This window comes from Flavobacteriales bacterium (genome assembly GCA_025210295.1).
Taxonomy (GTDB): domain Bacteria; phylum Bacteroidota; class Bacteroidia; order Flavobacteriales_D; family Parvicellaceae; genus S010-51.
Map to the genome: position 1 here is coordinate 1 of JAOASC010000031.1, position 108,349 is coordinate 108,349.

At 34.3% G+C, this 108,349-nt stretch carries 83 protein-coding genes; 41 read left to right on the forward strand and 42 right to left on the reverse strand.

Annotated elements, in window-relative coordinates; translation table 11 throughout:
- The 5 genes from N4A35_09680 to tatA all read right to left on the reverse strand — a co-directional run.
- Positions 1-2,651: histidine kinase (locus N4A35_09680; protein ID MCT4581674.1), on the reverse strand; the 2,651-nt coding region annotated here is incomplete at its 3' end.
- 2 nt (positions 2,652-2,653) lie between these two features.
- Positions 2,654-5,635 carry a histidine kinase gene (locus N4A35_09685; protein ID MCT4581675.1) on the reverse strand — a complete coding sequence of 994 codons (2,982 nt, stop codon included), beginning with the start codon at positions 5,633-5,635 and terminating at the stop codon, positions 2,654-2,656.
- Position 5,636: 1 nt separating this feature from the next.
- Positions 5,637-7,046, reverse strand: a complete 1,410-nt coding sequence (locus tag N4A35_09690; protein ID MCT4581676.1) for a LysM peptidoglycan-binding domain-containing protein — start codon at positions 7,044-7,046, stop codon at positions 5,637-5,639.
- Between the two features lie 80 nt (positions 7,047-7,126).
- Positions 7,127-8,557: an Asp-tRNA(Asn)/Glu-tRNA(Gln) amidotransferase subunit GatA gene (gene gatA / locus N4A35_09695; protein ID MCT4581677.1), complete on the reverse strand. Its 1,431-nt coding sequence runs from the start codon at positions 8,555-8,557 to the stop codon at positions 7,127-7,129.
- A 171-nt stretch (positions 8,558-8,728) separates the two neighbouring features.
- Positions 8,729-8,902, reverse strand: coding sequence for a twin-arginine translocase TatA/TatE family subunit (tatA, locus tag N4A35_09700; protein ID MCT4581678.1), 174 nt, complete (start codon positions 8,900-8,902; stop codon positions 8,729-8,731).
- Positions 8,903-9,086: 184 nt separating this feature from the next.
- Between tatA and N4A35_09705 the strand changes: the two genes are divergently transcribed.
- Together N4A35_09705 and N4A35_09710 are read left to right on the forward strand one after the other, a co-directional pair.
- Positions 9,087-9,905, forward strand: coding sequence for a hypothetical protein (locus N4A35_09705; protein ID MCT4581679.1), 819 nt, complete (start codon positions 9,087-9,089; stop codon positions 9,903-9,905).
- Complete coding sequence (locus N4A35_09710) at positions 9,906-12,065, forward strand: helix-hairpin-helix domain-containing protein (protein ID MCT4581680.1); 2,160 nt, start codon at positions 9,906-9,908, stop codon at positions 12,063-12,065.
- Here N4A35_09710 and N4A35_09715 read toward each other — a convergent pair.
- The 3 genes from N4A35_09715 to secDF all read right to left on the reverse strand — a co-directional run bounded on the left by N4A35_09715 (position 12,062) and on the right by secDF (position 16,519).
- A complete protein-coding gene (locus tag N4A35_09715; GenBank protein MCT4581681.1) occupies positions 12,062-12,994 on the reverse strand; it encodes a calcium/sodium antiporter in 933 nt (310 codons plus the stop codon). The genes N4A35_09710 and N4A35_09715 overlap by 4 nt on opposite strands.
- Position 12,995: 1 nt before the next feature.
- Positions 12,996-13,304 carry a twin-arginine translocase TatA/TatE family subunit gene (locus tag N4A35_09720; GenBank protein ID MCT4581682.1) on the reverse strand — a complete coding sequence of 103 codons (309 nt, stop codon included), beginning with the start codon at positions 13,302-13,304 and terminating at the stop codon, positions 12,996-12,998.
- A 74-nt stretch (positions 13,305-13,378) separates the two neighbouring features.
- Positions 13,379-16,519 (reverse strand): protein translocase subunit SecDF, encoded by a 3,141-nt coding sequence (gene secDF, locus N4A35_09725; protein ID MCT4581683.1) that lies wholly within the window; start codon positions 16,517-16,519, stop codon positions 13,379-13,381.
- 280 nt (positions 16,520-16,799) lie between these two features.
- On the opposite strand from secDF, the gene N4A35_09730 reads away from it, so the two are divergent.
- The 7 genes from N4A35_09730 (at position 16,800) to N4A35_09760 (ending at position 22,331) form a co-directional block, all read left to right on the forward strand.
- A complete protein-coding gene (locus N4A35_09730; GenBank protein MCT4581684.1) occupies positions 16,800-19,004 on the forward strand; it encodes a T9SS type A sorting domain-containing protein in 2,205 nt (734 codons plus the stop codon).
- 2 nt (positions 19,005-19,006) lie between these two features.
- Complete coding sequence (locus N4A35_09735; GenBank protein MCT4581685.1) at positions 19,007-19,411, forward strand: DUF393 domain-containing protein; 405 nt, start codon at positions 19,007-19,009, stop codon at positions 19,409-19,411.
- 10 nt (positions 19,412-19,421) lie between these two features.
- Positions 19,422-20,315 (forward strand): ABC transporter ATP-binding protein, encoded by an 894-nt coding sequence (locus tag N4A35_09740; GenBank protein MCT4581686.1) that lies wholly within the window; start codon positions 19,422-19,424, stop codon positions 20,313-20,315.
- Between the two features lie 6 nt (positions 20,316-20,321).
- Positions 20,322-21,152 (forward strand): ABC transporter permease, encoded by an 831-nt coding sequence (locus tag N4A35_09745; protein MCT4581687.1) that lies wholly within the window; start codon positions 20,322-20,324, stop codon positions 21,150-21,152.
- 81 nt (positions 21,153-21,233) lie between these two features.
- The gene (locus N4A35_09750; protein MCT4581688.1) at positions 21,234-21,560 is read left to right on the forward strand and encodes a hypothetical protein; all 327 of its coding nucleotides are present in this window, start codon (positions 21,234-21,236) and stop codon (positions 21,558-21,560) included.
- Positions 21,561-21,588: 28 nt separating this feature from the next.
- Positions 21,589-21,930 carry an HIRAN domain-containing protein gene (locus tag N4A35_09755; protein MCT4581689.1) on the forward strand — a complete coding sequence of 114 codons (342 nt, stop codon included), beginning with the start codon at positions 21,589-21,591 and terminating at the stop codon, positions 21,928-21,930.
- A gap of 44 nt (positions 21,931-21,974) precedes the next feature.
- Entirely contained in the window at positions 21,975-22,331 is a 357-nt protein-coding gene (locus tag N4A35_09760; GenBank protein ID MCT4581690.1) for a DoxX family protein, read from the forward strand.
- Positions 22,332-22,365: 34 nt separating this feature from the next.
- On the opposite strand, the gene N4A35_09765 is transcribed toward N4A35_09760, so the two are convergent.
- From N4A35_09765 to gcvP, 5 genes are all read right to left on the reverse strand, one after another.
- A complete protein-coding gene (locus N4A35_09765; GenBank protein ID MCT4581691.1) occupies positions 22,366-23,487 on the reverse strand; it encodes a DNA polymerase III subunit in 1,122 nt (373 codons plus the stop codon).
- A gap of 218 nt (positions 23,488-23,705) precedes the next feature.
- Positions 23,706-24,470, reverse strand: coding sequence for a cyclase family protein (locus N4A35_09770; protein ID MCT4581692.1), 765 nt, complete (start codon positions 24,468-24,470; stop codon positions 23,706-23,708).
- Between the two features lie 46 nt (positions 24,471-24,516).
- A complete protein-coding gene (locus N4A35_09775) occupies positions 24,517-25,530 on the reverse strand; it encodes a T9SS type A sorting domain-containing protein (protein MCT4581693.1) in 1,014 nt (337 codons plus the stop codon).
- A gap of 58 nt (positions 25,531-25,588) precedes the next feature.
- Complete coding sequence (locus tag N4A35_09780; GenBank protein ID MCT4581694.1) at positions 25,589-26,014, reverse strand: hypothetical protein; 426 nt, start codon at positions 26,012-26,014, stop codon at positions 25,589-25,591.
- Between the two features lie 35 nt (positions 26,015-26,049).
- Positions 26,050-28,899, reverse strand: coding sequence for an aminomethyl-transferring glycine dehydrogenase (gene gcvP / locus N4A35_09785; protein ID MCT4581695.1), 2,850 nt, complete (start codon positions 28,897-28,899; stop codon positions 26,050-26,052).
- A 148-nt stretch (positions 28,900-29,047) separates the two neighbouring features.
- On the opposite strand from gcvP, the gene N4A35_09790 reads away from it, so the two are divergent.
- Together N4A35_09790 and N4A35_09795 are read left to right on the forward strand one after the other, a co-directional pair.
- Entirely contained in the window at positions 29,048-29,740 is a 693-nt protein-coding gene (locus N4A35_09790) for a hypothetical protein (GenBank protein ID MCT4581696.1), read from the forward strand.
- Positions 29,734-30,552: a hypothetical protein gene (locus N4A35_09795; protein ID MCT4581697.1), complete on the forward strand. Its 819-nt coding sequence runs from the start codon at positions 29,734-29,736 to the stop codon at positions 30,550-30,552. The genes N4A35_09790 and N4A35_09795 overlap by 7 nt, the downstream gene beginning before the upstream one ends.
- Here N4A35_09795 and N4A35_09800 read toward each other — a convergent pair.
- From N4A35_09800 to N4A35_09825, 6 genes are read right to left on the reverse strand one after another with little or no spacing between them, the layout of a single operon-like run.
- On the reverse strand, positions 30,549-33,038 hold the full coding sequence (locus N4A35_09800) for a carboxypeptidase regulatory-like domain-containing protein (GenBank protein ID MCT4581698.1): 2,490 nt from the start codon (positions 33,036-33,038) through the stop codon (positions 30,549-30,551). The two genes, N4A35_09795 and N4A35_09800, sit on opposite strands and share 4 nt — an antisense overlap.
- A gap of 8 nt (positions 33,039-33,046) precedes the next feature.
- The gene (locus N4A35_09805) at positions 33,047-33,997 is read right to left on the reverse strand and encodes a type IX secretion system membrane protein PorP/SprF (protein MCT4581699.1); all 951 of its coding nucleotides are present in this window, start codon (positions 33,995-33,997) and stop codon (positions 33,047-33,049) included.
- Positions 33,998-34,001: 4 nt separating this feature from the next.
- Positions 34,002-37,196, reverse strand: coding sequence for a gliding motility-associated C-terminal domain-containing protein (locus tag N4A35_09810; protein MCT4581700.1), 3,195 nt, complete (start codon positions 37,194-37,196; stop codon positions 34,002-34,004).
- A gap of 40 nt (positions 37,197-37,236) precedes the next feature.
- Positions 37,237-38,613 carry an HTTM domain-containing protein gene (locus tag N4A35_09815; GenBank protein ID MCT4581701.1) on the reverse strand — a complete coding sequence of 459 codons (1,377 nt, stop codon included), beginning with the start codon at positions 38,611-38,613 and terminating at the stop codon, positions 37,237-37,239.
- A gap of 22 nt (positions 38,614-38,635) precedes the next feature.
- Positions 38,636-39,133, reverse strand: a complete 498-nt coding sequence (locus N4A35_09820; protein MCT4581702.1) for a GNAT family N-acetyltransferase — start codon at positions 39,131-39,133, stop codon at positions 38,636-38,638.
- Between the two features lie 9 nt (positions 39,134-39,142).
- The gene (locus N4A35_09825; protein ID MCT4581703.1) at positions 39,143-40,186 is read right to left on the reverse strand and encodes a hypothetical protein; all 1,044 of its coding nucleotides are present in this window, start codon (positions 40,184-40,186) and stop codon (positions 39,143-39,145) included.
- Between the two features lie 139 nt (positions 40,187-40,325).
- Between N4A35_09825 and N4A35_09830 the strand changes: the two genes are divergently transcribed.
- Genes N4A35_09830 through N4A35_09870 form a run of 9 tightly spaced genes read left to right on the forward strand, consistent with a single transcriptional unit; the run spans position 40,326 to position 50,555 of the window.
- The gene (locus N4A35_09830; GenBank protein ID MCT4581704.1) at positions 40,326-41,780 is read left to right on the forward strand and encodes an oligosaccharide flippase family protein; all 1,455 of its coding nucleotides are present in this window, start codon (positions 40,326-40,328) and stop codon (positions 41,778-41,780) included.
- A 43-nt stretch (positions 41,781-41,823) separates the two neighbouring features.
- A complete protein-coding gene (gene asnB, locus N4A35_09835) occupies positions 41,824-43,635 on the forward strand; it encodes an asparagine synthase (glutamine-hydrolyzing) (GenBank protein ID MCT4581705.1) in 1,812 nt (603 codons plus the stop codon).
- Between the two features lie 3 nt (positions 43,636-43,638).
- Entirely contained in the window at positions 43,639-44,937 is a 1,299-nt protein-coding gene (locus N4A35_09840) for a hypothetical protein (GenBank protein MCT4581706.1), read from the forward strand.
- Positions 44,934-45,488 carry an acyltransferase gene (locus N4A35_09845; GenBank protein ID MCT4581707.1) on the forward strand — a complete coding sequence of 185 codons (555 nt, stop codon included), beginning with the start codon at positions 44,934-44,936 and terminating at the stop codon, positions 45,486-45,488. Before N4A35_09840 ends, N4A35_09845 begins: the two co-directional genes overlap by 4 nt.
- Positions 45,488-46,252, forward strand: coding sequence for a class I SAM-dependent methyltransferase (locus N4A35_09850; protein MCT4581708.1), 765 nt, complete (start codon positions 45,488-45,490; stop codon positions 46,250-46,252). Before N4A35_09845 ends, N4A35_09850 begins: the two co-directional genes overlap by 1 nt.
- Positions 46,253-46,257: 5 nt before the next feature.
- Entirely contained in the window at positions 46,258-47,364 is a 1,107-nt protein-coding gene (locus tag N4A35_09855) for a glycosyltransferase family 4 protein (GenBank protein MCT4581709.1), read from the forward strand.
- The gene (locus N4A35_09860) at positions 47,361-48,236 is read left to right on the forward strand and encodes a glycosyltransferase (GenBank protein ID MCT4581710.1); all 876 of its coding nucleotides are present in this window, start codon (positions 47,361-47,363) and stop codon (positions 48,234-48,236) included. Before N4A35_09855 ends, N4A35_09860 begins: the two co-directional genes overlap by 4 nt.
- 11 nt (positions 48,237-48,247) lie before the next feature.
- The gene (locus N4A35_09865) at positions 48,248-49,480 is read left to right on the forward strand and encodes a glycosyltransferase (GenBank protein ID MCT4581711.1); all 1,233 of its coding nucleotides are present in this window, start codon (positions 48,248-48,250) and stop codon (positions 49,478-49,480) included.
- Complete coding sequence (locus tag N4A35_09870; GenBank protein MCT4581712.1) at positions 49,470-50,555, forward strand: glycosyltransferase family 4 protein; 1,086 nt, start codon at positions 49,470-49,472, stop codon at positions 50,553-50,555. The genes N4A35_09865 and N4A35_09870 overlap by 11 nt, the downstream gene beginning before the upstream one ends.
- On the opposite strand, the gene N4A35_09875 is transcribed toward N4A35_09870, so the two are convergent.
- A complete protein-coding gene (locus N4A35_09875) occupies positions 50,525-51,844 on the reverse strand; it encodes a hypothetical protein (GenBank protein MCT4581713.1) in 1,320 nt (439 codons plus the stop codon). The genes N4A35_09870 and N4A35_09875 overlap by 31 nt on opposite strands.
- A 54-nt stretch (positions 51,845-51,898) precedes the next feature.
- Here N4A35_09875 and N4A35_09880 point away from each other — a divergent pair, with 54 nt between their 5' ends.
- Positions 51,899-52,474 carry a non-canonical purine NTP diphosphatase gene (locus N4A35_09880; protein ID MCT4581714.1) on the forward strand — a complete coding sequence of 192 codons (576 nt, stop codon included), beginning with the start codon at positions 51,899-51,901 and terminating at the stop codon, positions 52,472-52,474.
- A 70-nt stretch (positions 52,475-52,544) separates the two neighbouring features.
- Here N4A35_09880 and sppA read toward each other — a convergent pair whose 3' ends face one another.
- Positions 52,545-54,326 (reverse strand): signal peptide peptidase SppA, encoded by a 1,782-nt coding sequence (gene sppA, locus N4A35_09885; GenBank protein MCT4581715.1) that lies wholly within the window; start codon positions 54,324-54,326, stop codon positions 52,545-52,547.
- A 298-nt stretch (positions 54,327-54,624) separates the two neighbouring features.
- Between sppA and folK the strand changes: the two genes are divergently transcribed.
- A complete protein-coding gene (gene folK / locus N4A35_09890) occupies positions 54,625-55,122 on the forward strand; it encodes a 2-amino-4-hydroxy-6-hydroxymethyldihydropteridine diphosphokinase (protein MCT4581716.1) in 498 nt (165 codons plus the stop codon).
- Positions 55,109-55,735: a deoxynucleoside kinase gene (locus N4A35_09895; protein ID MCT4581717.1), complete on the forward strand. Its 627-nt coding sequence runs from the start codon at positions 55,109-55,111 to the stop codon at positions 55,733-55,735. The genes folK and N4A35_09895 overlap by 14 nt, the downstream gene beginning before the upstream one ends.
- A gap of 32 nt (positions 55,736-55,767) precedes the next feature.
- Here the strand turns inward: N4A35_09895 and N4A35_09900 are convergent, their stop codons facing one another.
- Positions 55,768-58,647: a GEVED domain-containing protein gene (locus N4A35_09900; protein MCT4581718.1), complete on the reverse strand. Its 2,880-nt coding sequence runs from the start codon at positions 58,645-58,647 to the stop codon at positions 55,768-55,770.
- 136 nt (positions 58,648-58,783) lie between these two features.
- Here N4A35_09900 and N4A35_09905 point away from each other — a divergent pair, with 136 nt between their 5' ends.
- The gene (locus N4A35_09905; GenBank protein MCT4581719.1) at positions 58,784-60,718 is read left to right on the forward strand and encodes a WG repeat-containing protein; all 1,935 of its coding nucleotides are present in this window, start codon (positions 58,784-58,786) and stop codon (positions 60,716-60,718) included.
- Between the two features lie 58 nt (positions 60,719-60,776).
- Here N4A35_09905 and N4A35_09910 read toward each other — a convergent pair whose 3' ends face one another.
- The gene (locus N4A35_09910; protein ID MCT4581720.1) at positions 60,777-62,537 is read right to left on the reverse strand and encodes a ribonucleoside-diphosphate reductase subunit alpha; all 1,761 of its coding nucleotides are present in this window, start codon (positions 62,535-62,537) and stop codon (positions 60,777-60,779) included.
- A 3-nt stretch (positions 62,538-62,540) separates the two neighbouring features.
- Entirely contained in the window at positions 62,541-63,815 is a 1,275-nt protein-coding gene (locus N4A35_09915) for a ribonucleotide-diphosphate reductase subunit beta (protein ID MCT4581721.1), read from the reverse strand.
- 865 nt (positions 63,816-64,680) lie between these two features.
- On the opposite strand from N4A35_09915, the gene N4A35_09920 reads away from it, so the two are divergent.
- From N4A35_09920 to N4A35_09950, 7 genes are all read left to right on the forward strand, one after another.
- A complete protein-coding gene (locus tag N4A35_09920; GenBank protein ID MCT4581722.1) occupies positions 64,681-65,730 on the forward strand; it encodes a ribonucleotide-diphosphate reductase subunit beta in 1,050 nt (349 codons plus the stop codon).
- A gap of 28 nt (positions 65,731-65,758) precedes the next feature.
- Complete coding sequence (locus N4A35_09925) at positions 65,759-68,116, forward strand: ribonucleoside-diphosphate reductase subunit alpha (protein ID MCT4581723.1); 2,358 nt, start codon at positions 65,759-65,761, stop codon at positions 68,114-68,116.
- A 94-nt stretch (positions 68,117-68,210) separates the two neighbouring features.
- Entirely contained in the window at positions 68,211-69,719 is a 1,509-nt protein-coding gene (locus N4A35_09930; protein ID MCT4581724.1) for a hypothetical protein, read from the forward strand.
- A gap of 237 nt (positions 69,720-69,956) precedes the next feature.
- Positions 69,957-70,553 carry a SprT-like domain-containing protein gene (locus N4A35_09935; protein ID MCT4581725.1) on the forward strand — a complete coding sequence of 199 codons (597 nt, stop codon included), beginning with the start codon at positions 69,957-69,959 and terminating at the stop codon, positions 70,551-70,553.
- A 128-nt stretch (positions 70,554-70,681) separates the two neighbouring features.
- Positions 70,682-73,066 (forward strand): PKD domain-containing protein, encoded by a 2,385-nt coding sequence (locus N4A35_09940; GenBank protein MCT4581726.1) that lies wholly within the window; start codon positions 70,682-70,684, stop codon positions 73,064-73,066.
- 5 nt (positions 73,067-73,071) lie between these two features.
- Positions 73,072-75,432, forward strand: coding sequence for a PKD domain-containing protein (locus N4A35_09945; protein ID MCT4581727.1), 2,361 nt, complete (start codon positions 73,072-73,074; stop codon positions 75,430-75,432).
- Positions 75,432-79,220 carry a T9SS type A sorting domain-containing protein gene (locus N4A35_09950; protein ID MCT4581728.1) on the forward strand — a complete coding sequence of 1,263 codons (3,789 nt, stop codon included), beginning with the start codon at positions 75,432-75,434 and terminating at the stop codon, positions 79,218-79,220. The genes N4A35_09945 and N4A35_09950 overlap by 1 nt, the downstream gene beginning before the upstream one ends.
- 38 nt (positions 79,221-79,258) lie before the next feature.
- Here N4A35_09950 and N4A35_09955 read toward each other — a convergent pair whose 3' ends face one another.
- The 14 genes from N4A35_09955 to N4A35_10020 form a co-directional block, all read right to left on the reverse strand.
- Positions 79,259-79,822 carry a hypothetical protein gene (locus N4A35_09955; protein ID MCT4581729.1) on the reverse strand — a complete coding sequence of 188 codons (564 nt, stop codon included), beginning with the start codon at positions 79,820-79,822 and terminating at the stop codon, positions 79,259-79,261.
- Positions 79,794-80,405, reverse strand: coding sequence for a hypothetical protein (locus N4A35_09960; protein MCT4581730.1), 612 nt, complete (start codon positions 80,403-80,405; stop codon positions 79,794-79,796). Before N4A35_09960 ends, N4A35_09955 begins: the two co-directional genes overlap by 29 nt.
- Positions 80,406-80,432: 27 nt before the next feature.
- A complete protein-coding gene (locus N4A35_09965) occupies positions 80,433-85,316 on the reverse strand; it encodes a DNA repair ATPase (GenBank protein MCT4581731.1) in 4,884 nt (1,627 codons plus the stop codon).
- Positions 85,317-85,503: 187 nt separating this feature from the next.
- The gene (locus N4A35_09970; protein ID MCT4581732.1) at positions 85,504-87,648 is read right to left on the reverse strand and encodes a flotillin family protein; all 2,145 of its coding nucleotides are present in this window, start codon (positions 87,646-87,648) and stop codon (positions 85,504-85,506) included.
- A gap of 23 nt (positions 87,649-87,671) precedes the next feature.
- On the reverse strand, positions 87,672-88,325 hold the full coding sequence (locus N4A35_09975; protein MCT4581733.1) for a DUF1449 family protein: 654 nt from the start codon (positions 88,323-88,325) through the stop codon (positions 87,672-87,674).
- Positions 88,326-88,333: 8 nt separating this feature from the next.
- Complete coding sequence (locus tag N4A35_09980) at positions 88,334-88,729, reverse strand: YbjN domain-containing protein (GenBank protein ID MCT4581734.1); 396 nt, start codon at positions 88,727-88,729, stop codon at positions 88,334-88,336.
- A 141-nt stretch (positions 88,730-88,870) separates the two neighbouring features.
- Positions 88,871-90,421: a polyamine aminopropyltransferase gene (locus tag N4A35_09985; protein ID MCT4581735.1), complete on the reverse strand. Its 1,551-nt coding sequence runs from the start codon at positions 90,419-90,421 to the stop codon at positions 88,871-88,873.
- Between the two features lie 14 nt (positions 90,422-90,435).
- Positions 90,436-91,314 carry a DUF350 domain-containing protein gene (locus tag N4A35_09990; protein MCT4581736.1) on the reverse strand — a complete coding sequence of 293 codons (879 nt, stop codon included), beginning with the start codon at positions 91,312-91,314 and terminating at the stop codon, positions 90,436-90,438.
- Positions 91,315-91,316: 2 nt separating this feature from the next.
- Positions 91,317-91,829 carry a DUF4178 domain-containing protein gene (locus tag N4A35_09995; GenBank protein MCT4581737.1) on the reverse strand — a complete coding sequence of 171 codons (513 nt, stop codon included), beginning with the start codon at positions 91,827-91,829 and terminating at the stop codon, positions 91,317-91,319.
- 43 nt (positions 91,830-91,872) lie between these two features.
- Positions 91,873-92,625, reverse strand: coding sequence for a DUF4178 domain-containing protein (locus tag N4A35_10000; protein MCT4581738.1), 753 nt, complete (start codon positions 92,623-92,625; stop codon positions 91,873-91,875).
- 1 nt (position 92,626) lies between these two features.
- Positions 92,627-93,001: an adenosylmethionine decarboxylase gene (gene speD, locus N4A35_10005; GenBank protein ID MCT4581739.1), complete on the reverse strand. Its 375-nt coding sequence runs from the start codon at positions 92,999-93,001 to the stop codon at positions 92,627-92,629.
- Positions 93,002-93,535: a DUF308 domain-containing protein gene (locus tag N4A35_10010; protein ID MCT4581740.1), complete on the reverse strand. Its 534-nt coding sequence runs from the start codon at positions 93,533-93,535 to the stop codon at positions 93,002-93,004. It abuts the gene before it with no gap.
- A 183-nt stretch (positions 93,536-93,718) separates the two neighbouring features.
- Positions 93,719-94,417, reverse strand: a complete 699-nt coding sequence (locus N4A35_10015) for a PspA/IM30 family protein (GenBank protein ID MCT4581741.1) — start codon at positions 94,415-94,417, stop codon at positions 93,719-93,721.
- Between the two features lie 28 nt (positions 94,418-94,445).
- Positions 94,446-94,841 carry a YbjN domain-containing protein gene (locus N4A35_10020; GenBank protein ID MCT4581742.1) on the reverse strand — a complete coding sequence of 132 codons (396 nt, stop codon included), beginning with the start codon at positions 94,839-94,841 and terminating at the stop codon, positions 94,446-94,448.
- A gap of 114 nt (positions 94,842-94,955) precedes the next feature.
- Between N4A35_10020 and N4A35_10025 the strand changes: the two genes are divergently transcribed.
- Positions 94,956-95,693: a helix-turn-helix domain-containing protein gene (locus N4A35_10025; protein MCT4581743.1), complete on the forward strand. Its 738-nt coding sequence runs from the start codon at positions 94,956-94,958 to the stop codon at positions 95,691-95,693.
- Positions 95,694-95,820: 127 nt separating this feature from the next.
- Entirely contained in the window at positions 95,821-96,624 is an 804-nt protein-coding gene (locus N4A35_10030) for an E3 ubiquitin ligase family protein (GenBank protein ID MCT4581744.1), read from the forward strand.
- Between the two features lies 1 nt (position 96,625).
- On the opposite strand, the gene N4A35_10035 is transcribed toward N4A35_10030, so the two are convergent.
- Positions 96,626-97,438 (reverse strand): universal stress protein, encoded by an 813-nt coding sequence (locus N4A35_10035; protein MCT4581745.1) that lies wholly within the window; start codon positions 97,436-97,438, stop codon positions 96,626-96,628.
- A 159-nt stretch (positions 97,439-97,597) separates the two neighbouring features.
- Here N4A35_10035 and N4A35_10040 point away from each other — a divergent pair, with 159 nt between their 5' ends.
- From N4A35_10040 to N4A35_10070, 7 genes are all read left to right on the forward strand, one after another.
- A complete protein-coding gene (locus N4A35_10040; GenBank protein ID MCT4581746.1) occupies positions 97,598-98,296 on the forward strand; it encodes a DUF4271 domain-containing protein in 699 nt (232 codons plus the stop codon).
- Positions 98,297-98,333: 37 nt separating this feature from the next.
- On the forward strand, positions 98,334-99,077 hold the full coding sequence (locus tag N4A35_10045) for a uroporphyrinogen-III synthase (protein ID MCT4581747.1): 744 nt from the start codon (positions 98,334-98,336) through the stop codon (positions 99,075-99,077).
- Between the two features lie 66 nt (positions 99,078-99,143).
- Positions 99,144-99,530, forward strand: a complete 387-nt coding sequence (gene rnpA, locus N4A35_10050) for a ribonuclease P protein component (protein ID MCT4581748.1) — start codon at positions 99,144-99,146, stop codon at positions 99,528-99,530.
- Complete coding sequence (locus tag N4A35_10055) at positions 99,527-101,200, forward strand: S41 family peptidase (GenBank protein ID MCT4581749.1); 1,674 nt, start codon at positions 99,527-99,529, stop codon at positions 101,198-101,200. The genes rnpA and N4A35_10055 overlap by 4 nt, the downstream gene beginning before the upstream one ends.
- A gap of 18 nt (positions 101,201-101,218) precedes the next feature.
- Positions 101,219-102,814 carry an O-antigen ligase family protein gene (locus N4A35_10060; protein MCT4581750.1) on the forward strand — a complete coding sequence of 532 codons (1,596 nt, stop codon included), beginning with the start codon at positions 101,219-101,221 and terminating at the stop codon, positions 102,812-102,814.
- 55 nt (positions 102,815-102,869) lie between these two features.
- Positions 102,870-104,459: a T9SS type A sorting domain-containing protein gene (locus N4A35_10065; GenBank protein MCT4581751.1), complete on the forward strand. Its 1,590-nt coding sequence runs from the start codon at positions 102,870-102,872 to the stop codon at positions 104,457-104,459.
- A 58-nt stretch (positions 104,460-104,517) separates the two neighbouring features.
- Positions 104,518-105,333: a DUF3108 domain-containing protein gene (locus tag N4A35_10070; GenBank protein ID MCT4581752.1), complete on the forward strand. Its 816-nt coding sequence runs from the start codon at positions 104,518-104,520 to the stop codon at positions 105,331-105,333.
- 30 nt (positions 105,334-105,363) lie between these two features.
- Here N4A35_10070 and N4A35_10075 read toward each other — a convergent pair whose 3' ends face one another.
- The 3 genes from N4A35_10075 to N4A35_10085 are packed head-to-tail and all read right to left on the reverse strand — an operon-like array spanning position 105,364 to position 107,913.
- Positions 105,364-106,308: a DUF3365 domain-containing protein gene (locus N4A35_10075; protein MCT4581753.1), complete on the reverse strand. Its 945-nt coding sequence runs from the start codon at positions 106,306-106,308 to the stop codon at positions 105,364-105,366.
- 5 nt (positions 106,309-106,313) lie between these two features.
- A complete protein-coding gene (locus tag N4A35_10080) occupies positions 106,314-106,445 on the reverse strand; it encodes a hypothetical protein (protein MCT4581754.1) in 132 nt (43 codons plus the stop codon).
- Between the two features lie 13 nt (positions 106,446-106,458).
- Complete coding sequence (locus N4A35_10085) at positions 106,459-107,913, reverse strand: NAD(P)/FAD-dependent oxidoreductase (GenBank protein MCT4581755.1); 1,455 nt, start codon at positions 107,911-107,913, stop codon at positions 106,459-106,461.
- Positions 107,914-108,145: 232 nt separating this feature from the next.
- Between N4A35_10085 and N4A35_10090 the strand changes: the two genes are divergently transcribed.
- On the forward strand, positions 108,146-108,349 hold a 204-nt coding region (locus N4A35_10090; protein MCT4581756.1), incomplete at its 3' end, for a hypothetical protein.

Genomic DNA, 108,349 nt, shown 5'->3' on the forward strand with positions numbered 1-108,349 from the left:
GGGATTTCATCATAATCTTCATCAATAGCTTCATCAACAATTATTTCATAATCAAACCCATCTTCAAAACGCATTTTCTCGAGGTTCATGTATAACCTTAACATCTCTAATTCTTCTCCTATGGAAATATATTGCTTTTCTGAAACATTCAATACCGATCGGATTAACCTTGCAAATTGTGTTAAATAACGATTGGTTTCTTTAAAATTATTGTTCAACATGTAATGCTGAATTGAATTTAAGATATTAAAAATAAAATGAGGGTTCATTTGAGAACGCAAAGCTTTTAATTCTAACTCTACTAATTGCTTTTCTACACGTAGCTTCTCCTCTCTATTTTTCACTATGGTAAAAACGATTAAAAATACTATACTTCCAAAAAGCAAAAACATTGATAATATAAACCACCATGTTTTCCAAAAAGGAGCATGGATTATAAATGAAATTTTTTGTGGTTGACTCCAAATTCCGTCTTCGTTTTTTGCTTTGACTTCAAAATTATATGTCCCTGATGGCAGTAATGTATATTCTGAAAAACGAGACTGGGTCGCACTCCAATTGGTATCTAATTCATTTCCTAATAATCGATATTGATAATCAACTGTTCCTTGACTTCTGTAGTTTACCCCCTCGTACTTTATTAAAATGTTATTTTCTGTATATGTTAATAATGCTAAACTATCTAATCGCTTCAACTTTCTATTTACTTTTACCTCAATGATGGATACAACAGGAGGCTTATGGTTTAATGCGAGTTTTTTTCTATTTAGTGTTAATGCCCCTTTAACAGTTCCTACGTACAAGGTATCTCTGTATGATTTTAATGCTGTGATCTCTTCGGAAACTAAGCCATGTTTTTGGGTTAAATTATAGATTTCCATTCTAGTTGTTTGATTTAGGTTTACACGGCTAATTCCTTTTGTCGTTCCTACCCAAATGACTCCTTCATCATCTACATGTAGTGCCCTGACTATATTGCTGACTAAACCATTGGCTGTACTAATAACTTTTTCTACGGTTTCATTTTTGAATAACAGTACCCCTTCACCTTTGGTTCCTAACAAAACAACAGAGTCATTGAATCGCTCTATACAAGTAATTGATGCTGAAAGCAAACGATCTCCTTGATAAGGGTTTGTTATTTCTCCCTTTTCGTAACACAATAAACCATCATTTGTTCCCAACCATAACTTCTCTCCTTGTTTAATGAGACTGGTGCTCCAAAAATCCTTTTTTTGAGCTTGATATTTTGAATGATATTCATAATCTCCTGAAACAGAAACAATATGTAAGCCTCTATTGCTAACTAAGTAAATAGAATCCTCTTCAATCAAAATATCTTTAAAATAATTAGAATATTGCTGCCCTTTCGTAAGCACCTTATAATTTCCTTTCGCATACTCGATGATTTTTTTTGACTTCGCATCAATACTGGACCATACAATATGGTTGGTTAGGTGATTATATCCTATGGTCGTTGTTTTTTCATTAAACATGATAGAGTCTTGAATCCCTGTCACCAAATCAACCACCACACACTTCCCCTCTAATCCATTCATATACAAAACTTTATTCAACGTATCTAATTCTAATTGATAGATACTTTTTAGCTGGTTTTTATAGGCACGAAGATTGGTATTGGGCTTATAAAAAACGCCATTTCTTAAACTGGTAAACCACCCCCCCCCTATTCGGTCTTTGACAATACTCGTAATTATAGTCTTTGGAAAATATCTTTTTTTTAACTTTAATTTATTCTCACTAAAAACATATTGAAGAGCTCCACCTCCTTTTAACCCAATCCAAAATTCATCTTTATAACTATAACCGCATAAAACATCCATCCACTTTAGAAAATTTAATGGGTAGGTCTTATTTTTTATCGTTCCTTTTTCGAAGCTAAACGTAACCAAACGATTATACAGGTATAAATAAAGCTTCGTTTTAGTTTTATATAAAAAATTATTGTTTTCTCCTAAACCTCCAGAAAGATCAGATTGGTTTGTTCTTATAGTTTTGATAACAGTATCAAGGCCACTATTAAAAACATAAGTATCAGTCCTTGAAGCTCTTTCATACAGTCTTTTAAAAGTCTCTTTGTTGTAAAAGCTACCTGATATATAATTGTTATTGATTTTAATAAAATGAAACAAACGTTTTGTACTCTGATCAAACTTACTTAAATACAAGATTTGATCTGTTGTAACTTTAACGATTCCACTTTCTCTTGTCCCCAACCATATATTTTCTTCTGGATCTACATAAAAATCAACTAACTTAGCCATCCACTTCATGTTATCCTTTCCTCTATTGAAATGGTATTCTGTAATTTTTCCTTCACTGTAATAACAGAGTCTTCCATTAAAAGGAGCAAACCATATTCTGCCTTTAGCATCTTCGGTAATTCGAAAAACCGTGTTATCGGTTAAGCCATTTGTAGTATTAAAAACTTCAAACTCATAACCATTGAAACGACACACTCCTCCATCTGTAGCAAACCACATGTATCCCTTAGAATCTTGAAAAGAAAAATAAACTTCTGAGCTAGGTAAGCCATCTTCTACCGTATAGTTACGGTATAAGCCTCCTTCTTGCCCAAGCGTGAACAAAGAAAAACAGACGAACGATATTAAGATGAGGTATCGTCTCATTTTTAATTGGTGTAACCTACTCTAATCGTTACTTTTGTTCCTGTAGCAAGACTTTCTTTGTCTTTTTTATCTTCAATAATTACATTAATATTAGAGTCTTCATTTAAGATATTCAAACGATCTTTGGTAATTCGCATCCCTACTGATTTACTTTTTATTTTACGACGAGCTTTTAATTTTGCTGCGGCTGCTCGACCAACTCCATTATCGTCTATTGTACAATACAAAACTCCTTCTTTTAACGCTATGGAGATTGTTATTTTTCCTTTAGTACCCCTATTCATTAACCCATGCCATATTGCATTCTCTACATAAGGTTGGATCAACATTGAGGGGATTTCATCATAATCTTCATCAATAGCTTCATCAACAATTATTTCATAATCAAAGCCGTTTTCAAAACGCATTTTTTCGAGGTTCATGTATAACCTTAGCATCTCTAATTCTTCTCCTATGGAAATATATTGCTTTTCTGAAACGTTCAATACCGTTCGAATTAACCTTGCAAATTGCGTTAAATAACGATTGGTTTCTTTAAAGTTATTGTTCAACATGTAATGCTGAATTGAATTTAAAATATTAAAAATAAAATGAGGATTCATTTGAGAACGCAAAGCTTTTAACTCCAGCTCGACTAATTGTTTCTCTATTTGAAGTTGTTTCTCTCTATTTTTAAAGTAATTGTAAACAATTAAGAAAACAATACTCCCAAAGAATAAAAACATCGAAACAATAAACCACCACGTTTTCCAAAAAGGAGGATGAATTGTAAATGAGATTTGCTCCAGTTGACTCCAAATGCCATCTTCATTATCTGCTTTGACTTCAAAACTATAGGTTCCTGGGGGCAATAATGTGTATTCTGTGATACGCGCTTGAGAAACTTTCCAAGTGGTATCTAGCCCTTCTCCTAACAATCGATAATGGTAGTCAACTGTTCCTTGACTTCTGTAGTTTAATCCTTCATATCCTATTGATATATTGTTATCATTGTATCTTAACAACTGTAAACTATCGTATGGTTTCTCTTTAGAATTAATTAAAACACTTTTGATTCGTAATATTGGGGCTAATTTATTTATACGAAGATCTTTTCTATTTACCGCCATCAACCCTTTAGCTGTCCCAATATATATAGAATCTTTTATCGATTTAATCTCAGTTATTTCTTCCGATACTAACCCATTTTTTTTATTTAAATTAAAGCTATTCAATAATTGTTGTCCATCATAATGAACTCGATCTACCCCTTTATTGGTTCCAATCCAAACTATGCGCTTATTATCGACATGAATGGTTCGAATTAAATTGCTCGATAAACCTAAGCTATCATTCAATATCCCATATAATGTTTCATTCTTAAATACAAAAACACCCCTTCCTTTAGTCCCCACTAAAACAATAGAATCATTGAAACGCTCCATACACGTTATACTTACCTTTAATAGACTATCTTGAGGGAAAGGATCTATTATTTTATCATTTCTATATAATTTAATCCCTGTATTCGTTCCAATCCATAATTTTCCATCTATTTTCATTAGGCTTGTACACCATATTTTCCCCTCTAGTGTTTCATTAGAAACATAAGTCTTTTCAGGATAAAGAACAATGACTCCATTATGGGTCCCTAGATACATTGTATCGCCATCTGTTACGACACTTTTAAACCCTGGAGAAACATCAAATTTTTGGGGTAAAGACCCTACTCTTTTATCTTTATAAGTATACATTTTAGGAGTATTTTCCTCTGCATAAGCTCCCCATAGTAAAGCTTTTTTCTCGTAATCAAAATAAACCTTTGCAGCACCAAAACTGTATCCTTTATTTTCTATTATTCTATTATTTTTATGGTTATATATTCCATCTTTTGTGTTAATAAAGATTGTTTGACTAACGGTATCTGTTTCAATTTGAAAGATTTTTTTATTGTTTAATGCTCGCTTTATTATGCTATGATTAGGAATATATAAAACCCCACTATTCACTGAAGTATACCATGTTCCTCCCTCTTGGTCAAAGTTGATCGATGAAATTGATTCGGTAGGAAACTCATGGCTTAATAAAAGAAGGTCTTCTTCTAACAATTGGAACTTATAAACCCCTCCTTCTCGCACTGTTACCCAAACAAAATTTTCAACATGTTTTAAGTATAAAATATCTTTATCCTTAAACATAGAAAAATCATATACTTTCTTTAAAACTTGATCGTTTTTAATTGTATAGAGGTATAATTCTTCTGTAAAATAATTATCAAAAATTAAACTGTTTTTTGTGTAAGCAAATGTTCGTAATAGATATCCTGGGTGTTTGATTCTATGCCTATTTTTCAAGAAATCGTATAAAACGGCACTATCTTGATAAATCGTTTTGTTATTTCTTTCTATTGTTAATCGAAATCTTTGTGGTTTATTCTCTTTTATATACAAGGCTTTTATATCTAAGGGTATTGCCGTCCCCATACTAACATTTTCTGTATGAAATACTCCTTTCATTGAAAGTTCATTCAGCGTTCTTTCTTTTACAACTGATTTTATCCCTTGTTTATTAATCACATAAATTCCATCTTCAAGTGTTCCTAGCCATATATTTTCATCTTTATCAACAAAAAAGGATTTCATTACATACAACCCATTTAACTTCTTGTTTTTTTTATAAATAAACTCTGTTATTTTTCCTTTTTCATAATAACAAAATCGTCCATTAAATGGCGCAAACCATATTCTTCCCTTAGCATCTTCTGTTATTCGAAAAATAGTATTATCTGTTAAACCGCTTGCTGTACCAAAATTCTCAAATTCGTAACCATTAAAGCGACTAACTCCTGCATCTGTAGCAAACCAGATATAGCCTTTAGAGTCTATAAATGAAAAATAAACCTCTGAACTGGGCAATCCATCTTCTACAGTATAGTTACGATATACCCGTTCTTGCGATTGAAGTGCAAAAGGAAGTAATAATAGAACAACAAGAATTAAACGCATTCTAACGTATTGGTATTTTAATTTTTTGTCCTGTACTTAACCTGCTTGACATATTTCCATTAGCAGCTTTAATATCGTTGACAGAAACTCCTCTATATTTTTGGGCGATATCCCAAAGTGTATCGCCTCTTTTCACCGTATAAATGGTTGTTCCCTCAGCATTTGTTATGGCTCCTGAATTAGATGCTTTAACTTCTTTTAAAGAGGTGGTTTCCTTAAAAACAACTAATTTTCTCCCTCGATAAACTTTATTGGATGTGCGATTATTCCATGCTTTAATATCTTCTGGAGTACAATTATATTTATTCGCTATTGATGCTAAGGTTTCACCTGATTTAATAATATGCGTATACTGTATTCTTTTTAGTTTATTATGGGCAACATAACTTTGATAAGCTAACGATGAATACTTGTAAATCGAATCCTCAAGTTGAATAAAATCACCGATCAAAGGTCTTGGCAAACATAGGCTATAGTAGGTTTTGGTTGAGGGGATCACATGATTAATAAACATCGGATTTAGATACCTTAACTTATGCTGTTCGTATCCTAACCATTCTTCCAACACATCAAACTCTATTCGTTTACAAACATGAACGGTGTCTATATTTAAATTAAGGAACTTTACTTCTTTAGGCTCAATATCATGCGCTTGATAGTAATTCATCACATAATTTACTGCTGTAAAAGCTGGAATATAATTTTGTGTTTCTTTAGGTAACAAATGTCTTATCTCCCAATAATTTGTTGCTCCATTTGCTCTTCTTATTGCTTTATTAACTGTTCCTAGTCCACAATTATAAGCTGCTAAAACCAAATTCCAATCGTGATAAATTTCGTGTAAAAAACTAAGGTATTGGCAAGCGGCATCTGTTGCCAAATAAGGATCACAACGTTTATCTACATAAGAGGTTATGGTTAAATCATACATTTCTCCTGTGCGCGGCATAAATTGCCACAAACCTCCAGCACCTACTCTTGAGCGAGCTCTAGGGTTTAGCGCTGACTCGACTATTGGTAAATACTTTAACTCTTGGGGCAACTCGTATTTTGCTAAATACTCTTCAAATAAAGGGAAATACAATTCTTTGTACGACAACATCTTAGCTGTAAGTCGTTTACGTTTATTAGCATACAAGTTAATCATCGCTTTGGTAGGAGCATTATACCTAAAGTCAAATGGTGTTTGTGCTCTTAAGCTATTGACTCTTTCTTCAAACAATGTCTCATTAATCGAATCAGTAAAGCTTTCATCTTCAAGCTTAAAGCTTCCTTGATTTCGAAACTCCCATAGCTGAGAAAAATGAGCAACTAACAAACTATCGTATTCATCAACAAAAGTTAAATCAATAATAGTGTCCGTTTTTACTGAATCTACAGCATCTTGAGCAAGATTACTGACGCTAAGCATAACAAAGCACAAAAGACCTAAAACAAATCGTTTCAGGTCTTTTGTATTCCTATATATTTTCGCTTGTACTTGCTTCAAGGTTATTTTCTATTTTCCATTATTTCATTTGAAAAAGCTAACAATTTTGCATCATCGAATGATTTTGCCATTAACTGTATTCCATAAGGCATCCCATTAGAATGTTTCCCTAAAGGAAGAGAAATTGCAGGTATTCCTGCAAGGTTTGCATGAACAGTAAAGATATCTTGTAGATACATGGTAATTGGATCTTTGATATTTTCACCTATTCCAAAAGCTGTTGTTGGAGTTGTTGGCAATAAAATAAAATCAAATTCTTTGAAAATTTCTTCCGTTTTCTCCTTAATCATTCTTCTAACTTTCAAGCCTTTGGTATAATAAGCATCATAATAACCAGCACTCAGCACAAAGGTTCCCAACATAATTCTACGTTTTACTTCTTGTCCAAAACCTTCTGAACGAGAATAAACATAAGTAGAGTTTATATCTTTAGATTGAGGGCTTCTATACCCATAATGTGCTCCATCATAACGTGAAAGATTAGAAGAAGCTTCAGCAGTAGTTAATATATAATAATTAGGCACGACATAATCTAAAAATGGGAAATCGACTCCCTGTACGGTATGTCCTTGCGCTCTTAAATCAGCGATCAGCTGTTCTGTTCCAGTTTTTATCTCAGCATCTAAACCACTACTTTCTAAACAATCGTTTAAGTATGCTATTTTTAAAGTCTCTCCTTTTGTTGTATCTAAATTTTCAGAATACGTTTCAACTTCTTTCGATGAAGAGGTACTATCGTAGTGATCTTGTCCTGAAATTACTTCAGCTATTAAGGCTGCATCTTCAACATTGTGTGTTAGTGGACCTATTTGATCGAAACTTGATGCATAAGCTAATAAACCATACCTGGAAACTCTTCCATAGGTAGGTTTATATCCTACAATATCACAAAAAGAAGCTGGTTGACGAATAGAACCTCCAGTATCTGAACCTAAGGTAGCTAAACATAAACCTTCTTTGACAGCTGCAGCAGACCCTCCAGATGACCCTCCTGGGACTTTTGTATGATCTAGTGGATTTAAAACATTTCCATATGCACTATTTTCATTAGAACCTCCCATTGCAAATTCATCACAATTTAATCGTCCAATGATAATTGCATCTTCTGCTAATAGTCGCTCAACAACCGTTGCACTATATATAGACTCAAATCCTTCTAAGATTTTAGATGCTCCAGAAACGTTGTGCCCTTTATAGCAAATATTATCTTTAATTCCAATCACCATTCCCGCCAATTTTCCAGCAGTATTGTTTTGCAATTTCTGATCTACTTCTTGGGCTTTTTCTAGAGCAGATGTTTCGAAAACTTCCAAAAACGAATTGGTTTTAGAATTTTGTATCTTTTGAATATACCCTTTAGTAAGGTCTATGCAAGAAACTGTTCCATTAGTTAAATCTTGACGAACAGTTGATAATGAAGTGTAATTTTTCATTGTATATTTTGATATATTCAGAGTGTTGATATCTCTAAAACTGGTATATCTTTCACACCATGGATTATAGTTTTTGTTCAGCAGACTCAACTAAAAAAGCTAAGATCTTTCCTCAACAAAAACGACTCCCCTCTTATTTATAATCCAATAAATAAGAACGCAAAAAAAGGGTTATTTTTCTAGCTTATCTAAATCGTCGTTATTCTCTCCGTTAGTAGCGTCTTTAAATTCTTTCACACCTTTCCCTAAGCCTTTCATCAACTCAGGAATTTTTTTCCCTCCAAATAATAATAGAACAACAACAGCAATTAAAACCATTTGTGGCCATCCTATTACTGCTTGCATTGTATTTATTGTTGCGATTGTCATAACATTTATCTCTAATGATTCTTATCTATATAATCAGACAAAGATAACAAAAACTCCATTCATATACTAAATCTATTCGCTCCTTCTAAAATATCTTTCCTTTTTAGGCTCATTTTCCTAATTTATTTCTAAATTGCTAGCACTTAGAAACACAGTATCTATGAAAAAAGGTATTTCGATGTTATTACTTAGCTCATTGACACTTTGGTCTATTGCTCAGTCTAACATTCATTTTGGTGGTCGTTCAGCAGGAATGGCTCATGCTTCAGTCACATTATCTGATGTATGGAGTACGCACCATAACCAAGCTGGACTAGCATGGCTTAAATCCCCATCGGCGGGAGTTTACTATCAAAACAAATTTACGGTTTCTGAATTGAGCAACTTAGGTTTAGCCTATGCCCACCCTCTTAAAAAAGGAGCTTTTGCTATTCAATGGAGTAATTTTGGATATGCTTTATATCAAGAAAACAAAGTGGGATTAGCCTACGCTTTACAACTGAGTGAAAAGCTTTCTGGAGGAGTTCAACTGGATTATTTAAGCACAAGACTGGGAGGGATTTATGGCGCTAATACTGCTTTTGCAGCTGAAATAGGGTTACAGGCCAAACTAACTCAAAAACTAACCATAGGAGCACATGTGTATAACCCTACCCGTACAACACTAAACGATTATAACAACGAGGCTATTGCTACAATTATGAGATTGGGACTGGGGTATCAACTCTCTGAAAAAGTAAACATTGTGGTAGAAACCGAAAAAGATGTAGATCATTTGGCCGCTCTTAAAACAGGTATTGAATACAACGCCAACAACAAACTTTATTTTAGAGGTGGTGTTTCTACTGGCCCTACACTTGGAGCTTTTGGTTTTGGATTAAATTTAGAACAATATCAATTAAACATAGCTACAACATACCACCAAACCTTAGGATTTTCTCCTGAAATCTCGTTCACCTATCAATTTAAGAAAAAGTAAGTGCTACGTTATCTCTTTTCATATCATTGCTTAACGCTATTCTTTTTATTGTATAGTCTTAATGGTTTTGCTCAAAAAAATGAACTCAGTAATAATGCTCAAAAAAATGCGATCATTGAACGAAGTGTAGAAACTATTGCTGAAAACTTAGAGGATGAAGATATTGACTTTACAACACTTTTTGACTTATTAAGTGCTTACTATGAAAATCCAATTAACCTTAACGACAAAAACATTAAAGATGACTTAATGCAAACAAGGTTATTAACCGAATTTCAGGTTAACGCAATAATAAAACACGTCGAAAAAAACGGAAATTTAATGTCTATTTACGAGCTACAATCTGTAGATGGTTTTGACACGCAGACTATTCGTAATATCTTACCTTTTGTTACCGTGAATACTGAGTTGTATTCTCCACATACCAACTTTAAAGACTTAATGGAGAATGCCACAAATACTATTTTCTTACGTTACTCAAGAGTTTTAGAAGAACAAAAAGGCTATAGAGCTGTTACCGATCAAGAATGGCTAGATAGTGAAAACACAAAATACCTAGGTAGCCAAGATAAATTATACATGCGCTATCGCTTTAAGTACCTAAACAATGTCAGTATTGGATTAACCATGGAAAAAGATGCAGGAGAATCTTTTTGGGGTAATGAGCGCGCTACAGAACTCTTTGGACTCCAACAAAACAAAGGGTTTGATTATTACTCTGCTCACTTTTATTTAAAAAACATTGGAAAAGTAAAAGGGCTTGCTATTGGTGACTACCACATGCAAATTGGTCAAGGACTCACATTTTGGAGTGGTTTGGCTTTTGGAAAAACTGTAGATGTTATGAGCTTTAAACGAAATGCTCAAGGCATTCGCCCCTACGCTTCGGTTGATGAAAACAACTTTTTAAGAGGTGGGGCATTAACTTTGGCTCCAATAAAAAACATAGAAATTACGGCATTTGGATCACGTAAGAATATTGATGCTAACCTACTTGAAGTAGCTGACACCTCTTTACAAGGATTAGACGCTATTAGTACTTTCACTTCTTTTCAAGCAACAGGTAACCACAATACAGTAGGGACATTAAACGATAAAGATTTACTTCAGGAAACTTATATAGGAGGTAATGTAAAATTCGTTAATAACAACTTAAAAGTGGGGGTAACAGGTGTACATTCTAATTATAATGGGAACCTTGAACGAAACTTAGCTCCATATAGCCAGTTTCAATTTAATAGCAACCAAAATAACGTTATAGGAGCCGATTATAGCTATATCTATAAAAACTTTAATGTTTATGGTGAACTTTCTAGAAGTGAAAATGGAGGAACAGCAATGCTGCATGGAATTTTAGCTTCTTTAGACCCTAAGCTTTCTGCCTCTATTCTTTATCGTAACTATGGAAAGGATTACCAATCTGTAAGAAGTATGGCTTTTGCTGAAAGTAGCGCTAATGTAAACGAAAAGGGGCTGATTATTGGTTTGGAGGCTAAACCTAATTTAAAATGGACCATCAATGCCTACATGGATCAATTTAAGTTCCCGTGGATGCGTTATTTAACAGACATGCCTAACACTTTTGGTTACGATGGTTTATTGCAAGTAAAGTATAAACACTCCAAAAAGCTAGAACTTTACGGTAGAATAAGAAACCGAGTAAAACCTAAAAACACTGAAGAAGACGTTAATGACATTACTCCTGTTGTTTCTGAAGACATGTGGAATTACCGTTTCAACGTAAATTACAAAATATCAGAAACTATACAATTAAAAAACAGGGTTGAATTCCGCACCTATAAACGAGGAAACAGCCCACAAGAAACGGGCTACTTAATCTATCAAGACATTGCATACAAACCACTTTCTAGTCCTTTCTCTTTTACTTTTAGGTATGCTTTGTTTGAAATGGATTCTTATGACGCTAGAATTTACGCCTATGAAAGTAATGTCTTATACGCTTATTCTATTCCTGCCTATTACAATAGGGGGACTAGAGTTCAACTTACAACAAGATATAGAATTAGAAAAGGGATAGACGTTTGGTTACGATGGGCACAGTGGTATTATAACGATGTAGAAACAATAGGAACAGGCCTAGAAGAAATTAATGGCAACACTAAAACTCAAGTAACTGCTCAAGTGAGGTTTAAATTTTAAGCCCTGCCTAAAACGATAAGAATATAAGAAACATAGCTCCCCAAGAGTAACACTCCTTTTATTCTACCAATCTTTTTACCAATAAATAAGATGGGCAACATCGCTAACGCTATTCCAACAACCCAGAACATATCAAAAGATAATACTGATTGTTCAACTGATATTGGAGTAACCATACTCGTAATTCCCAGAACAGCCATAATATTGAACAAATTGGACCCTATCAGATTTCCGACAGAAATATCTGTTTGTTGACGGTAAGCTGCTACTGTTGAAGCCACTAGTTCTGGTGCAGAAGTTCCAAAAGCTACGACTGTAACACCAATAACTCGATCACTTAAATCAAAATATTTAGCGATTGTTACTGCACCACTAACAAACCACTCTGAACCAAAATACAAACCGATAAGCCCACCTAACAACAGAGCGATTCCAATAAATGTAGAGCCTTTTGTTTCTAGCTCATCATCTTCTACTTTTTTATTTTGCTTTCTTGAATTACGAATTAATAAAAAAGTAAAAGAAACCAGTATACCAAATAAGATTGCGCCTTCCCACCAAACAATTTGATTATCCAAAGAAAATACCACAAACAATAAGGTAGCTAGCATCATCATTGGCCAGTCAACGATTTTCGTTTGACGTTCAGCAATAATTGGAAAAATTAGTACTGTAATCGACAACACTAGTGCCAAATTTGCAATGTTCGACCCTACTACATTTCCTATTGAAATTGATGGATTTCCATCCAAGGCAGCTTGTAAGCTCACTAACAGTTCAGGTGCAGATGTTCCAAATGAGACAATCGTCATTCCAATGACCAAGGGTGAAATTTTAAAGTTATTAGCTATGGTTACTGCTCCTTTTACCAACAATTCGCCACCAACTACTAAAATCACCAACCCAAGAACTAAAAACAAAATCCCCATATTAGTCGTCTATTTTAATATCTTTTAATGGTTTTTCTATTTCAGACAGGTTGCTTGAAACCGACTTTTTAGTTTCATCAAACGTTTGTTTTACAGACTGTTCTATTCCTTGAAAATTTCCCGCCGAATCTTTTACAGAATCTTTTATTTCTCTTTGAATATCTTGTGTAGCATCTTTTACCTGTCGAATTGTTCGCCCTAAAGTTCTAGCGATTTTAGGAATACTATCGGCACCAAAAAAAATCAGGATAAACAGTAAGATAACTACGACCTCTCCTGTACTTATGCTATCTAAGAATAAAAACTTCATCGAACTACAAAGATATAAAAAAAGCCTTTTCAGTTTTCCTGAAAAGGCTTATTAAGTAAATAAAGTATCTTCTTTTATTTCTCTTCTGCTTTTTTAGGCATTAAAGAACCTTTACTCAAATCAATAACAGATGGTGTTGCGATAAATATTGATGAATAAGTACCTACTACCACACCTATCATTAACGCAAATGAGAAACCTTTAATTGATTCTCCTCCAAAGATGAAGATCACTAACAATACTAAGAATGTAGTTAACGAAGTATTCAACGTTCTACTTAATGTACTGTTTAATGCTTTATTAATTACAGCATTTTGCTCATCTCTTCGGTGCAATTTAATATACTCACGAATTCTATCAAATACTACCACGGTATCGTTAATCGAATAACCTACAACAGTAAGAATTGCTGCAATAAATGCTTGATCTATTTGCATTGAGAATGGCATAATTTTGTATAAGATTGAGAACAATCCAAGTACAACTAAAACATCGTGGAACATTGCGATTAATGCTCCAATACCAAATGTCATTCTATTAAATCTGAATGCGATATATGCAAAGATTACAATTAAAGAGAAGATAATCGCCATAAAAGAACCTAAGATTAACTCATCAGAAATTTGTGCATTTACAGAACGTTGTTGAATGACTTTATAAGAGTTTTTCGTCTCTTTCCCAGCTTCTGCTTCTGCCACATAACCAGCATCTACAAACCCTAAATTCATTACAGAATCAACTTTCTTTGTTGCATCTTTAGAAACATCTGTATATAAATACTTTGTCGTTAACTCTAATGTGTATTCGTTGTTGATTGTTTTAACATCAGGCTTTACCGTTAAATCACCTTCTACAGAGAATTTTTCTACTGCAGCTGCGATAGCATCCTGTCCAGGAGCTGTTCCACTAAACTCAACACGATAAACTCTTCCTCCTGTAAACTCTACACTCTTATCTAACCCGATAGAAACTAAAGAAACAATTCCTAAAACAACTACAGCGATTGATACTAAGTAAAACTTCTTTCTCTTACCAACAAAGTCAACATTCATGTTAGCAAACATATTTTCAGAGAAACTTCTAGAGAAAGTAACATTTGAATTTCTATCTATTAAATAAGAGAAAATCAAACGTGTTAATAAGATTGAAGAGAACAATGATGTAAACACCCCAACAATTAACGTTGTAGCAAACCCTTGAATTGGACCTGTTCCAAAATAAGCTAATACTACAGCCGTCAATAACGAAGTAATGTTGGCATCAATAATCGCTGAGTAAGCATGTTTATAACCATCTTTAATCGCTAGTTTAACACCTTTTCCTTCTCTTAACTCCTCTCTAATACGTTCGAAGATTAACACGTTAGCATCCACAGACATTCCTAATGTTAAAACCAAACCTGCGATACCAGGTAATGTTAACTGTGCTCCTAAAGAAGCTAAAGCTCCTAGTAAGAAGAAGATATTCGCAATTAAAGCGATACTTGCAACAACACCAGCTTTTCCATAGTATGCTACCATGTATAACAACACTAAGATTAAAGCTGCGATAAATGACCACATACCGGCTTTAATATTTGCTTCTCCTAACGTTGGCCCTACAACAGCCTCATCAACTATTTTTGCAGGAGTATCATAAGATCCAGCAACTAATACTGTAGCTAAATCTTGTGCCTCTGGAATGGTAAAGTCTCCAGAAATACGAGTTTGTCCACCTGCAATAGGCTGATTAATGACTGGAGCAGAATAAACTTCATTATCTAATACAATTGCTGTAATTCTTCCTACATTATTTGTGGTAATGCTTTCCCACTCAGAAGCACCATAAGCAGTCATTCCTACAGTTACAACCACTTCACTTTCTTGTTGGTCATAATCTTGAGCTGCATTACTAATATCATCACCATTTAATAATGGGTTACCATTTTTTGTCATTTCTAACGCATACAAAGTATGCCCTTTCCCCTCATTATTTGAGTTAGACCATCTAAAAAACACCCCTTCTGGTAATAAGCCTCTCGCTTCTTCACCATTCAACATTAGGTTAATCTTAGCGGTATCAACAGCTTTAGCCATCCCTACATAAGAAGTAATAGGTCCTTGATTAATGTTTTTCAATAGACTAAACAACGGTCCACTAACAATATCAGCGTTTTCAGTTGTTGCACTAGAATCTACTTTTTCGTCTTCTAACTCCAATGCTGCTAAATCTGCATCTTCAGTAGTTTTTGTCGTATCGACACCTGTTGTATCAATAGAACTAGAAGCAAGTTCTTCTGTTTTAGTTGTGTCTTGTACTAAATCCTCAACATCAAAAGCATCTGCTACATCTTCAGCATTTTCTTTATTTTTTAATACTTCATTTAACTGAAGTAAAGAAGAACTAATATCTCCTGTATTCCCTAACCAAAAACCTAATTCTGCTCTTGACTGTAATAATTTACGAACACGCTCTTTATCTTTTGCTCCTGGCAATTCAATATGTAAACGTCCTGAAATTGGTTGTTTTTGGATACTTGGTTGAGAAACACCAAAACGGTTAATTCTTGTTTCGATAATTTTTTCTGTATTATCAATAGCTTCAGCAGCCAACATTCTCAACTTAGCAATCATTTGAGCATTGGTGTTCTCTAAAGAAAAGTTTTCTTTATCTCCAACACTAAAGAAAGTCATTTGATCGTTTCCGTATTCACTTGAATTATAAGCGGCTTCAAACAACCCAATAAAGTCATCACTTTTCCCTTCTCCAAACTCTTTCAGTGCTTGTGCATAAGGCACTCTAAAAGCTGGTTTTGGCGAATGCCCTGCTTTGTTTAATACTAATTCTTCAATAGAGATTTCAAGTGTTACACTCATCCCTCCTTGTAGATCCAGTCCTGTTCCTAACTTTTGGTCGTTACATTGTCTGTACGTTAAACCAAAAACAGGATAAATTGGATCATCTGCGTGCTCTGAAACATACGAAGTCTCATAAAAAGTTTTCGCTGTTTGAGCAGTTTTCTCATCGACATTACCATCAACACCTCTTACAGATAAGGTATCTCTTCCCAACACCACAAACTCATCTCCTGAGTTCATCACATTGTCCCATTCTGTTTTGGCGTGTTTTACTGCCTTGTTTTCCAAACCTTTAGTTACCCATGAAAATGATAACTGATAAAGACATGCAACTGTCAGTAAAATAGTAAAAGTCCAAATGGCTCCTCTGTTTTGCATTTATTTTATTTTTAATTTATAATCTATTCTTCTTTCATTTATGGCTTATAAATAAGACCTGTAACAATCGTTTAAAACTGCCATTAACCTTACTTTATTCCACATCATTCCCCGACAAACTAAAAACAGTTTATCGAAAATAAGGTTGCAAATATAAAATTTCCAACAATTTCAAACAATTTTAAACAACATTTTTTGAGAAACAATCAAAAAAACATAATGCTCTTCTCTCTTTTGGCTTTTATAATTTGTATCTTCGATAGCTAAACAATGTCTTATCATGTTAAAAACTTCACTCCTCTCTATATTACTTTATTTTTGTTCGTTACAAATTCATGCTCAATATATTAGTTTTGAAAGGATAGATTCTATTCAAGTTAAACACAACGGTATTTTTATTCAGCATCCTTGGGTAGGTGGATTAAATGCTGTTCAATTTTCGACCATAGATCTTAACAATGATAATGTTGAAGATTTATTTCTTTTTGACAGAACAGGCAATAAAATTTTAACTTTTATCAAAGATGGCAGCAATTATACCTATGCTCCTGAATATGAAAGTCATTTCCCCAAACTACAATCTTGGGTATTATTGAGGGATTACAACTGTGATGGTAAAAAAGATATCTTTTCTTATGTTTCTGGAGGGATTGGGTTATGGGTTAATAATTCATCCAATGATAGTTTAATTTTTGAAAAAATCACCTCTCCCTACATCTACTCATCTCAGTATAACTCTACTACCAACCTTTTTGTTAGTAAAGTAGACATTCCCGACATTAACGATATTGATGGTGACGGTGATTTAGACGTTTTGACTTTTGGGGTATTGGGATCACGAATTGAATACCACAAAAACCTTAGAGCTGAAATGGGCTACCACTGTGACTCTTTAATCTATGAGCTAAAGAACAGTTGTTGGGGGCATTTTTTAGAAACGGGAACCAACACCAACACTTGTATTTTACTCGATACCTGTTCAGCAAACTCCAATGTTGGCACCCCTGAAAAAGACGGACAATTAAAACATGCGGGATCAACCATATTAAGCCTAGACATCAACAACGACAATGTAAGAGACATTTTGTTGGGTGATGTAAGTTTTAGTAACATTGTTGCCTTAACAAATGATAATACGGGAGTAAACATGAACACCTCCATGGTTGCTCAAGATACAGCTTACCCTAGTTACAACACTCCTGTAGATTTAGCTATTTTTCCTGCTACATTTTATGAAGACATTGATAACGACAATGTAAAAGACTTAATTGTTAGTCCTAACATTCAAGATGATTCTGAAAACACCAACAGTGTATGGCTTTATAAAAACATGGGGACTAACAATCAACCTAACTTTAATTTTATCACTACTAATTTTATTCAAGATGAAATGATAGAATACGGACGTTCAGCTTATCCCGTTTTGTTTGATTACAACAACGATGGTCTATTGGATTTATTTGTCAGTAGTTTTGGCAAGTTCAATGCTAGTCTACCAGAGCTATACGCATCTAAAGTTGCTTTATATGAGAACATAGGTACTTCTTTAACTCCTGTTTTTAATCTTATCGATGAAGATTTTGGAAATTTTTCTGCCTTAGGATTAGGCAAGGCCATCTATCCTACTTTTGCGGATATTGACGGTGATACTGACATCGATATATTCCTTGGAAATTATGATGGTAAAATTAACTTTATTGAAAACACAAGTAATAGTCCTAGTGTAATGAATTTTGCCAATACCTTTACAGCTATCCAAGATGACAATAATGCAGCAATAGATATTGGAGCTAGTGCTAAACCTTTTTTATATGATATTGATGCAGACAGTGATTATGACTTGATTATTGGAGAAGAACGAGGAAACCTTAATTATTATGAAAATGTAGGAGATGCTTCTTCTCACGCTTTTCGTTTACAATCTGAAACATTTGGCGGAGTGGAAACTAGTGAGTGGTGGACAACCATTGGAAATAGCATTCCCTACTTATATCGTGATACGAGTAACCAAACCGTTTTATTTGTAGGTTCAGAACGAGGAGATATTTTTCACTACGACAGCATTGACAACAACTTGAATGGTAATTTTAATGGGCTAGACACCATTAAAACAGTTAACAGGGGACCCAATGCAGCCCCTGCGTTTGGTCAGTTGAATAACGACATTCATTTGGACTTAATTATTGGGAACGAAAGAGGTGGATTAAGTTTTTATTATGGTAAAGAAGGTACTGCTCCAACAACAAGCATTAAAGAACATAGTATTGACTGGGTGGTATACCCTAACCCTTTTACCAATGAAATCTTTATTAAAACTTCACAAGCCAATACGGCTTATAGCATTACAGATATTTCTGGAAAAACTGTTTTAAAAGGAACCTTAAACCAGCATGCTATTTCGACTACCAACCTGAGTCGAGGTGTTTATTTAATCACTATTGTTACTGCTCAAGGGCAATACACTAAAAAGATGATTAAACATTAAGTATGAACAAACCTCCTATTGTAATATTTGACGGCGATTGCGCTTTTTGCAATAAATCTGTTATGTTCATCTTAAAGAAAGATCGTACAAAAACGATAGAAGTTTGCTCTAATCAAAGTGAAAAAGGAAAATTACTCCTCAAAGAATATCAGCTTTCGGTAGATACCAATTCTACTATAATATATATAGCAGATGGAAAAGCTTACTATAAATCAACTGCGGCATTAACGATTAGTAAAAAATTAAAAGGACTCTATCCACTTTTATATTTCTTTATGATTGTTCCTAAATTTATTCGCGATGGTGTATACGACTTTATTGCCAAACATCGAAAAAAGATCATCAAGAAAAACTATAGCTGTGAATTTGTAGAAGACGAAGCAATTAGAAAACGAATCTATTTTTAAAACATTTACTTTGGAAACAATATTAAAAATAACCAACCTTAACAAAAAATTTGGAGCTGTCCATGCAGTAAACGACCTTTCTTTGGAGATCAAGAAGGGGAATATCTATGGGATTTTAGGGCCAAATGGAAGCGGAAAATCAACCACACTTGGAATCATCCTAAATGTAGTTAACAAAACTTCGGGAACATTTACTTGGTTTGATGGTAGCATTTCCACTCATGAAGCCTTAAAAAAAGTTGGAGCTATTATTGAACGCCCTAATTTTTATCCATACATGACTGCTGTTCAAAATTTAGAGCTTGTTTGTAAAATTAAAAATATCCCTACCTCAAAAATAGAAGAGAAATTAAAAGCTGTTCATTTATACGAAAGAAGAAATAGCACCTTTCAGACCTATTCTTTAGGAATGAAACAACGACTAGCGATTGCTTCAGCACTTTTAAACGACCCCGAAATACTAATTCTGGATGAGCCCACAAATGGTTTAGACCCACAGGGAATACATGAGATAAGGGAAATAATCAAAAGAATAGCCAGTGAAGGTACCACGATTTTGTTTGCTTCTCACTTATTAGATGAAGTTGAAAAAATTTGCAACCATGTGATTGTCATTAGAAACGGTATAAAACTATATGATGGCAGAGTTGATGAGATTACAAGTTCTTTTGGGGTCTTAGAGTTAAAAGTTGACACCAACCACGAACAGTTAATAAACATTCTTCCTACGCTCAATGGGATCGCCTCTTTCTCAGAGGAAAATGGAGTGATTATCGCTAAGCTAAACGCCTCTATTTCTGCCAGTGATTTTAATAAGGAGCTCATGCAACAAGGCATTACTTTGTCGCACTTAGTAAAACGTAAGCCCAACCTAGAACAACAGTTTTTAACCCTAACGAAGTAACCACAAATGATTCGATTATTAAGTATAGAATTTTTCAAACTAAGACACAATAGAGCCAGCAAAGTGTTAACTATATTTTACTTTGGGTTATTAACTTCTATTGCGCTTGTTTCAGCCATTAAAGTAGAAGCAGGGCCTGTAAGTTTTAAATTGGCTGATCAAGGTATTTTTGAATTTCCTTTTATATGGCATTTCAACACTTATGTTGCAGCGCTTTTTAAATTCTTTTTACTGTTTGTTATAGTTTCGATGGTAGCCAACGAGTATGCAAACAAAACGCTAAAGCAAAATTTAATTGATGGATTAAGTAAAAAAGAATACATTCTTTCAAAATTCTACATGGTTGTAGCCATGTCACTTGCTTCCACTATTTTTGTCTTTATAGTCTCTTTAATTCTTGGACTTATCTATTCTAACAATACAGAGCTAGCTGTAATTTTTACTGATTGGGAATATTTTATCGGTTTTTTCGTAAAATTAGTTAGCTTCTTTTCTTTAGGGCTTTTTATGGGAATTTGGATTAAACGCTCTGCCTTTGCAATTGGCGGGGTCTTTATCTTTTATATTCTTGAGGGACTTTCTACCTGGATTTTAAGCTTTTTTATCTCCAATAACTTAAGCAAAACAATTCAATCTGTTTTACCATTTGGCTCTAGCGAACTTCTGATTCCGCAACCCTTTAAACGAATGGAAGCCATCCAAAATATTTCTAATCAACTAGGAGGTATGGCGGCAGAGGACTACAGTGTTCCTTTTTTTAATGTTTTGATCTCTTTGTTGTGGTCGGCAGTTTTTATTTATGGAGCTTATCTCCTGATTTACAAAAGAGATTTATAAAATAGCCTTTCTTTATTACAACGTAAATAAATTACGTAGTAGCCTTATAAGTTTGTAGTGTAATCATTAAAACAAGACACTATGAACGCTATAAACACACTCAACAACACTGCTTTTTACGACGCAATAGAGATTTCTCATTTGGTATATGAAAAGGGAGATGACGGCTTAATGATGGCTTGTAAAATTAAAAAAAACAACAAAGCCTACTATACCAACATCTCTATTAGTTTTTCTCAATTTAATCAGATCATCTCCAAGTTATTGTTAATCGGTATTGATATTTACGATGACCTTTCAGCTCACTTATTTCAAACCAACCGAGCTGTTTCCGAGGTTAACTTATCCAATATTAATGGCGCGAATGTGACGTTGAACAACTTCTCACTAATGAGCAATGCAGCTTAAATCTTTTTCCTACATTAAATCTAGTATCATGAGACATTTAAAAATTCAAACTACACCACCATCAATTCCTCAATTAGGTATCCTTACACGTATTAACGAACTAAGTAAACATGAGATGATTTATATTTATCATCATCTAAAAATAGGTTCGGAATTATTTTTAGAAAGAGACAAAACAAGGTTATGGGATCAGCATGCGGTTGCGGTGTTTTACAAAGGTTTTAAAATTGGGTATGTTTCAGACCATACTAGCGGGTTAATTTGTAAACAACTAGACAAAGGTCTAACGATTTTAGCTAAAGTAAAAACACTTTACAAACAAAAATACATGCCATTGGATGGACTAGATATTGAGGTCTTTATTTCTTAATTTAGATTAATGTCACAGCTCTTGAATAGTGCTACATTTGTTTTATGAAAACACAAAAGATTATTTATTACGTTACAACTGGATTACTATCACTCATGTTGGTAGGTTCATCCGCTATGTATATTTTCAAAAATGAAGATATTTCACAATTATTTACAGGTTTTGGGTATCCAACATACCTTATTTACCCATTAGCTTTAGCTAAACTCTCTGCTGTGATTGTACTTTGGACAAATTTAAAAACCCTAAAAGAATGGGCATACTCAGCTTTATTTTTTGAGTTTATTCTTGCTTTCTTTGCTCATTTTATGATCGGTGATGGGGAACAAACTGGAGCATTGATTGCTATAGTATTATTATTTGCTTCTTATTTTACAAGTAAAAAACTTCAAGCAGCATAACATAAAAAAGTAAGGTATGAAACACGCCTTACTTTTACTTCCTCTTTAAATAGGCAAAGACTTTTAGAGAGACATCTAAAAAGAGTATTTTAGGATTAGCATTACGTTCTAAATGATAATGAGCATCATTGAGAACCTGGGTTAACACCACTATATTTTTATGGTTAATAAAAGGTGAAAATTTGGTCAAAAATTGACGTTGAGCATCGGTTAAAATCACCAAATCGGAATCGGCATAATGTCCGACTATACTTTGCCTAAACATACTTAACGAAAACACAAGGAAGTTCTTTTGCGCTTCTCTCCCAGCACCTGCTATACTATCAACCCAATCAATTGTTTCACCAACATTTCTAGTGTAGCATAAACGCATCCATTTGATAAAGTTTTCTAAATTAAATGAAGCTGAAGCTTTATCTTCCATTAAAGAATAAGCTAAACTTACATTCCCCTCTGCTAAATGCGCATAAGTATCTGCCTCATCCTGTAATAGTCCTTCATTCTGAATCAAAAACTGACTCAAATCCTTTTCTTTGAGTTTGGGAATTTTCACCAATTGCGTCCTTGATAAAATTGTTGAGATGATGTTTTCTTGATTCTCAGAAACTAGCAAAAACAATGTATTCTTGGGTGGCTCTTCAATAATCTTCAACAATTTATTAGCTGCTTGATTATTCATTAATTCAGGCATCCACATGATGAGGATTTTGTATCCACCTTCAAACGACTTTAAGCTAATTTTTTTAACGATTTTCTGACTCTCATCGGTACCAATTGTTCCTTGTTTATTATCATTTCCTAAAGTACTATACCAATCTTGCAATCCGAAATATAGAGAAGCTTCCAACTGTTTTTTCCATTCAACAAACACGTCATCAGAAGTTCTTGTTGATTTTGCTAGGTGTATTGGAAAAGAATAGTGTAAATCTGGGTGGCTATACCCTTGAACTTTTAGGCAAGAAGGACATTTTCCGCAAGAATCTCCATCTTGTTTGTTGCTACATAGAATATATTGAGCATAGGCTATTGCTAAAGGAAGACTTCCTGCCCCCTCTGGCCCTAAAAATAACTGCGCATGACTAATACGCTGAGACTTAACAGTATCTATTAAATGCTCTTTAACATCTTCTTGCCCTATAATCTTATTGAATTGCATCTCTTGACAAAGATATATTTTTGGATTGAAATTTAGATGAATTTACATTCTAGTTTTTGGGCAGAGCTATACTATTGTATAGGTTGTGCTATCCATTATATCTTTTTAACCTGTTCTTGTTACATTTTTATTTTTGACAAAATAAAAATACTCGAACTGACTAAAAAGGATGTCTTTTCTATCCCTTTTGTTTGGATCAACACCTATTCAAAGCTACGCTAAGGTAAATAGTCATATAAAACGGGCTTACTAGGGGAAGCATCATTTTCAAAACTTGCTATTTGAAGATTTAAAAAATATGCTCCATCAGCAACTGTATTGGGAACATAAATCATCTCTGTTATCGTTGCCCCTAAACGCGTCTTATTGGGATATTTCCAAAAAGCTTTATGCGCCAATAATTTTCCACCATCAAACTCTCGGTCTACAGAAGGCAAATCAATTAACAAATGTTTTATTCCCAAATCGGCAATATATGCCGCAGCTTCTTCTTCTAAATAAGCCCAGTTATTTTCACTCCAATTTTTAACTAGCTTATCTATTTTATTGGGGGTAGTTCTAATGATTAACGCTTCAGATACAGGGGTTTCTTTTAAGACTTCAACTAACTGTTTTTTTGTTATGACATAGTCTCCTTTCTTTCTCCATTCTGTTTCTTTTTCTTTATATAAAACAGGTTGTAGTGTTATTAAACGAGCATCAAAATGAAACGTTTTAAGCGTTTGGTTAATCGAATGAAATTCTGGAGTAATATGTCCTACACATTCAGTATGTGTTCCGTGACCATGGGGATTAAAAATAATATTATTAAAGTTTACACTCCCCCCTTCTGAGACTTTCCCAATAAACCCATCTCCTTTTACAGGTGTTATTTCAGCATGTTCTACATACCAAGCTGTTGTGCTGTTCCCATCTAAAGGAATTGAAATATCTATTGGTTTTGATAAATCAACTTTTTTATTGTTTGCTAAGCGTACTTCCATATTTTGCAATCCAAGATACAAAAAAGTTAAGATTGCATTACTTATTCTATTTTAAAAACTTTTTTGAAACAACACCATTCTGATTGCCAACTCTTAGCACATAGACTCCTTTGGGTAAACTTGAAACCGAAAAACGAGAGTAGTCGTTCACATGTTCCCCTTCTAAAAGCAACTGTCCATTGATATGATATAAATGATAAAATCCTCCCGTTTGAAACCCTTTAGTACTCACAACCAACTCTTCATTGGCATTAGTAAGCGCTAACGCCAAGTTATTACTATTGTTCTGCTTTACAGCAAGCGTTGTATTACTAAAAATAGGTGTACTACTTCCTACTTGTACGACCTCCATATTGCTAGTGGTTTGAATAAGTGCATAAGCAAACACTCTTTTGATATTCCAACCGGAGTTTTTGGCAACAGTAAATTCGTTGATCAAAGAATCACCAACAGTTGTTGGCAATGCGATACTCCCCCCTGAATTCCCGTTCAATGCCGTTCGAAAAACATTGAGGTGTTTATTTTCTCCATTAGGAGCATTATAAAACACTGTATCTTCTGCCATCCCAACGTATAAACGATAAGTTTCTCCTCCCGTTGGAACTGTAGCAACGGTAGTTGTTTTTACCCTTACTTTTATTGAATCAATAAGCGAAACGGTATCTAAGTTAACGTCAATTGCAATGAAAGTTGATTCATTTTGGTAAGAGTCAAACAGTGAGGCACTTGAAAAATTCACACTAGGCGATTGTACTTCTCCTTGAATAACTATACGGGGTGTTCCTCCATAGATATTATAGGCATTTGTTCTGGTATCATTTGCCACAACATTATGTTGGCTGAGCACACAAGACGCATAAGGGGAACTTGGATGGTAAGAAATCCTCAATACAGATGGATTATTTACAAGATTACTATTGAGTTGAGGGTTCCTTGAAGCACAAATACTACATACTGTATTGGTAAAATGTTCTGTAATAACATTTTTAGAAACTTGTGCTAAAGCTGAAGAGCAAGAAAGTAGATATATCAGTATAAAAAGGTTGACATTTTTTTTCATGATGTATTGTATTTTTGTCATTAGTTGGACTGAAATACAAATACTTACAAGTTATGTGCTACTTTTTTTCCGAAAGCTTCCCTTTGCTATATATTTCGCTTTTATCTAACACTCCTTCTTCGGAATAAAACTCCCATTTTCCATCCTTTTTTCCTCCAAGAAAATAGCCGATATAGTGTACCTGACCATTTTTATAAAAAGAAGCTGTACGCCCATGTAAAACGCCATTTTGATAGGTACTTTCACTCTGTTTTGCTCCATTTTCATAATATGCTGTCCATAACCCGTCTCTTTGGTTTGCTAGCATTTTCCCTTTTATTTGAATTGCCCCAGACGGATACTTTTGAATAAAATCACCGTCAGGAACCTGATTCGTTTCTGGGTGAGGAGCTTCAACTTCTTCCTTTATGATCTCTTTTTGATTAGCTTCATTACAACTAAATAGCAGTAATGAATAGGCCAACATGATAACGGTTAGCTTCATTAGCTTCTTTTCTAGTTTAATATTTTCTCTTAAAACTATGCATATTCTGCAATAGGAGTACAACTACAAATTAAGTTACGATCACCATAAGCATCGTCTACTCTTCTTACAGGTACCCAATATTTATTGCTAATACTGGTTTTAAATGGATACACAGCTTGTTCTCTTGAATAAGGGAACTCCCAATCTCCACAAATAGCTAACTCTGCTGTATGTGGAGCATTTTTCAAGACATTATTAGAAGCATCAGCATCTCCTGATGCAACTGCACTGATTTCAGCTCTAATCGACAACAGGGCATTACAAAACAAATCCAACTCTGCTTTAGCTTCACTCTCTGTTGGCTCGATCATTAATGTTCCAGCTACAGGAAAACTAACTGTAGGAGCATGAAAACCATAATCGATTAAACGTTTGGCAATATCAACAACTTCAATACCTGCTTCTTTTTTAAATCCTCTACAGTCTAGAATCATTTCGTGAGCTACTGTTCCATTTTTACCTGTATACAATACATCATATCCTTTTTCTAGTAAGGTTTTCATATAGTTAGCGTTTAAAATAGCCGTCTCTGTAGACTGTTTTAATCCTTTTGCTCCTAACATTTTAATATAACCATATGAAATCAGCAAAATCAATGCACTTCCCCAAGGGGCTGAGCTAATTGCTGTAATCGCCTTATCTCCACCAGTTGTAATAATTGGGTTTCCAGGCAAATAAGGCACTAACTTTTCTACCACACCAATTGGTCCAACTCCTGGACCTCCTCCTCCATGAGGAATAGCAAAAGTCTTATGTAAATTTAAGTGACAAACATCTGCTCCAATATTTCCTGGATTTGTTAAACCAACTTGAGCATTCATATTGGCTCCATCCATATAAACCAACCCTCCATTTTCATGGATGATTGATGTAATCTCTGTTATTGAATCTTCGTAAACTCCATGTGTAGAAGGATAAGTTACCATTAATGCTGCTAAAGTTTCTTTATGCTTTTCTGCTTTAGCTCTTAAATCTTCTACATCAATATTTCCATGTTCGTCACAATTAACAACGACAATACTCATCCCTGCCATAACCGCACTTGCTGGGTTGGTTCCATGAGCCGAAGAAGGAATCAAACAAACTGTTCTTTGGTTGTCTCCATGATCCAAGTGATAAGCTCTAATAACCATTAATCCAGCGTACTCTCCTTGTGCACCACTATTGGGTTGCATTGACATTTTTGCAAAACCAGTTATTTCACTCAAATCATGATCTAAGTTCTGAATCATTTCTTGAAATCCAAGTGTTTGATCTAAAGGTGTAAATGGATGCATATTGGCAAATTCTGGCCATGTTATTGGCATCAACTCACTTGCTGCATTTAGTTTCATTGTACATGATCCTAATGAAATCATAGAATGTACTAGAGATAGATCTTTATTCTCCAACGATTTTAAGTAACGCATCATTTCTGTTTCAGAATGATACTTGTTAAACACATCATCTTTTAAGATCTCATCTTTTCTTAGCAATTGTTCCGATAAGCTCAACTCATCGGCAACGACCAACTCAACAGCTTCTTTTCCATTTACTTTGGCAAAAATCTTAACTATTTGCGCTAAGTCTTCTGTACTTGTTGTTTCGTCGACACTAATTTGAACAACCCCATCTCCGTAGAAAAAATTCATTTCGTTAGCTTCTGCTTCTAGCTTTACAGCATTAGCATCAGCTTGAATCGTCAATGTATCAAAAAATTGGTCATTTGTTATTGTTACCCCTACTTGCTGTAATGTTTGAGCAAGCGCTGTAGCCTTTTGGTGGATTGATGTTGCGATATATTTTAGTCCATCACCTCCATGATACACAGCATACATTCCTGCCATAACCGCTAACAATGCTTGAGCTGTACATATATTTGAAGTTGCTTTTGCTCTTTTAATATGTTGCTCCCTTGTCTGTAGGGCCATTCTTAAAGCTCTATTTCCATCAGCATCTACAGATACACCAATAATTCTACCTGGTATTTGTCTTTTATAAGCCTCTTTCGTTGCAAAATAAGCTGCATGTGGTCCTCCATATCCCATTGGAACCCCAAAACGTTGAGTGGTTCCTACAACAGCATCAGCCCCCCAATTACCTGGAGCTTCTAAAAGGACTAAACTCATAATATCAGCTGCTACTGCAACTTTAGCTTCAACATCATGTGCTTTGCTTGTAAATGCTTCAAAAGAATGAACTGCTCCATTATTATCTGGATACTGGACAATAGCTCCAAAAAACTCCTCGGTTAACACGATATCGTTTGGATTTCCAAGTACTAATTCAATATTTAGTGGTGTAGCTCTCGTCTTTAAAATATCTAACGTTTGTGGGAAGATAGATTCTGCCACAAAAAACTTGTTTACTCCTGCCTTTGCTTGAGCTCTACTTCTTCCATTAAAAAACATTAACATCGCTTCTCCAGCTGCTGTTCCTTCATCTAACAGCGACGCATTAGCCAACTCCATTCCTGTTAGGTCTGCGATCATTGTTTGAAAATTCAATAAGGCTTCTAATCGCCCTTGAGAAATCTCAGCTTGATAAGGAGTATAAGCTGTGTACCACCCTGGGTTTTCTAAAACATTTCTCTGAATAACTGGAGGAACGATAGTTCCATAGTACCCTTTCCCAATAAATGATTTATAAAGTTTATTCTTCCCTGCAAGTTCTTTTACATGAGCCAAATAATCAAACTCAGATAACGCAGGTGACAAATCCAACTCTTTTTCTAACCTGATATTAGCTGGAATCGTTTTATCTACTAACTCATCAATAGAAGTTACTCCTATTGTCATTAACATTTCTTTTTGATCTTCTGCAGAAGGTCCAATGTGTCTTTTTGAAAAGATATCTTTGCTCATGTTTTAGTTATAAAAGTGCAACATTTTTAGTTTTGCAAATATACCAACTAAGAAGATATAATGTATCTGTTTTAACATATTTATTAACTCATATTTCCTACATTTTAAATAAGCGATTATCTTTGTTTAAACTTATCTTTTTCTCATCATGAATAGAATACTTTACCTCCTAACGCTTTCGCTTGTTTTTTTAGGCTATCAAACCTTAAACGCACAGGATAAAATACTTTTGTTAAATGGCAAAAGTTATGAGGGAGAATTTTTAAGTAAATCTGAAGATCTTGTCAATTTTAATTTTGTAAAAAAATCTGGAAAAGTTAAACCCTTTTCTTTTGAGCGAATTCGAGTATATTCCTACACCAAAAATGGAGAACAGGAATCTGTTTTATACCAAAGAGACACCTCTATTTTTCATTATTATTCTCAATATGAAATGCGACTTTTTATTTATGGAGAAAATGATGCCTACAACAGGTATAAAGTAACGAGACCTTGGCTTACAGGATTTGCCATAGGGCTAGGAGTTTCTCTTTACGACACCTACTTAAACGAGGGGTATACTTGTCCAGACGGAATAGAAGTTAGTAAAGGCTTTTTTAAAAGACAACCATCACTAGCACAAATTATCGTTCCTTTTGTTGTTCCAATTACTACAGGCGCAATAAAACCAAAAATGAAAGCAAGATTTGCTTCTGACCCTACTTTTCTTGCGAATGAATATTATATTGAAGGATTTAAAAAAGTAAGAAGGTTCAGAAGGGTTAAAGCCTCTTTATTAGGGACACTTTGTGGTGTTGCCTCAGGAATGCTAGCCTATTATATAACCCCTAAGCCTTGCTAATCACAAAAAGATTCATCGAGTTTATTGTTTTTAGCAACATTTGGATTGCTCTTTTAGCTGCTGGACTAGTATTAAACACCTATTTAATAAATAGCTTACCTATCAATTTTGAGGTTTGTTTATTAGTTTTTTTGGCAACATTCTCTATTTATAACTTACAACGTGTTGTTAAGCATTTTCTAAGGAAAAATAATTTTAGTAAGCGGCATAATTGGATTTATAACAACGTCAAGACACTAGCCCTTTTTGTTGTTTTATCTTCCACTGGTAGTTTTCTTTTATTTTTTTCTATTTTTTCTTTTAATGATTTTCTATACCTACTACCATTTACCTTAATTTCTGGACTATACGCTGTTTCTACCCCCAACAAAAGGGCACTAAGAGACTTTCCTTTTATTAAAATTTTTTTAATTGCCATCACTTGGGCAATCACAACTGTACTCATCCCTTTTTTACAAGCTGGTACTTTAATCTCTATTACTTTTTATGGACAGTTTTTATTTGTTTTTTTATTTATCATCGCCATCACCATTCCTTTCGACATAAGAGATCTTGAGCTAGATGATAAGAGCACTAAAACTTTACCGCAAATACTGGGAGTTCAAAATGCAATTTATCTTGCTTACGTCCTTTTATTGGTTGGTCTAGTCATCAATTATTTGAGCTTTTTCAATATCGTTTACCCCATAATTATAGCCATCACTTTGATTCTTATTAGTTTCTCCAATAAAAAAATGCCAGAACTATTTTATTCTGGCATTTTAGATGGAGTAATGATACTCTTTCCTTTATTTAATTATTTTTGGATTTAGAAAGTAGGGTTTCTATCTAATAATTTGATCTCTACACGTCTATTTAATGCAGCTGCTTTAGCATCAGCTTTTTGTGTTTCACAATCATTAAGCATTTGTGTTTTACCATACCCCTTAGGAACTAACCTTGACTTATCGATTCCTTTTTGAATTAGATATTGATAACAAGATTCTGCTCTTTTCTTAGACAGCTTCATATTTTGAGCATCACTACCAATACAATCTGTATGGGCACTTAATTCAACTACTATTGTTCTGTTTCTAGTTAAATAACGATACAAGTTATCGACAATTTCATACGAATCCTCTTGAATATCACTCTTACCAAACTCAAAATAAATATTATCAATATTTATAATATCTCCTATTTCTCCTACATAAGGACTTAGCTCCATTGTTTCTAACTTTTTAAGGTATCTAGCTCTCTTTTCATCAGACATACTGTATACAGACGGCACTTTAAAGCTATAGTCATCGTACCCTTCTCTTACAACGTTCACTTTATAGTTCTTGGTATTATCTATAGGGTGCAGCCATCTCCCGTCCTTATCTGTCAAAACAGATCCAACTTTTTTCCAGCTTCCGTCTTCTTGCTCTTCATACAATTCCACCATAGCATTCTCTACAGGTTTATTGGTTATTGCATCAATCACCTGCCCTGATAAGGTCGCCATATTCATTTCTATCCCCATCAACATTTCGTTAACTTTGGAAGCTCTTTCTGTATCTTTAGCTAAGATTTCAACTGTTTGAGATTCATATAAGTTATGCTTAAAGACTACTTTTTGATCTAAGTTTCTCTGAATATTAACTTTCCAAACTCCTGATTCATCTGTTAACTCAGAGGCTTTAAGTACCCACTCTTCTCCTTCTTTAGTGTAAGTTTCAATTGTTACATCACTCAAAAGTTCTCCTGTAATTCGGTCGATGACCATACTTGTTAAATCAACTGCTTCTTTATTTTCGACTAGTTGAAGGTTAATATCTTTATTATTATCCCAATTTTCATCGACTGTTATTCGTTGACGAGAAATAAAACCGTCTTCTGTTGTAATTAACAATTCATATTCTCCCGGAGGAACCTTAAATGCATAACGCCCATTCTCATCAGTGTAGGTTTCGGCCAATACATTCCCATCTAAATCTAATAATTGAACCAATGCACCAACCAATATATTTCCATCTTGATCTCTTGCTATACCAGTAATTAATTGTTTACCAAACTTAAAAAGGTAAATATCATCATCTCCTATTCCCCCGTGTCTATTTGATGTAATATACCCTTTGGTTTTCTTATCGCGTGAATAAATAAAACAAAAATCATCTGCTGGCGAATTAAACGGTTCAGGTAAAATCTCTGCTTTCTTCGGAAAATGATATCCCCTAACCTCTGTTTTAAATAAGTCTAAATTCCCAAAACCTGGTTTTCCGTCAGAAGTAAAATACAAATAGTTAGAATCTGCTAAGGTTGGATAAAACTCATCTCCCTCTGTATTGACATTAGGGCCTAAGTTTTTAATACTATCTACTTTCTTATCATTTAAATAAGCTGAATAGATGTCAAAGCCCCCTCTTCCTCCTTCTATACTTGTAGAGAAATAGATAATATTTGTATCTGGAATAATACAAGGATGACCAGTTGGAACTCCCTTTTTTAGCCCTTCAAAAATTAAAGGTTGTAAGTTTTCTACTCTAAGGTTTTCGATATCTAAAAACCCAACCCAAATATGCGGCATTTGCTTATACTTTGACCATTTTTTTACATAGTCTGTCCTTGTAATATAGATCAGATTTTTTTTGTAGTCAATATCAAAAGCTCCAATATGAAAATCTTCAGGCATAACGATCTCTTGCTTACCATCTTTACTAGAGTAATAATATAAAGATGCCTTAGGGCGTACAGCAGTACCATAGGCTAACTCTTCTTTTTGAGCTAAAGTATCGCTCTGTTTTAAAACCAATTTACTTCCTTTTGTAGGGTCTTCTGAAATAAAAATAATCCCTCTTTTAAAAGGTTTAGCATAAAAGTTAGCTGCTCCATTATTAATTTTCTTTAAATCAAAAAGTGAGACATCAACTTCTTTGTCTTCAGCATAATATTTCCTTAAAAAATCTACTTCTTTTTTTAAATCTGCTACAAAAGCTTTATCTGCATCTGTTTTGGTTGACTTCGGAATATATTTTACTGCATCGTCAAAATATCTATTATTTTTTAAGGTCTCTGCATATATAATGGAATCTTCATAAGAAAGTTGTTTAGCATCTGCTATTTGTTCAAAAATACGATCTGCATTCTTAAAATCATTAACATAATAGTAGGCTAACCCCAACCGCTTAGCTTCTCCTTGTCGAAGCAACTCACATTCTTCATAATACTTTATTGCTAGGTTATATTCGTAATTATCAAATAGATAATCAGCAAGTTCTACTTGAGCATGACCACGAAAAATACCAAGAAATAGTATAAAAGAGATTAAATATTTCATCTATATGCTTACTTTCTATCGTTAGTATATATTCTATTTCTTCTTTTCCAAGCTGACGTTTTAGGAGATGTATCCACATTTATCTGATAACCAACTAATATCTCATGGGTTCCGTTACTAATGGTATTTATATCTGATAAAGTATAATCATAAGCATAACCAACCACAAACTTTTTAAATTCCACACCTGCCTCAAAGATTGCTGCATCTTGCAACCTATATCCTGCTCCTATCCATAACAAGTCGTTATACATTGCTCTCACATTCCCCTCAAAAACAATAGGAGCTTGAAACATGTATCTGGTAAATATACTAGGAATTAAATCCCACTTATTAGATAATCCCATTTTCATACTCCCATCTAAATAAATAACACGGTCTAACGTATTATCAACTGCTATTGAACTTAAGTCTTGCTTAGTCTCTATTAAATTTACCGCTGAAAGTCCTAATCGAAAGCGATCTCCATAATAATTTAGACCAAAACTTGCATCAGGAATAAAATAGTTCAGGTTATTATTGATTAAAGTTAGATCATTAGGATTTTGCGTCACAATTTTATCTCTATCGAAGTTAAACTGAGTAAACATTGCAGACAATCCAAAAGCTAGGTTTCCTTTTTGAGAAGTTTTAATTCGATAACTAAACGAAAGCGCTCCACCTGTTCGGTTAGCAACTCCTGTAACTTCATTATACAACTGTAAGCCAAGCCCTAACTTTGCTCCAAGAGGTGCATGTAACGATACATCTTGCGTTTCTGGTGCATTTTCAACTCCCATCCATTGCTTTCTTCCAGACAAGTAAACGGGAATATAATCTCTAGTTCCCGACTCTGCTGGATTGTAAGAAAGCCTATTATACAAGTATAAACTTTTTAAAGGTATTTGTTGTGCAACACTTACATTACCAATTAACAGTAACAATGTAGCGACTATAGAATATTGAAAGTTCTTTTTCATCTTATTATTTTATTACTGTTAATGCCCCTGATTGTTGTTCTTTTTCTTCTCCAAACTTAATTAGATAATAATAAGTTCCTGCCGAAACGATACTTCCATTATAGGTCGCATCCCAATTCACCACAGGTTTGTTGGTTTGATAAATTACACTTCCCCACTTGTTATAGATCAACACTTCTGGTTGAGAATATTGTGAGAGGTCTAACTGCCACAAGTCATTTACTCCATCTCCATTTGGTGTAATCGTATTAATTCCTCCTGTAATATCGTCACCAAAATGACAATTGAGGTAAACTGGAATCGTATCGTATATAGGGACATGGCAATTAACTAAACCAGGACTTTGATCATGGTAGGTATATAAAACAACATGTTCTCCTGCTCCTACATTAGCTGGCTCAAAATAATTCCCATTCACTCCATTCCCAGAGAATACTCCTCCTTGAGGAGTTACGGCACTCGATAAATCAACTGGATCGAACACGCCACAGATCGAATCTTGCCAATCAAATGTAACTAATCCAGAGAGTACATTCAACGTAATGTCTCTACAATCTGAAGGTTCACAATTTGGTCCATCAGCTCTTAAGTAATAGGTAGTAGGGACAATTGGAGCCACATCTAATGTTGTTCCATATCCTACTAAATCCCCTCCACAGCTATCGGTGTACCAATACCAGATATCGTCTTGTGCTAAAATTGCACCAGTAAATGAAAGTGTTGTTGTGTCTCCTCCACAAATATTATTTTGACTTGCAACTATTCCAACAGGAGGTGTCGATAACGACCCTGTTTCTACTGTAACTGACATACATGGGTCGAATGACTCACAAGTTCCATTTTCTGGTCTTAAATAATAGGTTGTTTCAGCTTGAGGGTTCACAATAATGGTATCTCCTGTTCCTACCAATGTTCCATTGCATGAGTCTCTTCGCCAATACCAAGAATCACCAGGAGCTAATACTCCTCCATTTACATACAAAATGGTTGAATCCCCTCCACATACTTTGGGTCTTCCAGAATGCACACTGTTAGGAAAAACAGAGACTGACCCTACAGAAACCAACACAGGCAAACAAGTTTGAGGAATTGGACAATTCCCATTTTCTGCTGTCACATAATAAGTTACATCTGCAGTTGGTGTTATTGTTATTGATGGACCTGTAGCTTCTGGAGTTCCCCCACATGAGCCACTATACCACTGCCAATTCGCTCCTGTCCCTAACTGACCACTATTAACTGTTAAAGTTGTACTATCTCCCATACATAATACCGTATCTCCAGATACTGTTGTTGGGATAACAGATACTGTATTATAAATTACTTCTACTGTATCAACTGTTGCTCCACAGCAAGCGCCTCCATCAATACTCCATTCTATCACGTTAAGTCCTACATTCATCGTTAACGTTCCGTTTTCAGAGTTAGGATTAGCCACTGAGCCTCCTCCTGATATTACTGTCCAAGTTCCAACGCCGTTACGAGGAGTATTCCCCCATAGGTCTATCGTATTGGTGTTACTACAAATAACTGAATCCACTCCAGCATCTGCGATATTAGGAGAAGCTGTAGAGACATAATTAAACCCTGCATAAGTACTTGTTCCATAAATCACATCGTGTCGTCCTGTATCTGGATAATTGGTTTGAACAGCAACTCCACTCCCTAATTGAGGATTAGTTCCCGTTCCAAAATCCCAAGTATTTGCTGTTGCAGCACCATAAGAAAAATCGTCTTTTAAACAGATGATGTTTGACATTGTAATTTCTGGTTGTACTGTTAAATCAAAACTTTCTTCTTGATTAACTAATGGCGTTCCTCCATCTAACCTTAGCTGAAAGAAGTCTCCAGAGGCACCATCACCTCCTTTACCACCGTTTCCACCTCGGCCACCATTTCCACCATATCCACCATAAACACCTTCATTATGGGTTCCTCTAGCTCCACGGGTTCCACCGTTTCCTCCTGTTCCACCGTTTCCACCTATACCGCCAGTTCCTCCGCCTTGTGTAACAAACTCACTCTGAATAACATTTCCATTAGCTCCATTATTGAAAAGATACAAAGCAAAGGATCCTCCTCCGCCTGTTCCGCCTGTTCCACCAGCACCTCCTTGACCGCCGCCACCGCCGCCGCCAGCACCAGAACCAGATCCATTTACACAAAAGAAACAGTCATCACCAGTTCCTCCTGAACCTCCTGATCCACCTTTTCCTCCTGCACCATCTTGTCCGTTCGCTCCTGCTGCACCTGTTACATAAAAACCAGCTGCATAGGTTCCTGCTGCTCCATTTGCTCCTGCTACTCCATTAGCACCCACAGTTCCAGGATTTCCATTTCTTCCCCCAGATCGATCACCACTTACAGCAGAGGCTCCTGCAATTGTTCCTGTAGAAGATAGGGTTCCTCCACCTCTTCCTCCAGCTCCTGAAGTACCATCGTTTCGGCAACCAGAGCCACCTCCTCCACCTCCGCCTCCAGCTCTATGAACTGTAGACTGTGTTCCATTAGCTCCTGGCGCATTACTATTTCCACCTGCTCCTCCAGCTCCACCGACTCCAAAACCAGCTCCGGCTCCATTTCCACCTCTTCCTCCGGCTCCACCTCTTCCAGTGTCATCATCATCACCTCTAGCTCCTGCTCCACCATTGGCCCCATTCAATCCATTACCTCCGACAACACCATTAACACCATCACCTCCTTGGCCAGCAATAATATGAGTTCTCGTGAAATAGTAATTAGAACAGTTGGTTAAATGCACTCCATAAACTGTCGCTCCTGGGGTTGAAGTTGAAGCTGTTTCAATTGTAATATCTTGTAATCTAAAGTTTCCTATACCATTGCCATAAAAAGAAACTAACCTTTGGTTTCCATTTGGCCCCTCTAAATTCGCATCAGTTCTAAGAATTTTAGAAACGCCTCTTAAACTACTTTTCTCCCAATTGTTTGCAGGATCAAACCCTCCTTCTATTGTCACTCCTCCTGGTATATTTAGTGCATTAGAAATGCTATACACCCCTGCTCCAACTCTAATAACATCTCCTATTGAAGCAGAAGAAATTGCAGTTGACAAATCAGTAGGATCTGTTATTGTTCCAGCTCCTGTACCTGTTGTTGTTACATAAATAATGTTACATTGCTGAGAAAAAGAATAAAAAAATAAGAGGTTTAATATCAAAAAAATGGCATAACTCTTCATAACTCACAAATTAGATGCAAAGAGCAAACATAATTTTTTTTTACTTAAATTGCAAATATTCATCTTCATACAACACATCTAGTTCTTCCTTTATCTCTTTGTCTTTGAATGGGATAATATAATCTCCTCGATTCATTATCTTATATTCAATATTGGACAAATCCATGGTCGTATCTATCAGTAATGAAAATGGTCTATTATTGATGGTTTTAAACGCATACACCTTTACTTTCACATCTCCTAAGGGTGCATTTTGCGGATGCTTTGTAATCTCATGATCTAAGAAGTGAGCAAATTTCACAAAGTGCATGGGAAGATGAATCATTCTTGCAAACTGCAACACATTCATATATTCTTCAATTTGAATGTCTCCTAATTTTTGATTATTCTCAGAAAAAAGAACCACTTTAGCAGCCCCTTGTTTATCAGCTAGCATCATTCTCCATGCAAAATAATTACCGTATCCATGCCAACTCGTTTCTCCTTTTATTAAATGTTGCCTTAACGGCATTAAAATTTGTATCGCAACATATAAAAGCACTGGATATTTAAACCATGAGGAATTCAACCATTTGCTCTTGTTTTCAACAAATTTCAAACGACTCATTTTAAACAAATTGGTCAACTCTTCATTGAAATAAAATACACAAATAGATATTGCCATCCAGGGGAAGGTTCCGATGGTCCAGATAAAATGGTTGGTAATATGAAAAGGTAAAATAAATAGCAAACTGTAGAACTTTAACTTTTTATGATACAACATAAAACCGATAAAAAAATCAAACAACAGACCATACCACGCCATAAAAACAAAACTAGTATCAGGAGACAAGATTCCTAACAAAGAAAAATCTTCCCCCAACCAATATTTTAAAGGGATACCGTTTAGCCAATCCTTATTTAGCTTCGCTATGGCTCCATAAAAATAAACGACAAACATTTGAAACTTGAAAATATCAACATTCCATTTAGGGATAAGCTTACTTGAAAAGAAGATGCTTTTAACACTAAAAGTAGCATCAGCCTGTACAAAAATGGAGGTAAAAAGCAATAAACTATTTAAGTAATAATGGTTATTGTAGTGCCCTACATCAAGTAAAAAGATATAAGTCCAAATAAAGAAGATAACAATAGAAGAAAACCGGTATAGAAAACCTATAGCATAGAAAAAAGAAAAAACTAATGCAACATTAAACATCACCTTTAGGTTGTTGACTGTTGTAATGTTCACCCATTCAAAGAAATCATACTTTAACAAATACTTAGACAAAGTAAGATTTTCAACAATGTAAGGTTCTATATAATAAAACTGAAAGAACATTAAAATCCCAAAGAAAAACCTAAAGAGCGCATTAGACAAAGGGCTAACCTCTTTAAATAAATATGCATTTATTTTGTCCTTAATCGATAATTCCATTTTCTTCTTTTCAGATTATTTATTAAAGTAGTTTTTCAAAACAAGTATAATTGGATGCTGTTTTCTTTGGGAAATTCACAACTCCCGTTTTTCTGTACCCTATTTTTTTGTAAAAAAGTAACGCCCCCTCATTCAGAGAATAAGTATCTAAACGAATCGACTTCCTACCTTTTAAATTTGCATAATCTTCAGCAAAACTCATTAATTGTTTGGCATACCCTTTTCTTAACCAACTTTCAGCAACACATAACCTATGAATAATATAATAAGGAGCACTATCAAGACTCCATTTGACCGTTTGGTATTCGATTGGTTCATCTTCTGTTATCGCAATAACAGCTACTAACTTGTTTGCAACATATCCTCCAAAAAGCCATTTATTTTTAATATCATTCAGTACTATTGGTAAATTGGGGTAATTTTCATCCCATTGATTGAAGCCTTTTTTTTGATGTTGACAGACACAAGAGTGATAAACCTTTAACACCTCCTCTGCTTCATTTGCTTCAATATTTTTCACCTCCATCTTTTATGGCTGGAATTTCAAATGGCCAGTATATTGTCCATTCATCAACTCTTGACGTGAGCTATAACTTAACTGAAAAGGTGAGCCTATTTGATATTCTTTCATCACAATATTCACCCTACTTGAAAAAACACCTAACCCTCCATCAATATTTGAAAAAGTTGGACGTTCAGAAACAATACTATTGCTTGGCTCATTTACCCCAATGTAGGTACTTAAATCTTCTCCCGCCGCTGCTAAGGAAAACTCTATTCTTTTAAACACTCTCTTCGTTACATTATCCTCATTTTCATAACCATCCAACTTTCCTGCTATAATTTTATAAAATGCGTCTCCTCTAATTTCTTTAGTCATATCTTCTCCACCATCTGTTGTTTTTGAATTAGACGCTCCTAAAAACCACTCTATGCTTTTTTCTTCGATACCATTTTGGTTGTGCTCATCATAATAAAACACCATACTTGTTTCATATCTACTTGCTCCTTCTACAGACAACCAACGAACAGGAACATCGCTATAACTATTATTAGGACTTGCAAAACTCAATCCTGAATGGGCTTGCTGCTTAAAAAGCTGTCCAAAATCTAAATTCCCAACTAGCTTTGTTTCTGCTTTTGCCGTTTTTCTTCCCTCATCAATATTAACCGTTAATTTATAGGTAGCGTCTGTATTTAACCCTCCATTTGGAACAAAAAAGTATACCTTTTGTGAATCTGTATTAAAAATCCCATCTTCAATATTCTTTACCCATTTTTCTTCAAGGCTATATGAATTCAATACATCTCCATTTAATTCTTCATCTATTGTTGCGGATAAATTAGGGAATAAAATACTGTCATTAATTGCAGCATAGGTTGTATTATCTCCTGTTCCTAAATAAGTCTTATTTATCTTGACATACTGAGTGTCAACCGTTTGATCTAGCGCACCAAAGATAACAGGGATATCATCATAAGGAGCATTGATTTCAAAATCTGTTTTACAAGCTTGTAAAGCAACCAATGCACTCATAGACAACACTAAAAATATACTCTTTCTAAAACTCATATTAATCTTTCTTATAGGAACAACTAACAAATGTAATATTTTATTTCATTTAATTAAAACAGAGTTATTTAAAGGTTTGTTATTTAAATAAATGGTTGCGATATAAATATTTAGTAGTTTTGGCTTCAAATCATGAATAATGTCTACGGTTAAAAATGTTACCACTTTAGTTTTTGGCAAAGGGATTAATATTATTATCAATATATTATTCCTTCCGTTCTTAGCTAGAACTCTTAGTATTGCTGAATACGGAGATTATGGGCAAACTATTCTTGTTGTAGACGTTATTAAGATGTTATTTTCTGGTGGACTTGCCTCCATTGTTTTTGTTTATTTGAGCAATAACAGAAACAATAAACAAGTCATCAGTAGTAACTATTACTTAGGTATAACACTAGGGGTTATTGCATGTGTTTTGTTAATTGGTTTTAGCGAATTAATTGGTTTATCTTTTAACAACGAAAACATCCCTTTTTACATTACTTTATATAGTTTTAGTGTTATTTTTTCTATCCCAGCTACGACCTTATCTTCTGTTTTAATTTTTTACAAAAAAGTTCCGTTATACACGAAAACACTTGTATTAATTAACACCCTTCGTTTAATTCTTTTGTTTATTGCAATCCAGTTTTTTTCGTCTTTAAAACTTGTGTTCATTTTTCTTTCTTTGCTCGAACTAATAAAGTTCATTCTTCTCACTGCTATTTTAAAAAGTAGGCTAAGCAAAGATTACTTAACAAAAGTTAAAGCCGGGGTTGAACAACTCAAAACAGGTGTGTATTTAAACTTTGCAAACATCCTTGGTTTTTTAACCTTAGCAACGGATAGTATTATGATTAGTTTATTTAAGAACGAGGAAAGTTTTGCTATTTATAAAAACGGAGCTTTTGAGGTTCCATTAATTTCTGTTTTATACTTATCGATCTCACAGTTATTTCTCCCTAAAATAACGCAGCACTTTTCTAACGATAAGCTAGACACTATTGCTAACATCAAAAAGAAACTTTCGTTAAACATTGCTGCTATTGTTTATCCATTCTGTATTTTCTTCATTACTTTTAGTTCTGATTTCATCACCCTTTACCTATCAGAAAAGTACATTGACAGCGCATTAATTTTCACCATATTCAACCTCTCTTTATTGATGAGAATTTATGATTATCTGGATGTATTAATCGCTTCTAAAAACACTAAAAAGATTCTATACCTTCAAATTTTCGCAATACTTTTCAATCTGGTTTTAAATGCGTTCTTTATCTATTATTTTGACATTAAAGGGGCAGCTATAGCAACAATAATCACATTATTTATCTATGCATTTATTGCCCTTAAAATGAACGCCAACATACTGAAAACAAAACTTACAGCGATTATAGACCTCCCTAAAATTTTATTTACATTATTAATCGCCTCCTTGTGTATTCTTCCTTTCTTATGGATAACGATTTCCGATAACATTTTTATTGATTTTTCTTTTAAATTCTTGTACTTCCCGCTCACCTACTTCCTCTTGTATCAACGGAATTTCATTGATGAAAAAATTGTTACATTTTTCAAACAAAAGCTAAATGCTTTTCTTCCTTCTAAAACTTAAAGTCTATTTTTTTTAGATTTGCAAAAAATAAAACTACTATTTAATGTGTGGAATTGCTGGAATTATATCATATACTGACCCTGTTGATCTAAACGAGGTTAAATTAATGACAGATACAATTGTACACAGAGGCCCTGATGGAGAGGGAAGATGGGTTAATCAAAGTAAAACTGTTGGTTTAGGGCATAGAAGGTTGTCTATTTTAGACCTTTCTGAAAAGGGCAAACAGCCAATGCACTACAAAAAAGGAAGATACACCATTACCTACAATGGTGAAATCTACAATTATCTTGAGCTAAAAAAAGACCTACAGTCTAAAGGATATGTATTTGAATCGGAAACAGACACAGAGGTTTTATTAGCATTGTTCGACTTCAAAAGAGAACTTTGCCTACAAGATTTAGACGGAATGTTTGCTTTTGCAATATGGGATGAAGAAAGAGAAGAGTTATTTTGTGCTAGGGATCGTTTTGGCGAAAAACCTTTCTTTTATCATAGCTCCAACCAAAAAATTGTTTTTGCTTCTGAAATGAAAGCGCTCTTTAAAGTTGGCATTTCCCAAGAAAAACGATTAAGTAGGTATTACCAGTATTTGATGTACGGAATTAACGAAGATCCTAATGACCGTTCTTCTACTTTTTACGAGCATATCCAACAGCTGAAGCCCTCTCACTATTTAATTATATCAAAGCATCACAAACCAATACAAAAAAAATATTGGGACATTGACCTCACGCATCAGATTGACATTTCATTTGCTGAAGCTCAAGTTCAATTTAGGACTTTACTCGAAGACGCGATCAAAAAACGACTCCGAAGCGATGTTCCTGTAGGGAGTAGTCTATCTGGCGGGTTAGATTCCTCTTCTATTGTTTTACTGATCGATCAACTGAAACAAGAGGAACAAGTACAAAAAACCTTTTCTGCTCGGTTTAAAAACTTTGACAAAGACGAAGGAGAATATATGCATTATGTCATCAACAAAACTAATGTTGATCCACATTTTGTATATCCTACAGCAAACAGTACGCTTTCCAACTTTAAAAAAATCATGCATCATCAGGAGGAGCCTATCGCTAGTTTAAGTATTGCTGCACAGTTTGAAGTAATGAAGCTAGCTAGAGCTAACGATGTAATTGTACTACAGGATGGCCAAGGAGCTGATGAAATTCTCGCTGGGTACCAAGGATATTATGACGCTTATTTTTTGGAGCTGTATCGAACCAACAGAAAAAAATATCACGAAGAGTTAAAAGCCTATAATCGTCACAGGGGGTTAACGCAAAACAACCCCTCACTTGAATTTAAATGGCATGCTTTGCACTACTCTTCCAAAAAAACGGTAGGAAATTTCTTTAAAAACATCAAGAAAACAGACTCCAACTATTTCTTAGGGATCAATCCTGAATTAGTAAAACACTATCAGAAAAGTAAAAACCCTTTAGACCGATCACCAAACTTAAAACAACGCCTCTACGATGCTCTTTTTAAACGAGGTTTATCTGAATTATTAAGATATTCTGACAGAAACTCTATGGCTAACTCTGTTGAGGTTAGACTTCCGTTCTTAAGTCATCAATTGGTATCTTTTTTATTTTCTTTACCCAATGAATATTTATTACAAGCTGGCTGGACCAAATATATTTTAAGAAAGAGCTTAGAGGACCTTTTGCCGCAAGAAATTGCATGGAGAAAAGATAAAATAGGATATGCTATCCCACAAAAAAAATGGGAAAACGACCCTTTATTTCAATCGATTATTTCTGCATCTATTGAAACGCTAAAAAAGGACAAGATTATTGCGGTTGAAAACCCCAAATTAAATTGGCAATACCTCATGCTAGGAAGTATCTAAAAGATGAATAAATCCAAACATATTGTTATCCTTTCTTACTTGTTTCCACCACACTCTAATGTTGGGGGAAGAAGACAGTATTTTTTCGCAAAATACCTTACCGAATTAGGTTACAAAGTAACTGTTATAACTGCCGATTTACCATTAAAAGAGAATTGGATATGGGAAACAGATTTAGGGTTTGCTAACATCATCAAGATTAAACCTATTGACCACCCCAAAGGATATACCTCTGTACAATCAATCTTTAATTTTCTTTATCACAAACTCAATAATCGTAAACAAGGCTTTTTTAAACGAATTGCCTGGAAAATTGGTGAATTTTTCCTTCCTATAAACTTTAACATTCGATTAAATTTTGACGCCAATAAACTTATTGAAGATCTTGATAAAGTTGACTATATTATTGCTACAGGTGGCCCCTGGTTAATGCTAGAATATGGCGTTCAACTAAAAGCGGCTTCTCAAGCTAAATTAGTTCTAGACTATAGAGATCCCTGGAATGCTGTAATGAAAGATGTATACTTGGACAGCTTAAACAACAAAGGGGCACTTTCTTTTATCCTTGATAAGAAATACAGAAAAATAGAGGCAAAGCTTATTAAAAGTGCTGATTTAGTGATTTCTGTTAGTGACCCCATCTCCAAAAACTGTAACCAATTGTTACAAGCCAACCAAACCAAAACAATCTATAATGGTTTTGACGCGAGCGAGAATAACAAAACACCAACTAAACAAAACAACTTTTTTAACATCACTTTTAGTGGACAGTTAAGGGCTGAACAAGATTTATCTATTTTTATAAAGGGGCTAACACTAGCGCTCAAGCAGATGCCTGAATTAAGTTCGTTATTAAAAGTCAATTTTATTGGGACCCAGTTATCTCCTAAAGAGGTATTATCTCCTTTAACGAATAGTGGTTTGGAAGCAATACTTAACATTACTCCTTTTCTTCCTAAAAAAGAAGCGATGAGCTATTTAAAAACTGCTCAACTTTTACTTCAAATTAGTTTTAAAACCAAAAAGGGAATTGTTTCGAGTAAACTCATTCAATATTTAGGAATTCACAAACCCATTGCCTTAATTTCCAACAATGACGACATTATGGAAAGAATAATTACAGAAACAAATGCTGGGTATATTTTCAAATCTTCTGAAGAATTCTCTGATTTTATTATTAAAAGTGTAGTTTTATGGAAAAAGAATCAACACATCCCTTTCTCACCTGTTGAAGAAAACGTGCAATTTTATTCCTTTAAAAGTCAGGTTTCTATTTTTGAGAAAATGTTAAAAACACTATGAAAATAGTTAGGAAAATATCAGAATTTAAAGCTTCTATTCTAAACATTTATAGAATCACTAAATTGAAGCTTAAATATAGCAACCTTAAAATTGACTATCGCTCGACCATTGGTAAAAACTGCTCTATTCATTGCGACAACAATAGTAAAATTACCTTAACTAAGGTGGTTATAGGTCATGGTGTTGTTCTTCATGCGAAACATAGCGCTACGATTAACTTAAACGATTGTTATATTGGTCATAATTCTGTTATTGTCTCGATCAACTCCATTACAATAGAACCACATGTAGAGGTAGCGGAAATGGTCGTAATAAGAGACCAAGACCATCAACACAACAATACTTCTACTCCAATAGCACAACAAGGCTATAATAGTGCTCCAATTTTAATTAAAAGAAACTCATGGATAGCCGCAAAGGCAACCATTTTAAGAGGGGTAACGATTAACGAAAATGCTGTAGTTGGAGCCCACTCCTTAGTTAACAAAAGTGTACCCAAAAACATGCGTTATGCTGGCATCCCAGCTAAACCTATAAATAAAAAAGTTTAATGTTAGAAAAATTAAAAACAATAGGTTGGTTTATTTCAAAACCTAAATATATTCCGCAAGTATTTCAGGTTTTAAAAAGACGAAAAAACAAAGAGCTTGAAAACAGTTCTGCTGAAGCTTTGTCTTGGTGTAAAACGAATGCTATTAGCCAATCTGAAGCCTTAAAAAAACTAGGTATTAACTCTGAAATTATTGAATTAAACACGTTGTTCCCAGAGCTTATCAACAAAGCTCAAGAAACGGCAAAAAACTGTCCTGTGAAAATGGGAGGAGAAGGAGCGACCTCTTTTCTATACACTCTAATAAAAGCAAGTAACTCACAAAAAATAATAGAAACAGGTGTTGCTTATGGCTGGTCTACTCTAGCGATCTTACTTGCGATAAAAGAGAATAAAAACGCTTTTTTAATTAGTAATGATATGCCGTATATCAAAATGAATAATGATGACTATGTAGGCTGTGTTGTTCCCCATCAATTAAAAGACCAATGGAAACTGCAACGTGAAGCCGATATCAAAGGGATTCCTATGGCCCTAAATCACTTTAACCAACAGATTGACGCTTGCCATTACGACAGTGATAAAAGCTATACAGGAAGAATGTGGGCAAGTCCATTACTTTGGAAAGCACTAAAGGATGGAGGGCTATTTATTTCTGACGACATTAATGACAACTTAGGGTTTAAACACTTTTGTGATTCGATAGATCAAACGCCTATTATTATTGAGCATTTAGGAAAATATGTAGGTATACTAAGAAAATAAGCACGTTGAAAACCAAAGTAACATATATCCTTTCTAATATCGACAAAGCTATTGCCTTTGAATGGATTGCTGAACACATCAATAACGCTCAGTTTGAGATTTCTTTTATTTTACTCCACCACCAAGAACCTTACCTGTATCGTTGGCTTACTGCTCAATCTATTGCTACTTTTTATGTTCCGCATAATGGCAAAAAGAGTTTTCCCAAATCGTTTCTAAAAGTATACCAACTTTTAAAAGCCATCCAACCTCAACGAGTTCACACCCATTTATTTGACGCTAACTTAATTGGACTTACGGCGGCAAAAGCATTAGGTATCAAAAAAAGAATATATACTAGGCACCACTCTACTTTTCACCACAACAATTTTCCTAAGGCTGTTAAATACGACAAACTAAGCAATTGGTTAGCCTCAGATATTGTTGCAATCTCAGAAAATGTTAGAGACGTTCTTGAAAACAAAGAACAGGTTCCCCCTCAGAAGATTCACCTCATCCACCACGGGTTTGATTTAAAGAGTTTTCAAAATGTTTCTAAAGAAGAGGTCCAAACCTTAAAAAACAACTATAACATTAATAATTCTCCTGTAATAGGAGTCATTTCAAGATATATCAACTGGAAAGGCATTCAGTACATCATTAAGGGATTTAAAGCACTTTTACAAGAGTATCCTGATGCTATTTTGGTATTAGCCAATGCAAACGGCCCAGATAAGCAGGAAATCAAAGAAGCTCTAAAAACTATTCCTAAGGAAAACTATAGAGAAATTGTTTTTGAACCTAACTTATTTGCATTATATCAACTTTTTGATTTGTACATCCATACGCCTATAGACCATCAGATAGAGGCTTTTGGGCAAACCTACATTGAAGCACTTGCCGCTGGAAAACCGTCTATCTTTACGCTTTCAGGAGTTGCCAATGAATTTATAATCGACCAAAAAAATGCGATTGTTATTCCCTATAAAGACGATCAAGCAATTGTAAAAGCGATTAAACAGCTTTTAACCCATAAAGACCTTACTTCAACATTAGTTGAAAACGGGCTAAAATCAGTAGAGAAATATAATTTACTTACTTTTGTTCAAAAATTGGAACGTCTTTATCAATGAAATTTTCAATAATAATACCAACATATAACAGAGCCAATTTTATTGAAAAAACGATACTATCAGCCCTCAACCAAAGCTATACAGACTTTGAAGTTGTAGTGGTAGATGATGGGAGTACAGATCATACAGAAACGATCATAAAAAAAATCAACTCCAATAAAGTAAAGTATTATTTTAAAGAAAATGGTGAACGTGGAGCTGCCAGAAACTATGGTGTACAATACGCTATTGGAGATTACATCACATTTTTAGACTCTGATGATTTACTACGCCCAAATTATTTAGAAGAAGCCAGTCAATTTATTCAGCAAAACAACCCTAATGTTTTCTTTCAATTATTTGATATCAAGAACCATAAGGGAAAACTAATAAAAAAAGCGATTACGCCTCCTAAAGAGGTAAGCTCTGCTCTAATTCATGAAGGAAATATCTTTGCTTGCCAAGGCGCTTTTATCAAAAAAGAGACATTCAACCATTATTTATTTCAAGAAGATCGAAAATTAGCTGGGTCTGAAGATTATGAGCTTTGGCTTCGTATGAATGTCAACGAATCCATTCTATGTAACCCCGTCACAACTTCTACTCTTATAGAACACGACGACAGAAGTGTTCTTAACTATGATATTGAGCGTATTATTCAACGAAAAGAATTAATGCTACACTACTTATTTGACGATCCAAGAACAGCGGCATTCTATAGCCCTTTTAAAAAAGTGCTTTACGCCAACTCTTATGCTTATATTTCGATTCATTTAATTTTAAGCAAAGCCAAAAAAACTGGATTTAAATATTACTTTAAAGCATTAAAACAGCGACCTTTGCTCTTTTTTTCTAGAAAAAGTTTAGCTATATTAAAACATCTCATTTCTTAAACAATCACTTGGTGAATCAACATAAAAACATATTATACCTTTCTTATGACGGCATGACTGATCCTTTGGGACAGTCGCAAGTGCTACCCTACATTATTGGGCTAACTAAAGAGGGGTATCATTTTACTTTAATTTCTTGTGAAAAAAAGGAACGCTACCAACAAAACCAATTCATTATAGAAAATATTTGTACTCAAAATAATATCGACTGGCAACCTATTTTCTATACCAAAAAGCCTCCTATTTTATCCACGATCTGGGACATTTATCAAATCAATAAAAAGACAAAACAACTTCATCAACAACAAAATTTTTCTTTAATCCATTGCAGAAGTTACATCACAGCATTAATCGGATTAGGGTTTAAACAAAAGCATGGGGTTAAGTTCTTATTTGATATGCGAGGTTTTTGGGCGGACGAAAGAGTGGATGGAAAAATATGGGATATTTCAAAACCGCACTACAAGAAAGTTTACAACTTTTTTAAGAGAAAAGAGCGATCATTTTTATCTGATGCAGATGCTGTAGTTAGCTTAACGAATAATGGAAAGCAAGAAATGTTAGGGTGGAACATCCCCCAACTTAACAGCGATAAAATTAGCGTTATTCCCTGTGTAGCAGACTATAATCACTTCACAATAATTGATGAAACAACAGCCACCAAATCAGCTTTAGGAATTGCCCCATCTACAAAAGTAATGAGCTATATTGGCTCTTTAGGCACTTGGTATTTAGCAGATGAAATGGTACTCTTCTACAAGGAATTTAAAACTCAATACCCAGACTCAGTTTTTCTAGTTTTAACTCCAGAACCTCCTGAAATCATCCATAACCTTGCGAAAAAGCACCATTTAAAACCCAGCGACTTTGTCATTCGCTTTAGCACCAGAAAGGAGCTTCCACAACTGGCTTCAATTGCTGACTTTAGCATCTTTTTTATAAAGAATTCATATTCTAAAAAGTCGAGTTCTCCAACAAAAATGGGGGAACTTCTCGCCATGGGGATTCCTGTTATTTGTAACAACATTGGAGATGTAAAAACCATTACAGAACAAACAAATACAGGTTTTTGCCTTGAAGAACTAAATGCAGAGTCGTTTCGAGAGGTGATTGCTAAAATTGACACGCTGTTCCATAAAACTAAAAAAGAAATCAGAGAAAACTCTCAAGATTATTTTCTATTAGAAAAAGGCTTAGCCTCTTATTCTAAAATTTATAAAACGGTTCTCAACAATGAAAAATAAAAAAATTTTATTTTTAAGTCCGTACCCCCTTGATAAAGCACCTAGCCAACGGTTAAAATACGAGCAATATTACCAGCATATTGAGCGTAATGGTTTTACCATTACAACCCAATCTTTTGTTTCCTTAAAGTTTTGGAATATCATCTATCAAAAAGGGTTTTTATTTCAAAAAATCTTCTATACAATAATAGGGTATTTTAGTCGCCTACTTACACTTTTCTCACTTAGGAAATATGACATTGTCTATGTCCATTTATGGGTAACTCCATTTGGTTTTCCAATATTTGAGTGGCTAGTTAGACGCTTTGCAAAAAAAATAGTTTACGACATTGATGACATGGTTTTTTTAGGACATTCAAGCGAAGCCAATCAACTCTTGAAAAATCTAAAAGGAAAAAACAAAATGATTTACCTAATGCGCGTAGCTGACCATGTGATCACTTGTACCCCTACTTTAGATAATTTTGTTCGACAATTCAATGAAAAAACAACGGATATCTCTTCCACTATTGATACCGACAAGTATCAACCTAAAAAACACCAAGAAAAAACGACTATTACATTAGGTTGGAGTGGAAGTCATAGCACTTCTAAATATGTTAAACTACTTGAAAGTGTATTGGAAACGTTGCTTGAAAAAAACTACGCCTTTGAAGTTTTAGTTATTGGCGATGCTCAATTTACTTTTAAAAACCCTGGCATTAAACTCAAAGCTATTCCTTGGAATTTGAGCTCCGAGGTGGAGGATTTAAAAAACATAGACATTGGCTTATACCCACTACCCAATGAACAATGGGTTCTGGGAAAAAGTGGACTTAAAGCACTACAATACATGGCCTTAGGAATCCCAACAATAGCTACCAACATTGGTGCTAACTCTCGAATAATTCAAAGTGGAGTCAATGGCTTTCTTGTTAACAATGATGAAGAATGGGTGAATGCCATAACCTCCATCATCGACAATGTTGAAAAGAGAAATAAAATGGGGGAAAGAGCCACTCAAACAGTTGTAGAAAAATTCTCAATCAAATCGAACACTAAAACCTATTTAGAAGTTTTAAATGGTGTTTTATAAATAATCACTAAAGCAATTAAATAAAACAGTTCAGAGGGAATTTTATACCTTGACAATGCTCCAAAATTATATGAGCTTAATCCAACAATAAAAGCAAAAGGTAAAGCAAACGAAAGCAAAAAGAGCACTTCTTTGTTTTTAAACACATAGGCAAAAATTGTTAATCTCCTCTTAACCAAAACGACCACTGTAAACCCCATAAACAATAAAGCTTCAAAAGCACCTAATAATGTTGCGATGTTTCTAATCTCCCAAGGATAAGGCCTAAAAAAAGTAACATTAATTGCTGCCGGAACTTTCGACAACACTCCTAAGATGGTATAATCCATTTCCCCTAAAGAATAACCAGACTGATCTCTGGTATCTGCTAAGTGTCCATGCCAAGAATGAAACCCTTGTAAAGTACTTTGCCAATTGTTTAAACTATATTTCCCCGCACTATTGGAGTAAGATGACAAAATAAAAACTAATGCTCCAATCATCGACAAAAAGAGCAAGGGTGCGATCATATTTCTTAAGAAAGCACTTTTAATCTTAGACTTTATACTCGATTGTACCCAAATAAAAAATGCTGGATATAATAAATAAATCAAGTAAGACTTTAACATAAAAATTAGAAAACTGCTAAAGAATATATGAAACAAACTTTTTAGTAATTTTTGGTTATAGATAAACAAATTGGCAAAACCATAAATCAACCAACCTATAGCCCCAATTGTTACGGTATCTTTTAACAAACCAGAACTCCATAAAGTCATCGTCGGCACACAATAAATCACTAAAAAAAATGGATAAGCTAATTTAGGGTAAAGCCTACAAAAAGTTAAAAAGGCATACCACAGTCCCAAAAAAGAAAGAAAGGAAAACAAAATGGTTATCACAAAATAGGATCCACCTGCTAAAAAGTAAAACACACTGGTCAACTTAACAATAAACAAAACATCTGTTCCATTCAGGATATAATTATAATCGGGAGAAAAGTTATACTCTGCAGGGTTAAAACCGCTAAAATAAGCTCCAAAAGTAGAGGGGTTTAACACAGAGATATAGTTCGCCAAATCTTTTGCGGCATTATAAAACACAAAAGTATCTCCTCCTTTATAAATATAAACATGGTACAAGGCATATACAATACCTCCTCCTATTTTTATGGTTAACGCTGATAAAAAGTAACGGTATAATGGTTGGTCCTTTTTTTTCTTTTGGACATAAAGAATTGCACCTAAATAAATTGCAAATAGGTAAATGATCATCAAACAACCATCATATAACTCTAATTGAGGAATCATTTAACTTTGTATCTCTATAATTATTTACCTTTGTTTTTTTAATCCAAAAAGAAAATGAAACTAGTTTTTGCAACCAACAACGAGAACAAAATAAAAGAAATTAAGTCAGCTTTAGGTAATAAATTCGAAATTTTATCACTCAAAGACATTAATTGTAATGAAGAACTCCCAGAAACTCAAGAGACATTAGAAGGAAATGCACTACAAAAAGCTAGATATGTATCGGACAACTACAACGTTAATTGTTTTGCCGATGATACTGGACTAATTATCGCTGCTTTAAATGGAGAACCAGGAGTTTATAGTGCTAGATATGCTGGCGAGGATAGAGACCCTCAAAAAAACATTGAAAAAGTCCTTTCTAAACTGGGAAACAATACCGATAGAGCTGCGTATTTTGAAACTTCAATCGCGCTGATTATTGACAAAGAGGAATACTTATTCTCTGGTAAAGCAAAAGGCGTTATCACTAAAAAAATCACAGGAGCAAAAGGATTTGGCTACGATCCAATATTTCAGCCAGAAAACCTTGACAGGACATTTGCTGAATTAAATATGGAGGAAAAAAATAAAATTAGTCACCGCGGTAAAGCTTTTGACAAAATGTGTACATTTTTACTTCAAAAATAATCGACCTCATAATAAAAAAAGCCTGCTTGAAATCAAGCAGGCTTTTTTTAATTAAAGTGACCTAGAATTATTATTCTATAGTTATTTCAAAAGGTAAACGAGCTTGTACGCCTTCTACCATTGTTGCTTTTTCTACTGCCTGTAGATAATCGGCTAACTTTTTAGTCGCTGGACTATAGATAGAAGCACTTGCATCTACATCAAACTGTTCTAATAATTCATTCAATTTATTATCCTCTGCTTTTGGATAAACGTCAATTTTAACGTCTTTTATTTCGGCTTTTTCAGCTGCATAAGCTACAGCCTCATCAATTCCTCCTAATTCATCTACTAAGCCAATTTTAATGGCATCTGTTCCTGCCCAAACTCTTCCTTGCCCAATACTATCTACTCCAGCAACATCCAATCCTGGTCTTCCATCGGCAACTTTCTGTTTAAAGTCCATGTATATGTCGTCTACACCTTCTTGAACAATAGCATACTCTTCGTCAGTTAAACCTCTAGTTATCGTCATCATTGAAGGACGGTTAGTATATGCTCTATCAACTGTAATTCCTAACTTTTCTTCTAATGGTTTAGAGATATTTGGTAATACTCCGAATACTCCAATAGAACCTGTAATGGTGTTCGGTTGAGCAAAAATTCTATCTGATTGACAAGAAATATAGTATCCTCCTGAAGCTGCTACATCTCCCATCGATACCACTACTGGCATTTTCTCTTTTGCTAACACCATTTCTCTCCAAATCACATCCGAAGCTAAAGCACTTCCCCCTGGAGAGTTTACTCTTAATACTAACGCTTTAATATTTTCATCATTACGAGCATCTCTGATCGCTTTTGCGATGGTTTCTGAACCAATTTTGGTTGCTCCTCCTTTTCCACTTTCTATTCCTCCAACAGCATATACCACAGCAATATTTTTGTCTTCTCCTTTTAAAGCTCTTTTTTGCTTTTTAGCTGCTTTTGTACAATACTTTTGAAAAGATACCAAACTTAATTCTTTATCTTCTTTTGTTCCTGATTTCTCTTCCAATTGCGCTAACAATTCATCTTCATAGATCAACGCATCAACTAATTTATACTCTTTTGCTGTTTCAGCAGAACGAACGTAAACAGAATCAGCTATTTCATTTAATGTTGCTTTACTAATTCCTCTAGTATCAGTAATTCCTTTCAACATTTGATTCCATAATGCATTCAAATAGGTCATTGTTTGCTCTCTGTTAGCATCACTCATGTGATCGTACATAAATGGCTCAACAGCACTTTTAAATTTATTGTTGCTTCCTCTTATGATTTGCACATCTAACCCTAATTTATCAATTGCATTCTTAAAGAACATATACTCTGTCCCTAAACCTTGGAACTCCACCATTCCCTCTGGATATAAATAAACACTATCGGCAGCAGTAGCTAAATAATAAGCCTTTTGCGTATAAGCTTCTCCATAAGCAATCACAAATTTTCCTGACTCTTTAAAATCGATAATCGCATTACGAATCTCTTCAGTTGTAGCCATTCCTGCTGGTAAAGTAGCCACATTTAGAAAGATTCCTTTTATTTTATCATCTTCCTTTGCTTTTTCAAGTCCTAACTTAATTTCTCTTAATCCAAGTGCTTGATTAAAATTTAATTCTTGTTTGTTAAACTCAGCAAAAGAAACTTCACTAATTGGGTTCTTAAACTCAACGTGTAAGACACTGTTTTCTTCTACTTTAAATTCGTCTTTAGGTTCAAATGCTCCAGAAACTGCTGATGCAATACCTACAATAAACACAATCACCAAAAATCCTCCTATTACAATGAGCGCTAGTGACGATGCGAAAAATGATCTCCAAAATGGTTTCATAATTATTTGTTTTTATTCGTTATTAATTCTCTACTTTATAAAGTAATACAACTTTACCCTACAAAGGTAGAGTAAAGCTTTTCCAATAATGTTGATTTTACATGAACGGTTTTTTGCATCTATAAATGGTTTATTTGCCAGTATAATGTCAAACACCATCTATTTTCAAAATCACCAACAACAAGATGAACACAAAAGGATATACTGCTATAGAACAATTAAAAGGATTATTTTTTACTCAAAATATTAATCTCATTCTATGTTGGTTTAGCGATATGACTTACCTTTGCATACGGAAATGAAAAGAGCAGTATTATTATTAGGAAGCAATTTAGGCAACAGAGCTTATTACATAAGCAATGCTATTCAATTACTTGCTGAAAACAGTATTAATATCGTTCAACAATCTTCGGTTTATGAAAGCCCTGCTGATGGTTACGAATCTAGCAACACTTATTATAACATTGCACTAGAAATCACAACAGATCTTTCTGATTTAGAGTTACTCCAACTTTGCTTAGATACAGAACAAACGCTTTCAAGAACAAGATCATTGACTCAACGATATACTGATCGGACAATTGACATTGATATCATTTTAATTGAAAACAAAAGCATTCAAAATCAACGTTTAACTGTCCCACATCCTAGAATGCATGAACGTTTATTTTGCTTAATTCCTTTAAATGAAATTGTTCCTCATTGGAATGTCACAACTTTTCAAAAAACGGTAAAAGAACTACTCCAACAGTTAACCAATAATAACGAAATTAATCAAGTAAATGTTGAACTATAAACATATCGTAATTGAAGGGAATATTGGGGCTGGAAAAACAACTTTAGCCAATTTCATCGCTAAAGAATTTGACAGTTCTTTGTTGTTAGAAGAATTTGAAGAAAATGATTTTTTGAAAGAGTTTTATAATAATGAAGATTTTGTTCTACATGCTGAAGTACAATTCATATTAGACAGGAGCAAACAATTATTTCAATTTCACAAACAAAAACACCAAGCTATTGTAACTGACTATATTCCCTCTAAAAGTTTGATTTTTTCCAAAATGAACTTATCGAAAAACGACTTTAACCTTGTAGAAAATTTAGTACAATCGCTTTTCAAGACCTTACCTCAACCTGATATTATGCTTTTTTTAGAACGCCCCGTTCAACAGCTCAAAGAAAACATCTTAAAAAGAGGACGTGAGTATGAAACAAACATCTCTAATGCCTACTTACAAAAAGTAGAAGATGCCTATACCCACTTTTTAAAACAACAACAAGAATTTCCTGTTCTTTTAATTAATGCTGATGAAATTGACTTGTCTAACCCAACTATTTTAAAAGAAAAAATTGCTAAGCTTTTACAAGCCAATTTTGAAAACAGAGTAAAGAAAGTTAGCTTACTATAAAGCTCCTTGTCTGATTATTTGACTTAAAACAACTATTTTACCCAAACTCTCAAGACCTTACTAAAGTTAGCATTGCCAACTCTAATTAAATAATACCCTACTGCTTCTTGACTTAAATCTAGGTTCCATTTATTTTGAGCATCAAATTCAGCTGCTTCTATTTTTTGACCTATCGAATTATGAACTTCAAGCTTTACTTCTTCACCTTGTAAGTGCTTCACGGTGATCTCAAACTGATTATTTGTTTTACTAAGTGCTTCAACAGCAACGTTTTTATATTTTTCATCAATTCCGGTAAAAGGAATAATATTCACAAAATAATCTTCTGTTTCCCCGTACGAAACATCTGAACATCCATCTATGACATCTGCTTTCCAATTGGTTCGTATTCGCATTAAGTGCTCACCTAAATTGGCATTAGCGGGAATAGCTAATGCAACACTATGAATAGAGGTTCCAAAATTTGTATTCGTAATTAATCGCTCAGAGGTTTCGAATTCAAAGTTATCATTAAAATCAATCCAAACAGTTCCTCTTTGATTTGAATAACCTGATTGTAACTTTAAGTTATAGCTGGCTCCATTTTCTAGGTTTACAGCTCCTAAATGTGTATAATCTCCATATCCATTGCCCGAACAGGCTGTATTATTTTCCAATGTTTCTAATTCAACTTTAATTAACCCGTCTCCTGAAGAACAGTTAGCTTCTGGCATACATATTTCATGTTCCACCAAATGGATTGTGGTATCATTCAACAAATCTAAATCTCCAGGCAATCCAGTATAGGATAAAATGGTATAACTTCCTAGTTGACTTAAATTTGCTGTAGTTGTAAACGAATAAGTTGTTGTTGCACCAGGTGCTAGCGTCCCATTATATACCTCATTAACAACACTCCCTTGGTTAATTTGATAATGAATAGGAAAATTGGACTGTGATGCTAAACCAAAGTTTTCAAGAGCAACAGTTACTGTTTCATTAGCTCCTAATGTTGGATCAGAAGCAGGCGATATAATCGTTGTCACTCCCACATCATTTTGTCCTATATGTTCTAGTTGATAAGAAATTGTATCATTATGACGTGCCTGATCATTAACCAAATCGGTATAAGCCACAATAGTGTATGCTCCTATATTAGAAAAGTCGCCTGTTGCATTAAAAGTATAAGAAGTACTGCTTCCTGCAGCTAAAGTACCTGCATAAGTTTCTGTAATTAGACTCCCTCCGTCTATTTGATAGGAAACAGGAAAATTGGACTGAGGATTGAGCCCATAGTTATTAATCGTAACGGTAACTTGTTCACTTCCAGACAATCCTCCACTAGACGGACTTGTTACGGCAGATATACCAATATCATCATCTGAATCATTGGCAATTTTAAAAGATGCTATTCTTGTTTTCCAACCATTTGAAATGTATTCTCCAGTAAACCAAAAAGTAGCATCATCGGTAGGGTCAATTGTCATTTGCGCATAATCTCCAAAGCGATTAACCCCTGTTTGTGAAGAAGTCCCATTAACGATAACTCCCTCATTTAATGTCATCTGTCCTAAAGGATCGGTTGCATACCTACCTGTATACCTTAATGACGGGAAAGTTGTTGCTCCAGATACAGCGTATGCCAAACCGATATTCCCTTGGTAATCCATTGCTATACTTCCCATCCATCTATTTTCTGTATCTGGACTAAAGGTACCCTCTTGATGAAGTGTCCAGGGGCCAGTTCCTGATTGCCTTAGTTCATACCAACGAATTCCTGCTAGGTTAGCTCCATTCACATCTACCGTATGGTTTAAGACAATCGCATTGTAATTATTAAAAGATCGATAATGCCCCATATACATTAAAGCTCCAGGTACAGCATCTATTTTTGAACTTGTCCCGGGCTGAGTAATATCGTTCCAATTGGCATCAAATTCACTATCAAATGGAGTTACATTTAATACTTGAGGAGCGGAAATAGAAGAGTTAGTTGGTGTAGCCCAATCTACACTTACTTCCCATATTTTTAAATTATCGGTCCCTCCTGCCCAAGCATCATCCTGAAAATAAAACAGATAATTAGGTGTTCCTACTGCTGGAAGTGTAGAGCTCGCCGTAGCAGGTAAAACACTAAAAAAACCAGGTGTAGATAAAGATGGGATTGTAAAACCTATTATTTGAGCTGAAGGATCTCCTAATAACATTTTATCCCGCTCCATCACAAAAGTATTTTCTCCAGATTTATTTGCTGTTAAATAATACCCGTCGGACCAAATTGAATACTTAGGATAATCTGGAAATGAACCTAAATCAAACTCATATAAATAATAAGCACCTAATGGATCTGCCGTTTGAGAAACTGCAACAAAAACTTCTCCCATAGGATAACCTTTAAACTGGCTTAAAAACCATCGATCAGCATATTTATCGTACATCACAATAGGATCTCCAGCATTACCTCCACCAAGCAAAGACCCTAAAGTGGCTGGTGCTGATAACGCATTTCCATTTTTATCAAAAACGCGATACACGGCATTTACCATTTGAACATAATGGTCAGTTCCTACAGCTCCACTGGGATCTGGGGGAACAGCTCCTCCACTTTGCGCATTTCCGAGCCCTTCCCAATTCATAATAGGAGCTTTATTGGGGTGAGATGATTTTTGATTACCAACTAGTGGGTCTCCTCCTTTGGGGAGTGCATGTTCTGAATTAGTAAACTTGTTTCTCCTCATTTTATTTCGAACCACATGTGTCTTACCGTCTTCATTTAATGGCAAGATCGGCTCATCAAAAACTGGGGTTACCACACTCATTTTCTTCGCTTTTATCACAAAACTAAATGAGCTGTCTATTGCTTTATCATGCTGAGCACTCACAAAAGCACTCAATAAAATAAATAGAATTGCTAGGTTGTTTTTAACTTTCATTTTTTCGTCTTTTACTAGTCTTAACTTCAGTATTTATACTTAAAATTTATGTGAATATACAAAATACAGATTTTGGACATCGATTATAAAATAAGTATTATTGTAATCCTATATTATAATAATAGTTGCCTAACAAATGAAGTTATTTTGTCTCATACTACTTGCAATATTAATCCCTACCTCTTACTTGGGGCAAAACTTAATCCCTAAGCAAAAGAAAAAGAAGTGGGGGTTTGTTGACAAAAATGATGAGTGGGTAATCAAACCAAAATTTCATGAAGTCAAGAAATTTAGTGAGGGCTATGCTTGTGTAAGAGTTAAAAACAAGTGGGGCTATATTGATCGCTATGGAAAAAAAATAACCCCACTCAAATATTCAGCAGCTATCCCTTTTGCAAATGGTTTAGCCGCAGTCAGATCTTCCGCTCCTCTTCCCGGCAATACAAGGGCCAACAACAATCAATACAAATGGGGCTATATTGATATTACGGGGACTATTGTAATTCCTTTAAGCTTTAGATTTGCTCATTCATTCGACTCAAAAGGCAGAGCTTTAGTTGAATTGTTTAAATTAAAAAAAGGAGAAACTTTTTGGATTGATAAATCAGGGCAAGCAATATCACCTCCATTTATTGAAAAAATTAAAGTTGGTAAACATTATAAAATCATTAACCAACGAAATGGAAAAGAAAAAGTATACCGCTACATAAAAGAAACTGGAACACCGATTACTGAATGGTATTTAAATGACTTTGCCTTAACAGGTGATTTAATCAAAGTTTGGTTACCGTCTAATCCAGAAAATGACACCATTGAAACCAATGCTTTTAAGGGAAACAGTAAAAAGAAGTTATGCGCTTATATGGATCAAAACGGAACTATCTTGAGTGATTGGTATTCAGAAATTAAGTCGTTTAAGAATGGGTATGCTCCTGTGAGGCACCATCACCTTTATGGTTTTATTGATCGTTCGTTTAACTTAACTCAAAAACCTCTATATAGAGAAATTAGTTTAATTAACGACAGCACTTACAAAGCGCAAATTGAATATGGAAAATCGGTATTACTTAATATAAAAGGAGTAGAAAAAAGCCTCTACTGCCATGAGTTTGAACTATACGCTGATGATTTCTTCTTAGGGGTTCACCAATTAAAATCAAGCTATAGAAACGAAACGAAATATGCTGTTTTTTCGGCGTATGGAAAACAGATTACAGGATGGTACAATAAAGTTAACGATATACACAACAACATTATTCGAGTGGAAGATGATCGCCCTCAATACATTGATAATAAACTTAAATACATTGCTAAATACAATTATGTGAGCCTCACTTCTGGAGAATTAATTTCTGACTGGAGACCAGCATCCCATATCAAATGGCAAAATAAGCCACCAAAAGATAGTCTGTTAAGCTACTTATTTATGACTAATCCTATCATTGAATTAGACCATCATTTCTTTGAAAAAATGTTTGTTAAGGAATTCGATCTCGATCACCGAGGCAAAAAAATCACATTTAGTGGAGGAGATTTCCATAACGGAATGGCATTGGTTGCGCTCACTACTGTTGAAAAAGAAACACAACATCACAAAATTACCACTACCTCTAATTGTAGTAAATATGGTTATATAGATTGGAATGGTGATTTGATTATCCCATATAAGTATGAAGAAGCAGGAGCTTTTAGAGATGAATATGCCGTTATTCGAAAAAATGGAAAATATGGAGCAATTAATAGTAAAGGGAAAAAAGTTATTCCTGAAAAATATAATCTATTGGGAGCTTATGGTAGTGGTTTATTTCCTTTTCTAGACAAAGAGGGAAAATGGGGCTATATTAACAGATCCAACAGAATTCAAATCAATCCAATATTTGATAATGCGCAGCCATTTTCTTACGGATATGCCTCTGTAAAAAAAGGAAGATATTGGGGGTTGATTGATGTAATGGGTAAAGAAATTATGCCATTTAATTATCAAAAACCTATCGTAGTTATTTCTCCTAAAAAGGTAAAATACTTAGAGAGTGGAGTTGGGTATATTGAAAAAAACATTAATGAATTATAACGCATAAAAAAAGCAGTATACAAGGTATACTGCTTTTTTATTTTCTTGTTGCTATTGGTTATCCCTCACAGCTTAGACACTCTTTCTTTTGTTTAAATTTTTGAGCGGCATTCATACTGTGTTGGTAATACATTGATTTTAACCCTAATTTCCAAGCAGTCACATAAATACTATTTACTTCTTTAATTGGCATATCAGGATGAACCATAATGTTAACTGATTGTCCTTGATCAATAAACTCTTGTCTACTAGAAGCTTGATATACGATCACTTTTTGATCTATTTCAGAATACGTTTTAAAAACATTTCTCTCATGCTCAGACAAGAAAGTTAAATGACTAACAGACCCATCGTTATCACGAATACTCTTCCATACATCATCTGTATTTCTTCCTTTTTCTTCAAGAAGTGTTACCAAAAATGGATTCTTAATTGTTGTCTTTATTTTAGCAATATCTTTCACATAATTATTCGACCAAATTGGTTCAATTCCTTGTGAAACTTGCCCTAAAATAAAAGCAGAAGATGTTGTAGGAGCAATTGCATTCAATGTTGCGTTACGTCTTCCATAACCTTTCATCACCTTTGGCTCTCCATAAAGTTTTGCCAATTCTTCAGATGCCTTATAAGACTTCTCTTTGATTGTTTTAAAAATCTCATTGTTTAAATAGTAAGCCTCTTGATCATCAAAAGCGATCATTTTAGATTGCAATAAAGAGTGCCATCCTAATGCTCCTAAACCTAATGCTCTATTGTCTTTAGCAAAGTTATAGGCTTTTTCCATAAACCTGAATGTTAACTGATCATCCTTATCACTAGAATCTCTGAAAACCTCTAACTTTTGGATAAACTCTTCCATTACCGCATCCAAAAAGTAAGTCAATGTTTCTACTGCATCTGTATCTTTCCATTTATCGTAATGCAATAAGTTAATTGATGAAAGACAGCAAACAAAAGACCATTCCTCATTAGTTGGTAACATGATTTCAGTACATAAGTTACTTCCGTAAATCTCTAAATTTTTATCTTTATAGACATCAACAGTTCCATTATTAGCATGATCTTTAAAGAAGATATATGGATATCCTATCTCTCCTCTTCTTTGTAAAACTTTTGCCCAGATATTTCTCTTCTCAGCATCTCCATCAATCATTTCTTGCATCCACTGATCACCTACAGTAACACCATGTGTCAACTCTTGAATAGGGTTTCCTTCTGTTCCGATTTCTAAGAACTCTTCGATATCCTCATGATCGATCGGTAAATACGGAGCAAAACGTCCTCTTCTTACAGAACCTTGACTAACTACATCAACCATCTTTTCAAACAGTTGCATAATATGAACTGATCCAGAAGAAACACCATTATTTTTTACTTCAGCTCCTCTTGGTCTCAATTTTCCAAAGTAACCAGATGTTCCTCCTCCTAATTTAGACATCATTCCTACTTCTGACTGACTATAAAGGATATCTCCCATATCATCAGCAACATGAGATCCAAAACAACTAATTGGTAACCCTCTCTTTTTTCCAAAGTTAGACCAAACTGGAGATGCTAAAGAATAATACCCCTCTTCCATGTAATGGTAAAATTTCTTCGCAAAACCATCTATCTTCAAAATGTTTTCTGCATTTTGAGCGATCTCCATGATTCTTTCTTCAGGTGAAACCCCTTCAGTTAAATAACCAGAACTCAAAAACTTACGGCTGTTCTCTGTCAACCAAGCTATATTCTTTAATTCGCTATTATTACTTATACCTTCTTTTCTTGCCTGAACTAATTGCTCATAGCTAGATGTCTTCGTCGTTTCGTTGTTCATATATTAAAATAAATCGTCTCCAGTTATACTTTTTGTTCTTTTACTATAGTTAATTGACCTTTTCACAAAAAAGTCCCCATGTTTAGTTGCAATGATTTCGTCATCAAACCACTCTGTCTCTGCAACAAGGTCTTTATCTACCTCAAATATTTTTTCAATTCCTATACTCTCTAATGAATTATTAAACCTGTTTTTAATAAACTCATTAATCACATTTTTAGGTAAGAAATCTAACTCTCCTTTCTCAAAAATCCAATCCACAATCTTACTTTCAGATTCAAAAGCTTCTTTACACATCTCTTGAACCATTTGGCTGTGTTGCTCATCAAACCAAGATGGATTTTCCCTCTTTATAATATTGATGATATCAATTCCAAAGTCTCCATGTATTTGTTCCTCTTTTGATGTTGCTTCTACAACATTTGAAATCCCTTTAAATAAGTTTCTATGCTTATTAAAAGACATGATTATCAAAAACTGCGAGAATAAAGAAACATGTTCGATAAACAATGAGAATAGCAAAATAGATTCAGCATATTCCTTGTTATCATCACTCTTAGCGTTTTTCAATGCACTTTCTAAGTACTGTACCCGTTTCATAATAACGGGCTTTTTCTTTAAGTTTTTAAACTCATTATTCAACCCTAATATCTCTAACAAGTGAGAATAAGCGTCCTGATGTCTAACTTCACTTTCTGCAAAAGTTGCTCCCACTGAACCAATTTCAGGCTTTGGCATTTTCTGGTAAATATCTCCCCAGAATGTTTTAACCGCTACTTCTATTTGTGAGATTGCCAACATGGTGTTTTTCAACGCATTTTTTTCAGTCTCTGTTAATGCTGTTTTATAATCTTGAATATCACTAGTAAAGTTAAACTCTGTATGAATCCAGTAAGAATGTCTTATTGCATCAACATACTCATTCAGTTCTGGGTATTCGTAAGGTTTAAGGTTAATACGCTTCTCAAAAATATTAGACTGACGGTTTCTTGCCTGTTCTACACGATATAGAATATAAGCCTTAGCAACATTATGAAATGGGCTATCCATTAACTTATCCTCAACAATATCCTGTATTTGTTCTACCGTTGGTGTATACGAGTTATCGCTTAATTTTCTTTCAAGCAATACGCCTAATACAATTTGAGCAATCCCCTCGGCATCTTCTCTTGACCCCTCTCCGACAGATTGCATCGCTTTATCGATAGCTTCTGTTATATTGGCAATTGAGAATGGTACAATCTCGTTATCTCTCTTTATTATCTGTGTAATTTGCATAGTAGGTAGATACTAATATTATATAAAATCCTTGTGAAAAATCGTGAATACAAATTAAGAGAATTTCAACCTAAAAGTAAAGGGTGATTCATAAAAGATATGAGAATGTTTTTAACAATTTGTTGGTTAGAAAAAAGAACATTTAACAAAGCCTTAAAAAATATTTCACACGGTCTTAACAAGTGATAAAATAGCTAAAAGCGTCCTTGATCAAGTATCAATGTTAACAAAAGGCACAAACAAAACAAAAAACAACACAACGCATTGATAGACAGTATTTTAAACCAGCAAAAAACATACTATTAACAAAGAAAAAATTACTTCAACATTGCTGTTAATAACTAATTATTGGTATAACTTTTTTTTCTCTTGTCATATTCCTTATTTTTTACTAAACAGTCCTAATATAAAAGCCTAAAAAACGATTACATCACTTCCTCTAAACATTCATTTTAAGTATTTTATTTTTAGGTATTAAAAACAACAAAATATTATTTTATTTTTTAGTTACAATTCAAAAAAATCATCTTAAAAAAACTTGATTTTCGGAAAAAAAATTACTGGTTTAATTTTTATCTACATTTTGGTGTGAAAAAACAAAATAGCCAGCGATAACAATCATCATTTTTCTTTCTTAAATTTATTAACGCAAAGATAATCAACTCCTTAACAAGAACGCTCTAAACAACCTGTCTTAGAAGAAAAGAAAGCTGAACACTCTTGTTAATAACATAAAAATAATGTGAACTCTTTTGCCTTGACTTATGGAAGTTTTTTTTGAATTTTTGTAGCCCTTAAATGACGAAAAACACCCCATCTATTAAACGAGACAGAATTAATAAACAAATATTAAAGACGATAAAATATGGACAATCCAACAACAAAGCCAACGGAAAAATTAGAGAACATTAATCTAGATAACATTTTACCAGAAAACACTGTTATTGAAGAACCCATATTAAAAGATAATCCTGAACGATTTGTTTTATTCCCAATCCAACACGATGACATCTGGCAAATGTACAAAACACAACAAGCCATGATTTGGACAGCTGAAGAGCTAGATTTAGCTTCTGATTTGGTTGATTGGAATGAAAAACTCAACGATAATGAACGTTATTTTATCAAGCATGTTCTTGCGTTCTTTGCTGCATCTGATGGTATTGTAAATGAAAATTTAGCAGAAAACTTTTTAAGTGAAGTACAATATACTGAGGCTAAATTTTTCTACGGTTTCCAAGTTATGATGGAAAATGTTCACTCAGAGACGTATTCGTTATTAATCGACACTTACATCAAGGATGCTAAGGAAAAAGATTATCTATTCAACGCAATTGAGACTTTCCCTCCTGTAAAAACAAAAGCTGAGTGGGCATTAAGATGGATTGATAATGGATCTTTTGCAGAGCGATTAATTGCCTTTGCTGCTGTTGAGGGAATCTTCTTTTCAGGGTCATTTTGCGCCATATTCTGGTTAAAGAAAAGAGGATTAATGCCAGGATTAACTTTCTCAAATGAGTTAATTTCAAGAGATGAAGGTTTACATTGTGATTTCGCTTGTTTATTATACAATAACCACTTAAAAAATCAATTACCAAAAGCACAAGTAAAAGAAATTATTACTTCTGCAGTAGAAATTGAAAAAGAGTTTGTTACAGAATCATTACCTGTTCGTTTAATAGGAATGAATGCAGACTTAATGAACCAATATATAGAATTTGTTGCGGACCGTTTATTAGTAGAATTGGAATGTGAAAAAGTATACAATGCTACTAATCCTTTTGACTTTATGGATATGATTAACCTACAAGGAAAAACTAATTTCTTTGAGAAAAGAGTGGGTGAGTACCAAAAAGCAGGAGTTAAAAATGGAGCAGGAGAAAACAATGCATTTAGTTTAGATGCAGACTTTTAATTATTTATTTTTTTAAACCCAGAACTAGATGTACGTATTAAAAAGAGATGGACGAAAAGAAGTTGTAAAATTTGATAAAATTACAGCTCGAATAAAAAAGATGTGCTACGGCCTTAACCCATTAGTAGTTCCTGAAAAAGTAGCGATGAGAGTCATTGAAGGCCTGTATGATGGTGTTTCGACAAGTGAACTAGACAATTTAGCTGCCGAAGTCGCTGCAACGAATACAATTACGCATCCTGATTACGCATTGCTTGCATCGCGAATTGCAGTATCTAACTTGCATAAAAACACCCATAAATCATTCTCTGCAACCATAGATGACTTATACAATTATATAGACCCTAAAACTGGAGAAAACGCTTCTTTAATTGCTGAAGATGTCTATCAAATTATTCAAGAAAACAAAGAAATTTTAGACTCCACAATTATTTACGACAGAGACTTTAGATATGACTTCTTTGGGTTTAAAACATTAGAACGCTCTTACTTACTAAAAATAAATGGTAAAGTTGTTGAACGTCCTCAACAAATGCTAATGCGTGTTTCTGTAGGGATTCACAAAAATGATATTGATGCGGTTATAGAAACCTACAACTACTTAAGTGAAGGATGGTTTACGCATGCAACGCCAACATTATTTAATTCTGGGACACCCAAACCTCAAATGTCTTCTTGCTTTTTATTAAAAACAAAAGATGACAGTATTGAAGGTATTTATGACACACTAAAACAAACTGCTCAAATTTCTCAATCTGCAGGTGGAATTGGTATTTCAATTCACGATATTAGAGCAACAGGCTCTTACATCAAAGGAACGAATGGAACTTCCAATGGAATTGTCCCAATGTTAAGAGTATTTAACGATACAGCAAGATATGTAGATCAAGGAGGCGGAAAAAGAAAAGGTTCTTTTGCAGTATACCTTGAGCCTTGGCATGCTGATGTTTTTGACTTTCTAGATTTAAAGAAAAACACAGGTAAAGAAGAAGCTAGAGCAAGAGATCTATTTTATGCACTATGGATCCCAGACTTATTCATGAAACGTGTTGAAGCAAACGAAGACTGGACCTTAATGTGCCCACATGAATGTCCTGGACTTTCTGATGTTCATAGTGAAGAATTTGAAGCGCTATACACCAAATACGAACAAGAAGGAAAAGGTCGTAAAACAATCAAAGCACAAGATCTATGGTTTAAGATTTGTGAATCGCAAATCGAAACAGGAACACCTTATATGCTCTATAAGGACGCTGCCAACTCAAAATCCAATCAGAAAAACCTTGGTACGATTAAGTCCTCAAACCTATGTACTGAAATTATTGAATATACTGACAAAGATGAAGTTGCTGTATGTAACTTAGCTTCGATAGCTTTACCAAAGTTTGTAAAAGACGGTACATTTGATTTTGAAAAATTGTTTGAAGTTTCTTATAGAGCGGCTAAAAATCTTGATAAAGTTATCGATGAAAATTTCTACCCTGTACCTGAGGCGAGAAACTCAAACATGCGTCACAGACCTATTGGACTAGGTGTCCAAGGATTAGCTGATGCCTTTATCTTAATGCGTTTTCCTTTTGACTCTGCAGAAGCTAAACAATTGAACAAAGACATTTTTGAGACCATTTATTACGCAGCCGTAACTGCTTCAAAAGATTTAGCAAAAGAAAATGGTCCTTATCAAACATTTAAAGGCTCTCCTATTTCTGAAGGTATTTTCCAGTTCGACATGTGGGGAGTAACCCCTTCTAATAGATGGGAATGGGATATTTTAAGAGAAGAAGTAAAAGAGCATGGTGTTAGAAACTCTTTATTATTAGCACCTATGCCTACAGCTTCAACAGCTCAAATCTTAGGGAATAATGAATGTTTTGAACCTTACACTTCGAATGTATATACTAGACGAGTACTTTCTGGAGAGTTTATTATCGTAAACAAACATTTATTAAGAGACTTAGTAAAACTGGGATTATGGAACGATAGTTTGAAGAATAAATTAATGGCTGCTAATGGCTCTGTTCAAAACATTGACGAAATTCCTCAAAACATAAAAGATTTATATAAAACAACTTGGGAAATTTCTCAAAAAGTATTGATCGACATGGCTGCTGATAGAGGAGCGTACATTGACCAATCACAATCGTTAAACATCTTTATGGAAAATGCTAATTTTGCTAAATTAACATCAATGCACTTCTATGGTTGGAAAGCAGGTTTAAAAACTGGTATGTACTACTTAAGAACAAAAGCTGCAACTGATGCAATTAAATTTACACTAGATAAGTCAGCTATAGAGGCTCCAAAAGCAAAAACAGAAGAGGAAAGACAAGCTGAAATCGCTTGTTCATTAGATGATCCAGATAACTGCGAAATGTGTAGTGGATGATCAAACAAACTTAACCAATCAACACAAGGCATAGTATTTAAATACTGTGCCTTTTTTTTGCTTGCATGGCACAATTCTTGAATTGTCTCTCCTCATGGAAAAAACTTTACTTTTAAACATCATTTTACTCATTAGTTTTAGCGGTTTTACTCAAAACAACCGTTTTCTAAATTCAATAGATAATCTAAAGTTTAGCCCTAAGGAAGTTGTCGTTAGAAATACGAATACAACCTTAGTGAAACTCAATTATCAACTAAAAATGTATGAAGGAAAACCAAAGAGTCTTAACCTTTCAAAAATGTTGAACTTCCATGCAAATGGCGCTGCACAGGAGGTTACTGCTTCTAGAAAACAACTCTTAATCAAAGTAAAACAGAACACTAAAATCAAAGACACCATTATTCTAAAGTATGCTTTTAAAAAAAGAGATGATATTCAATTTACAGATACCATTATCACTTTGAATTTTGATAAAATCCGTCAAAAAACATTAAATGAAATTGTAGTGGTAGAACCTATAATCAATGAGAACAAAGTTTCGATAATTAACTACCAAAAAATAGATTTTCTGTTAACTTTTAAAAATGGAAAACAAAGTTATCTATCTGAATATAGCGACATTTTATACCGTTCAGACTTCGATATCAGAGCAGATGGTCCTATAGAATACGCTTCTGGTTCTGTAAAAGGCAAATACCATGCTTTTATTGAAGGAGATGGTTACATCACGGTTTCTCTAAAAAACAACCCTGCGATTCAAACTACTAAAGCAGTAAAAATTAATCATAACGTGAAATACGTTTTAGACTTTGATAAAAGCTATATAGGTAGAAGAGGTAGGAGTGGCGATGATGGAACTGATGGACGAAATGGAAACACCTATAAAGAAGTCGTGAGCGAAAACTACAATATCTACAACAACATTTCTCATAATTCTATCGATGGGGAAAGTGGGAGAACAGGAGAAAATGGCAGAAGAGGTGCCCAAGGAGCTAATGCCTCTGAAGTCAATGTTTTTGTCAACATCGTGACTAACACAGAGGACCAACAAGCCTTACAAGTGAAAACCCAAAAAGGGAGCAGTTATTACACTAGATACCTTCCATTAAACAGCGACTTCTCAAGGCTTAAAATATACAACAGAGGTGGTGATGGAGGTCGCGGTGGTCATGGTGGTGACGGCGGCGATGGTGGTGACGGAAAAGCATTTACAATCATTGTAGAAAAAGAGAAGGAAGATCCTAATGACCGAAATAAAACAGTTGTAGAAAAGTCTTTTTACTATTACGAAGGAAATGGTGGTAATGGTGGCCACGGTGGTAATGGAGGTAACGGCGGAGACGGTGGCGATGGAGGTAATGTAAATATCTATTATGACCAAGCTTCTTCTGCTTATCTAGACCGCATTACAATTATTAACACTGGAGGCGATGGAGGTAGTCCTGGTTACGCAGGTGATGGAGGTGATGGAGGATGTAGAAAACGTCTATATGGCGAGGAAGTGATGAATAAAGGTAGAGATGGAAGAGATGGTGAAGATGGGGAGAGAGGTTATTCAGGAAGTAGAGGAAGAAAAGGAAATGTTAATTATATTCTACAATAGAAATGTATTTCTTTTCTTTGTGTAACAAAAAGACATTAATCTCGTTATAGTTACAACACACCAAACGATATGAAACGATACCTTATACCTATTCTTATTTGCTTGTTTGTAATTAGCCTTTCTTCTTGTAGGTTATTTAAAGGTAAAAACAAATGTGGCACATGCCCTTCATGGAAAGCGGATGTTCAACAAATTGATACACCTCAACAAGCTAAGGTTTAGTTTACAGACTACTAAATGAATAAAAACCTTGAAATCATTGAGCAGTTTCTTCCTGCAAATACAGGTAACTATGTTTTAGATTTACTCAAAAAATATCCTGTAAAATTTAAGATTGTTAAACCACGTAAAAGTAAATTAGGAGATTTTAAAGCATCTCCACAAACTGGTAATTGCCAAATAACAATCAACAATAACCTTGAACCTCTCAATTTTCTGATTACAACATTGCATGAAATTGCTCACCTGTATAACTGGAAAGAATATGGTAGAAATATCGCCCCACACGGAAAAGAATGGAAACAACAATACATTGCGCTATTTCAACCTATTTTAAATAATCAAATATTTTCTGAACAAGAATTAAGTATTTTAAGACAGCACCTCTCTAACCCTAAAGCTTCGAGTAGTGCCGATAAATCTTTGTCTAATCATTTTAAAAAACCCAATACCAAACACGTTAACGATTTACAGGCTAATCAGCTTTTTGAACTTAATGGAAAAATCTTTAGAATTGAGAAAAAACTGAGAACTCGCTACCTCTGTACTGAATTAAACAGCCAGAGAAAGTACTATGTTAACGGCCTAGCAATTGTTCAATTAATTAAACAATAAAGCAACTAACTTTCCGATTTAACGTTACTCTTTTACTATAAAAACGCTAAATTTGCATAATTTAACGTCAAACGAAGAGATTAAAAGATAACATGAGGAATCGATTACTGGGCATATTTCTTATTAGTATGATTAATTTTTCAGCATGGGCTTGTAGTCCTTATGCTGTTCCTACGCTGACCAATCAACAAATTGTTGGAACAGATTTAGTTCTAAATTGGACCAGTAACATTCCTTGGTCGTGTACCTATAAAATTACTACCGAAATTTCTTGTTTAAGCGGAACTCGATTATTGCCTTTACAAATCTCAGCCCCTATTTTTAAATCATCTGCCGCTCCTCAGGCCTACCCACAAGCACAAGTTATCGATATTAGCTCACTATGCAAAGGAGAGGTTTACCGTTTCCGAGCAAAAGATGGCGGAAGTGGCTGGACTCAATTTTATGAATTTACCATTGGCGATGCTTTTGAGGTCAATGTAACACCGGTAGATCCTATACTTTGTATTGGAGATTGTATTGATTTAACAGCTACGACACCAGACGCATGTAACCAAGTCTTTTATACTTGGAGTAACGGCTTAGGCTCAAGCTCAACAATATCTGTTTGCCCTACAACTACTACTACCTATTCGGTAACTGCATTAACCAATGGACTTTGTGGTCCTATTACAAGCACTGTTGATGTGACTGTAGAAGTTGTTGAATACCCTATTGGAGGTACAGCAAGCTCTTTTCCTGAGCACGTATGCGAAGGTGATCCATCCAGAATTAATTTAGTAGACTATCACGGTGACATCCAATGGCAAAGTGCACTTTCCAGCACAGGTCCTTGGACTGATCTTGTAGGAGAAACAGCCGACATTCACATTCCCTCCTCCACTATGGTTGACATATATTACAGAGCAGAACTTACCAACTACTGTGGATTAGAATACTCAACTGTGGCTGTTGTATATGCAGAACCCTACCCACAAATGCAATTCAACATACAAGATGGTTGTATTTATGACCCTGTTCAATTCCAGAATCAAACCACAATAGCCACAGGAAACATTATCAATTGGGTATGGGATTTTGGAGACTTTTCTTCTGGATTTTCCGAACATGAATCGCATTTATATGACCGTCCAGGAACCTATGACATCAAACTCACAGCAACATCCGACTATGATTGCATAAGCGAAACTACAGGACAAGTTACAGTAAACCCAAGTCCAATTGCTAACTTTGCGACGAGTAATGATTGCCAATATAATGAGATTAATTTTATTGATCAGTCTTATGTCGATAACCCAGATGATATTGTGACAACTATTTACGACTTTGGTGATCAATCAGCTTATGTTTCTGAAAACAACCCTGCTCACCTATATAACCAGCCTGGGAATTATAACATTACCATGATTGTAACGACCAACAATGGTTGTACAGATAACATCACTTTACCGGTGGAGATTTATCCTATCCCAATTGCTTCTTTTTCTGCTGATCAACAATGTGAAAATGAAGCGCCAACAAGCTTCACCAACCTTTCCTCAATAAGCTCCGGACAAATTGCTTTATACGATTGGAACTTTGCAGATGGAAACACTTCTACTTTCCCCAACCCGACCAACAATTACAGTTCAGATGGAATATACAATACTCAACTCATTGTACACTCTAATCACAACTGTACAGATACCATAGAAATCCCTGTAACTGTACTTAAAAAGCCTACCACCTATTTAATGGCCGATATTCCTGAAAGTTGCTCTCCTTTATGCGTAAACTTCACTGATTTTTCGCTACCTAATGCAACCAATATAGTCAATAGACATTGGACATTTGGAAACGGAGAAGAGTCGTTTGATCAAAACCCTAGTAGCTGTTTTTACAACGAAAGTAACACTGATGACATTACCTTTGATGTACAACTGATTACACGGAACGATTTAGGATGCTCAGATACTTTATTACTAACAGATTATCTTGAGGTCTTTCATAATCCTATAGCTCAATTTAAACCTGATCCTGAAGAAAAAAACATGTATCACCCAGAAATAGAATTTTTGAATTATTCTACAGGAGCAATCAATTATATTTGGGACTTTGGAGATGGAAACACTTCATTCGATTACGAACCAGTAAACAGCTATCCTGATACGGGACTTTACACCATAGAACTAGTTGCCTTAACCAACAGAAATTGCAAGGATACAACGTATGAAAACATTAGAATTTTACCTACTGTAAACCTTTATATGCCAAGTGCTTTTACCCCAAATGGCGACGGCGTAAATGATTTCGCAATCTTAAAAAGCTATGGAATTGTGGACCAAGGATACAACTACTATGTTTTCGATAGATGGGGAACTCTAATTTTTTACACCAACGACATCACCAAAGGTTGGGACGGGACCTACAAAGGTGAAGTAGCCCAGCAAGACGCCTATTTATACCGAATTGAATGTATAGATATTTTTGGAGAATCCCATTCTAAAAGAGGGCACATTAACCTATTAAAATAGAATTGATGCGATTATTATATTTACTATTTGGATTATTTTGGTTTCAGGCAATCATTGGCCAATGCCCACAAACTGCTATTGCCAATGTGACCGAACCTACATGCGCAGGAAATAACGGAAGCATAGAAGTTATAGCAACAGGAGGTACTGCTCCCTATGAATACAATATTGACGGAGGGCCAAATCAAACCTCTAATCTATTCAGTAATTTAGGTTTTGGAGGGTACACCATCCAGGTAATTGATGCCTCTGGTTGTGTTTACACGCTACAATCTGTAGTAAACTATAAGCCTGTTTCAATACAAACATTAACCTTATCTCCCACCTGTAAAGATTACTTAGCTGGATCAGTAAACATTATGGCGCAAGATGGAGACCACACCTATGAATACAGTATAGATGGCGGAACTACATGGCAAAGCTCCACTCCTGTTCAAGGCTTGGATTCTGGTTATTATAATTTAGTTATCAGAGATGGAGTAGGATGTATGGACGACTCTGTGATTCATATAGGTTACTCCTCTATCGATCCGATCATTACAACTACCAATGAATTATGTGATGGAACTATGGGAACCATTAATGTTAGTTTTCCAAACGCAGGAAGCTACGACTACACCATAGATGGAGGTTTAACCACTCAAACCACAGCCACCAATACCTATACCGTAACTGGAGGTTCCTACTCTTTTCAGGTAACCAACGCCGTAGGATGTTTAGAAACTGTTCCTGTTTTTGTCGATGCAGATTCTATTCACGGCTCTATTACTAATCATACCAACGAAACTTGCAACTATATGAATGGAGCTTTCAATGTCGCCATCACTGACGCTATTCCTCCTGTTGAATACAGTATTGATAATGGAGCTACTTTTGGAGCATTGAATACGTTTTCCGACTTAGACAATGACTTGTATTTTGTTGTAGCTCGTGACAGTAGAGGGTGCCTTTATGAAAACCCTGTAGAAATCATTAATAATGGAGGTGTAGAACTAAGCTTATCCAACGATACTGCTGCAATCTGTTTAGGAGAGGTAGCTACTATTTTATCATCAACGTCTGCACCTAATTGCACCTATCAATGGAGCAACGGGCAAGGAACTGATACCTTAATTCAGGTTTCTCCTCCTCAAAACTCCAACTATGAATTGGTTGTTACTGATCCTACCGGCTGTACGGACACCGCTAATGTAGCCATTATTGTTCATCCTATTCCTACCGTTAACCTCTCTTTACCCTCCATCGATTTATGCCCATACGACTCCATCCTTCTAACGGCTTCTGGAGCTACCAACTATGTATGGAACACTGGAGATACCACAGCAAATCTTTATGTAAAACAACCGGTAACTGGTGCTTATATTAAAGTAATAGGCTCTTCTTTTGGATGCAGTAACACCGACTCTACCCTCGTCAATATTGGGGGAGTAAACGCCTCAATATCACAAAATCAAAACATCTGTCTGGGAGACAATATCAATCTTTTTGTTAATGCCACTGGAACCAACCTTACCTATCAATGGAGCGCTGGATCTAGCAATACATTCTATCAAAACGTTTCGCCTACATCTACAACCAACTACCAAGTCATTGTTACAGACTATCTTGGCTGTAAGGACACTGTTAGTTCAACTGTTTTTGTTGACCTTACAACCAATTTAGAAGCTATACCAAGTACGATCAATGGCTGTACTGGTGACGAAGTCACTTTATCTGCCAATGGAGCCAATAATTACATCTGGAACAATGAAGATTCAACGACTTCAATTACATTCAACTTAGCGCAAAGCACAACTGTTGAACTTGTTGGTTATAACGGTGCATGTAGTGAGGTTATTTCTATCCCTGTAATTGTAAGACCTACACCTAGCGTTATGGCCTCTTCTAACACTACGAGTATTAATACTGGGGATCAAATTACTTTTGATAACACTGGTTCTAATGCTACTTACACCGAATGGAATTTTGGAGATGGTTCTACTTCTATTCTTGACCACCCAGTACATACCTTTAACTTTCCTGGAGCATATCATGTTATACTAACTGGATTTATTGGTGAATGTACAGCAACTGATACTTTATTGGTTTATGTTGGCTTTGCTGGCGTGGAAGAATTAGCCTATAAAATTCAAATGGGACCTAACCCAACCAACGGTCTTTTTAATGCTTCTATCTTTTTACAACAAAATGCATCGTTAACAGTCGACATTTATTCTATCACAGGAGAAAAAATCTTTTCAGAGAACATTCAAGACGCTCATGAAATGACCATTTCTCATGATTTTAGCGGTTACTCAAAAGGTATTTACATTTTAGATTTTGGAATTGATGGGACACATCTTATTAAAAAATTAATTGTCAATTAATGCCTATACTTAAAAGCATCGTTTTTTGTTTTTTGTTACTCTTCTTTTTGAAGAGTAATCATGCCCAAAACGCTTTTTTTATCCCTAATCAAGGGCAGGTCACTAATCAAAATAACAGCCCAGTTGACGATGTATTATACACATTGGTCACCCCACATTACAATGTTAATTTTTACATTAACCATTTCGCTTACGAAATCTTTTCTCCACACCAAAATGGAGTTCAAATTAATAGAGTGGAGATTTGGCCTCAAACCCTTTCTTCAAACCTTTCAATCTTACCTTCTAAAGCCACAAATAGAACGCATAATTTTTACCAAGCCAATAAGCATACAGAAACAATAAAAGAGTTTGAAAAATTGACTTATAAAAACGTTTGGAATGGTATAGATATTGAATTTTTTATCGCAGATCAGCAACTAAAATATAATTACATTGTAGCTCCTCAGGCCCCCAACACTATTACACTCGAAGTAAAAGGAGCACAACCCAACACCCTTAATCAAGAAATCTCTTATTTAAACCAAGGAAAAACACTATTAAATGAACGTTTTCCCACTTGTTATTGGGAGGGTGAAAATGACAACTTATTAGCAGATCTTAACATCATTAGTCAAAACACCAAGATACAACTGCGCTACCCTGCTCAAAGAACCAAAACCTTAATCATAGACCCAATAGCATACAGTGAACAAACCACTTCATATTACGGTGGTATTCACCAAGATTTTGCTGAGGATATTGTATTAAATCACCATCATGAAATCTTATTGACTGGATACACACTAAGTCTAAACAACATTGCTACAACTGGTGCGCATCAACAGTTTATTGATAATGTAGACAGTTATATCGCAAAGTTTGACTCTTCTGGAAATCGTTTGTGGGCAACTTACTTCGGAGGAAATGACTTTGAACGCTCATACGCCCTAGCAATTGACGACAATGATAATATTATTTTATCTGGCAACACCATGAGCATTAATGGTATTGCTACCCCTGGTGCTTACCAAAACTCCCTGCAAAGCGTAGATGATAATTTCATCGCTAAATTTACGACTAATGGTACGTTAAGCTGGGCCACTTATTTTGGCGGTAACAATCATGATTTTATTAGCGCTATTGCCACTGACCATCAAAACAACATTTATTTTACAGGCCATACAGCAAGCAACAATTACCCCCTAACACCTGATGCTCATTACGCTACTTTTTCGAACACTGAAGTCGCTTATTTTACGAAAATATCTGGTACTGGACAGTTGCTACACAGTTCTTTTCTTGGAAATGGAGAAGGAAAAGGAAATGCAATAGAAATCTATAATAACGTCATTTATATTGCTGGTGCTACAAGAGCTCTCACCAACATCAGCTTTTTGAACAGTCATCAAAACACCATAGGTGGCGATTGGGATGGTTTTCTAATGAAACTTAGTGCTTCCAATTACCAACCTTTGTTTGGAACTTATTACGGAGGAATCTCAGAAGATAAATTCAACGGCATGGCTATTTCTGAAGGAAATATTTACCTAGCGGGATACACCAACAGTTCAGCTGGAATTGCCAACAATAATGCTTACCAAGCTTTAAAAGCAAGTTATGAAGACGGTATGCTTGTTGCTTTCGATACGCTTGGTAACCATTTATGGGGCAGTTATTACGGTGGAAATGGAACCGACTACCTCAACGATTTAAGCATTGAAAACGACAATATTTGGGTTGTTGGAGCTTCTACAAGCAATAACTTATCTGTTGATTCTTCTTCTTTTCAACAACAAACCAATGGTGGTTACGATATTTTATTAACCAACTTTACAACCAATGGAACGCATCAATGGACTTCCTATAAAGGTGGAAGTTCGGATGACTATGCAAACGCTATTGCTATCAATTCCTCTTCAAGTTTCTTCTATTGTGGAAATACAGGAAGTAACAACAATTTTACGACAACAAATGCTCACCAAGTTTATTATGGAGGAAATGCTTTTGATGGTTTTTTATCTAAAATTTGCCAACCTCAATATCCCACTTATTTATCTGAATTAAATGACACCATTAGCTTTTGTATGGGTGATTCTGTTACCATTAATAGCATTAACAGTTTTTCCAATTATTTATGGAGCAACGGCAATACTCAAGCTAACATCACCATTAAAAGCCCTGGTGATTATTTTTTACAAACAGTTGATAATTATGGTTGTCCTGGCCGTTCAGACACCTTAACTGTTATTGTGTTTTCTGACACAGTTACTATCCAAAACAGCTCTGAATTTCTGTGTGAAAATGATTCTGTATTATTGGCTCTTCCTATAGGTTACTCTGGTCATTATTGGAACAACAGTTCCAACTTAGACAGTCTATATATTCAGCAAACGGGGGACTATTGGGCAACTGTTGTGGACAATAACGGCTGTGAATTTATATCTGATACTGTGACTATTGGTTCATCTGTTCAAGCTTATTCTATCAACATATTGGGAAGTCCAATTATTTGCTCTGGTAATGAAGTTATTTTATACATTAACTCCTCTGGATTAGCCAATTACAGCTGGAGCAACAATGCACAAACGCCTTCTGTTAACATCAATACTCCGGGTGATTACTGGCTAACGGGAACCAATATCGAAGGCTGCCCTATTTATTCCGATTCGGTAACAGTTGTTGTCTCTAATTTTCAAAATCAAAACGTGAGTCTTAACCTTTCTGACTCTGTAGAAATTTGTGAGGGTAATGGAGTGCAAATTAATGTCAACGAGCCTTTTGTTAGTTACGAATGGCAAAACGGCTCTACAAATAGTCTTTTTAATGCCACTCAAGAAGGATTGGTTTATGTTTCTGTTGTTGACACGAATGGCTGTACTTCAAGATCAGACACTGTAACTATAAGTTATTTTGACACTCAAGAAATTCATGTAAATTATCATGAGCCGCTCACCATTTGTGAAGGTGATAGCCTTTATGTATCTACCAACGATAGCCTTTCTCAAATTGAATGGTACAATGGCTCTTCAACACAAGGGAATTGGGTGGATGACAGCTTAGTTTATTATACAGCTTATGACCTCAATAATTGCCTACTCTACTCCGATACCGTTTCAATTTCTACCCACGCTCGTTTTACTCCTTCGATAAGTGTTTTGGAAAATCCTTATTTCTGCAATAATGCACCAGTACTTCTTCTTGCAGCTTCTGATTCGAGTACTTGGAACACCAACACAATGAATGATTCTATCTTCATCTCTAACGATGGGGCTTATTTTTACACGTTATTAGACACAACTGGTTGTATTTGGAACTCTGATACACTAACCATTGATTTTATCGCTCCAAAACCATCAAACATTGTTTTAGACCAGCAAGAGCTTTGCATTGGAAACTCTGTTATACTGCAACAAGCTAACAATGGTGATTTTATTACTTTTTATTGGAATGATTCTATCTATTCAGAATCTTTTAGTTTGGTTTTAGATTCTGCTCAAACAATATATGTCTCACTGGAAGATCTTCATTATTGTCATGTTGAAGACAGCATTGATGTAATAGCTGAAAAATGCTATAGTAACACTTTAATCTATCCTAATCCTGCTAAGGACTTTCTTAAGATAGAAAGTCCTAATAAAATTCAACACTATACACTATACAATAGTTTAGGAAGCTTGGTTGATAAGCAAAACATCAACCTCAATACTTTTTCGATTGCTCTTCACACATTCGAAACAGGAATTTATTTTATTGAACTGCATTCCTCTATAGGTCGAGAAACGTATAAGTTTGAAGTGATTCGATAAGGTTTTCTAAAGCCTTTTAGTTAGACGGCAGCTATTAGCTAAACATTAATTGTTTTTTCCCGCTTCTTTTTAATCTGCGCTCTTCTTTTTAAAGCTTTTTGTTGTGCCTCTCTTACAAAGTCTTTTAATTCAATAGATGCGTTATTCTGAGCTATTACCTTCAAGACTTCTATACCTTTGCTATAATTCTGAATATAATATTTTGGCATCTTGTTGTAGGCTGTAGAATAAAAATTGAAACAATAGGTATGTCTTGTCCAACTTCCTCCAGACCTACTAGCTATACCTCCTCCCATTTGAGCAACTGAACTTAATGTTATTTTGTTTATTGTATCCAACGGGTATTTTCTCCATATTTTTAAGACGATAAATTGAGACAGAATTTGAAGTTCGCCATCCTTTATGCGAATTGCACTCTGATGTACGAATAGTCCTATTGAAACCAATAAAACAATACTTCCTAGGTATAAATTTAGAGCAGCCAATCCAAAAGAGGAAAAAAAAAGAAGAACAGCCCACCCTATATATGCTTTTGTATAGCGCTTATACACTTTTTCTAAGTTATTTATGCTTTTACTTTCTATATTTTGCTGGTATTTCATCTTCCATAAAGTCCGGAACAAAAAAAGGTGGAGCTGGCGGACCTTTATGAGGTCGCTGTATTTCTTCAAATCTGAAATTGGACATTACACGATAAAACCATTTTCTTAATTCACCAGGGGTCGTCATCAATTTAGGACGCTTTAAACTCACGGAGTTATCATCAGGATTTAATTCCAATTCTCCTGTAAAAACAAAATAATACTTAGCAAGATTATTAGGATTGGGATCTTCTTGAAACATTGAAAAACCACAATTAAAACTAAACTTATAAGCGGTTGCAGTATATCTTATTTTTTGGAGTGCCAGGTAAGGAAAAAATTTGGGATACAAATTTGCATGTTGTGTCATTCTATTTACCCACTCTTTTCTTTCATCTTTTGACATGCTAGCAGTGTCTATGTCTATAAATGAAAAATCATTTTGTTGAAGTAGTTGAAACAAGCTATCGGCATAATTTAATACTAAACTTTTCTGCGATGGATTTAAAACTATGGCTTCATTTGAAGTTTCACTTTGTTGAGCGACTAGCATTAAACTCCATAAATTCAAGAGCAACGTCAGTCTTAAAATCTTTTTTCTCATCTATAACTCTTTTTCAACCTACGCAACTCAACTGCTTGCTTTCCCAATCACATTTGCGATTACTCCAAGCCCCTTGGTAATTTCTTCCATTTGCAACAAAACTTGAGCGGTTTGATTATCTTCTCCTAGACCACTCATCTTTTGGGACTTTTGATATACCTCTTTTATTACTTGCCAACGTTGAGCTTCCTCTGGAGAAAGCATCCCTTGCAATTCTTTAAATTTTAGCATATTTGCCTCTGCTCCAGTTGTTAACGTCTGGGATTCATTTTCATAATGCGATAAAATAACGGTCTGCAATTCTTTATCGTTCATGATAGGAACTAGTTTTTCTACAATTTTATTCATATCTCTATACGAACCTTGTAGTTTAAACGGAGGCTCTGTTCTGTATTTATCTTCCTGACCTGCCGAAGCAATGTATTGCGCATTGACTTTTGTAAGTGTATCTCTTACCTGAATTACTTTTTCTAATAAGGCTGTATACTCTTTTATTTCTTGTCCCGAATGATTCCCCTCAAACGCGATCCCTTCTTGCGATCCTGTTTCTACTACTTTCAAAAAGGCGTAAACATCTTTAAAACTTTTGGCTACCAATCGTTGTAACACAGGATTAGATGTTAAACTATTTTCTATATAACTTAAATTAAACACGGCTGCTTTTCCTCCTGTAATATCTCCCAAGTTGTATATATCAGCACGATTGGAAAGCATATCGGGAATTTGAAATTTATCGCCACTTTCTGTATAAGGATTTCCAGCCATAACAATGGCTACTTTTTTCCCTCTTAAGTCATAGGTTTTACTCTTTCCTTTGTAAACTCCCTCTATTTTACGCTGCGCATCACATAAAGAAATAAACTTTTGTAAAAACTCTGGATTACAATGCTGAATATCATCTAAATAGATCATAACATTGTCTCCCATTTCGAATGCTAAATTGAGTTTTTCGATCTCTTCTTTTGCACTTGCGTTAGGCGCCTCAGCTGGATCTAAAGAAGTAACTTGATGTCCGATAGTTGGCCCATTAATTTTCATAAACACTAAACCTAAACGATTGGCGATATACTCCATTAATGTTGTTTTCCCGTAACCAGGAGGAGAAATTAACAATAACATCCCCATAAGGTCTGTTCGTTTATTCTCTCCAGCCGCTCCCATTTGCTTCGCAAGGTTATCTCCTATTAATGGGAAATACACTTCATCTATCAGTTTATTACGGACAAACGACGTCATTACTTTGGCCTTAAATTCATGTAAACGAAGCTCGTCTTTAAATGCGTGAATGATCTCTTTTTTTAGGGTTTGGTATTGCTCAAACTTTGGAACACTTACCGTTTTAAAATCATACATTTTTGCATAAAAGCGATTGTAGTCAAAATCATAATCTGCATCAACGACAGTATGATTTCCTTGAAAACCGGTTAATTTCTGCCCTGTTTTTACTTTAATCACCTTTGGCTTATCTTGATCTGAAGATATTACTGAAATTGCAACCTCTTCTACATAAGCTTTTAAGTGCATATTCTTTGGAGTCGCTTCTAAATATGCATTTAACCAATTTTGCATTAACAAAATCTGACTGACTGCAGATGCATCAACAGAATTTAAAGATTGATTGAATATTTTCTTTGCATTTACTTTAGTTAAATAGAGGTTAAACTGATCGTACAGTTCTAGCGCTTCCTGACTCAGGATAAATTGATCTCCTCGACACACTTCTTCAAACAGATAATTTGCAGCATCAGTTATATTTGCCGCTGTATAGAGGTTGGTTTCCATCACAAAAGACTCCATCAGTTGAACCAGAGTTGTTTTTAGCTGTTTAAATTCATTGGTTTCGGGGAAAACTTCTATGACAACTCCTGCTGCTTTTAATCGAGCATTTAGCGCTTCTTTTTGTGGTACATCAATATATTTTTCCCAGAAAAACTTTGCGCAAGCTCTTTCATAACTGCTATACACCAATAAATCAGCATGTTTAGCTATAGTTAACGCTGTTTTAAGAATCAAATGAGCATCTACATCATGAATTCCTTTGGCATAGCCTTCCTCATATTTACTAGCCATTAGCTGCTGCACAATAGCCAATTGCTCTTTTTCTTCAAGCATTAAAAATTCAGTTTCAGAAACGGGCTCCTTGATGGCTAGTTTCTGTAGAATTTGATAGGCTAAATACTCCGCTCTATATACCTGTTTATTTTCTGAAATATAAGCTTGATCCCAAACGGATTCTGTTGCTAAAAACTCTGGATTAGTTACAGGCTCAAAATAATTCGTTCCTGTTAAATGAAAACACATTTCCCCATTTTTTAAAACAATGGTTAAATCCAACGGTTGGGTATTGACCGAAAATTGATGCTTCCCCATCTGAATAATATCTTTCCCATCAACAAACAGCTCAGTTTTATCTTTTAGCTGTCGGAGCGCATCTTCTTTTACGGTTTTAAACTGACTTTGTACATCATCGGCCTTAACAGCATCTTTTAATTCGATTAATTGCGCTATAATATCACGGATTTTTCCAACCATGATATCAGAAGCAAAATAGCCATTTATTTCGACTGGTGTTTTAAAATTGGCTACCCTATTTTTAATCCCTTTTAGTATTCTCTCCGCCGATTGTTGTAGTGTAGTAGCGCGTTTATTACGACTTTCAATTAAAGCAATTTTTCGCGATTCAAAGGCGTTGTATACTTCTTCACGTTTCTCTCCTACCAGGGTAATAAACTCATCAAACTCCGAAAACTTACCCTCTAGCTCTTCGAGTTGCACCATGAGTTTGGTTAAATACTCATCACATTTTTCAGGAGTTTCAGAAATATCCAAAAAGTTAACCACACTTTGACTAATTAACTTAATTTGACTATTGAACTCTGCCTTTCCTTCTCGTCCTAATAATACTTTACGTTTTTTCTTAAGTGCTGCATTGATTTGGTTAAACTGTGCATAAATATCAGAAATAGCGTCGATAATCTTAGTTGTTTGCGTAGCATCCTCAATTTTTAAATTACTAACAATCTCTATCAACAATTCCAACTCAGCAGAAACCGCTAAAACTTTATTTTCTAATTCATTAGCATCTACAACTTTCTCTAATTGACCAATTGTTGTTTTTAAACCGTCTACCTTAACTAAATAGGGAGCAAGCGATTTCTCGTCTAACAAAAACTGAACACAACGCTGTGATATATCTTCTTGATGTTGGGCTATTTGCTGATCTAATTCCTCTACTAAATCAACTTCAACATAACGTAATTCTTTTAATTGTATAATACTTCCTCTAACGCCTCTTATCTCTCCCAAAACCTCAACAAAATGATCAATTAAATCGAAGTTTTTAATTTTAATCGCACGCAATAAGTTTGCTACAATTTCTTGTGTTCTTTGTGTTTCTTCTAGTGTATGTTGTTTTACTTTTACAACTTTATCAAACTCATCAATAGCTGAGGAAGCTGATTCTTTAATCGCTACTAAAGGCTCATGAATATCGGCTACTGTTATGCTATCAATCCAATGATAAGTATCCAAGACATCGTTGGCTCCCTTTACAATATCTAGGTATAAATTGGCGTAAGAATCTTCTTTGTAAATCAAACGAATCACCTCATTACATTCTGACATTGCTTTAACAATATCTTTATTTCCTATCTTTTGTAATTCAGAATCGTTTTTTTCTGCTGGAACGAAACTATGATCTAAAAATGGTGTTTGCCAAATTTGAACCGCGTGATGCTTTTTTTGTTCATCATCATTCTTAAAGAAACACATTTCTCCATTGTCAAAAATAGAATAACCGTGGCAAATAATAGGGGTTTCTACTTTCTGTTCAATAATGTTGTAACTTAACAAGATATATACTCCTGACACTTCATTGTAAAACACATAAAGAAAATCCTCACCATTGGGTGATGCAATTCTTTTTTCGAAAATCATATTTTCTAATTGATTTTCGAACAGTTTATATTCCCCTGATTGCAGGTAGTAACCTTTAGAAAAAATCAGTCCATGGTCGTCTGGTAGTAACACTCCTGATTTTTCTAATGCATCTATCCGTGTAACCGTTTTGATTTTATTGTTAAAAACCAAATAGCGGAACTCTTTTTCTTGATAGGGTTGTATTTTTAAAACAACTAGATTTCCAACTACAGCGTAGTAAACTAAAGCATCGTCTAAGGTTTGGTCTTTATTCGCTACTGGCTCTGTATAAATGCCTTTTCCTGAAGCGGTATTGTCTTCAATTTTTATTGTTAAATCCCCTCCTACTGTTTCAACAAAAACAAGATCTTCGATAGAAATATGTGGATGTTCTCCGCTTACATGCTGGTCTCTTGTTGTTTTGATCCATTGAAACTCATGTTGTTCAGGATATGCAAGTTCGTATTCAGAACGGTTATCAACATAAATTAATTGTTGGCCTTTAACATTCCATTTAAATGCCTTAACATCGTTTACAGAATTTCCTACTTGAAAGACAAAATACAGGAAAGGACCTTGTTCTACAAACTTTAAAAACTCTGCATTTTTATAATACTTATAAAGATTATGAAAATCTGTTTGAAACGCTTCGTCGTTAATTAAATCATACGCAATTGGAGTAAAGTTATGATCGGCATACGCATACAGACTAAAAACATCACTGATCTTAATTTCAGTTCGAAGGCCTATATGTACATTGTACCCAAAAATAAAGGCGTCTCCAACTGGAACCATATCACGAGGTAAACAATTGTTTTCTGTAGTAATTCGCTCAGTAGAGACTAATGCTGTTTCTATGGCTCCAAAAACATTTTTACGTTCAACATTTAACGCGTGTAATTGCTCTTGTAATTGCTTTCCATGTTTAGATAAACGATCCCTAATGATTTCGTAAGTACCGCCCTCCAATTGTATTTCTTCGTTACGCTCCATGGCTTTATCTTGCTTGGTCTGCTCCTCTTTAGTCCAGTTAAGTATTCAGGAACAGTTCCTATTTTCTTTCTCCTGTTTATTAACACACGATGAACTCCATTAAAAACATAGAAAAAGGTATTGATTTTCTCTTGATGAATAACCCAGCAGTATCAACTGCTGGGCTGAATAAATTATTTGATGATTTTTACATCAAATCCTTGGCATTGGTATCTCCTAAACCTGTTTTAGCAACAAATTCAATTAACTGTGATAACAATCCTTTATCTTTTGACGATTGTGAGTCGTTCATTAACTTAAACAATAAAGAAGAAACGGTAAAGTTTTTAATATCCTCTGATCCTAATCCAGATTGAGCAATTAATCCTTTTATCTTATCTACAACAGTACTCCCATCTTCTGTATTCATCAATTGATTTTTTACCTCATTAATGACAGTACTTTTATCTGAGTATTGATCGATAGCTTTGGCATTTGAAATCGCTCCCATAATCTTATCAAAGAATACTGGCTCTCCACCAACGATATCGATATTTGCTGATTTTAAAGCACTTGACAACACTTCTGCTTGAGCAGCTGCAATATCTTTTTGGATATTAATTTGTGCTAATTCTATTTCTTTTTCTTTAGCTAATTTCAACTTAAACTCTTCATGCTCTTTACCTACACCATCAAGTTTTTTCATAGCTGCAGCTTTCTCCTCAATTCCTTTTGCTTCTGCTTCAAACTTTTTAGTCATTACATTCGCTTCTGTTAAGCCTTTTTCTTCCTGCGCTTTAGCTTTAGCTTTGATAACGTCAGCCTCTGCAACACCGATATTTGTATTCGCTTTGGCTTGAGCCATTGACTTCATCTCAATTCCTTTCGCTTCTGCTTCTGCTGTTGCTTCAATCACAGCTGCCTGCGCATTTCCTTGTTCTTCGGTTCCTTCTGCTTTAGCTTTCATCACTTTAGCTTCCGACAATCCAATTGCTGCTTTTTGAGTAGCTTCGGCATCTGCTAAAATTTTAATTGCTTCTGCTTCTTGATTAGCTGCTTGCATTTTAGCTTCTGCATCTATAATACGTTTCTTTGCTTCATATTCGGCTGCTTGTTGTGATGCTTCGGCTGCTTTTATTTGTTGAACTAATTGCTCTTGAGCTAATTTTTCAGCATTGGTAATTGCAACCGATTTTAAACGATCTGCTTCTGCAAATGCTTTGGTATCTTTTATTTTTTCTTCTTCATCAACAACTGTCTTTTCAATTGCAACACGTTCTCTAATCGTTTCTTGAATGTTTTTACGTTCTACCTCTATTGCTTTTTCTTTTTCAATTTGAGCTAAGGTCACAATACGTTCTCTTTCGTTCATTTCAAGCGCTCTATCTTTTTCTACACGCTCGGCCTCCACAGCCATTGTTCGCTCTTTATTCTTTTCTGCTACAACAATTTGTCTGTTTTTATTCTCCTCTGCAACTTGAACTTCTTCGTCGGTAGCTATTCTAGCTTTTTCAGCTTTAAGACGCTCTTCTTGATTAACCTTTTCTATTTCAGCTGATTCTCTAGCTTTGATATTGGCAATTTCACGTGCTTGCTTCTCTTCTTTTTCAGCCAATTGACGTTCCATTTCCAAAATAGCTTCTCGTGTTTCTACATTTTGCTGTGTGATGATTTTTTCCTCATCTCTTTGGATTTGATTAGCTAAAATCTTTTGTTTAGCTGTTAACTCTGTAATTTTCTTAATCCCTTCAGAATCTAAAATATTATTTGGACTTAGTGCATTGATATTTGTTTGCTCTAAATAATCAATTGCTGCATCATCTAATCGGTAACCGTTTAAATCTGTTCCAATAATATCGATAATGGCTAATTTAAATTTTTCACGTTCGTTGTATAAATCAACAAAATCGATCTGCTTTCCTACGGTTTTTAAAGCTTCAGAAAACTTTGCTTCAAACAGTTCTATTATTGCTTGTTTTGATGCTGCTCTAGCACATCCAACTGATTGTGCAACCTTTATCACATCTTCTATTGATTTATTTACGCGAACAAAAAAAGCTACTTTAATATCAGCACGCATATTATCGGCACAAATTAAACCATCCGAACCACTACGTTCAATGACAATGTTCTTTAAGGAAATATCCATGATCTCTAATTTGTGTAAAACGGGGATCACTAAAATACCTCCAAACGAAACCTTGGTTCCGCCAACACCTGTTCGCACTAAAGCTTGCCCTTGTGCAGCTTTTTTATAAAACCTAGAAATAATTGCAAAAGTCCCTAATAAGACTACTGCGATAACAATTGTAACAACTACAAAAACGTTTCCAAATAACTCTGATGTATCCATGTTTTTTATCTATTTATTTTTTATTAATGATTATACTTTTCTACGAGGAAATAATCCTCTTCTTTAATGTGGTCTAAGACCAAAACTTTATCTCCTTTTTTTACAGACGCTGCACTTTCGTGTGTTTTAATAAAAATGGTAAAGAATGACTCTCCAACCATTACATCTGCTTGTCCTTTTTGAGTTGAACTAGCCCCTAATCGAACCTCTCCAATAGCGCCAATAAGATCATCTTCATCACTTTCTTTTTCTAATACTGCAAATAGTTTTACAAAAGGTGTTGTAAAGATTTTTGCAACAAATAAACTCACAATAAAGATGGGAACTAACAAGGCTAAACTGAGGAGGAATGAAGTATTTCCTAAAATGTGATTAGACATTACCGACAACACCCACATTGGTATAGCCAAAAAAGTTAAAAACACCATAAAAGGAATTTTACCCAAATTAAAAAAGGCTAATATTTTATTTAAGGCAAATAAATTTGAGGCTGAATTCCCTTCTACTTCAATATCTGCATCCACATCTATGTCAGCGTCTATCTCTACATCAAAGTCTAAAAAATCGGTATCAACTGCTCCGATCAAGACAATCAACCAATAGAACAGTACCAACACAAAAAGGGTTGTCGGGATAAAATTTACTCCCGAAAAAACAATATTTATTAATTCGTTCATTGTTCTTTTTATTGATGTGAGAAATTAATCAAATCAGAAGCGTGCTCTGACAATAACAGACTCAAAGAATTTATACTTCCTTCAAGTTCGTTAAGATCTAAATTCTCCAATTGCAAGGTATCTCTAAAAATAACTTTGGTTCCTGTTTCATCTAATGTAAACGCTCCATGAATAATTGTTCTATTTTTTTCTAATAAAAACTTCAATGCCTCGATATTTGAAGCATCTATTTCAAATAAAAATTGTTCTAAAATCAATATGGGGTTGGCACATCCAATCACTAAATTTTGCAATCCAAACTCTGGTTGATTGATTACAAAAACTTCGTCATCTGCATTTTCAAAGGTAATGTTATGCTCCAACTCTATTAAGTAGTTTTTTATCTTTTCGAAATGTGTCTTCATTGGTTTATTTTTATCTTTTTTCTTGTTTATAAATGTAATCTTTTTTTGTTTTGTTTTAGCTTTTTTTCATCATTTCTACTCTGCGGTTTGATTTTATTAATTTTTGTGCTTTTTCTCATTTTTTTCATCCCCCGACATCAATCAATAAATTTTCCAATTTCCTTTTTTGTAGTAGGTATACAACACTGGGTTAAACAAGGTATTGACTGCTGTATTTGTAGTATCCACCATCGGCTTCCCAAACAATGTTATTGCTTTTGAAGCATCATTATTCAACCATTCTAAATCAAGTTTATCATAATCAAAATTAATCATCTTTTGTTTTAGCGCTGTTGAAGAATACTGTTTACTTCCCATAATCCAACCCCACTCTCCCATGGTTAAAATTTGACTATGCAATGGCAATGTATTAAACCCACCTGCTCGCATGCTTTTTTCAACACAATAAAATGCTTTACTAGCATAATAAGGGCTCCCCGCCTGAGTTATTATCGCTCCACTTTTTGTTAATCGTTGACTACATAAGAAGTAAAATTCTCTGGTATATAATTTATTCAAATCTACATTGTTAGGATCTGGTAAATCAATAATAATAACATCATACAATATTTTATTATGTTCTAAAAACTGAAAAGCATCTTCGTGTTTAATCGTTACTTTTTGATGGTTTAAAGCTCCCTTATTCATCTCAAGAAACAACTCATTTTCCTTAGCCAGCTCTGTCATTTTCGGGTCTAAATCAACTAACGTTATCTCTTCTATGTCTTTATAGTTTAACAATTCTCGCACTGCACATCCATCTCCTCCTCCTAATACTAATACTCTTTTTTTGTTTTCTACAACATTAACTACTGGATGCACCAAAGGCTCATGATACATATATTCATCAAAAGAGGATAATTGTAAATTTCCATTAATAAACAACGAGTAATTATCCTGCCATTGAGTCATGACTATTTTTTGATATTGTGTTTCTGTTTGGAACACTATTTTATCTCGATATTTTTTTTGATCTCCATACAACACTATTGGTTTAGCAAAATACAATCCTACAAAAATTACAACTCCAACAACCATAAACCAAACCGTTAATATTTTTCTATATTTTTCACTGATTACTTTTCTTAGGTATAAAAAAGTAAACAATGCTACTGTAAAATTTAACAGTCCTAAGACAAAAGGAGTATATGTTAATCCTAAAAAAGGCATACCTACAAAAGCAAAAAACAATCCACCGACTAAGCTCCCATAATAATCTTTTTCTAAAACTGAAGCTACATTTACTTTTAGCTCTTCAAACTCCTCATTTAATCTTGTTACTAAAGGAATTTCTAAGCCTATTAATAACCCCACAACAATAGACAAGGCGTAAATAAATACTGGAGAATATCTCCCATAGGTAATGTATACAGCTAACGCACAAAAAGAAACTAAAAAGGAAAGAATCAGTTCTAAGTAAATAAACTTAACCAACAACTCTTTTTCTATCAACTTGCTTAACCGACTTCCAAATCCCATTGCAAAAAGCATGGTGGACACAATTAAAGCAAATTGAACTACAGCATTCCCAATAAAATAAGAAGCTAACGTTGATAAGACATATTCTGCTACAATACCACTTATTCCTGTAGCAAACAATGCTATTTTAAGAACTGCCGACTTTCGTTTATTTGTTTGATCTACTACGCTCAATTTATTTTCTTTTTTTAAAGCGTCCAATCCAATAATATAGAGCATCCTACATAAGCAAACGCTTCTACTAATCCTGCTCCAACATTAGGCTTCTCCTGATTCACCAATTCATCTGTTAGTTTTTGCCCTGGCAACAGCAACTTATCTGCCACCACCCTTACAACTGGTAAAATGGCTAATGCAATAACAGAGTTATACAAAATAGAATAAGCCGAAACCTCCCAAGAAATAAAATCTCCTTGAATCCCATGTCTTATCAAATTTGCGATCGATATAATTACCCCAGAATAGGCTATTCCAACAGCAAAGTTATTTTTCTTAATCTCATCTAATAGGCTAAAATTTAATATTGCATTATATACAAAAGTTGAAAGTACAAACATTAGCATTCCTACTCCCCAAAAAATTATTGTACTTAAAAACCCATTGATCACATCATGGTGACTATCTCCCGATACTGCACCATATATAATTAATCCAGTAGCAACAGAAATTGCAGCCTCTAAAACTCCTACCCCAACATTCTGATCTTCAACTAATTCATGCTTTAGATTCATCCTTCTAAGAATCAAGAAGTCATTCAATACAATACTCAAGTTAAGTAATATAATACTAATCAAAGCATACAAAGAAAAATCAGTTAGATCGTCTACCAAATTACCTGTTGTTCCTCCAGTAAGTGCACCTCCCAACGCGATCACAATACCCGACAAGTACCCAACATTGGCAAAAGCAAAAGCAAAATTATCTTGTTCTACCAATTCATGGTTCATATCAATTTCTTTATGCAATAATTGATAAACTTTCCTGCTAACAACTAAAAAAAATAAACTTAAAATTGTATAAGCAAATGTTGCAAAATAACTATCGGGATTTGTAAAAAATTCGTTCATAATTAATTTCCTGGTAATAATTTATCTATTGCAAATGGGTTGATCTTTTTTCCTAAATGCGCTTCAAACTCAAATTTACTCCATCGTTCAATACATATAAACTCGTCTTTTTCATTCCAATACATCCAAGAAGTTAATTCTGACCAGCCTTCTGCCCCTTCTTTTTGATACTCTCCAAAAGCTTCCTCATCTAATTTATACACCTCGCTGTTATAGATTAAGTTTTCAGGAACGGAGGCATAAGTTAAAACTTCATCTTTAAAACGAGGTGCCACCTTAAGGATTTCAGCTGGCACTGTCATATACAATACACCATCATCAGCCACCTCTAAAAAAAGCACCGAACTACCATCGCTGAGTTTATACTCTCTAGATTTAAAATTGTTTTCCCATAGGTAGTGGTAAACCTCTTGTACTACCCAGTTTTTCATATCATACTCCAAAGTAGCCCCAATAGTTAAATTATGAAGTGTTGCCTCAACCGGCTCCTCTTTTTTCTTAAAAAATCCAAACATTTTAATTTTATTTTTTGTTCAAACAAGCTCTTTTCAATGACTTTTACTTTCCAAAGCCACCACCTCCACCGCGGAATCCACCGCCGCCACCTCCAGACCAGCCACCTCCACCAACATGATGGTATCTACCAGAGTTTCCTGTATGAATATATGTTCCATTACAACCTCTAGACATGATGACGATGAAAACAACCAAAATAATCATAAAAAGGATAATCTTAACAGGTGTTGGATTATCATCCCCTCCTCCTTTGTAGGTCGAATTGTAACCGTGTTTACGTTGTAATTTTCTTTCTCTAGCTCTATTCGGATCTCCCGGTGTAACGTTGCTTATTTCTAACTCTTGTACCTTATGACCATGACAAGCTTCTATATCTCCATCCCAATTTTCTACTGAAATAAATTCTTCTCCTTGACTATCGTAATAATCCCATAAATAAAATGACTCCCAATAATTATCTTCATCATTTCTCGCTTCGGAATTAAATTTTTCATTAAAGGAATATGTTTTGCCTTGATATCCAATTGTTGGTATAGGATCTGCATAAGGTATAAAATCAGATGATTTCAGCGGTATATCAATCTCTTTACTAAAAAGTATTTTTAATACACCATCATCCTCTACCTCTAAATACCCTTCTTCATCTCCAGCATATATTTTATATTCTTTGCTGGTAAAATTATTCCCCCATTTGTAATGATATACCTCTTCTACAATCCATGTTTTTAGATTGTAATCAAACGTATAGCCTACTTTAAGCTCTGTTAATTTTGGTTCGAAAGATGAATCACTCATATTATTTGTTAAAACTTGGGGTTAATTGATTAATTGTTCCTCTTTTTACTTCTTTTAACTCCATTATCTCTGCTTCAAATATCGTTTTAATATACGCTAATGCCTCTGTTAATTCATAAGATTCATTACATGTAAAAAAATCTAATGCTACATACTTGTATTCTGGCCAAGTATGAATGGCTATATGACTTTCTTTAATCACAATAACCCCACTTACCCCAATTGGGTTAAAATGATGTATTGTTGTATTCACAACAGATAAACTGGCGATTTTCGCAGCTTCTAATAACGTTTTTTCTACAAGAGCTGTGTCATTGATTTTTTTAGCATCACAACCATGTAATTCAATTAATGTATGAAAACCAAGCGTCTGCATTTATCTTCTCTTTGAAATTCGTTGGGGAGAATATTTCACTAAAGGTTTCCCAGTATATTTTGCCACCACTTTACCTAATTCTAAAGCTTCTTCGTAGTCATCAAACTGACTTATTAATAACCTTCCTAAATGTTTTGGAGTTAGAAAAACAAGATCGTGTTTATAGATATAATCTCCTCCTGTTTCGTAATAACTTTCGGTGTTATCATCATAACTGTCATCATAACTATACCTTTTAGAAATGATACTTATATCCCTGTATTTCACCAAATCATTCTCCTTAGTATATGTTACACCAAAGACATTTAATTGATTTTTAAACGTTTTCTCTTTATAGTTAATTATTATCATTTCTTTTGCAAACAGCATTATTGAACCTGCTACAAATAAAAAAGTTCCAAAGAGAAGAGAGACCCAATTACCTCCACCAAAAAAACTTAAAACTACTGCAAAACCACCAGTAACTAAAAAAGCTGCACCTGTTACCCTATGAGAAATACCAAAACTATATCCTTTATCTATTTTTTTTATCATCAACCTTTAAGTAACTCCAAATGCTTTTAACAATTCGGCTCATCATTTTAAAAAACGGAAAAATAATTTTATCGAAAAAAAATCCGGAAAAAGATGAACAACAATATCTAAAAACAGCTCCAGCAACATTTTATAAAAAGTCTAACAAACCATAGCGTTTGTTAGACTTCTAGTTATTAGAAATTACATTCCCATTTTTTTCTTCAACTCTGCTAATGCATCAGCAGAATCTGCATCAACATTATCTAGAGCGGCATCAATTTCTTCATCTACGCTTTTAGATTGCTCAGCAATATCTCCATAAGCTTCTGCTAACGCTTCTTCTTCGGCAACTTTGTCTTTCATTTTTTCTAACATTGCTATTGTTCCTGTAGAATCTACTTGAGACAATTGCTTGTTGATCTTCTTCGTTGCTTTACTTACTTTCATACGAGCTTTTAATGTTTTCAACTCATTCTCGTATTTACTAATATTTGATTTTACTTTGTTGATATTCGCTTCTAATTGCGCTATTGATTGATCAAACTTTTGAACTTCTGCTTGCGCTCTAGCTCCATTTTCTTTTGCTTGTTGCACTCTTTTTAACGCTTCAGTAGCCAAACGATCTGCTTCAGCAGCATCCATTTTCCCTTCTTTTGCATTATTTAAAAGCGTCATCGCTTTTTTCTCAAAATCCTCAACTTGAAATTTAGATTTATTCAAATCAGCATTTGAACGAATTCTTAACGCTTTAACTTCAGCTAAAGCTTTTAGAGAAGCATCTAAATCTTTCTTTAGATCTCTAATTCCTTGTTCTGTTAATTTTATTGGGTCCTCTAACTTATCTACCAAGTTATGTGCCTCTGATTGTCCTATTTTAAAAAGTCTTCTAAATATACTCATGATTGTCTTTTTTTACGTATTCAAATTATTACTTCGAGAACTCTATCAATTCTCTATTATATTCTGTCATCAATAAACTCAATGAGTTGATTGATCCCTCTATTTCATTTCGATCTAAATTTTCGATTTGTAAGGTATCTCTAAACGAAACTTTGTTCTCGTGCAAAACAAAAGCCCCGTGTACAATATCTCTATTCTTTGTCAACAAACTTTTGTATAACTCAGGTGTTTCATTCTTTACCTCAAAAAGAAATTGCTCCATAATTAATATTGGATCTTCACAGTCTAATACTAAATTAAAAATACCTTCTTCCTCTCTTTCTATTACAAATAGTCCATTTTCTTCGTCTTCCACTTTTATTACATAGTTTAAATCAACTAAATAAGCTTTAATTTTTTGGAAGTGATTTTGTTGTGTTTCCATAAGTCGTAATTAAATTTTTTATAAATCTACAAACAACTAATTAATTTAGCAAGAAAAAACTAATATTTTTTGCATTTATTTTGTTTGACCACATTTTTTACTAACTTTGTTGGCATGTCGACAATAGGAATTAACATCAAAAAAATAAGAAGTGTCAAAGGACTTAATCAAACTGCTTTTGCCAACCTTTTTGGATTAACACGTGCCAACATTGGTTCTTATGAAGAATTAAGGGCTGAACCAAAAATTGATACAATCATCAAGATAGCCACACATTATAAAATACCTATTGATAAATTAGTTAGAAAAGAGTTAACGGTTAACGAAATTTCAAATTTTGATATCTTTTCTAAAGTTCCATCATATCATACAGAAAAACAACCCAAAGGAATCAAACTGGTCAACCAAAATGATTTAAAAGACTATCCTAAACTAAAAAAAGACACTAAATACCTAAGTAACCTTCAATCGATAAACCTACCTATTCAACATATAAAAGCTAAAAATATTATCATTTTTAATGAGGGGAACACTTTATTCTCAGGAAAAGACAGTTTCTATCACGGTGATTTTCTTTATCTTGAGGCTATAGAAAACAAAACCTCAAGCTTTTTGGGAGTTATCGTTGATGCTGAACAATTTCACAAAGGGCTCATTACTATTCACAAAAATAAAATCTCTATACAACCTTTAAACAACAATAACGATAAAAGGGAAATTTTATATACCGATCAACTTGAGATTTGGGAAATAAAAGGAAAGTTTACTACAGAAATTTCGCACGAAAATACACTTGTTACACAATTGAAAAATATCGAAGAGCGATTAAGAAAAATCGAACAAGAAAAATAACAACTATAATCCCTTTATAAAGCCCTCAATCTTAAAAGCTAATTTTATTAGCATACATTCGTTTTTTTTAATTATTCATAGAAATTCGAATCTTCTTTTATATATTTAGCTAAGAAAAAATAAGTTTATGGGATTTTATATTGGCGGTATAATACTGTTAGTTGTAGCAGTAATATTTTTCATCATCCAAAAGAAAAGAAGCGGCAAACTTCATCATATAGAGTACAATGATACAACAAGCATTAATCAAATTGTAGAAAATCACAACGAAATGTCTGGCTCTTTTGGCCCTGGATCATTTAGTCTTTATAGTGAGGTAAAAGGGATTGCTACAGCAAACACCCCTATAAAAACTGAGTTCTCACATCAAGAATGTGTATATTACAAATCTACTGTGACCCGAGAATATGAAGTATTAGAAAAAACAAAAGATGCCAGTGGCAAATCCTCAAAAAGATGGGTAAGAAAGTCTGAAGTTGTTGCTAACAATGAAAATAAGTCTCATGATTTTATGATTAGAGATAATTCTGGGGAAATACTACTCAATACTGAAGGCTCGGAATTACATGCAAAAAAGACGTTTTCAAAATTTGAAGAGGGAGACGACGCTCCTAAGGGAGGATTAAACATTTCAATTGGTAGTTTTTCAATTTCCTCTGGTTCTAATTATAGAACAATTGGTTATAAATATGAAGAGTACGCTATACCAACAAAAACCCCACTTTATGTAATAGGTGATGCCAACGATCGATCAGGTCGATTGCAAATATCAAAACCGACAGATAAGAGACCTTTTATCGTTTCCACCAAATCTGAAGATGAAATAACAAAACAGCTAAGCTCATCAGCCAAATGGATGTTTTACGGAGCTATAGGATGCGCTGTTGCGGCAGGCACATTAATTGTTATTGGAGTGATTAAAAGCTTTTAAATTACTCTGACAAAACCACAATAGGTACAGGAGAATGCATTGTTAACTTTCTCGAAATGCTTTTGTGGAACAATCTTTCAAAAAAGTTTCTTTTACGAGAGACAACTACTAAGAGATTGATATTGTTCGCCACAATATAATCCAAGATTTCTGCTTCATAGTCAGTATTTTCCAGAAACTTAAAGGTATGTTCAAAACCAGTAAATATATCATCTACATCAGCGGCATGCTCTACAAATTTAGTTGGATCAACTTTAGATAAATCTTCCGAGACATTGATTAAATGAAATGCTCCATTTAGCAACCTTGCAAGTTCTTTGACCGACTCAAAAACCCCTATGTTTTTTAAATTTTGTAAGTCTGTAGAAACCGCTATCTTTAACTTATCTTCAAAACGACAATCATATGGTATAGCAATTAACGGAATGTTTATTTCTTGAATTAATGTCGCGGTATTACTTCCAACAAAAGTCTCTTTTAGCCCAGAAGCTCCTGTTGTCCCCATAATCACTAAATCAACATTATAATTTTTTGAACAGTGACTAACTGAAGCTGTTAAATCTCCATTATAGTCAACAGTTTCAATTTTAGCTGCTGGAAACTTTTCTAAGGCCTCGGCTTTTACTTTCTCCAATCCACTTACACTATCTTCTCTCAATACATCTGTCAAGTCGATCATCACAGATGAGTTTGGCACAGCATAAGCATTCAACAGAATAATTTCTGCTTCAAGCTTTTCTGAAAGATTTATAGCATATTCTAACGCATTAAATGCTGCTTTAGAAAAATCAGTTGGAACAAGAATTTTTTTCATTTATTATTAATTTTAATAAAATGTTGTATGTATTTTTGTTTTGAAGAATCAATATCTTACTTGAACTATAACACAGTAAACAAAGATAACAACATAGATAGCAAAAATAATTTGAGAAGCGACAGAGATTTATATGACTTTTGTCAGTATTAAAAAAATATGGAACATCCATCAGACATATTTTCGTCTTTAAGACCTGATAATACTTTACATTGGCTTTCTTTTGTAATTTTTTTATCGGTTGCTATTCTCGCCTATTCAAAACAAAGAAATAACTCCATTCAAATAGCATTAAAAAGCTTTTTTAACATTCGTTTTTTCAAGCAATCCTTAAGAGAAGAAACAAATTCTAGCATTTACTCAGGAAGAGTTCTACTGGTTAACGCTTTCATTACCATCAGTATCACTTTGTTTTATTTCTTATCAGATTTTTCTTCCTTTTCTGGAACAACCTATTTCTTTTTTCTCTTTTTATTTCTATTAACACTACTCTGGTATATCATTAACACAATGATTAAATATGTTATCTCTAAAATAAGTGGACTTAAAGTAATAGAAAATGAGTCCATTCGGTACAATCAATACTTCTTTCAGGTATTGGGTATCTTTTTATTACCAGGTATAATTGGTTTATATTTTTTTCCTCATCAGCTGATGGGTTACAACTTTCAAGATATAGCTGAAAAATATATCATTGTTGCTACTTTGCTATTGCTAGCAAATAAGTTAATACAAAGTATATTTCAAAGCTTTGAAATAAAAATTTCATGGTTTTATATTTTTTTGTACATTTGCACCCTTGAAATTTTGCCGTTATGTATTGGTTTTCAACTCATAATTAATCAAAACCCTATATAACTACAACTTTTCAGGGAAGAATAAAACAGAAATTACTATGCCAATAAAATCTATTTTAGTCTCTCAGCCTCAACCGAAAGCAGGTAAGAACCCTTTTGAAAGTTTAGCTCAAAAAAACAACTTGAAAGTTGATTTTAGATCTTTTATTCACGTAGAGGGAGTTGAAGAACAAGAGTTTAGGAAATCGAGAATTTCTTTGAGTGATTACACTGCTGTTATATTAACTTCAAGAAATGCCGTTGATCATTATTTTAGAATGGCTAAAGAGACAAGGTTTAATGTGCCTGACGATATGAAATACTTTTGTATTTCTGAAGCAGTAGCCTATTACCTTCAGAACTACATTGTATACAGAAAAAGAAAAATCTTTGTTGGAAAACAACGAATTACTGACCTTATTGATGTTTTGAAAAAACAGAAAAAGGAGAAGTTTATCGTTCCATGTTCTGATATTCAACGTTCAATTATTCCAGAACAGTTAGAAAAAGCTGGGTTAGATTTCCAAAACGCTGTATTGTTTAAAACCGTATGTAGCGATTTATCTGACTTAGAAGATGTTAAATACGACATGTTAGTCTTCTACAGTCCATCAGGAATTGAGTCTTTATTTAAAAACTTTCCTGATTTTGTTCAAAATGATACTAAAATAGCTGTTTTTGGTCCAACAACACAAAAAGCTGTTGAAGCCGCTGGACTTCGAATAGATGTAAGTGCTCCTCAACCTGGTACTCCATCGATGACAATGGCCATTGAAAAATACATTAAAGAACAAGGGAAATAGACTATTTATTACTAAATAAACAAAACAAAAGGTCGATTTTAATATCGGCCTTTTTACTTTTGTAGTATGAAGCAAGGTTTAAGTAGAGCGCATAGTCTTAAAAACAAATTAACCATCACTCGTATTTTTAGCAAAAAAGATGGTTTTATCACCTATCCTATCCGGATAAGCTATACAGAAACAAATTCAGCTCTTCCAGTACAGGTTTTATTTTCAGTTCCTAAAAGGAAATTTAAAAAAGCTACTGACAGGAACCGTATTAAACGTTTAATGCGTGAGGCTTATCGATTAAACCAATCCGAGTTTTTAGAGGGCCTACAATCAAAAAATAAAACGATAGCTTTGTATATTGGTTATGTTGGAAAGGAAATACCTAGTTATTCTGTGATTGAAAAAAAAATAAAACTATCTTTAGTTCGTTTATTAAAGGAACTAGAAACCAAAGAGCAATGAAACTCAAACATCTACTTATTTTATTAACGGTCGGTATTGTATTGTCAAGTGGTACAACCTATACGTTATCCTATTATTTTGACGATAAAGATGATGACAATTATTTCGAGATCACAAAAAATCTCAGAACAATGTCTGCTGTATATAATGTTATCAATACTTATTACGTTGATGAACCACAACCAGGAAAAATGATGAAAACAGGTATAGATGCGATGTTAAAATCATTGGACCCATACACTGTTTATATCCCTGAAAGTCAGATAGAAGATTACCGTTATATGACCACTGGTCAATACGGAGGAATTGGCTCATTAATCCAAAAACAAGGAGATCATATTGTTATTTCAGAACCTTACGAAGGCTTTCCTGCTCAAAAAGGAGGCTTAAAAGCTGGTGACATTCTTATTGAGGTAGACGGAGTTTCTGTTGAGGGAAAAGAAACCAGTGATATGAGTAAAATTTTAAAAGGAGGGGCTGGAACAGCATTAACCATCAAATTTAAAAGAGGAGAGGAAACCAAAGAAATTACTCTAAAAAGAGAAGAAGTAAAAATTGCTGAAGTTCCTTACTTTGGAATGATAGATGACGAAGTGGGGTATGTAAAACTAACATCATTTACCAATACAGCGAGTAAAAATATAGGAAAAGCATTAAGAACGCTTAAGGATAGTTTAGGGATGAAAAAAGTAATCCTCGATTTAAGAGGAAATGGTGGAGGTTTATTGCATGAAGCTGTTAATATCGTAAATTTTTGGGTACCCAAAGGCCAATTAGTTGTCGAAACCAAAGGGAGGTTAGAGACCATGAATCGTTCTTATAAAACTCAAAACAATGCTTTTGATGAAAATATGCCAATTGCTGTACTAATTAACGATCGTTCTGCCTCTGCCAGTGAAATTGTTTCTGGTAGTATTCAAGATTTAGATCGAGGAATTGTAATTGGAGAACGCAGCTATGGAAAAGGACTAGTACAACAAACAAAAGACATCAATTTCGGTAGCAAAGTTAAGGTTACTATAGCTAAATACTACACCCCTAGCGGTAGATGCATACAAAAACTAGATTACTCCCACAGAGATGGAAAAGGTAAGGTTCACGAAGTTTCGGATAGTTTAATTCATTCTTTTAAAACGAAGAATGGGCGAACAGTAAAAGATGGTAGAGGTATAGACCCTGATGTTGTTATTGAAGAAGAAATATACAATAAACTAACAGCTGTTTTGGTCACCAAAAATATGCTTTTTGAATATGCTACTCAATATGAACGCGCTCATCCTTCTATAGCTTCGAGCAAAAAATTTGAATTAACAGCTGATGAATATCAAGACTTTATAGCATTCATTAAAAACCAAGAAGACATCAGTTATACCACAGATTCACAGGAGTTATTAGAGCAGCTAAAAGAGGTTGCCAAAGACGAGAAATATTTCAATGAATCTGAAAGTGAATTTAAGCTGTTGTTAGAAAAGTTAACACCGAATTTAGAAAACGATTTAATACGCTATCAGGAAGAAATTAAAGAGTTGTTAGAAAATGAAATTGTATCTCGTTATTACTTTCAAAAAGGAAGGGTAGAGGCTTCTTTAAAGCATGACACATACATTGACAAAGCTTTAGATATTTTGAATAACAACGAAAGGTATGAGCAAATACTTACCGTTCAATAGAGGCAACCTCTAAGTTCCATGGGATTTAAACAAAGTCAAATTTTAACGCTTTTTAAGCTTTACCAAAAAAACTTTTTCCACTATAATTACACGTTTTTTTGTATTGCTTTAGTTGTTGGACTTTCAACTAGTGAAATCATTATGAGTGTGGCTAGTATAAGCCTTGCTATTAATTGGTTGTTAGAAGGACAGTTTAAAAAGAAGTATGCACTTGTAAAACAACGCAAACAACTTCCTAGTCTTTTGATTATTGGTTATTTTTCTTTAACCATCTGGCTCATTAATACTTCCAATTTTGAATATGCGTTTAACGACTTAAAAGTGAAACTTCCTTTGCTCGTTTTCCCTTTGGTTTTAGGCTCTATAACGCTTTCTTTTCAACAAATTCAAGCTATTTTTAAGTTTTTTGTTTTAGGTCTTTTATTTAGTACACTCATTAGTTTTCTGGTTTATCTTGAAATAATTCCTATAAAAAAAGACCTTTCTGACATTAGAAATATCTCCATTTTTATCTCACACATTAGGTTAAGCTTGTTGATTTGTCTTGCTATTGTACTCCTTATTAAACCTACTAAAGGAAACTACATATTCCCACCCATACTAACTATCGGATTTTCATTATGGTTCATTCTATTTTTGTTTATTCTACAAGCCTTTACAGGGTTATTTATATTAGGGGTTCTTTCCATCGTTTTTTTGGCTTACTTAATTTTTAAATCGAAAAACAAACTATTAAAATTATTTGTAACCATCTCTTTTATTGGGATAGGAGCTTTCTTTACGCATAAAGTTTATACGATATACAACAATAACTTTGTAGCTCCCCCAATCATTGTTTCACAACTAGATTACGCTTCTAAAACTGGAGAAGTATATCAATATAAAGTAGAAGATGATTGGCTTGAAAATGGAAATCGAGTCTGGTTATACATTGCCCCAAAAGAGTTAGCAAAAGCGTGGAATGCCAGAAGCACTATTCCTTTTGACTCAACAGATCATAAAGGACAACCAATGTGGGGGACACTCTATCGCTATTTAACTTCAAAAAACCTTAGAAAAGATCAGGAAGGCTTAGAAAAGTTAAGTCATGACGAAATCAGAGCTATTGAGCAAGGAACTACAAACTGTTGTGAAAAACTGAATGGTTTTGATAAAAAGATTAAAGATGTAATTTTTGAATTTGAGAGGTATAGAAATGGACAAAACCCTAATGGGCACTCATTTATTCAAAGAATTATTTATTTAAGAGCTAGCGTTGAGCTTTTTAAACATAATTTCTGGTTTGGAGTTGGCTTAGGAGATGTTCATGATGAATTCTTAACCTATTATGAGGAAAACAATTCTTTATTGAAAGGAAAAAACAGAAAAAGAGTCCATAATCAATACATGAGTTTTGCTGTAGGCTTGGGGGTTTTTGGACTAATTATTTGGTTATTTATCTTGTATTTTCCAATTGTAAAGAAACCTAGAAATAAAAACATTTATTTACTATTCATACTCATCATTTCTTTAAGCTTTCTTACCGACAACACATTAGAGCGACAAGCAGGGGTGATGTTTTTTGCTTTTTTTAATAGTTTATTCCTTTTTCAACCTTTCAAATCTCAAGCATAAAAACTTGTTTTTTAGCACTTTAATTGTATATTGCATACTCTAAAATTTTGATTGAATGAAACAGCTTTACTTTTTGACTTTATTGATATCCCTATCATTTACAGGAACTGCTCAGGTAACTTGGAGTGATGATGTAGCAGAAATAATCTATAATAATTGTGCTGTTTGCCATAATCCTACAGGGATTGCTCCATTTAGTTTAGTTAATTATCAAGATGCTTTTAATTATCGACTCGCGATTTCCCCAGCTGTTGCCAATGGAGAGATGCCTCCATGGACTGCCGACACAAGCTACCAACGTTATGCACATGAACGTATTTTAACTACGGCTGAACGTACAACAATATTAGATTGGATTGCTCAAGGTGCTCCCGAGGGTAATGCGGCCAATACTCCTCCTCCCCCGGTATTTAGCAATGAGGGATTCTTGACGCAAAATCCAGATTTAGAACTGCAAATACCAACCTATACCAGCAAAGCTACATTTGTTCACGATGATTACGTCTGTTTTTCTATTCCAACAGGACTTACAGCTGATAAAAAAATAAAAGCTTTTGAAATCATCCCTGGAAACCCATCGATTGTTCATCATACACTGATTTACATTGACAACGATGGCACTTATCCTACTGATACAACTAGTGGTTTTTGTAATGGCCCAGATCCAGATCCACAAGCTTCAAACTCTAGTCTACTTGGAGGCTATACACCAGGTTCATTACCAACTGTTTTTCCTGGTCAAGGAAACACTAATTTTGGTTATACAATACCTGCTGGTTCTAACATTGTATTTGCAATGCATTATCCAGCTGGTTCTGCTGGAATGCAAGATAGCACCAAAATAAAAATTTATTTTTATGATGATAATGTTAGTATCAGGGAGGTTACAAGTTTACCAGCAATTGCTAATACTAATTTTACTATTCAAGCCAATTCAATAGATACTGTTACTTCAGATTCAGACCCCAACGATTTGCCTATAGACATTTCGGTATTAAGTGTATTCCCACACATGCACTTATTAGGAAAAAGTATTGAAGCTTTTGCTACCACTCCCAACAACGACACTGTAAAGTTTGCACGTATCAATGAATGGGATTTTGATTGGCAAGAGTTCTTGTTTTTCGAATACATCAAAAAAGTACCTGCCAACTCTTCTTTGCATGGAAGAGGGACCTACGATAATACTACCAACAATCATCACAACCCCAATAATCCACCTATAGATGTTAGCTATGGACTTAATACTTCTGATGAGATGTTTTTAGTTTATTTTCATTTTACATTTTATTATCCTGGAGATGAAAACTTAAACCTAGATAGTCTAACATACGACTTTTACTCTGTTGATATCCAAGAACATAACAAGACCTCAAACGTTAAAGTTTACCCTAATCCATCTAATGCTATTACCTCCATAGAGCTTGATAATCATAAAGCTTCAACAACTAGCCTATACATTTATGACATGAGAGGTCAACTGGTTTCGAAACTATTGGATAAAGCAATTCTTCCTAGTGGAAAAAATACAATAACATGGAATGGAGAAGATACTTCGAAAAAGCTGGTAACTCCGGGTATATACTTTTATTCCCTAATCAACAATGGAGAATTAAGTTCTGGTAAAATAATTCGAGTAAAGTAACTCTATTTTTGGCATTAAATTTGTTTTTTGATTTCATAGAAACTAAAAAACTATTGCTATGAAACTTTTAACAACCTTTGCTATATCACTACTAACATTAGGTAGTATTAGCGCTTCGGATGGTGTTTATAACCAACAATTAGAAGCTTCTGCCTTTAAATACAGAACTATTAAAAACACAGCCTTTCAAGCTGGTGAAAAGCTAACATACCGCTTACACTATGGAGTGATTGATGCTGCACAAGCAACTTTAGAAGTCAAGAAAGTGGACCGTAAGATTAGTGGAAGAAGTCTATATCGAGTAATTGGTAAAGGAAAAAGTATTGGTTCTTTTAATTGGTTTTTTAAAGTGGACGACCGCTATGAAAGTTATATTGATGAACAAGGAATTTTCCCTTGGGTATTTATTAGAAGAGTAAATGAAGGGGGGTACAAAATCAACCAAGATTATACTTTTATTCAAAGTAAGGGTAAAGTAAAAGAAGGAGAAAAAGAGTATAAAGCTCCTACAAACGTTCAAGATATGATTTCTTCTTATTACTATGCTAGAACACTAGATTTTTCTAACGCAAAAAAAGGAGACATCTTTGAATTTGATTCATTTGTTGATGGTGAAGTATATCCGCTAAAAATCAAATTCTTAGGTCGTGAAAAAGTAAAAATTAGAAAGGGAAAATATAACGCTTTAAAATTCTCTCCTGTTGTACAAGTTGATCGTATCTTTAAAAATGAAGATGACTTGCAAGTCTGGATTTCTGATGATGCAAACAAAATACCATTACTTGCAAAAGCAAAGATTTTATTTGGATCTATAAAAATGGAATTAACGGCTTATGAAGGTCTTAAAAATGAGCTTTCGAAGATCGAAAAATAAAAAAAGCTCCTTTAAAAGGAGCTTTTTTGTTTACTTATCAAATTGAATACTCCATATTCCTCTAATCTGATTTGCCTCATAACCAATTGCTTCATCATTAGGGTATAAAGATTTTATTCGATTATAGGTCGAATGTTTTAAATCTTGCCCTTGCTCTCCGTGGCATTGTAAACACATTGCATTCGTTTTAATTGGAAAATAGAAATTTACCTTTTCTCCATTTTCTTCAACTATGGGTTTAAACTCCTCTTGGTTGGCTAACATTTTCTTAAAAGAAACGATATGTGCTAATTCTTTAGTATTTGCTTTATTATTAGGGTTTCTTGCTTTATCAGACACTCGTTTAATCGTTGCATTATTGACAATGGCCATACTGTCTGTAATTGAAATTGCTCTCGTATTACAAAACGAAACAGCGCCCTCTGTTCCTTTTGACTGAATAGCTCCCATTAGATTTTTACCCAACTGAGACTTTGTAGAAAATGCATATTTCATCCCTATTTCTGCATAGGTAAGTGGTTGCTGTTCTTTGCCCTCTTTATCTCCATCATGATGCTTCTTATAATGTTCATCAAACCATTCAGGTTTTTCAATTTCATGGGAATATAGATAATCTGCTATGTGAAGAATTGTTTCTTTAGGATAATCGACTTTGGCCATTATTCCAAACTTTTTAATTGCTCCAGGCATTTTAGAATGTTCCTCAACAGGATTATTAATCCATTTTAAAATAGCTGTTTGAAAATCTTCTTTAGCCATCCCCTCTTGCAAATAATGCTTCTTTACGGCTATCATTGGTGGCGCAATTCTCGCATTTTCTCCTGCAGTTGGACTGTGACATGCATTACAATTTAATGCCATTAACTCTTTCCCTGGATGTTCTTCTTGCTTCACATTGGTGATTTGCTCATTGGGTTCAGCTCCACAACTACTCAACAAGAGTATTGAAGAAATGCTATATAAATACTTTCTCATCTTTTTTATTTTCTAGTACCACCGTGTCCAGCAGCAACAACAATTAATATTTTAATGTTTAAATAAAAGAACTTAAACAATTGAATCAACGGATTATGCATCATAAAACGTTGAAAACTAGTGATTTTTCTTGCCATAATCTTTACTTTTTTATTCTGGAATAAGCCACCAAAAAGGCTTCATTTTAGCTTTATATAAAAACGCATAATGTAAAGAAAGTTTTACCCAGTGTCCAGCTAATCCTAAATCTCCGATTGTTTTAGAAATTTGTCTCCCTGTCTCTGGGTATTTATTGTAATCGGGAACAATAGGGTTGGTGGTAATGGTAACCCCTCTACCTTTTAACATTCCATATCCAGTTGAAGCAATACAAGCAGCTCCCATATTTCCCATTGAACCCAAGTGGTGTATATGCTCTGTTCCTGTTTTCACCATCTCTACAATATTATCTGCTACTAACTTTGCCGTAATACCCGAAGGCATACCTGTTCTTGGTGGTGCCGGAAATATTGGTGTTCCATTCTTACTCTTTCTTGGTTTAGAAATAGTATGCGGAGGCGCAAAAGCAATCCCAGGTGCAAAAATATTTTTATAAGAAGGGTTTTGGTATGTTTCTGGCCAATCTTGAACCGACCAATCTTCATAAGGCTTGGGAGTATAATCAGCATCTACTAACATAAAACCATTGAATAGTTTACTTGTGATGTCCTCTCCTTTCTTATCAAAAGCTTTGAACCCATGACCAGAAAATGCAGGAATAAGCATGGCTAAATCATAAGATTCGGACTTAAACTCTCCGTCTAATGTTTCGTAATAAGCAACACCATCCTCTATCTTATTCACTCCTGCTTGAGTAATCCATTGAATACCTCTATCCTCAAAAACCATTTCTATCAGCTCTTTGGAAGGCATTAACTTTCCTCCCATTTTTACTGTAACCCCATCTATCCCAAAATCTCCTAACTCATATTCATTCGATATCCAAGTGATTTCCGCTTGATCTCTTACTTGATGCCTTTTTAACTCTTGCTCTACATTCATGATATACTCAAATGCAGCTCCTTGACAAGTTGATTTGGCATGCCCAGTACCTATTAATATTTTTGCTTTTTGGCCTTTTTTCATTTTTTGAATCAATGCTTCTAATTCTTTCCAAGCGTGCAAAGCATGATCATAAGTACAAACAGACACTGTTTTATTTTTCCCTGGAAGTAATCCTTCTGTGGCTTCAAAATTTAATTTAGGTCCTGTGGCATTAATTAAATAATCATAATCGACTTTAACTTGCTCTCCTTTGCGTTCTCCAGCAACATATTCTGCCAAAACATAACCTTTTTCTACTTCTGGGTCTCCTTCTGGGTGAAAGGTTATTGCTTTTGCTTGAATATAATTAATTCCTTTTTTTTGGTACAATGGCGCCAATGGAAAGATGGTCTGTTTTTCTGTCATACGACCTATTCCAATCCAAATATTGGACGGAACCCACTGATAGTTACTATTCGGGGAAACCATAACGACCTCATGTTCTTTCCCCAAATCTTTCCTTAAATAAGATACTGCTGTATGCCCTGAAATACCTGCACCAACTACAACTATTTTTGCCATAATCTTTGTTTTTAAATCATTGAATGCTACGTTACAAAATGACAATTTTTTGACTCAATAATCAGTAACATTTGTTTCTTAAGCTTTTTTGTAAGACAAAAAAATGCATGTTCGGTTTGAACCAATGTAGGAAAGGAGTGTATAAGTCATCAGATTTTAAAAAATTCTTATTAACTTTACATTTATCAAATACACGAAAAGTATGGAACCAAAGAAAAGCAGCAAAGCTAATATGGAAGGATTCCTTACAAAGATGGGATATACCGCTTTGGGAGGAGTAATTGCTATGGCTGTTGTACTATGTACAATTGAATATCGTCGTGCTGAAGCTGAAATGAAAAAACTAGATTCAGCCAAGCTTTTAGAAGATGAGGAGATTGAGGTGATTGACCTAAGTAATGCACCACCTCCGCCACCGCCACCTCCGCCACCACCA

Coding starts and splice junctions, on each gene's coding strand:
- N4A35_09685 (MCT4581675.1), bottom strand. CDS start 5,635: ATGCGTTTAATTCTTGTTGTTCTATTATTACTTCCTTTTGCACTTCAA.
- N4A35_09690 (MCT4581676.1), bottom strand. CDS start 7,046: ATGCTTAGCGTCAGTAATCTTGCTCAAGATGCTGTAGATTCAGTAAAA.
- gatA (MCT4581677.1), bottom strand. CDS start 8,557: ATGAAAAATTACACTTCATTATCAACTGTTCGTCAAGATTTAACTAAT.
- tatA (MCT4581678.1), bottom strand. CDS start 8,902: ATGCAAGCAGTAATAGGATGGCCACAAATGGTTTTAATTGCTGTTGTT.
- N4A35_09705 (MCT4581679.1), top strand. CDS start 9,087: ATGAAAAAAGGTATTTCGATGTTATTACTTAGCTCATTGACACTTTGG.
- N4A35_09715 (MCT4581681.1), bottom strand. CDS start 12,994: ATGGGGATTTTGTTTTTAGTTCTTGGGTTGGTGATTTTAGTAGTTGGT.
- N4A35_09720 (MCT4581682.1), bottom strand. CDS start 13,304: ATGAAGTTTTTATTCTTAGATAGCATAAGTACAGGAGAGGTCGTAGTT.
- secDF (MCT4581683.1), bottom strand. CDS start 16,519: ATGCAAAACAGAGGAGCCATTTGGACTTTTACTATTTTACTGACAGTT.
- N4A35_09730 (MCT4581684.1), top strand. CDS start 16,800: ATGTTAAAAACTTCACTCCTCTCTATATTACTTTATTTTTGTTCGTTA.
- N4A35_09735 (MCT4581685.1), top strand. CDS start 19,007: ATGAACAAACCTCCTATTGTAATATTTGACGGCGATTGCGCTTTTTGC.
- N4A35_09745 (MCT4581687.1), top strand. CDS start 20,322: ATGATTCGATTATTAAGTATAGAATTTTTCAAACTAAGACACAATAGA.
- N4A35_09750 (MCT4581688.1), top strand. CDS start 21,234: ATGAACGCTATAAACACACTCAACAACACTGCTTTTTACGACGCAATA.
- N4A35_09755 (MCT4581689.1), top strand. CDS start 21,589: ATGAGACATTTAAAAATTCAAACTACACCACCATCAATTCCTCAATTA.
- N4A35_09760 (MCT4581690.1), top strand. CDS start 21,975: ATGAAAACACAAAAGATTATTTATTACGTTACAACTGGATTACTATCA.
- N4A35_09765 (MCT4581691.1), bottom strand. CDS start 23,487: ATGCAATTCAATAAGATTATAGGGCAAGAAGATGTTAAAGAGCATTTA.
- N4A35_09770 (MCT4581692.1), bottom strand. CDS start 24,470: ATGGAAGTACGCTTAGCAAACAATAAAAAAGTTGATTTATCAAAACCA.
- N4A35_09775 (MCT4581693.1), bottom strand. CDS start 25,530: ATGAAAAAAAATGTCAACCTTTTTATACTGATATATCTACTTTCTTGC.
- N4A35_09780 (MCT4581694.1), bottom strand. CDS start 26,014: ATGAAGCTAACCGTTATCATGTTGGCCTATTCATTACTGCTATTTAGT.
- gcvP (MCT4581695.1), bottom strand. CDS start 28,899: ATGAGCAAAGATATCTTTTCAAAAAGACACATTGGACCTTCTGCAGAA.
- N4A35_09790 (MCT4581696.1), top strand. CDS start 29,048: ATGAATAGAATACTTTACCTCCTAACGCTTTCGCTTGTTTTTTTAGGC.
- N4A35_09800 (MCT4581698.1), bottom strand. CDS start 33,038: ATGAAATATTTAATCTCTTTTATACTATTTCTTGGTATTTTTCGTGGT.
- N4A35_09805 (MCT4581699.1), bottom strand. CDS start 33,997: ATGAAAAAGAACTTTCAATATTCTATAGTCGCTACATTGTTACTGTTA.
- N4A35_09810 (MCT4581700.1), bottom strand. CDS start 37,196: ATGAAGAGTTATGCCATTTTTTTGATATTAAACCTCTTATTTTTTTAT.
- N4A35_09815 (MCT4581701.1), bottom strand. CDS start 38,613: ATGGAATTATCGATTAAGGACAAAATAAATGCATATTTATTTAAAGAG.
- N4A35_09825 (MCT4581703.1), bottom strand. CDS start 40,186: ATGAGTTTTAGAAAGAGTATATTTTTAGTGTTGTCTATGAGTGCATTG.
- N4A35_09830 (MCT4581704.1), top strand. CDS start 40,326: ATGTCTACGGTTAAAAATGTTACCACTTTAGTTTTTGGCAAAGGGATT.
- asnB (MCT4581705.1), top strand. CDS start 41,824: ATGTGTGGAATTGCTGGAATTATATCATATACTGACCCTGTTGATCTA.
- N4A35_09840 (MCT4581706.1), top strand. CDS start 43,639: ATGAATAAATCCAAACATATTGTTATCCTTTCTTACTTGTTTCCACCA.
- N4A35_09845 (MCT4581707.1), top strand. CDS start 44,934: ATGAAAATAGTTAGGAAAATATCAGAATTTAAAGCTTCTATTCTAAAC.
- N4A35_09850 (MCT4581708.1), top strand. CDS start 45,488: ATGTTAGAAAAATTAAAAACAATAGGTTGGTTTATTTCAAAACCTAAA.
- N4A35_09860 (MCT4581710.1), top strand. CDS start 47,361: ATGAAATTTTCAATAATAATACCAACATATAACAGAGCCAATTTTATT.
- N4A35_09870 (MCT4581712.1), top strand. CDS start 49,470: ATGAAAAATAAAAAAATTTTATTTTTAAGTCCGTACCCCCTTGATAAA.
- N4A35_09875 (MCT4581713.1), bottom strand. CDS start 51,844: ATGATTCCTCAATTAGAGTTATATGATGGTTGTTTGATGATCATTTAC.
- N4A35_09880 (MCT4581714.1), top strand. CDS start 51,899: ATGAAACTAGTTTTTGCAACCAACAACGAGAACAAAATAAAAGAAATT.
- sppA (MCT4581715.1), bottom strand. CDS start 54,326: ATGAAACCATTTTGGAGATCATTTTTCGCATCGTCACTAGCGCTCATT.
- folK (MCT4581716.1), top strand. CDS start 54,625: ATGAAAAGAGCAGTATTATTATTAGGAAGCAATTTAGGCAACAGAGCT.
- N4A35_09895 (MCT4581717.1), top strand. CDS start 55,109: ATGTTGAACTATAAACATATCGTAATTGAAGGGAATATTGGGGCTGGA.
- N4A35_09900 (MCT4581718.1), bottom strand. CDS start 58,647: ATGAAAGTTAAAAACAACCTAGCAATTCTATTTATTTTATTGAGTGCT.
- N4A35_09905 (MCT4581719.1), top strand. CDS start 58,784: ATGAAGTTATTTTGTCTCATACTACTTGCAATATTAATCCCTACCTCT.
- N4A35_09910 (MCT4581720.1), bottom strand. CDS start 62,537: ATGAACAACGAAACGACGAAGACATCTAGCTATGAGCAATTAGTTCAG.
- N4A35_09915 (MCT4581721.1), bottom strand. CDS start 63,815: ATGCAAATTACACAGATAATAAAGAGAGATAACGAGATTGTACCATTC.
- N4A35_09920 (MCT4581722.1), top strand. CDS start 64,681: ATGGACAATCCAACAACAAAGCCAACGGAAAAATTAGAGAACATTAAT.
- N4A35_09925 (MCT4581723.1), top strand. CDS start 65,759: ATGTACGTATTAAAAAGAGATGGACGAAAAGAAGTTGTAAAATTTGAT.
- N4A35_09930 (MCT4581724.1), top strand. CDS start 68,211: ATGGAAAAAACTTTACTTTTAAACATCATTTTACTCATTAGTTTTAGC.
- N4A35_09935 (MCT4581725.1), top strand. CDS start 69,957: ATGAATAAAAACCTTGAAATCATTGAGCAGTTTCTTCCTGCAAATACA.
- N4A35_09940 (MCT4581726.1), top strand. CDS start 70,682: ATGATTAATTTTTCAGCATGGGCTTGTAGTCCTTATGCTGTTCCTACG.
- N4A35_09945 (MCT4581727.1), top strand. CDS start 73,072: ATGCGATTATTATATTTACTATTTGGATTATTTTGGTTTCAGGCAATC.
- N4A35_09950 (MCT4581728.1), top strand. CDS start 75,432: ATGCCTATACTTAAAAGCATCGTTTTTTGTTTTTTGTTACTCTTCTTT.
- N4A35_09955 (MCT4581729.1), bottom strand. CDS start 79,822: ATGAAATACCAGCAAAATATAGAAAGTAAAAGCATAAATAACTTAGAA.
- N4A35_09960 (MCT4581730.1), bottom strand. CDS start 80,405: ATGAGAAAAAAGATTTTAAGACTGACGTTGCTCTTGAATTTATGGAGT.
- N4A35_09965 (MCT4581731.1), bottom strand. CDS start 85,316: ATGGAGCGTAACGAAGAAATACAATTGGAGGGCGGTACTTACGAAATC.
- N4A35_09970 (MCT4581732.1), bottom strand. CDS start 87,648: ATGGATACATCAGAGTTATTTGGAAACGTTTTTGTAGTTGTTACAATT.
- N4A35_09975 (MCT4581733.1), bottom strand. CDS start 88,325: ATGAACGAATTAATAAATATTGTTTTTTCGGGAGTAAATTTTATCCCG.
- N4A35_09980 (MCT4581734.1), bottom strand. CDS start 88,729: ATGAAGACACATTTCGAAAAGATAAAAAACTACTTAATAGAGTTGGAG.
- N4A35_09990 (MCT4581736.1), bottom strand. CDS start 91,314: ATGAACGAATTTTTTACAAATCCCGATAGTTATTTTGCAACATTTGCT.
- N4A35_09995 (MCT4581737.1), bottom strand. CDS start 91,829: ATGTTTGGATTTTTTAAGAAAAAAGAGGAGCCGGTTGAGGCAACACTT.
- N4A35_10000 (MCT4581738.1), bottom strand. CDS start 92,625: ATGAGTGATTCATCTTTCGAACCAAAATTAACAGAGCTTAAAGTAGGC.
- speD (MCT4581739.1), bottom strand. CDS start 93,001: ATGCAGACGCTTGGTTTTCATACATTAATTGAATTACATGGTTGTGAT.
- N4A35_10010 (MCT4581740.1), bottom strand. CDS start 93,535: ATGATAAAAAAAATAGATAAAGGATATAGTTTTGGTATTTCTCATAGG.
- N4A35_10015 (MCT4581741.1), bottom strand. CDS start 94,417: ATGAGTATATTTAGAAGACTTTTTAAAATAGGACAATCAGAGGCACAT.
- N4A35_10020 (MCT4581742.1), bottom strand. CDS start 94,841: ATGGAAACACAACAAAATCACTTCCAAAAAATTAAAGCTTATTTAGTT.
- N4A35_10025 (MCT4581743.1), top strand. CDS start 94,956: ATGTCGACAATAGGAATTAACATCAAAAAAATAAGAAGTGTCAAAGGA.
- N4A35_10030 (MCT4581744.1), top strand. CDS start 95,821: ATGGGATTTTATATTGGCGGTATAATACTGTTAGTTGTAGCAGTAATA.
- N4A35_10035 (MCT4581745.1), bottom strand. CDS start 97,438: ATGAAAAAAATTCTTGTTCCAACTGATTTTTCTAAAGCAGCATTTAAT.
- N4A35_10040 (MCT4581746.1), top strand. CDS start 97,598: ATGGAACATCCATCAGACATATTTTCGTCTTTAAGACCTGATAATACT.
- N4A35_10045 (MCT4581747.1), top strand. CDS start 98,334: ATGCCAATAAAATCTATTTTAGTCTCTCAGCCTCAACCGAAAGCAGGT.
- rnpA (MCT4581748.1), top strand. CDS start 99,144: ATGAAGCAAGGTTTAAGTAGAGCGCATAGTCTTAAAAACAAATTAACC.
- N4A35_10055 (MCT4581749.1), top strand. CDS start 99,527: ATGAAACTCAAACATCTACTTATTTTATTAACGGTCGGTATTGTATTG.
- N4A35_10060 (MCT4581750.1), top strand. CDS start 101,219: ATGGGATTTAAACAAAGTCAAATTTTAACGCTTTTTAAGCTTTACCAA.
- N4A35_10065 (MCT4581751.1), top strand. CDS start 102,870: ATGAAACAGCTTTACTTTTTGACTTTATTGATATCCCTATCATTTACA.
- N4A35_10070 (MCT4581752.1), top strand. CDS start 104,518: ATGAAACTTTTAACAACCTTTGCTATATCACTACTAACATTAGGTAGT.
- N4A35_10075 (MCT4581753.1), bottom strand. CDS start 106,308: ATGAGAAAGTATTTATATAGCATTTCTTCAATACTCTTGTTGAGTAGT.
- N4A35_10080 (MCT4581754.1), bottom strand. CDS start 106,445: ATGGCAAGAAAAATCACTAGTTTTCAACGTTTTATGATGCATAATCCG.
- N4A35_10085 (MCT4581755.1), bottom strand. CDS start 107,913: ATGGCAAAAATAGTTGTAGTTGGTGCAGGTATTTCAGGGCATACAGCA.